The following is a 114327-nucleotide window of genomic DNA, read 5'->3' on the forward strand; positions in this document are numbered from 1 at the left end:
GGCGACGCCGGCGACGACATGGACATGGGCGTCGATCAGGCCCGGCATCAGGGTCTTGCCCTTCAGATCCACGACCTTGGCCTTGGCGGAGGTGACGGCCTTGCCGACCTCGCGGATCGTGCCGCCCTCGACGAGGACGCTGACGGGCGCGCCGGCCTCAGGCGAGGTGCCATCGACGATGCGGGCATTGGTGAAGAGCGTGCTGGCCATGAGGTGTCTCGACGAGGAGGGGATGGATGGGGTGGGGACTCAGCGAATGAGCAAAGCGGTGCCGTAGAGGCCGATCGCGAAGACGATGTGGCCGATGATGTTGAACAGGCGCACGGTGTTGGCATTGGGACGTTTCGAGGCGGCGATCCCCGCGCCCATGCCCGGCTGCAGGATGAACCAGCCGCAGCCGACCGTCGCCAGCCCGACGATCAGGGCCGGCAGGAAGGTCGGGTTGGCGGCCCAGCCGATGCCCCAGATCGCCAGCACGATGCCGGCGAACAGGATGCCGACGGCGTAATGCGCGATCCAGCCGATGGCGAGCTCATTGGGCACGGGCTCGGAACGGCCGATGTCCTCATGCGCGAAGCGCCCGCGCGGCAGATGCGCAAACCAGCGCCCGACCAGCGCCCAGTTCGGCGCCGGCAGGCCAAAGGCGCGCTTCAAGAGCTGCGCCCAGAGATCGAGCAGCACCGTGGCGCCGACGCCGATCAGCACGGCCCGTACCATGAAATCCATCATCTCATCCCCCCGGGGCCGCGTTGGCGACGGCCCCCTGATGCGCCGGGTCAGGGCGTCTTTTTGCAGAACGTCATGGAGCGGAGAACGGGTTGGCCGGTCAACCGTCGATGGCGGCGAAAGAACGGCGACCGACGCAGATGCGCCATGCGTTTCGCGCCGTCGTGGACAGAAACGCGGGGAACCTCGCAGCGCCATCAGGGTTGCCCTCGACGCGGGTTGGATATCGGGGGATGAGCGACATGGGCACGACAGCGGCGGGATCGCCACGCAACAGGGAGCCGCGCGCGCAGGGGCCGCATGGCTCACCTGAGCTGCCCTCGGTCAGCGTCACCAGCTACAATCTCGAAGTGCGCGACGACGACGGCTTCATCGGCGACAAGGCCAGCCGCTCCGCCTTCGTCGCCCATCTCGACGCGCTGCGGGAGCATTTTCGCGAACAGCGCGCCGATCCGCTGAAGGGCGAGACAGCGGCCGTCAGCAAGTCGGAGCTCGATGCGCTTCTGCGGGACGGCGATCCGCATGAGGCGGCCCTGGTACTCAGTGCGATCGAGAGCTTCGCGCAATCGCTCGCCTTCGTGGTCCGGCGTTTCGTGCGGCAGAAGACCTGGGCGAAGGTCGAGCGCATCGTGGTGGGCGGCGGCTTTCGCGACAGCCGGGTCGGCGAACTCGCGATCGGCCGCGCCGGCATCATCCTGAGCACGGACGGCCATCCGATCGACCTCGTCCCGATCAGCCATCACCCCGACGAGGCGGGGCTGGTCGGCAGCGCCCATCTCGCGCCGAAATGGATGTTCGAGGCTTATGACAGCCTCGTCGCCGTCGATATCGGCGGTTCGAATATTCGGGCCGGCATCGTCGAGCTGCGCCAGGACAAGGCGCCCGATCTGAGCAAGGCGCGGGTTTCATCGTCGGAACTGTGGCGTCATGCCGATGACGAGCCCAGCCGTGACGAGGCGATCGAGCGGCTGGGCGAGATGCTCAAGGGCCAGATCAAGCAGGCGAAGAAGGACGGCCTGCGCGTCGCGCCGTTCATCGGCGTCGGCTGCCCCGGGCTGATCGAGCCGCACGGCGCCATCGAGCGCGGCGCCCAGAATCTGCCCGGCAACTGGGAGAGCAGCAGGTTCAACCTCGTCGACAGCATTCGCGCGCTCGTCCCCGAGATCGGCGAGCACGAGACCCAGGTGACGATGCACAACGACGCCGTGATCCAGGGTCTCAGCGAGATGCCGGCCATGCAGAACGTCGAGAACTGGGCCGTCCTCACGATCGGCACGGGGCTGGGCAATGCGAGCTTTCTCAACCGCACCAAGCCAAAGGCCCCCAGCGCGGGCAAGGATAAAGGCAAAGGCAAAGACGACGAGAAAAAGGGCTCCGGACGGTCGAAATCCGGGAGCTAGACCGGATCGCGGCGGCGGGGCGAGACGCCTTTCGGGCGGCGCTGCCATGATGACGTCCCGTTTGCGGGGGAAGGAAGCGCCGGCGCGCCGCGCGATCTCGTTGCAGCCTTGCGCACAGGCTCCTCCGTCCCCCGCCTCAGACAGGTCGTCCCTTGCCCTCCGATCACATGCGTCGCGCTTGCCTTGGGAACGGAGCTGTGGCGACGGTCAGTCCAAGACCGAATCATCCTTCCAAGCGAGGCCGGACCGGCATGGCTGCGCGCACCGGGCTAGCGCCCTCCCCGAGGCTCCGCCCCTGGCGCGGCGTCTTCGTCGTCCTGGCGATGCTGTTTGCGGCCTTCGTCGCGACGGGGCCCGGCCTGGCGCAGCAGCCGGGGGTCGACGCCGTCACGCCGCGCGCCAGGCTCGACGCGATCCGCCTGGAGCTGACGCAGATCGAGGCGATGCTGGCGGCCCCGACCGCGACGGAGGCCGAACTGCAGCGGCAGCGCGTGCGCCTCCAGCCCTCGCTCGACCAGCTGCGCCAGCTGATCGAGGAACAGACGCCGCGCGTCGAACAGGCCAAGCTGCGCCTCGACCAGCTCGGGCCCAAACCCGATGCCGCGGCGCCTCCCGAGAGCGCCGAGGTGGTGCGCGAGCGCGAGGCCAGGCTCAAGGCCTTCACCGACGCCGACGAGACGGGCAAGATCGCGCGGGCCGCCTTCCTCCAAGCCGAGCAGCTGCAGACGGCGATCGGCGACCGGCGCCGCGAGCTGTTCGCCAGGGCCCTGTTCGCGGCCGGGCCGACCGTGTTCAACCCCGACATGTGGGGCAGCGCGATCTCCACCGTCCCGGAGGATCTGCGCGCTTCGGGTTACATCTTCGGCGGCTGGCTCTCGGGCGTGGTCGATGCCATGGCGGGCGTCCGCGGCGGGCTTGTCGCGCTCGGGTTCATCGGCGCGGCGCTGCTCTACTATGTGCGCAGCCGCTATCTGCCGCGCTTCAAGGCGCGCTTCGGCAACACGCAGGACACTGACAGCCTTCACTGCCTGTACATCGCGCTCGCCCATGTGGTCGCCGGGGCCGCGCCGCCCGCGCTGGCGAGCTGGCTGATCTATGCCGCGCTCAACACCGCCGGGCTGCTGCCGCTGCGGATCCAGCCGGTCGTCGCCGCGATCGTCGCCGGACTGGCCGTCGTGGCTTTCGTCCAGGCTCTGCTCGATGCGCTGTTCGCCCCGAGCCAGCCCCAGCGCCGGCTCGTCAGCGTGATGGATTCGACAGCCTCCATCATCGTCTGGATGGGCACGTCGCTGGCGTTCGTTCTCTCCGTCAGCAAGGTGCTGGAAGCCTGGCTGACGGCGATCGCCGCGGGGCTGGCAGTCTCGATCCTGTTACGCAGCGTCCTGATCGTCCTCTTCGCTTTGACGCTGGTGATCGGCCTTTACCGGCTGCGCGATGGGCAGGAGGTCGAGGAGGAGGCCTGCCTGGGGCCGTATGTGGCCGTCGAGGGGGCAAGCCTCGGGCCCATCCGCATCCTGGGCTGGCTGATCGGTCTGGTGATCACGCTGGCGGTCCTCAGCGGCTACGTCGTCTTCGCCTCCTTCCTGACCGAGCAGGTGCTCTGGATCGGGATGGTCGCCTGCAGCTTCGTCCTGGTCTACCAGCTCGTTGATCTCGGCATCCCCCACGCCATGACCGGGAAGGGCCGGCTCGCGCTGACGCTGAAGGCCGGACTCGGTTTCCGCGCCGGCACGCTCGACAAGATCGCGGTGATCGGCACCGGCGTGATCAAGCTGATGCTGATCGTGGTCGCCTTCCAGCTCGTGCTGGCGCCCTGGGGGCTGGAGTCCTCGGATTTCTTCAGCTCGCTGCGGGCGGCCTTCTTCGGCTTCCAGGTCGGCGGCGTCACGATCTCGCTGTCCTCGATCATCTTCGCCGGCCTGCTTTTCGCCGCCGGCCTGACCGCCACCCGCTCGATGCAGAGCTGGCTGGAAGCCAAGTTCCTGCCCACCACGCAGCTCGACACCGGTCTGCGCAACTCCATCACCACGGCGGCGGGCTATGTCGGCTACCTCGCGGCGGTCGCCCTCGCCGTGTCGGCGCTCGGCCTGAGTCTCGAACGGCTGACGCTGGTCGCGAGTGCGCTGTCCGTCGGCATCGGCTTTGGCCTGCAATCGGTGGTGTCGAACTTCGTCTCGGGCCTGATCCTGCTGTGGGAGCGGCCGATCCGGGTGGGCGACCAGGTCGTCGTCGGCGACGCCGAGGGCATCGTCAAGAAGATCAATGTCCGCTCCACCGAGATCGCGACCTTCGACCGCTCCTCGGTGATCGTGCCGAACTCGAACCTGATCTCCGGCGTGGTGCGCAACCGCGTCCGTAACGACCGCACGGGGCGCATCCTGATCGCGCTGTCCGTGCCGCGCACGCTCGATGCCGGCGAGGTCCGCGGCATGCTGCACGAGGTCGCGACCGCGCATGGCGACGTCATGCAGAAGCCGCCGCCGGCGATCATGTTCAAGAAGATCGGCACGGGGACGATGGACTTCGAGCTGATCTGCGTCGTGGCCGAGGTCGACATCGTCGCGCGCGTCACCAGCGACCTGAATTTCGCCATCCACAAGCGGCTGACGGACATGGAACCGGCCGCCGGGACTCCGGAATTGCTGGTCAAGGGGCTCGAAGGCGTCGAGCAGTCACTCGGCGACATTGCCGCGGCCGTCTCCCGCGACGGACAGGCCGGCGCGGCCCGCAGCCGAAGACCCGCTCCGGTACGGTCGGTGCGCCGGGCCTCGCCTGCGCCCACCAACGACGACACCACCGAGCCGGCGGACACGCCGGCGCCGGCTCCCGCACCGCCGGAACCGGTCAAGGACGACAGCAAGGAATGACGCGATGGTTTGCCTCGAGAGCGGCGCGGCGAAAGCCCGCGCCATGACCTGCCCCGTGCTCGTCGCGGGCGCGCTTGCGCTGCTGGGCGTCGCAGGCTGCACCGAACCGGCCCGCACCGGCCAGCCGGCCTTCTACCGCGATCTCGGCTCGGCCTCGGCCCGCGTCGATGCGGGCGAGGCCCGCGCCATGATCTCGGCCTACCGGCTGAATGCAGGCCTCAACACGCTCACGCTCGACCCGGCTCTGGTGGCCGCCGCGCAGCAGGAAGCCAGCGCGATGGCGGCGGCCGACAAGCCGGCGCAGGCCGAGGCGGTCAAGGCCAGGCTGGTGCGCGACGGGCAGGCGGGTGCGGAGGCCAATCTCTCGGCGGGGTACCGGCGGCTGGCGGAAGCCTTCTCCGGTTGGCGCGATTCACCCCAGCACGACCGCGTCATGAAGACGCCGGGCGCGACGCGCATGGGCATCGCGACCGCCTATGCGCCGGGCTCGAAATATCAGGTCTACTGGGCGCTGATCCTGGCTCCGTAAGGTCTGGCGCCGCGAGTTCTGACGCCGCGAGCGTCGGCGCGCGTCAGGGCTTGAGCCCCGCCGGCAGCGGCGGGACGTCGGCTTTCAGCACGATGCCGACCCGGCGGTTATAGGGCAGATAGGGGTTGTCCTTGACCATCGGCTCGGTGTCGCCCTTGCCGGATACGGAGGCGAAGCGGTCGCTCGGCACGCCCGAATTGGCCAGGATCTCGCGCACTGCGCTGGCGCGGGCCACCGACAGGTCCCAAGGATCGCCTTCCGGCACGGCGCCGGGGCGTGGCAGGGCGGTATGGCCGGTGATCGCGATCTTGTTGGTCATGCGACGCAGGGTCGGCGCCACGGCCGCGAGCAGACGGCGCATGCGCTCGTTGGGTTGGCTGCGGCCTTCCACGAACATGGCGCGGCCCTCCTGATCGACAAGCTGGATGTCGAGGCCCTCATCCGAGACCTCGACCAGGATGTTGCGCGACAATTCGGCGATCTCGGGCATCTCGCGCAGCGCTTGTCGCAGCGAGGCCGCGGCCAGGGCATAGGCGCGGTCCTGCGTCGGCTGGCTCAGCCCGTCGTCATGGGGCGCTTTCCGGATCGGGCCGGGCGCGTCGGTGGCGTCGTCGAGCGGGCGCAGGCGGGAACTCTTGACATGCTGCCCGGTCGGAATGCCGTCGGCCTCGACGATCCCGGCGAGCCGGATGTCTTTTTGATTGCCGAAGGCGTCGCGCATCGAACCGGCGACGATCTGCATCTTCGCCTTGTCCTGGCTCGAATAGGCCGCCACCATGACGAAGAACGCCATCAGCAGGGCCATCAGATCGGCAAAGGTCACGAACCAGCCGTGACCACCATGCCCGCCACGCTTTCTCTTCTCCATGAGTTCAGAGTCCGACCATTGCAGAAGCCCCGTTCAACTGGTGGGGGTCATGTCTGACCGGTGATGGTCCGGCAGATAGGCCAGCAGCATTTCGCGCACCAGCGTCGGCGACTTGGCGTCCCGCATCTGCAGGACCCCGTCGATGATCAGCGTCCGCGAGATCTCCTCTTCCTCGAGCTTGATGTGCAGCTTGTCGGCAAGGGGCAGGGCGACCATGTTGGCGATGACCGCGCCGTAGAGGGTCGCCAGCAAGGCGGTCGCCATCGCGGGACCGAGCCTCGAGGGGTCCGACATGTTGGCAAACATCGTGACCATGCCGAGGATGGTGCCGATCATGCCCCAGGCCGGGGCGCAGTCGCCGATCGCGCGATAGACCTTGGAGCCCTCGTCCAGCCGCTGCAGGAAGTTGTCGCGGTCCCGCTCCATCGTGTTGCGGATGAACTCCTTGTCGTAGCCATCGGCGATGTAGCGCAGGCCCTGCTGCAGGAAGGGGTCGGAGACTTTGGCGTTTTCGAGCGCGACCGGCCCCAGCCTGCGCGCGACATCGGCGACCCGGGTGATCTCGTCGATCAGTTCGCGCGGGTGGATCGAGCGCATCGTGAAGGCGAAGCGCAGGCCCATGGGCAGCCCATGGCCGATCACAGTGAAGGGGAAGCGGACCATGGTCGCCGCCGCCGCGCCTCCGAAGATGATGATGACGGCGTGCTTGTCGTAGAAGGCGCCGAAATTGCCGCCGTCGATGAGGATGATCGCGCAGATCGTGGCGATGCCGCCGATGATGCCGAGGCCGGTTGCAAAATCCATGCGTCAATCCCGGTCCCCAACGCGGGGGGACACTCTGAAGAAGGATGGGCCGACCGCAGGCGGGGGAGACACCGCAACCCGCAGTTCGGGGGGCGAAGACGCTCCGTTTCCTTCAGATCCGACCCAAATCCCGATGAGGAAACGTCCCTGCCCTGTCAGCGAGCAGGCGCTCACCGACACAGGACAAAGCGCGATCCACTTCAACGAGGGGATGCTGTACGCAGAACAAATATACGCGAGTTTTGACGCAATATTGAGGCCGCAACCTGCAAGATATCAGATCGCTATACTAACTAACGCTACGTCAAACAAAACCGAGGGCGGCTGGCGCCGAATAAAAAATCATCTTGGGTGACTATTCGGAAACCAGGTTGAGATCGACCTGCCCGCCGGAAAGCGAATCAAGCAGGGCGAATGCTTGATGCAACTGTGGTTGAAGACCGTCAAGTTGCAAGCATTTCGACGGCCAGGCGATCGCCCGCACCCGCCTCGGGCCGCGAGGGCGGATCGAGCCCTCGCCCGCTTGCGGTGGGGAGGGTTGGGTGGGTGGGGCAGTGCCGCTCGGCGTTTCGACCCAGGATGGCTCGGGCCCTGAACAGGCAAGGCAGCGCCTGTTCAGGGCTTCAGGGCGTCGGGCAAGGGCGGAGCGTCGGCCTTGAGGGTCAGGGAGATCCGCCGGTTCACCGCGAGATAGGGGTTGTCCTTGATCATCGGTTCGTTGCTGCCCTTGCCGGTCACCGACTCGAAGCGCTCGTCGGGGATTCCGGCATTGGCCAGCATGTCGCGCACGGCCATGGCCCGCCCGACCGACAGGGGCCACTGGTCGCGCTCGCCGGGATGGCCTGGGCGGGCCGAGGCGGTGTGGCCGGAGATGATGATCTTGTTGGGCATGCGCCGGAGCGTCGGTGCGACCGCCTGCATGAGCAGGCGCACGCGCTCGTTGGGCTGGACCGCATTCTCAGCGAACATCGAGCGGCCTTCCAGATCGACGAGCTGGATGTTCAGGCTGTCATCCGTGACGTTGATGATGATGTTGGTCGCCAGTTCGGCGATCTCGGGCATGGCGCGCAGGGCCTGGCGCAGCGAGGCGGCGGCGCTGGTGAAAACGCGGGCGGTCTCGGGAGAGGCCGGGGTCGGGTCGCTCTGGCTCATGTCCTGCGGTGTTGTCAGATCTGACGGCGAATCCGAGATCACGGGATCGACATGCTTGATCGTCGTTCGTTTTGGCTGCCCGTCGAGTTCGATGATGCCGGAATATCGGATTTCCTTCTGGGTGCCGAAAGCCTCGCGCATCGAGCCGGCGATGACCTGCATCTTCACCTTGTCCTGCGTCGAATAGGCCGCCAGCATGACGAAGAAGGCGAGAATCGCGGCCAGCAGATCCGCGAATGTCGTCATCCAGGCCGGTGCCCCGGCAACGGCAGGGGGCTTCCTGCGCGCCATGGCTCAGGCCTCCGCGAAGGCGGCGCGGTGATGGTCGGGCAGGTAGGCCACCAGCATCTCCTTGACCAGCGTCGAGCTCTTGTTGTCGCGGATCTGCAAGACGCCATCGATGATGATGTTACGGATCACCTCCTCGGCCTCGAGCTTGACCGCGAGCTTGTCGGCCAGCGGCAAGGCGAACAGGTTGGAAATCACCGCGCCGTAGAGCGTCGTCAGCAGGGCGACCGCCATGGCGCCGCCGAGCTTGGACGGGTCGGACATGTTGGCGAACATCATGATCATGCCGAGGATGGTGCCGATCATGCCCCAGGCCGGCGCCGCGTCGCCGATGGCGCGATAGACCTTGGCGCCGGCATCGAGGCGCATCAGGAAACTGTCGCGGTCCCGTTCCATCGTGTTGACGATGAAATCCTTGTCGTAGCCGTCGGCGAGATAACGCACGCCCTGCGCCAGGAACGGCTCCGAGACGGTCACGTTCTCGAGCGCGGTCACGCCCTGCTTGCGGGCGGTGTCGGCGAGCTGCGTGATCTCGTCGATGATGCTGCGCGGGGTCGAGGTCTTGTTGGTGAAGGCGTAGCGCGCGCCCATCGGGAGGCCGGCGAGCATCACGGCAAGAGGATAGCGGATCATCGTGCCGGCGATGGTGCCGCCGAGGACCATGACGATCGACAGCGAATCGAGGAACATCCCCGCGCCGCCGCCCGACAGCGCGACGATGGCGACAATCGTGCCGACGCCCAGCACGATTCCCAGGCTTGTCGCGATGTCCATAACTTTACGCCCTCAACGCAACTGGCGCACAGCGCTTCCGGCTGCCCCCTCGAAATTTCTATGCCCGGCCCTTTGAAGGAAGGGTTAAGGATAAGGCTGACGCTTCGTCCTGCCGGGCGGGGCGGCGGTGTTCCAGGATCTCTCGATGTCATTGTTTGCGATTTATGCACGCGTTCTCGGCGAACTCGGCCCGGAGAAGCGGCTCGGTATCGTGCTGGCGCTCGCCAACGTGCTTCTGGCGGCGGCGTCCTTCGCAGAACCGATGCTGTTTGGCGCGCTGATCGACAAGTTGTCGAATGTGCAAGGGGCCGGGCAGAAGCTCAGCTGGGCCGATATCAGCCCGCTGATCCTGGCCTGGGTCGGCTTCGGCCTGTTCACCATCGCCGCCTCGGTCTTCGTCTCGCTGCATTCCGACCGGTTGGCGCATCGGCGCCGGCTGGCGGTGATGGCGAACTACTTCGAGCACGCGCTGACCCTGCCGCTGGCCTATCACACGCAGACCCATTCCGGCCGGGTGCTCAAGGTCATGCTCGACGGCACCAGCGGGATGTGGGCCCTGTGGCTGTCGTTTTTCCGCGAGCACTGCGCCAGCCTGGTCGCGCTGTTCATCCTGCTCCCGTTCACGCTCTGGAAGAACTGGCAGCTGGGCCTGCTGCTGATCTCGCTCGTGGTCCTCTTCGGCACGCTGACGGCCTATGTGCTGCGCAAGACCGACAAGCTGCAGAGCAGCGTCGAGGCCTACCACTCCAATCTCGCCGAACGCGCCTCGGATGCGCTCGGCAACGTGCCGGTGATCCAGAGCTTCACGCGCATCGAGGCCGAGGTCCGCGGCCTGCGCTCGACCATCGCCAGCCTGCTCGAGGCGCAGCTGCCGGTCCTGTCCTGGTGGGCGATCGCGACGGTCGCGACGCGCGCCTCGGCAACGCTGACGGTGCTGGCGATCTTCGTCGTCGGCGCCTGGCTCCTGATGCAGGGGCTGACCACGGTGGGCGAGATCGTCACCTTCATGGGCTTCGCCACCATGCTGGTCGGCCGGCTCGAGCAGATCGTCGCCTTCGTCAACTTCATCTTCATGCAGGCGCCGAAGATGCGGGAGTTCTTCGAGGTGCTGGACACGCTGCCGGCGGTGCGCGACCTGCCGAGCGCGCCCGATGCGGGGCGCCTCTCGGGCGCGGTCGCCTTCGAGGACGTCTCCTTCTCCTATGACGGCAAGCGCACCGCGGTGCGCGACGTCTCCTTTTCGGTGTCGCCGGGCGAGACCATCGCCATCGTCGGCTCCACCGGCTCCGGCAAATCGACGACGCTGGGGCTTCTGCACCGCGCCTTCGATCCGCAATCGGGCAAGATCACGGTCGATGGGCAGGACATCCGCGAGATCTCGCTTCTGTCGCTGCGCCGCAATATCGGCGTCGTCTTCCAGGAGCCGATGCTGTTTGCGCGCTCGATCCGCGAGAACCTCAGCGTCGGCAAGCCCGATGCCACGGAAGCGGAGATGATGGAGGCGCTCGACCGCGCGCAGGCGACCGAGGTGATGGCGCGCCAGACCGACGGGCTCGATACCCTGGTCGGCGAACGCGGCCGCACGCTCTCGGGCGGTGAACGCCAGCGTCTTTCGATCGCGCGTGCGCTTTTGAAGAACCCGCCGATCCTGATCCTCGACGAGGCGACGTCGGCGCTCGACGCCGCGACCGAGGTCAAGCTGCAGAAGGCGCTGGAGGAGGTAATGAAGGGCCGCACCACCTTCGTCATCGCCCACCGACTGGCGACGATCCGCAATGCCGATCGCATTCTCGTCTTCGAGCAGGGGCAGGTGATCGAGATGGGGTCCTTCGACGAACTCGTCGCCAAGGGCGGCCGCTTCGAGGCTCTGGCGCGCGCGCAGTATCTCGTCACCGACAAGGCCGCGGCTCTGGCGGAAGAGGCGGCCAGCCCCCTGGCGCGCACCATCGCCGTCGACTGAGGTTTTGCACCGGGCGCACCGAACTTGTCGGCTGCCGGCGCGTTGATCCGCCAGAGACTGCTTCGCGCGGCCGGTTTCTTGACGCCTTCTTTCCCCTTTTTCCACCTGTGAGCGCCATTGTGAACGCTGCGATCCTTCGTCTCGCCTGCGCCTGGGGAACCGTGGCCGCCTTCCTGTCGGTGGGAGACGTTCTGCTCGGCCAGCTCGGCGCGCCGCTGGCGTCGCTTGCGCTCTTCGTCTGGCTGCTTGGCATCATCATCTGGTCGGCCTTCGGGGTGGTTCACGAGGCCGACATCCTGGCGGTCAGGCTGGGCGAGCCCTTCGGCACGCTGATCCTGACGCTGTCGATCGTGATCATCGAGGTCGCGCTGATCTCGGCGGTCATGCTGGGCGCCAAGGGCGCGCCGACATTGGGCCGCGACACGATGTTCGCCGTGCTGATGATCGTGCTCAACGGCGTCGTCGGCATAGGGCTCATCATCGGCGGCCGGCAGCATTTTGCCCAGAGCTACAACCTGAAGGGCGCATCATCCTATCTCGCCGTCATCATCCCGCTGACCGTGATCCCGCTGGTGCTGCCGAATTTCACGACATCGACCGCCAACGGCACGCTGACGACGCTGCAATCGATCTCGTTCTCGCTGTTCACACTGGCGCTCTACGGGGCCTTCCTCGTGCTCCAGACCGGGCGGCACCGCAGCTTCTTCCAGGAGCCGACCGGCGACCATGCGCCCCCGGCCCGCACCGCGTCGCGCGAACAGCTGGCCGACGGCGGCCTGCCCGCGCATCTCGACCCCGGCGGCAGCAATGCCGGGCGCGTCGCACTGCTGCTCGCCAACATCCTGCCCATCGTGATCCTAGCCAAGAGCCTCGCGAGCGTTCTCGATTTCGGCATCATCCAGCTCGGCGCGCCGGTCGCGCTCGGTGGCATCCTGATCGCGCTCGTGGTTTTTACCCCGGAATGCATCGCCGCCTTGCGCGCGATCAGCGCCAACCAGCTCCAGCGCGCGATCAATCTCTGCCTGGGCGCGGCCGCCTCGACACTGGGCCTGACCGTGCCCGCCGTGCTGGCGATCGGCCTGTTCACGGGACAGGAGGTCGTGCTCGGCCTGTCCAACGCCAACATGGTCATCCTGGCGATGACGCTGCTGCTGTCGACACTGACCTTCACCGGGACGCGCACGACGATGCTGGAGGGCGCCGTGCATCTCTCGGTGTTCTTCGTGTTCGTGGTGCTCGTGTTCAGCCCATAGCCGCAAGGCCGTCCGCGGCCGCTACTGCACGACGAGGTCGGCCTGCAGCGCCCCCGCGGTCTTGATCGCCTGCAGGATCGCGATGATTCCGGCAGGCTTCAGGCCGATCTGGTTGAGGCCGCGCACCAGCGTGTGCAGGTTGGCGCCGTTGATGATCGCGAGCCGGCCATTGCCCTGCTGCGTCTCGATCTGCGTGCGCGGCACCACCACGGTCTGCCCCCCGCTCAGCGGCTCGGGCTGCGAGACCATCGGCGTCTCGGTGACGCGCACCGTCAGATTGCCATGCGTCACGGCGACCGTGGAGATCTTGACGTCGCGGCCGATCACCACCGTGCCGGTGCGCTCGTCGACCACGACGCGGGCCGGCGAATCCGGCTCCAGCGTCAGCCGCTCGATCTCGGCGATGAAGCGAGCCGTCGACATGTTGGCCGGCCGCGTCAGGCTGATCGTGCGATGATCGAGCGCAAACGCCACGGTCGATTTGTAGCGCTCGCGGGTGAAGCTGTTGATCGCGTTCGCGACACGCTCGGCCGTGACGAAATCGGGGTTGCGCAGTTCCAGCGAGAGCACATGCAGGTTAGAGAGCTGGTCGGCGATCTGCCGCTCGACCAGCGCGCCGCCCGGTATCCGCGCCGCGGTCGAGACGCCCTGCGTCACCCGTTCCGCCTCGCCTTGAACATTGAAGCCCGAGACGTTGAGCCGCCCCTGCGCCAGCGCATAGGTCTGCCCGTCTGCCGCCAGAAGCGAGGTCACGACCAGCGTGCCGCCGAGCAGCGAGGTCGCGTCGCCCATCGAGGCGACCGAGACGTCGATACGGCTGCCCCGCCCGGCGAAGGGCGGCAGATCGGCCGTCACGATCACCGCCGCGACATTGCGCGTGCGCAGCGCCGAATTGCGGACATTGACACCCAGCCGGTCGAGCATCGACTGCAGCGCTTGGCCCGTGAAGGGCGAATTGCGGATGCTGTCCCCCGTGCCCTGCAGGCCGATGACGAGGCCGTAGCCGACGAGCTGGTTGTCGCGCACGCCCTGCAGGCCGGCGATATCCTTGATCCGCACCGAGGCCTGGGCCGGCGCGACACATTGAAACGCCAGCGCCAGCGCGCACAGCAAAGCGAGCAGTCGCGAGGTCGGCGCCATCACTCGCTCCCGACGCGGATGGTGCCGTCGGCCTGGACGACGCCGATGACGACGAGCCCGGTATCGGGATTGCGCGCCTTGACCATCTCGTTGACCGAGGCCGAGGCCATCGGCTCGACGATGCCGGTGATCACGAGATCGCTCTCGCGGAAGACCACCTGCGTCGGCACGCCGCGCCTGACCACCTTTGGGTCGTCGACCGCATTCAGCGGGATCGGCTGGCCCGGCAGCAACGTCCGCCGCGTCACCTTGCCGACCACCGCGAGTCGGTTGTCGATCGACACCCGCGCCGCGACCCGGAAGGCCCGGTCGACGAGATGCGCGTCGGTGATGACATCGCCCGGATAGAGCGTCACCGCCGGAACCGGCAGCATGACGCCCTCCGGCGCAGCCCGGGCCGGGCCGATGGCGACGAGCCCGAGGCAGGCGGCGAGCACGAGGGAGCGGACCGGCAAAAGGGCCATGATGGGGATGTCCTCAGCGGATGCCGTTGGAGACGGTGCCGGCCATCTGGTCGGCGGCCGTGATGACCTTGGCGTTCATTTCATAGGCGCGCTGCGCCGCGATCAGAGCGGTGATCTCCTTCACCGGATCGACGTTCGACGCCTCGAGATAGCCCTGGCGCAGCTTGCCGAAGCCGATCGCCGTGGGGTTGCCGTCCGTCGCCTGCCCCGAGGCCACCGTCTCGCGATAGAGATTGCCGCCGAGCGGCTCGAGGCCGGCATCGTTGGCGAAGTTGGCGAGCGTGATCTGGCCGAGCTGGCGCGGCTGGACCTCGCCGGGGATCTTGGCGAGCACGAGGCCGGATTCATTGACGGTCACGTCGACCGCATCGGCCGGGACCCGGATCACCGGATCGAGCAGATAGCCATCGGCGGTGACGATGTCGCCATCGGCATTGGTGTTGAACGTGCCGGCGCGGGCATAGAGCGTCTCGCCCTCGGGCGCCGTGACCTTGAACCAGCCGCGCCCGTCGATCGCGAGGTCGAGCCGGTTGCCGGTCTGCGTCATCGCGCCCTGGATGTGCAGGTTGCGGATCGCTGCCGCCCGCACGCCCAGGCCGAGCGATGCACCTTCGGGAATCGAGCCGTCGCCGCCGCGATTGGGCACGCCGCGCGAACGCTCGGTCTGGTAGAGCAGATCGGTGAACTCCGGCCGCGCCCGCTTGAACGAGGTGGTGTTGATGTTGGAGATGTTGTTGGCGATGACTTCGACATTGAGCTGCTGGGCGCTCATGCCGGTGGCCGCGATGGCGAGAACTTTCATGGCGATGCGTCCTCAAACCTGCATCTGGACGAATTGCTGATAGGCAGCGACGACCTTGTCGCGCATCGCCATGGCGAGCTGCAGCGACTGCTCGGCCGACATCACCGCCTGGACCACGTCCTGAACCGCGGCCTTGCCCTGGACGCCGGCAACCGCCTGGGCCTCGCCCTGCGCCAGATTGTCGACGAAGTTCTGGGCGACGCCGGCAAACACGGAGCCGAAATCGGCTCCGGGCTGGGCGGACGCCGCCTCGACGCCCGCGCCTGGCCGGGCCCCGGTGGCACCGAGCCCCTGCAGCCCCTGGGTGAGATGACTCGCGGCGGGCGCGAGAGCGGAGATCGCGTTGAGCATCAGCCGTTCCTCAAAAGATCGATGGTCATGGATTGCATCGAGCGCGCCTGCTTGATCATCTGCAGGTTGGCCTCGTAGGAGCGGTTGGCCTCGCGCATGTCGGCCATTTCGAGCAGCAGCGAGACATTGGGCATCTTGACGTAGCCCTTGTCGTCGGCGGCCGGATGGCTCGGCTCGAACTCGACGCGGAAGGGCGCCTTGTCGACGCCGACGCCCTTGATCTTCACCAGGGAGACGCCCGCAGCCCGGTTCATCGCGCTCTCGAAGGTCACCGTCTTGCGGCGATAGGGATCGGCGCCGCGCGTGGTGCCGGTCGACTGGGCGTTGGCCAGGTTCTCGGAGACGACGCGCACCCGCGTCGACTGGGCCTGCAGCCCGGCACCGGCGATTTTCATCGAAGCATTCAGAGGATCGATCATGATTTTTACTCACCCAAGGCAAGATTTCGACACGTGATTGCTTGCGCGAGGCTGATCAGCCCCGGATCGCGGTCATCATCATGCGGTGGAAACTTTTCACGATGTTCGTCGTGAACGCGTAATGGCGGCTGATCTCGCCGGCCTTGAGCATCTCCTGCTCCAGGCTGACCGAATTGCCGGAATGGACGGTCGACCAGCTGTCGGATTTGCGCGGCCGCGCCGTCAGTGCTTCGGCCGGCGTCGAGGTCATGTGGTTGGGCGCGGTGGCGGCGACCGAAAGCGTGGTTTTGCGGACGATCGCCTCGAAAGGCTCGACATCGACGGCCGTGTAGCGCGGCGTGTTGGCATTCGCGATGTTCTGCGAAACCGCGTTCTGTCGAACGGCGAGCCAATGCGATTGCTTGGCTGCGAGATCGAAGAGATGTACTGGCTCCACTTGAAGCCTCCATAGTAGTTGCTAGGCAACACTAGGAGGATTGACTTGCGTGAAGCTGTCGTCGGCAATTGCAGCGATGGTGCTGCGGGCGAGACCGGTCTCGGGCGCAGGGCGCCCCCGGCCGGGCGGCCGGGGTGGAAGCATCAGGAGATGGTGTAGCCGAGATAGCGCTTCGAATCGATCGGATCGTAGCCGAGCTTGGTCCGCAGCTTCTTGCGCAGCTTGCTGACATGGCTTTCGACGACAGCCTCGTCGACCTCGTCGTCGAACAGCCCGTAGACCGCGTTGAACACCTGGGTCTTGGTGACCCAGCGGCCGCGGTGGCGCATCAGGAACTCCAGAATGCGGCGCTCGCGACGCGGCAGCGCCATCAGCTCGCCGGCCACCTCGGGGTCGCTGCCGTCGAAATGGACCTTGATCTCCCCGACCGTTACCTCGTCGTCGCTCGAGCGGCGCTTCTCGGAACGGCGTTGCATCGCATTGACCCGCGCCAGGATCTCGCGGACATGCACCGGCTTGCGGACCACGTCGTCGACGCCGGCGGCGAAGAGCTCCAGTGTCTTTTCGAGCGAGGACGCCTCGTTCATCGCGATCACCGGCGCCTGCGAGCGGCGGCGGATCATCGTCGGGAAGGTCGAGCGCTCGGCGCAGTCGCCGATCAGGAACGCCTCGACCGTGCTGAGATGATCAGCGGGGGTGTCCTCGACCCATTCCTGAAAGCGCGACGGAGTAAAACCGATCGCCGGAACGCCCTCGCCGGTAAACAGGTTCTGGTACCCTTCGGTCACCAAAACCCGATCGTCGATCACGATGTACATGGATACCCCCCGGCATTGGAAGCGTTCCACCTCGCATGAGTTGGAAGCACTTTGACGCTATGGAAGGTTTCATGAAGGGTCAATGCATGATTGATGCAATGCGACATCAGGAGAAACACTGCGGAAACTTGGTTTAAAGACCGGTATACGGATTTATTTGAATCAATTAACTTCTTGTTAACGCTGAAACAGGAGCCTTATACATGACCCAGCGTCATGCGATCGTCGCTCCCTCCGGGGGCCGCCACGGCGGCGCCTCCAGCCGTGCAGCGTATCGCCTATAGTATAATGAGTGCGTCGCAGGCCCAACGCGCGATCGTGTCGATGAATATTTACGTCAATCTTTATGCATCCAGCATCGACAGCTCCACGCAAGCAAAACTCGATCAGATGAGGATCGAAAGCTTCGCTTGGAGATGAGCAGATGAGCATTTTTGGCATTATGCGGACCGGCGTCTCGGGCATGGCTGCCCAGGGCAGCAAGCTGGGCGCGGTCAGCGACAACATCGCCAATGTGAATACGGTCGGGTACAAGCGCGCCTCGACCGAGTTTTCATCGCTGATCTCGGAAGGCAACCACAGCGAATACAACTCGGGCGGCGTCGAGACCACGACCCGCTATGCGATCTCCGATGAGGGCCTGATCATGGGCTCGACCTCGAAGACGGACCTCGCCATCAAGGGCAACGGCTTCTTCGTCGTCACCGATGCGGGCGGAACGCCCTACATGACCCGCGCCGGCGCGTTCGTGAAGAACGGCAGCCAGGAGCTGGTCAATTCGGCCGGTTTCTACCTGATGGGCTACCCGATCGAGAACGGCGACCCCACCGTCATCGCCAACAGCCTCGACGGGCTGGAGCGCATCAACCTCGCCAATGTCGCCTATGAGGCCAACCCCACCGTCAGCGGCACGCTGAAAGGGGTGCTCGATTCCAATGCGACAGTGATCGCGCCGGGCAACCTGCCCTCCGACAACGTCGCCGGCAGCACCTATTCGAGCAAGGCCTCGATCGTCTCCTACGACAACCTCGGCAACAAGAAGTTCCTCGACGTCTACATGGCCAAGACCGGCACCGGGCCCGACACCTGGCAGGCCGTCGTCTTCGACCAGGCGACAGCGACCGCCGGCGGCTTTCCCTACACCGCGGCGCCGCTCGCCAACGTCGCGCTGGCCTTCGGCCCGACGGGCCAGCTCACCACGGCGCCGGCGAATTTCACCGTCGCCATTCCCGGCGGCGCCACCGCGACGATCGACTTCAGCCAGGTCTCGCAGGTCGCGACCGGCGAGACCGCGCTCGAACTCGCCGTCGACGGCAACGCACCGAGCGCGGTCGAGAGCGTGGACATCGCCAATGACGGCACCGTCTACGCCGTCTTCGAGAACGGCGCCCGCCGCGCCACCTATCGCATCCCGCTCGCCACGGTGCCCAGCGTCGATCAGCTGACGCCGCAATCGGGCAATGTCTATTCCGTCAACAACATGTCGGGTGACGTGATCGTCGGCTTTCCCGAAAGCGGCAGCTTCGGCTCGATCCGCTCCGGCGCGCTCGAGCAGTCCAATGTCGACCTCGCCACCGAACTGACCGCGATGATCGAGTCGCAGCGCAGCTACACGGCGAATTCGAAAGTCTTCCAGACCGGCTCGGAAATCCTCGACGTCCTGGTCAACCTGAAGCGCTGAGCGCGACCGAAAGCGAGACGAGGACGATTCCATGAGCTTGTCATCGGCCCTAAACGTGGCGCAGTCCTCCCTGACCGCGACCTCGACGCAGACCTCCGTGCTGTCGCGCAACGTCGCCGGCGCCGACGATCCCCACTACAACCGCAAGGCCGGCACGCTGGTCACGACCTATGGCGGGGCGGTCAGGATCGCCTCGATCAGCCGCGCCGTGGATTCGGTGCTGTTTGCCGCCAAGCTCGGCGCGACCGCCACGACATCGGCACAGCAGGCCGTCGTCGATGCGCTCGATCAGCTCGAGGCGACGGTGGACGACCCCGAGCTCGACCAGTCGCTGGCGGCCAAGCTCGGCGACCTGACCAATGCCCTGCAGCAATACGGCGTGACGCCGGACGATCCGCTTCTGGCGCAGAACGTCCTGACCAAGGCGACCGAACTGGTCCGCAGCCTCAACGAGGCAAGCGGGACCGTCCGCACGGTGCGCCAGCAGGCGGACGCCGACATGGCGCTCGGCGTCGCGCGCGTGAACAGCCTCCTCGTCGAGTTCGAGGCGGCCAACAAGGCGATCGTCAAGGGCAGCCAGTCGGGCGCCGACGTCACCGACCAGCTCGACACGCGCGACCGCATCCTCTCCCAGCTTTCGGAGGAAATGGGTATCAGCGTCGCCACGCGCCCCAACAACGACATGGTGATCTACACCGATGGCGGGGTGACGCTGTTCGAGACCGTGCCGCGCAGCGTCTCGATGGCGCAAAGCTTCGCGCTGGGTGCCGGGACCGCAGGCAACGCCGTCTATGTCGATGGCGTGCCGGTCACCGGGCCCAACGCGATCATGCCGATCAAGTCGGGCCAGATCTACGGCTCCTCCATCGTCCGCGACGAGATCACCGTCACCTATCAAAGCCAGCTCGACGAGATCGCGCGCGGCCTCGTCGAGGTCTTCGCCGAGAGCGACCAGACCGGCGTGGGCCCCGACCAGGCAGGCCTGTTCACCTATGGCCCGCCGCCGGGCCCCGCCGCCATTCCCGCCACCGGCGTCATGGTGGCCGGCCTTGCCGGCGCGATCCGCGTCAACGCCAATGCCGACCCGTCACAGGGCGGCGATCTCGACCGGCTGCGGGACGGCGGCATCTCCGACCCGCTCGACCCGGACTACACCTATAACGGCACCGGCGCGGCCGGCTTCCCCGACCGCATCCAGGGGCTGCTGACGGCGCTCGGCACCGGCCGCACCTTCGATCCCGTCACGGGAGCCGACCCGACCGATACCCTCGTCGGCTTCGCCGGGTCGTCCGTCGGCTGGCTGGAGGCGCAGCGCCAGACCTCGACGCAGACGCTCGGCTACGAAACCGCGCTGCTGCAGCGCACGACGGCGGCGCTGTCGAACGTCACCGGCGTCGACATCAACGAGGAGATGACGCTGATGATGGAGCTGGAGCGCTCCTTCAACGCCTCGTCCACGCTGATCTCGACCATCGACAGAATGCTCGAAGCGCTGCTTCAGGCCGTGAGGTGAGACCATGAAGACAAGCTTCATTTCCAACTATTCGCTCTCGGGCACCTTGCGCAACGCCGTCGCGAAAGCCCGCGACAGCCTGGCCGACGCCACCAAGGAATCGACCACGATGCGCCATGCCGATATCGGGCTGACGCTCGGCGGCAGCACCGGCAAGACGGTCGGCCTGCGCGACCAGTACAACCGGCTCAACGGCATCGTCGACACCAACGGGCTCGTCGCATCCCGGCTCGAAGTCTCGCAGAAGGCGCTCGACGGCATGCGCGAGACGGCCGAGCAGTTCCTGGCCACGCTGATCAGCGTGCGCGACGGCGACAAGGGGGCCGACGTGCTGAAATCAGAGGCCAAGAACAACCTCCAGGCGCTGACCGCCTCGCTCAACGCCTCCTCCAGCGGCCAGTTCCTGTTCGCCGGCATCAACACCCAGCAGCGCCCGGTGACCGACTATTTCGCCACCCCGGCCCCGGGCAACAAGGCCGCGATCGACGCAGCCTTCGCCGGCTATTTCGGCTTCGCCCAGAATGCGCCGGCCGCCGCCAACATCACCCAGGCCGACATGACGACCTTCCTCCAGACGGTCCTGCCGACGGAGTTCGCCGACCCCGCCTGGGGCGCCAACTGGTCCTCCGCGCTCGACCAGAACATGACCAGCCGGATCTCGCTGAGCGAAGTCGTCGAAGTCTCGACCAACGCCAACACCCAGTCGATGCGCGACCTCGCCGCGGCCTATACGATGGCCTTCGATCTCGGCATCGAGAACCTCAACACCAATGCCTTCCGCGCGGTGGTGGATGCCAGCATCGAGAGCGTCAACAAGGCCATCCTCGGCATCACCGCGACGCAGGCCCAGCTCGGCGCGATCGAGGAGCGGGTCAAGGTCTCGAGCGAGCGACTGACAATCCAGCGCGACATCGTCACCAAGCAGATCCAGGCCTTCGAGAACGTCGATCCCTACGAGGCCAATGTCCGTGTCACCGACCTGACGACGCAGCTCGACACCGCCTACGCGCTCACCGTCAGGATCCAGCAGCTGAACATCCTAAAGTTCATGAGCTGACCCCGCCCCCGGCCGGTGCGGCCGGGGGGCCCTCGCCGCACGCTCTCGATCCGCCGCCCGGCCACCGGCCGGGGCGATCGGAGGAGCATGACCGCCTTGCCTGAACCAGCCCGGAGACGCCTCATGTATCAAAGCTCCTATGCGGCCGCCGTCGAGGATGATTTCGCCCTCGCACGCGCCAATGAATGGCGCGCGCTCGACCGGGCCGTCATCCTGCTCGAGCAGGCCCGCCCGACCGGCTCCGCCTCGCCGCAGACGATCGAGGCCGTGACCTTCCTGCGCCGGCTCTGGACCTTCCTGATCGAGGATCTGGCCAGCGCCGAGAACGCCCTGCCAGAGGCGCTGCGCGCCTCCCTGATCTCGATCGGGATGTTCGCCCTGCGCCAGGGCGAGGCGCTGCGCCTCGGCCAGTCGGAGGATTTCGAGTCGGTCATCGACGTCAACAAGATGATCCGCGACAGCCTGGCCTGAAACCAAGGACGAGCATGACGATGAACCTCTCCCTGCGCGCCAACGAGAAGATCTACATCAACGGGGCGATCCTCAAATTCGATCGCAAGGTCAGCCTCGAGCTGATGAACGACGCGACCTTCCTGCTCGAAACCCATGTCATCCAGCCCGACGAGACGACGACGCCGCTGCGGCAGCTCTACTTCGTCGTCCAGACCATGCTGATCGACCCCAGGAATGCCGGCGCCGCCCGGCTGCTGTTCGATCGCATGCTGTTGACCACGGCCTGCATCTTCGAGGACGCCGCGGTTCTGGCCGGACTTCAGAGCATCGACCGGCTGATCGCCGAGGACCGCTCTTTCGAGGCGCTCAAGCAGTTGCGGGCGCTCTACCCGATGGAAGCCGCCATCCTCGCAAGCTCCGGGCAGGCTCCGCAGCCTAGGCTCGACCCGTCGATCCCGGGCAGGGCGTTCGTCGACACGCGGCTCGAAACCCAATTCGCTTGAGAGCATCGCACCCAGCCGCGAAGCCCTGCCGAAGAGCGGCAGGAACCCAACCTTGCAGAGGCGATCATGGACGTATCCAGCATCCAGAGCACCACGACGAGCACGGCCTCGGGTTCGACGAGCGCCAAGAACGCGATGGGCGACTACAACACCTTCCTCCAGCTCCTGATCGCCCAGGCCAAGAACCAGGACCCGACCAACCCGACCGACCCGGCGCAATATGTCCAGCAATTCGCCGCGCTCTCGCAGGTCGAGCAGTCGGTCACGGCCAATGCCAAGCTCGACCAGATCATCGCCGGCCTCGCCGCGCTGAAGCCGGCCGCGACGCAGGCTTGAGGGCACGACGATGAACGAGGCCGACGCCCTGGACATGATGCGCGACGCCGTCTGGGCGATCATCGTCGGCGCCGGACCCGCGGTGGTCGCGGCCATGGTCATCGGCATCGCGATCGCCCTGATGCAGGCCCTGACCCAGGTGCAGGAGGCGACGCTGACCTTCGTGCCCAAGATCGTGGTGATCCTGGTCGTGATGGCGACGACCGGCGCCTTCACCGGCGCCCAGGTCTTCGCCTTCACCGAGCGCGTCTACGGCCGAATCGAGCGCGGTTTCTAGAGCCCGCCTGACCCAACGATACCCATCTCCGACGACAGGACACCGGCTCAGCATGGCGACGCCAAACCTCATCACCGGCAAGCCGGCGGCAAAGGCGGCGGGCCAAACCGAGCCGCCGGCGAGCCTCCGCGACATCGCCTTCGCCATCGGCATCGTCGGCATCCTGTCGATCCTGTTCCTGCCGATTCCGGCGTTCCTGATCGATCTCGGCATCGCCTTCTCGATCGCCTTGTCAGTGCTGATCCTGATGGTCGCGCTCTGGATCAAAAAGCCGCTCGAATTCTCGTCCTTTCCGACCATCCTGCTCGTCGCGACGATGCTGCGGCTGGCCCTCAACATCGCCACGACCCGGGTCATCCTCTCGCATGGCAATGAGGGCTCGCATGCGGCGGGCTACATCATCGACGGCTTCGCCCGCTTCGTCATCGCCGGCGACTTCGTCATCGGGCTGATCGTCTTCATCATCCTGGTGACGGTGAACTTCATCGTCATCACCAAGGGCGCGACCCGCATCGCCGAGGTCGGCGCGCGCTTCACGCTCGACGCGATTCCCGGCAAGCAGATGGCGATCGATGCCGATCTCTCGGCCGGGCTGATTGATGCGCCCGAGGCGCAGCGCCGCCGCCACGAGCTGGAGGAGGAAAGCTCCTTCTTCGGCGCCATGGACGGCGCCTCGAAATTCGTCCGCGGCGACGCCATCGCCGGCCTGATCATCACCGCGGTCAACATCCTCGGCGGCATCATCATCGGCGTCACCCGCCACGGCCTGTCGCTGTCGCAATCGGCCGACGTCTTCGTCAAGCTCGCGGTCGGCGATGGTCTCGTCACCCAGATCCCGGCGCTGATCGTCTCGCTCGCGGCGGGCCTGCTCGTCTCCAAGGGCGGCACGCGCGGCACCGCCGAACAGGCCATTGTCGGCCAGCTCGGGCATTATCCGCGCGCGCTCTTCGTCGCCGCCTTGCTGATGGTGATCCTGGCGCTGGTGCCGGGCCTGCCGCTCCTGCCCTTCGCGCTGCTCGGCGGGCTGATGGCCTTCGTCGGCTACACCATCCCCAAGCGCATCGCCGAGCGCGCCGCCGCCGCGGAGGAAATCCGCGCCATGGAGGCGGAAGAGACCGCCCGCGAAAGCCAGGACACGATCAAGGAGTCGCTCCGGACCGCCGAGATTGAACTCAGCCTCGGCAAGCAGATCGCCGCCGAGATGCTGACCTCGCACAGCGAGCTTGCCCATCGCGTCGGCAAGATGCGCAAGAAATTCGCGCAGCAATACGGTTTCGTCGTGCCGGAGATCAAACTCTCCGACAGCCTGCGGCTGCCACCCAAGACCTATGAGTTCCGCATCCACGGCACCGTCGCCGCCACCGGCGAGATGCGCCCCGGGAGCATGCTGGTCGTCGTCGGCGATGGCCGCCTGCCCGATCTGCCGGGCGAGGAGGTCCGCGAGCCGGCCTTCGGCGTCAAGGCGATGTGGGTGTCCGAGAGCTACGCCAACGAGGTCAAGCGCGAGGGCATGCAGCCGGTCGACCGGCTCTCGGTGCTGCTGACCCATCTCAGCGAGACGATCCGCAAGAATCTCGGCCAGCTTTTGTCCTACAAGGACATGCGCGCGCTGCTCGACCGGCTCGGACCCGAATACAAGAAGCTGCTCGACGAGATCTGCCCGGCGCATATGTCGCTGTCGAGCCTGCAGGCGGTGCTGCGCCTGCTGCTGGCCGAGCGCGTCTCGATCCGCAACCTGCATCTGATCCTCGAGGTCATCGCCGAGATCGCGCCGCATGTCCGCCGCGCCGAGCAGATCGCCGAGCATGTCCGCATGCGCATGGCCCAGCAGATCTGCGGCGACCTGACCGAGGGCGGCGTGCTCAACATGCTGCGGCTGGGCAACCGCTGGGACCTCGCCTTCCATGAGAGCCTGCGCCGCGACGCCAAGGGCGAGGTCGTCGAGTTCGACATCGACCCGCGTCTGATCGAGGAGTTCGCCACGGAGGCGACGACGGCGATCCGCGCCCGCATGGACCAGGGCCAGAGCTTCGTGCTCGTCACCAGCCCCGATGCACGCCCATACGTCCGCATGATCGTCGAGCGCATCTTCCCGGCGCTGCCGGTCCTCTCCCATGTCGAGATCGCACGCGGGCTGGAGGTCAACCTGCTGGGCACGATCTCGTGACGCCGTTCACGCCCGACACGCTGCTGCACGCCTTCCTGATCTTCTGCCGCATCGGCGCCTGCCTGATGCTGATGCCCGGCCTGTCGAGCCCGCGCGTGCCCGTCCGGTTTCGGCTCTTCATCGCGGTCGGGGTCACGCTGGCGCTGTCGCCCTTCGTGCTGCCGGCCTTCGCAGGTTTCTCGGAACCCGGCCCTGCCACGCTGCTGCGGATCATCCTCGCCGAGACGATGACGGGCGCGTTGATCGGGCTGATGGCGCGCTTCTTCTTCCTGGCCTTGCAGACCATCGCCACCGCGATGGCGACGGCGGCGGGGCTCGGCCAGTTGCCGGGACTGCCGATCGACGAGGCGGAGGCCTCGGCCCCCTTCGTCACGCTGATCACCATGACCGCAGCGACACTGATGTTCGTCACCAACCAGCATGCCGAGGTCATCCGCGCGCTCGCCGGCTCCTATACGCGCATTGCGCCAGGCACCGGCTTCGAGGCCCAGGCCGGGCTGATCCAGATTGCCGACCGGGCCTCGGAAACCTTCTATCTGGCGCTGCGCATCGGCAGCCCCTTCATGATCTACGCGGTGGTGGTCAACCTGGCGATCGGGCTGATGAACAAGCTGACGCCGCAGATCCCGGTCTATTTCATCTCGCTGCCCTTCGTCATCGCGGGCGGCCTCTTCCTTTTGTATTTCTCCGGCCCCGAGGCGCTGAAGCTGTTCATCGCCGGCTTCTCGGCCTGGCTCATCCGCGGCTGACGCGCCATGCAAGCCAGGCGGCTGAAGGCGATCGAGCGGATGCTGTCGATCCAGTCGCGCATCCGCAAGCTCGCCGAATGGCGCCAGAAGGCGATCGAACTGCAGGCCGCGGCCGCCCGCGACGAAAGCCGCGCGCTGGTCGCCTCGCTGAACGGCGACGGCCCCACCGCCGGGCTCTTCGCCGACATGACGGCCAAGCGCCTGCACCGCGTCGGCGTCTCGATCTGGGCGTTCGAAGCCGCCGCCGCCGCCCAGGCGAAACAGGTTCTGGCCGAGACGGGGCGCGAAAAACGCACGGCCCGGCTCGCCGACCATGTCCGCAAGATCAAGCTGCGCACCGACCAGGACGGCGCGCTGGTCGAGATCATGGATGCGCGCGAGGGCCAACGGGCGGCGAAGCTCTGAGAGCCCTCAGCGGCCAACCGCACAGCCTCGCCCGCAAGCCTGAAACAAGCCTGATCCGGCAGGATCATCCCAGATCGTGCAACGACCCTGGAAGGTGACAATGGCGATTTCTCCCCCGTCGGATATCGTTCTCGACGTCGCGCGCGCCGCCGATCCCGCCCGCCTGCAGGTGGCCTTCGACAGGCTTCAGCGGCTGGGATCGGGCGTCGCCGGCACACAGTTCGCCGCCGCCGTCGACGAGGCTGCCCCCACCGGGTCCATCCCCGGCCTGGCCGGCGCGCGCGACAAATTCGCCAGTCTTGCGCCGGCAAAGCTGGACACGGCCGCCGGCGCCGTGCCGTCGAAGAGCGCGAAGACGCTTCAGCAGTTCGAGGCGCAGGTGATCTCCACCTTCATCGAGCAGATGATGCCCGAGGCCACAGCCAATACTTTCGGCAGCGGCACGGCGGGCGGCGTCTGGCGCTCGATGCTGTCCGAGCAGATCGCCAACCAGATCGCCAAGGCAGGCGGGCTCGGCATCCGTGAAAAGGTCGAGGCCGCCATCGCCGCCCGCACCAACTCCGGCGCGCCGGCCGCGCCCGACAGCGCAGTCGCCGCCGCCCGCAAGCTGCTCGACAGCAAGATCGCCGGCGCCAATGCGCGCGACCTCGCCATTCCGCTCAGCGTCGAACAGCGCTTCCTCGACCTGACCAAGCCTGCCGCCGCCGGCGGCGTGGTCCGCTCCAACTTCAGACAGGCTTGAACGATCATGAGCGAGCATCACGACACCCAAGGCACGGCCTTGGCGCAGCCCTCGACCTTGCCGGCGCTCCTCGCAGCCCTTGAAGGCGAACCTGTGCGCGAGCCGCAGGCGCCGAGCGGCGCCTCGCGGGCGATGTGGGCCGTCCTCGACCGCCTCGAACAGGCGCTCGACCATGAAACGGCGGAGCTGATGGCGCTCCGCAGCGCCGATTTCAACCGCCTGAACGAGATCAAGAGCCGGCTGCTGCTCGATGCCAGCCGCGCCATGCGGGCGATGCGCGACGAGGTCGATGACGGCCGCCTGATCGCGCGCCTGTCCTCGCTGCGGCTGAAGCTGGAGCATAACCGCATGGCGATCGGCATGCATCTCGAGGCCGTCCGGGAGATCGCCTCGGCGATGACCAGCACGCTGATCGACGCCGAATCCGACGGCACATACCATGCGACCTCCCGCATCGCGGCTGCGGCGGGCGCCAAGGCCCGGGCCTCGTGACGACGGCCCGGCTCCTCGTGCTCGGCGCCTGGGTCTGCGGTGTCACGCTGCTCTCGGGCCATCTCGCCCTGACCTGGCGCGCCGAAGTGCCGCCGGCCTCGGAAGCCCCGTTCTTCGAGGGCCTCGAGTATGAGGAGACCGCGCTGATCCATGTCCCGATCATCGCCCATGGCGACGTGCAGGGCTATGTCGCCGCCCAGTTCGTCTTCACAGCCGATGCCCGCACGCTCCGCCAGATGACGGTGAAGCCGCACGCCTACGTCCGCGACGAAGCGCTGCGCGCGATCTATTCCAACACCCAGGTCGATTTCGCGCGGCTGGAACGCGTCGACATCGACGCCCTGCTCAAGACGGTGAAGACCGGCGTCAACGCCCGCCTCGGCGGCGAGCTGGTCAAGGACGTGCTGGTCAAGGAATTCAACTACGTCCGCAAGGACCAGCTGCGGGGCTGAGACCCACGGCGCTCACCGTCATTGCGAGCGCAGCGAAGCAATCCAGAAGGGCTCGCTCCACGTCCCCTGGATTGCTTCGCTGCGCTCGCAATGACGGTGACGACCAAAGCGACGGTGTGCGCCTGCCCCTCATCCCTGCAGCGTGGTCGCCAGATCCTTGAAGGCGTCGGCGCTGAGCGCGGCGCTCATCTCCTGGTGCAGGGCCTCGTAGATCTTCGGCACCAGCACGATCGCCTTGTCGAGCTCGGCGTCGGCGCCGGCCTGGTAGCCGCCCATCAGGCGCAGATCGCGGGTGTCCTCGAAGCGGGCGATCAGCGCCTTCATCCGCGAGGCCAGCCCGCGCTGCTCGGGCGTCCAGACATGATGGGCCAGGCGCGAGACCGAGCCCAGCACGTTCACCGCCGGATAGCGGCCCTGATCGGCGATCGCCCGGTCGAGCACGAGATGCCCGTCGAGCGTGCCGCGGATCGAATCCGCGACCGGGTCGTTGTGGTCGTCGCCGTCGATCAGCACGGAGAAGATGCCGGTGATCGTGCCGGTGCCCTCGACGCCGGGGCCGGCGCGCTCGAGCAGCTTCGGCAAGGTGCTGAAGACGCTCGGCGTGTAGCCGCGCGCGACCGCGGGCTCGCCGGCCGCCAGCGCGACGTCGCGCGCCGCATGGGCGAGGCGTGTGACCGAGTCGATGATCAGCAGCACATCCTCGCCCTGGTCGCGGAAATACTCGGCCACCGCCATCGCGGTGTTGGGCGCCAGACGCCGCATCATCGCGCTCTCGTCGCTGGTCGAGACGACCGCGACGGCCTGCGCGCGCATGGCGCCCAGCGTGTCGTCGAGGAATTCGCGCACCTCGCGGCCGCGCTCGCCGACAAGCCCGATGACGATCGTCGTGAAGCCCGGCGCCCGCGCCAGCATCGAGAGCAGGCTCGACTTGCCGACGCCGGAGCCGGCGAAGACGCCGATGCGCTGTCCGGCGCAAAGCGGCGTGAACAGATCGACGACCTTGACGCCGGTGCGGATCGGCCGCGTCACCCGCGCCCGCTTCATCGCCTCCGGCGGCGGGCCCTCGGCCGGCATCGCGACCTCCCCCGGCAGCAGCGGCCCGCCCTCGTCGATCGGCTCGCCGAAGGCATTGATCACGCGCCCCTTCCAGCTCTGGGCCGGGCGCAGGCTCAACGGCCCCGCGACGCTGGCACGCGCGCCGAGGCCGACGCCGACCGTGGTCGCGAACGGCTTCACCAGCACGCCCTCGCGATCGATCCGGATCGCCTCGCCCAGCTCCTCCCGGCCATTGGTCGAGAGCGCGATGCGCTCGCCCAGCCGCACGAAGCGCGACAGGCCGCGCACCCGCAGCGCCGCCGGCGTGACCTCGCTGACGCTGCCGCTGACCTGGACCAGCTCCTGGGGCTGGGGGCCGCCCGCGAGCGCATGTTCGAGACGTCTCAGCGCGTTCATCGCGATCCTTCGGATCTATCGCAAGCTTTGGGGGCCGAGGCCGGGAAGAGGCGGGCGCTCAGCCCTCGCCGAGCGAGCGGATCGCGCCATCGACGGCCTTCTCGCCCTTGTCGATCGCGTTGGCCGCACTCTCGAAGGCCCGCGTCACGGCGATCAGCTTGGTCATCTCGCGGATCGGATTGACGTTCGAGCCCTCGACATAGCCCTGGCGCACGCCATTGATGACGAAGTCGAGGATCGGCACCGCCGGCCGGTCGGGAACCACCCCAGAATTGTCGCGGCGCTCCAGCTGGGCGTTGGGGTCGATTGCAAACAGGCCGATCGCGCCGACCTGCTGGTTGCCCTGCCAGATCATGCCGTCCTTGGCGATGGTCGGCGGGCCGCCCTCGGGGTCGAGCTGCATCGGCGCGCCCCCGGCATCGAGCACGGCGTGGTCCGACAGCGTCCGCAGCTCGCCTTGCGGCGACATCTTCATCCGTCCGTCGCGGGTGTAGACGGTGCCGGCCGGGGTGTTGATCGCCAGCCAGCCATCGCCTTCGACGGCGACGTCGAGCGGGTTGCCGGTCTTGTCGAGCCCGCCCTGGATCCGGCTGATATAGGTCTCGCCGGGCGAGGCGAAGGCAACCGCATCCTGCCCCTTCTTCGACAGGAAGGTGCTGAACTTGACCTCCTCCGCCCGGAAACCCGCCGTGTTCATATTGGCGACGTTGCGCGCCAGCGTCTCCATGCGCTTCTCGAGCACGAGCTGGGAGGACAGGCCGACATAGATCGACGATTGCATGGTCAAATGCCCCCGAGGCGCAGGTTCTGGATGCTGAACAGCACGTCGGTGCTGACCCCGGCCGCGACCGGCGGCCCGACGAGGATCGTCAGCGCGCTGCTGGCGGCAGCCTGGCTCGCGCCGATATCGGCGAGCGAGGTGAAGCGCAGCAGGAAATCCTTGACGCCCTCGGCATCTTTCAGCGTGGCGAAGTCGAGCTTCTTGGCGATCATCTCCGCCTGCTTGTCGATCGGGATCATCGAGGTCGAGGACGGGATGCCAAGCGCGGTCTGCACCACCTTCAGCAGCGCCGGGTCGGCCAGCACCTCATAGGCGTTCTTGATGCCGGACGCCTTGCGCTCGAAATACAAAGCCAGCCGCACATTCTCGTTCTGGCTGCCCTGCTGCTCCTCGAAGACCTGGCGGACATAGCGCTCCGCGATCGGCTTCTGGGTCTTGTCGAAACTCGTCGTCGCCGAGCCGTAGCGGGCGAAATTGAACGTCGTCGCCAGCTCCTTGTAGCGCGGGTCGGACAGCTTGTTGGCGAAGGTGTTGGACCCGTCGACGCCTTCGCTCAACACCTTGCGGATCAGGCCCTTGGCATAGGTCATCTCCTCGAGACCGAAGGCCTTCATGGCAAACCGGTAGATCCGGTCATTGGCCATGAAGTCGTCGATCGATTTGATCTCGCCGATATGCTCGAGATAATGCGCCGTCTCGTTGGCGGTCTGCGGCACAGCGGCCGCGCGCTCCAGGGATTTGGGCAGGTTTCGCGCCACCGCCTGGAAAGCCATCGTCGTCGTGGTCATCGCACCCTCTCGGCGCCAGAAGCGTCATGTCCGCTCGTCTTGAGCCATGCTCCCGCGCAAGGCTTGCGCGGGCCTGACCCAGTGCAGCGCCAGTCTTTTCAGCCTCGCGCAAGCCAGATCGACTAGCGCTTCACTTGCAGATTGCGAGAAGGAGCCGGGCGTTGAGCGTATTGGTGGGATTGTTGATTGCCGTCGGCTCGCTGATCGGCGGCTTCGCTGCGATGGGCGGCCATGTCGCCGTGCTCTGGCAGCCCTGGGAATTGGTCATCATCCTGGGGACCGCGGTCGGAACGTTCATCATCGCCAATCCGATGAAGACGGTGACCGACACCGGCACCGCCGTCGTCGAGGCGATGCGCAACCAGACGCCGAGCCAGGCGCATTACTTCGCCGTTCTCGGCGTGCTCTATGCGCTGATGCGCGAACTCCGCAACAAGGGGCGCGCCGAGATCGAGCAGCATATCGAGACGCCCTATGAATCGACGCTGTTTGCAGCTCATCCCAGCGTCCTCGCCGATCCCCTGCTGACCACCTTCATCTGCGATTATTTCCGGCTGATCATCGTCGGCAAGGCGCAGGCCCATGAGGTCGAGGCGCTGCTCGACGAGGAGATATCGAGCCATCTCCAGGACCGGCTGAAACCCTATTACGCGCTCGGCACCGTCTCGGAGGCCCTGCCCGCGCTCGGCATAGTCGCCGCCGTGCTCGGCGTGATCAAGGCGATGGGCGCGATCGACCAGTCGCCCGCGCTGCTCGGCGGCTTCATCGGCGCCGCGCTGGTGGGCACTTTCGCCGGCATCTTCTTCTCCTATGCGGTGATCGGGCCGATCTCGCTGAAGATCAAGACGACCCGGGAGAAGCAGGCGCGCGTCTACATCGTGGTGAAGCAGACCCTGCTCGCCTTCATCAACGGCGCCGCCCCGCAGGTCGCGCTGGAATATGGCCGCAAGGTCATCGCCTCGGCGGAGCGCCCCTCGATCGACGAGGTCGAGGACAAGACCATCAGCGGCGCGGGCCAGCGCACGCCCGCCAATGACCGCGCCCAGAAGGAAGCCGCCTGATGAGCACCGCGACCCAAGCGATCCGCGAGGACAAGCTGCTCGAATCGACGGGCATCTCGATCGATCGCCTGCCGATGCTGCGCATGGTCTTCGACCGGCTCGCCACCGGCTGCGCCGACGCCGTGCGCCAGATGTCGACCTCGCCGACCTATTTCTCCGTCGCCAATGTCCAGAGCCAGCGCATCGGCGACGCGCTCAACGCTCATGCCCACAACACCATCGCCGGCATCTTCCACTCGCCGGAATGGGATTCCCGCATCCTGATCGGCTTCGACCGCGACTTCATCTTCACGCTGATCGAGGTGCTCTTCGGCGCTGATGGCAGCGAGCGGCCCTACAAATACGAGCCCGACTTCCCCGATGACGAGCGGCCCTACACGCCCATCGAGATCCAGGTCGCGCAATCGCTCTTCGAGCTCGCCGCGCAGAACCTGCAGGCCGCCTTCAGCCCGGTCTGCGACGTGCGCTTCCTCTTCGAGCAGGTCGAGACGCGGATGTACTTCGCCGCCATCGGCAGCCGCAGCAACCTCGCGGTCAAGTCGCAGTTGCTGGTCCAGGGCCTCGACAACTGCGGCCAGATGTTCGTCATCATCCCGCAGACGGCGCTGAACCCGATCCGCCAGAGCCTCACCCGGGTCGTCTCCGGCCACACCACGGTCAAGGACCAGCGCTGGACGCGGCAGATCCAGACAGAGGTCCACAAGACCGAGGTCAAGCTGCAGGCGATCCTCGAGGAGCGTCCGATGACGCTGGGCGAGATCAGCGCCCTCCAGATCGGCCAGGTCATCGAGCTGCAGGCCTCGCCACGCTCGCCGATCCGCCTCCAATGCAACGACGAAACCGTCTTCTGGTGCCAGCTCGGCCAGCGCGACGGGTCCTATGTCCTGCGCGTCCAGGACAGCGCCAACCAGGAACAGGAGTTTTTCGATGATCTTCTATCTCGGTGAAGCCGTCCTCTTCGCGGCCCTGCTGTTGACCAGCCTGCAGGTCCTGCGGATGCGCCGCGAACTGAAGCGCATGCGCGCCTATCATGCCGAATTCCAGCAGGTCTTCGGCAAGACCGAGGCCGCGCTCGAAGCGATCCAGTCCACGGTCCGCGACCTCCAGGCCAATGGCCGCCAGGTCATCGAGGAGCTGGGCCTGCGCATCGATGCCGGCCGTCGCCTGGTCGGCGACATCGACACCCTCGGCACAGCCACCGGCGCCGCGCGCACCGGGGCGGGCCGCCGCGCCAACGCCGCCTGAAGCCGGGCACGCAATCTCTCCGGGAGACCGTCATGAAGAAGCCGACCAAACCGATGAAGCTGAGCGATCTCGCGCTTGCCCAGGACGGGGCCGACGTGGATCTGCTGGAAACCGCAGCCTCCGACACCGAAAGCCCCGAGGGCAGCGACACGCCGGTCGCATCGGACGACCCGCTCAATCTCGAAGCCGTGCTGCGCATTCCCGTCACCATTCAGGTCGTGCTCGGCAGCGCCACGATGCAGGTCGCCAATCTGATGAAGCTGCGCCGCGGCGCGGTCGTGCCGCTCGACCACCGCGTCGGCGAACCGGTCGACGTCGTCGTCAACGGCCGCATCGTGGCGCGCGGCGAGGTCGTCATCGTCGAGGACGACAACAGCCGATTCGGCGTCTCGCTGACCGAGATCGTCGGCGTCCAGGCCAAGTTCGAAGAGTGAGGCAAGGGCACACGATGACGGCGAGCGCGAAAGACAACCGGGCCGGCGCCACGGCGGCCGCCTCGACCGGCCGGGCGTCGCCGCTCGGCGGCGCCGGCAAGGCGGCCGTGCTCGTCCTGGCGATGGGCAAGCCGCTGGCCGGGCGGATGCTGAAGCATCTCGACACCGCCGAGGTCCGCGCGCTGATGCGGCGCGCCTCCGAACTCGGCCCCGTCGCCGCAGACGACATCGCAGATCTCGTCGATGAGTTCAGCGACCAGTTCTCCCGTGGCATGAACCTCGTCGGCTCGCCGAGCGAGGTGCAGAAGCTGCTCACCGGCGTGCTGCCGCCCGAGGAGATCACCGAGATCATCGGCGAAACCGCCGAGGCCGCCAACCGCTCGATCTGGGACCGCATCTCGCAGATGCCCGAAAGCGCGCTGGCGGGGTACCTCGCCAAGGAGCATCCGCAGACCGCCGCCTATGTGCTGTCCAAGCTCAAGCCGTCCTGCGCCTCGCGCGTCATGACGCAATGGCCCGCCGACAAGCGCCACGAGCTGATGCGCCGCATGCTCAACCTCAAGCCGGTGGCCGAGCAGCCCGCAGGGATCGTCGAGAAGGCGCTCTATGAGGGCTTCACCCTCAACCTCTCGCGCAACAAGGGCGCCGACACCCATGCCCGCATGGCCGACATCCTCAACAAGATGGACAGCCACGACATGGAGGAGGCGCTCGGCAGCCTGCAGCGCATCCGGCCGGAATCGGCCGAGATGCTGAAGGGCCTGCTCTTCACCTTCGACGACATCGTCAAGCTCTCGGCCCGCGCCCGCATGGCGATCTTCGACCAGGTCCCGACAGACCGGCTCGTGCTCGCCCTCAAGGGCACGGAGGCCGGGTTCCGGGATCAGATCCTGTCCTCGCTCGCCGCCCGGGCACGGCGCATCGTGCAGCAGGACCTCGAGAACGGCGAGCCGGCGCTGCAGCGCGAGGTGGTCGACGCCCGTCGCGCCATCACCGACGTGGCGCTCGAAATGGCCAGCCGCGGCGAGATCGAACTCAATCCCGAGCGTGAAGAGGGCGCCTATTTCCAATGATCGGCCAGGGGCGATCATTACCGAAGGGGGGATAGAGAACGGTGTCCGAACAGGACCAGGAGAGCAAGACCGAGGAGGCCTCCGAGAAGAAGGTCCGCGACGCCGTCGAACGCGGCAACACCCCCTCCTCCAAGGAGGCGCCGATCTTCGCCAGCATCGCGGCGACGCTGATCGCCGGCGTCTTTCTGGTGAAGGCCGGCGCCGGCGGCCTGACGCGCTTCCTCTCGGATTTCCTGAGCGATCCGGCCGGCTTCGACGTCTCGACCAGCGGGAACACGACGTCGCTCCTGCTCCACGCGATCATGCAGTCCGGCCTGTTTCTCTGGCCCATCTTCGCGCTCTTCCTGGTCTTCGGGCTGAGCGCTGCCTTCCTCCAGCATCCTCCCCAGCTCGCCCTCGAGCGGATCAAGCCGCAATGGTCGCGGCTCTCGCCGTCCAATGGCTTCACGCGGATTTTCGGCAGCCAGGGCCTCGTTGAATTCGGCAAGTCATTGGCCAAGTTCGCCGCCATCACGGTGACCGTCTGGCTCATCCTCAAATCGGACAAGAACACGGTGGTGACGGCCATGCTGAGGGACCCCAGCGCGATACCGGAGCTGATCCTGACGATCGCGATCCGCCTGCTCTCGGCGGCCTGCGTCGCGACGATCGTGATCGTCGCCATCGACCTGGTCTGGACGCAGAAATTCTGGCGCCGCTCGCTGCGCATGACCAAGCAGGAGGTCAAGGACGAGCACAAGCAGGCCGAGGGTGACCCGATCCTGAAGTCCCGCCGGCTCTCGCTCGCCCGCGACCGCGCCCGCAACCGCATGATGGCGGCCGTGCCCCGTGCCACCGTCATCATCGCCAACCCGACCCATTACGCCGTGGCGTTGCGCTATGTGCAGGAGGAGGGCGGCGCGCCGCTGGTGCTGGCCAAGGGCACCGACCTGATCGCGCTCAAGATCCGCGAGATCGCGGAAGCCAACGACATCCCCGTGGTCGAGGACCGCGCGCTCGCCCGCTCGCTCCACGCCGCCGTCCAGCTCGACCAGATGATCCCGCCGGAATTTTACAAGGTCGTCGCCGAGCTGCTCTGCCTCGTCTATGCGAAGAAGGTCGCGTGAGGCCGAGGCCGCATGTGGTCGCGGTCAGTATTCGGCGTAGATCTCGATGATGTTGTCCTCCGGATCGCGGAAGAACAATGTTCTGTGCCGCCAGTTCGGCAGATCGGTCGGCCCGCGCAGGATCGGCACGCCCCTGGCGACCAGCTCCGCATGGCACGCGTCGACCTGGGGCGGCGCCACGCGGAAGGCGAGCTGGACGGCCGCCGACCCCGGCAGGGCGGCGCCGTCATCGCAGACGCTCCAGACGCCGCGCGGCCGCAGGGCGAGCAGCGCCGCACCGACCCGGAAATTGACCCAGTTCTCCAGATCGACCTCGATCGGAAACTGCATCACATCGCGGTAGAAGGCGCGCGTTTCCGCCAGCCTTCGACACAGGAGGACGGTGTAGTCGAGGTTGGTGATACCGCCGAGAGCCATCGAGCCCGTCTCCCATAAGACCCGATGGACCTTGTCGCACCGCGCAGGTCGCTTTGCCAGCGCCAGCCTCGCGCAAGCTTCCCCCGCTACACAGGCCCCATGGCAGGTTGACCCGATGGGTGCGTCCCCGGCGTCAAAGGCATGAAGCCGCCCTGCCATCCCGGTTGAAATCCGGAATGTTCCCGCCAATCCCTTCCAGATTGAGGAACATCATCATGACCAGCCTGCTCACCAACACCTCCGCCATGACTGCGCTGCAGACGCTGACGCAGACCAACAAGAACCTCGCCCAGTCGCAGAACCGCATCGCCACCGGCCAGCGCGTCTCGACCGCCTCCGACAACGCCGCGTATTGGTCGATCGCCACCACGATGCGCTCGGACAACAAGGCGCTCGGCGCGGTGCAGGACGCTCTCGGCCTTGGCGCCGCGACCATCGACACGATGTACACCGGCCTGAACGGCACGGTCGAAGTCGTCTCGGAGATCAAGGCCAAGCTCGTCGCCGCCCGTACGCCCGGCGTCGACCGCGACAAGATCCAGAGCGAAATCGGCGAACTCCAGAAGCAGCTCCAGAACACGGCCGACTCCGCGGTGTTCAACGGCGAGAACTGGATCTCGGTCGACTCGACGGCGGCGAGCTACAATGCCACCAAGTCGGTCGTCTCGTCCTTCTCCCGCGCCGGTGGCCAGGTCCAGGTCGACACCGTCACGGTCGATCTGAACGCGATCAAGCTCTACGACGCCAACCTCGACACCGCCTATGCGGCGCAGGCCTTCCCGACCATCTCGACGGCGGCCCGCGATCCCCTGCTCGACGTCGGCGGCAACATCACCGTCACCGTCGGCGCGGCTCCGGCCCTCAACATCGCGGTTGCCGCCGGCACCTCGCTGAAGGACATCGCCAAGGAGATCAACAAGCTCGGCATCGAGGGTCTGTCGGTCGGCATCAACACCGCCGGTGACGCCCTGTCCTTCAAGAGCCGCAACGACGAGGACGTCGCCATCGACGCCAGCGTCGCCGGCCTTGGCGCTGCCGTCACGCTGACGGCGCTGGCGACCCCTGTCGACAGCAACAAGGGCATCCTGGACAAGACCTACGATGCCTATACCGGTTCGGCCTGGGAGACCTTCTCCGTCGCCGACATCGACATCTCCAAGCTGACCGACAACGCCACGGACCTCGCCAAGCTCGAGACCTACATCTCGGCGGTCGACGACGCCCTGGGCACGATCACCGATGCCGCCACCAATCTCGGCGCCATCAAGAACCGCATCGGCCTGCAGCAGGACTTCGTGAAGGCCCTGAAGGACTCGCTCGATCGCGGTATCGGCCAGCTCGTCGATGCGGACATGAACGCCGAATCGACCCGCCTCCAGGCGCTGCAGACGCAGCAGCAGCTCGGCATCCAGGCGCTGTCGATCGCCAACTCCGGCAGCCAGAGCATCCTGTCGCTCTTCCGCGGCTGACGCGAACGGCACATCCACACGCCAGACAGGGCCGCGCTCTCCCCCGGGAGCGCGGCCTTTTTCCGTTTCGGCGGGATCTATCGGTGGATCACCGCCCCCCCCCGCAATGCTCGCGCAAGGCTGGGCAAGCACACTCCCGTCATAACGTCCGCCGCTCAAAGGAACGACGATGCCGGGTCGCCATTACGCTGAAGAAATCTGGCTCAACCTCCAGCAACTCGGCCCCCGGCGTCTGGCGGCTCTGGCCGCGATCGGGCTGTTCGTCTTCGCCGCCATCGGCATCAGCGCCTATTATCTCAGCCGCCCCGAGATGTCGGTGCTTTATAGCGGCCTCCAGCGCGAGGACGTCAACCGCATCGGCGCCGCCTTGCAGGAATCCGGCGTCGTCTTCGACGTCAATTCCGAGGGCACGCAGGTACTCGTCAAGCCGTCGCAGGCCGCACAGGCCCGCATGCTGCTCGCTGAGAAGGGCCTCCCGCGCAGCACCAGCGGCGGCTACGAGCTCTTCGACAAGCTCGGCTCGCTCGGCCTGACCTCCTTCATGCAGGAGATCACCCGCGTCCGCGCCATGGAGGGCGAGCTCGCCCGCACGATCCAGCTGATGCGCGGCGTCAAGGCGGCGAGCGTCCATCTCGTCCTCGCCGACAAGGGCTCCTTCCGCCGCGACCAGCAGCCGGCCTCCGCCAGCGTCGTGGTCCGCACCGAAACCTCGGGCGCCGGCAATGTCGCGCAGGCGATCCGCCATCTCGTCGCCTCCGCGGTGCCGGGCCTCTCGACCGAGAAGGTCACGGTGCTCAACACCGACGGCACTCTGCTCGCCACCGGCGGCGAGGCCGGACAATTAGGCTCGGCCAAGCTCGCCGGGCTGCAGCAGAGCGTCAACCGCGAGATCCAGGACAATGTCCGCAAGGCGCTGACGCCCTATCTCGGGCTCGAGAACTTCGAGATCAGCGTCGCCACCGACCTGAACACCGACCGCAAGGAAACCAGCGAGACCGTCTTCAACCCGGATTCCAAGGTTGAGCGCTCGGTCCGCGTCGTCCGCGAGAACGACACCTCCCAGAACGCCGCGACGCAGGAGCCGACCACCGTCGAGCAGAACGTGCCCGAGCGCGCCGTCCGGGCCGACGGCGGCCAGCGCTCCAGCGAAGAGAAGCAGCGCCGCGAGGAGCTGACCAACTACGAGATCTCCTCGAAGAAGACGCAGACCGTCAGCGACGGCTACGCCATCGCCAAGATGTCGATCGCGGTGCTGATCAACCGGCCGCGCCTGATCGAATCGCTGGGCGCCGCGCCGACGCCGGACGTCATCGAGGCCCGCCTCGAGGATGTCCGCCAGGTCGTCGCCTCCGCCGCGGGCGTCAACGGCCAGCGCGGCGACAACATCAAGGTTCTCGCCGTCGACTTCCTGCAGGGCAGCCGCACGCTGGAGCCGACCGCGCCGATCGGCGTCGGCGAGACGCTGCTGCGCCAGTCCGGCACGCTGATCAACGCCGTCACGATCCTGGGCCTCGCCGCGCTGATCATCTGGTTTGGCCTGCGGCCCTCGATCAACGCAATCCTCAAGCGCCCCACCCCGCCCGCGCTGACGACGCTCGCCGAGGACGCCGCCGTATCGGGCGTCGATCCCCAGCTCCAGATCGCCGGCGGCGAGATCGGGCTGAACCTGATCGGCGATCTGACCAGCGCCTCGCAGCGCTCGCCGCTGCGCAAACTGGAGCAGCTCATCGACTTCAACGAGGTCCAGGCGGCCGCGATCCTGAAGCAGTGGATCCATGAAGGAGAGCGCGCGTGAAGCATCGCCCCGCCGCCGATTTCATCCCGAGCTTCGATGTCGAGGACATCGCCATCGAAGTCCTTGCCGAGACGGTGACCGGGGCGGCCGATCCCGAGGACATCGAGCTGCCCTCGTTTCTTCCCAAGACGCCACGCGAGCCGCCGCCCGATCTCGACGCCATCTTCGAGCGCGGCCGGCGCGCAGGCCTCGCCGAGGGCCGCGCCGAAGCCGAGATGCAGGCCCAATCCCTGAAGGACGAGGCGGAAGCGGCGCTCCAACAGGCGCGCCAGGCCTGGGCGGACGCGGTGGCGGAGCCGCTCGCGACCCGGATCCCCGACGCCCTGGCCGCGCTGGGCGAGAACCTCGCCGACGTGACCGGGCGACTGCTGCGGCCTTTCCTGGAAAGCGAGATGGCCGATGCGGCCAGCCGGGCGCTGATCGACCAGCTCCGGCCGCTGCTGTCGGGTGACGACGGCGTGCTGATCCGCGTCAGCGGACCCGCCAGGCTGGTCGAGACGCTGCGCCAGGTGTTCCCGGCCGGCTGCGCCGTGGAGTTCACCGAAACCGACGCCACCGATGTCAGCATCGTCGTCGGCGAAACCACCATCGAGACGCGCATCGAGGCCTGGGTCGCCAGGCTCCAGGGCCGGGGCCCCGACCGCCGCCGCCGGCCGGCGGCCTGACCTGACGGTCTTGCAAGAATCGGAAACGAGCGATCATGGACAACGACCGTCAGGACATCATCATCGTCCGCCGAGGCGCGGGCCGGCAGACCGACCAGATCAAGACCGGCGTCTGGAAGATCGCGCATGCCGACTTCATGACGGCGATGATGGCGCTGTTTCTCGTGCTCTGGCTGGTCAATTCGACCAATCGCGAGACGCGCCAGACGGTCGCCCAGTATTTCAACCCGATCAAGCTCTCGGACACGACCTCCGACCGCAAGGGCGTGCGCAACCCGCAGGATGCCGAGCCCGGCGAGGTGGACAGCACGAGCCGCCATGATGGCGACCAGGTCGGCGCCGCCAAGACCGGCTCCGACCGACGCCCGAGCGCCTCGCTCAAGGACCCGGGCCAGGGCAAGGCGGCTTTCGAAGACCCCTATGCGATCCTGGCCGAAATTGCCGCCGCCAAGCCCGAGCCCGGCTCCGACCGTGCCTCGACGCTGACGCTCGGCGTCACCGGCAAGCCCGGGATGAATGGCGGCGAGGCGTTGCGCGACCCCTTCGATCCGAACTTCTGGCGCCAGACGCCGCAGACCGACAAGCCAAGCAGGCAGGAGGCCTTCGCCGGCGATGCCGCGCCGGCGCCAGCGCCGGGCAGCGCCCCGCAGGCGCAGCCGGCCTCGCAGGCGACGGCGATGGCCGACGCTGCCGCTTCGCAGTCCGGCGCAGCCGCAAGCCGCGACGGCCGCGCCATCCCGCCGCCCGCAAACCCTCCCGCCGCGTCCTTGCCGATGTCGCCGCGCCCGGCGGCCACCGAAACAGTGCCGGCCGCGCAACCCGGCACGGCGAAATCGCGTGCCGACGAGGCCGTCGCCTCCGCCATCGCGAGCGCCATCACCGGCAGCCGCAACGCCGCGCCCCGCAGCGACCAGCCGCAGGTCGATGTGCGCCAGACCGATGAGGGCGTCCTGATCAGCCTGACCGACAACGCCAATTTCGGCATGTTCGGCATCGGTTCGGCCGAGCCGCATCCGCAGACCGTCGAGGCCATGCAGCGAATCGCCACGGTTCTGGGCCAGCGCGACGGCGCGATCGTGATCCGCGGCCACACCGATGCGCGCCCCTTCCGCGACGGGCGCAGCGACAACTGGCGGCTCTCCACCGCCCGCGCCCATACCGCGCAGGATCTGCTGATCCAGGGCGGCATCAACCAGGCCCGGATCGAGCATATCGAGGGTCATGCCAGCCGCAGGCCGCGCGCCAGCGACCCCAACGCCGCCGAGAACCGCCGCATCGAGATCCTGATCCGGGAGAAGAAGGCATGATGCGCCTGGCCGGTCTTTGCCGCGCAGCGGCTGTCTGTTTGGCCACAGCCCTTGCCCTCGCCGTTGCAACCCCCTCGGCGAAGGCGCAGGTGCAGTCCAGCCAGAGCGCCGCCCCCGCGCCGCCCTATCAGTTCGTGCGCACGCTGCAGTCGCTCCAGAACGAGGCGGCGGCGGGCAACCGCGCCGCCCATGCCGCCCAGGGCAAACTGCTGCGCGATCTCGAACAGGCGATGACGGCCCAGCCGGCCGAGGTCTGGGACGATCCGCGCAACACCCGCGCCGCGGTCCAGTATGTGCTGAGCGGCGGCCAGCCCGGCGTGCTGGCGGACCTCGTCAAGCGCGGCGAGCCGGCCGGCCTGCCGAAAGGCCTCGCCGAGGGCGCGCTGGCCTATGTCATGGGCGACAGCGGCCAGGCCCGATCACTGCTGGGCTCGCTCGATCCCGCGAGCCTGCATGAATCGCTGGCCGGGCACCTCGCTCTCGTGCAGGCGACGCTGATCCTGCGCAACGACCAGAAGCGGGCCCTGCAGCTGCTGGACCAGGCACGGCTGCTGGCGCCCGGTTCGCTGGTCGAGGAGGGCGCGCTGCGCCGGGCGGTCTTCATCGCCGCCGAGATCAACGATCTCGACCGGCTGGAGAAGGCCACCGCCCAGTACATGCGCCGCTTCGACCGCTCGGTCTATGCCGAGCATTTCCGCCAGAGCTTCGCGACCGGGCTGGTGCGCTTCGACATCGGCCGCGACCCCGAGAAGTTCCCCAGGCTGGTCGCGACGCTGCGCGCCTTCGACCGCGAGCAGCAGCGCGCCGTCCTGCTGATCATCGCCCGCGACGCCCTGGTCCGCGGCCGTTTCGAACAGGCGCGCCGCGCCGCCGAGGAGGTCGCGCGGATCCCCGGCGCCGATCAGGCCACCATCGCGCGGGCCTCGCTTTACAGGGCCGCCTCGCGCATCGGCATCGACCCGGGCGATGGCGCGCTTGAAACGCTCAGGAAGATCGATGCCAACCGGCTGCCGCCCGACGAGAAGGACATCCTCCAGACGGCCTTGCGCGTCGCCAGCCACATCGTCGATGCGCCGGCCGGCCCGACGCAGACGCCAGCGCAGATGGGGGCGGCCGCCGCCGAGCCCGCCGATCTCGACCCGCGCGTGAAACGCATCGTCGCGACCGCCGAGCGCAGCCTGGCCCAGGCCAGGGCGCTGCTCGACGGCCAGCCCTCGAACGCCGCCAAGCCGGGAGAGTCCAGGCCATGAGCCTTCTCGAAACGCCCTTCGCCGCCCCCGGGCGCAATACTGGAACCGCGGGCCCGGAGGCTGCGAAGAACCCCAAAGCCAAGCTGGGGCCCGGCGGACGCGACGAGCGCGGCCAGGCCTTCCGCTCCCTGCTCCAGAATGTCGACAAGGCCGCCAAGACCGCCCCGCAGCCGAAGACGGCCGAGGTCGCGCCGGGCGAGACCGGCGCCAATGGCGAGGGCCCGGTCGCGGATCTGCTGCTGGAAGCGCTGGTCCCCGCCGCCCTGCCCGAGCCCGCTGCCGCGACCTCCGGCACCGCCGACGCCGCACGCCTGCTGCTCGGCGCGCTCCAGACCCCCGCCCGCGAAGCCCAACCGGACAGCCGAAAGGAGCCCGGCTCGCGGCGCGACGCCTTCGCCGCACTCAACAGCGCGCTTGCAAGGGCGGGAACGGGAGTAACTGCTGACAACGCGGCCGGCGCCGAGCCGGGCATCGCGATGCCCAGCGACACGACCGCGCCGACCGACCTGCTGGGCCTCGCCGATCTCGGGAAACTGTCCGAACCGAAACCCGATGCGCCGGGCCGACCGGACAAGGCGGCCGGGGAGCTTGCGCCCGACAAGCCGCTGTCGATCACCGTGGTCCGGCAGGAAACCCATCTGCCGCCGGTGCTGCGGCTGTCGCCGCTCCAGCAGGTGGCCGAGCCGATCCGCCAGGCCTCCGCCGAACTCAGCCCGGCACGCACGCAGGAGGTGCCCGACCTCGCCGCGGACCGGCCGGCCGGCATCGCCGCGCCGACCAAGATCCTGCACATCCAGCTCAGCCCGGTCGAGCTCGGCAGCATCGTCGTCAAGCTGCGGATCTCGCAGGGCGGCATGGAGGTCCGGCTCGAAGCCAGCCGCGCCGAGACCGCCCAGATGCTCGCCAACGACCGCGAGGCCCTGCGCGAGATCGTCAAGGCGAGCGGCTATGCCCTCGACCAGGTCTCGGTCGAGACCGTCCATGTCGACCAGACCACCCCCGACCCCCGCCCCGGCGGGCAGGAGGCGGCCAACCGGGACGGCGCCAGCGAGGCGCGCGCGGGTGCCCGTGACGGCCGCGGCTTCGATCAATCCCGCCAGGGCGAGCGCCAGGAGCCGCAGAGCCGCAGCCGGGAACCCGATCCAACCCTCACACCGGAGGACACCCATGAGCCACGCGAGATCCGCCGCCCTGGCCGCGATCCTGATCGCTATCTGTAGCTTCTCGACGCCGGCCGCCGCGCAGACCGTCTGCGAGGAGCACATGATCCGCGTCTCGAAGGCCTACGACATCCCCGTCGGCGTGCTCTATTCGGTCGGCCTGACTGAAAGCGGGCGGCGCAATTCGCTGCAGCCCTATGCGCTCAACATCCATGGCCGCGCCTTCTTCGGCGCGAGCAAGCAGGAGGCACTGGCCGAGTTCCACACCTCGCGCGCCAAGGGCAAGAAGCTGATCGACATCGGCTGCATGCAGATCAACCATCACTACCACCGCGACCAGTTCCCCAGCCTCGACGCCATGTTCGACCCGGCGCTGAATGTCGAATACTCCGCCAAGTTCCTGAAGCGGCTGAAGGCCCGCCACACGACCTGGACCATGGCGGTGGCGCGCTATCACGCGGGGCCGCACAACAACCCGGCCCAGCATCGCTATGTCTGCACCGTGATCCGCAACATGGTCGCCACCGGCTTCGGCCAGTGGACCGACAATGCGCGCTCCTTCTGCGGCGCGAAATACGCCCGCTCCTGAGGCAACGCCCTCAGCGCAGGAAACGCCGGAAGCGCCGCAGCGACACGGCAAAGAGCGCCGCGCCGATGCCGATGAGGGCGAGCAATTGCGGCCAGACCACATCGAGTCCCGCCCCGCGGAACAGCACCGCCTGGGCGAGGATGACGAAATGGGTGTTGGGCGCCGCCAGCATGATCGTCTGCACGATCTCGGGCATGCTCTCGCGCGGCGTCATGCCACCCGAGAGCATCTGCAGCGGCAGCAGCACCATCATCAAGAGCAGGCCGAACTGCGGCATCGAGCCGGCGATGCTGGCGAGGAAGATGCCGAGCGAAGTCGTGGCGAAGAGCAGCAGCGCGGCTCCGAGCAGGAAGAGCGGGATGCTGCCCTCGATCGGCACGCCGAGCAGGCCCTGGACGACGATGATCAGCGACAGCGCCGAGGCGACGAGCACAACCAGCCCCATCGACCAGACCTTGCTCGTCATGATCTCGAACGGAGTCACCGGCATCGCCAGCAGGTGTTCGATCGTGCCGTGCTCGCGCTCGCGGATCAGCGCCGCCCCGGTCAGCACGATCGAGAGCATGGTGATGCTCAAGACGACGTTCATCACCGCGCCGAACCAGCCCTTGTTGAGCTCGGGGTTGAAGCGCAGGCGCTGGACGAGCTCGACCGGCGACGCCGCCGCCCCGCGCGCCCGCTGGCTGAACTCCATGATCTCCGCGCCGACGATGTTCTGGATGTAGACATTGCCGCTGAAGGCCTGGGTCATCCGCGTCGCGTCGATGTTGAGCTGGATCGCGGGCTTTCGCCCCGCGAGCAGGTCGCGCTGGAAATTGGGGGGAATGTCGAGCGCGAAGGTGTCGAGCCCGGCATCCATGCGCCGGTCCATCTCGGTGGCGGTGATCACCCGCGGCGGCGTGAAATAGGGCGGGTAGAACGCCGTGACGATGCGCGAGGAGAGCGGCGAGCGATCCTCATCGACGATCGCGATGGCAGCGCGGTTGAGCGTCTCCGGCACCGCCTTGGTCTGGCTGTAGATCGCGAGAGTGAAGCTGTAGACGATCAGGACCAGCAGGGTCGTGTCGCGCAGAAGCCCGCGGATTTCCTTGATCCCGAGATGGAGGATGTTTGCCGGCCGCATCGCTCACCGCGCCTGTTTCTTGAGGAGGAGCGTGGCGATGCCGAGCAGCACCGGCACGGCGATCAGCAGCGGCACGAAGCTCCCCCCGAGATCGCCGAAACCCAGGCCCTTCGAGAAGGTGCCACGCGAGATCGTCATGAAATGCGCGGTCGGATAGATCCGCCCGACCAGCGCGCCCACCCCCTGCAGCGAGGAGACCGGGTCGGTCATGCCGGAGAACTGCGTCGCCGGCAGCAGGGTCAGGATCGTCGTGCCGAAGATCGCCGCGATCTGGCTGGTCATGAAGCTCGAGATCAGGAGCCCCATCGCAGTGGCCGCGACCACATAGACGAAGGCCGCAGTGGCGAAGGCCAGCAGATCGCCCGTGAACGGCACCCGGAAGACAAAGACGGCAAAGAGGGTCAGCAGCAGCGCATTGACGAGTGCGAGCGCGACATAGGGCAGCTGCTTGCCGAGCAGGAACTCGAACCGCGTCACCGGCGTGACATAGAGGTTGATGATCGAGCCCAGCTCCTTTTCCCTGACGACGCTGAGCGCCGCCAGCATCGCCGGGATCATCAGCAGGAGCAGCGGGATCACCGCCGGCACCATGGCGACGAGGCTCTCGATATTGGGGTTGTAGCGATAGCGCGTCTCGATGCGGAACGCGGCGCTGGCCGCATCCTCGCCCAGCAGCAGGCGCATCTTCTGCGTCAGCCAGGCGCTGTGCAGGCCCTGGACATAGCCCTGCACGGTCTCGGCCCGCTGGGGCATTGCCCCGTCGATCCAGGCTGCGACCTGGACCGGCCGGCCCCGCGCGAGATCACGGCCGAAGCCGGGAGGGATCTCGATGGCGAGCGCCAGTTCGCCGCGCCGCATCCGCCGGTCGAGATCGGCATAATCGACGATGGGGGCCTTCTCGACGAAGTAGCGCGATCCGGCCATGCCCAGCGCATAATCGCTGCTGGCGAGCGACTGGTCGTGATCGAGGACGGCGAAGGACAGCTTCTCGACGTCGAAATTGATGCCGTAGCCAATCACGAACATCAGCAGCAGGCTGCCGACCAGCGCCAGCGTGGCGCGGATCGGGTCGCGCCGCAGCTCCAGCGCCTCGCGCCGCGTGTAGCTGAGCATCCGGCGCGGATCGAACAGCCGCCGCTGCGCATGCGCGGCGGCCACCGGCACGGCGTCGGGCTGCGGAGCCGCCGGCGGGGGTTGCGCTGGCGCCCCGGCCTCGCCGATCGCCTCCTCCAGATAACCGATGAAGGCGTCCTCCAGCGTGGCGCTGCCGCGCTGTGCGACGATCGCCGCGGGCGTGTCGCTGACCAGCACCCGGCCAGCATGCATCAGGGAGATGCGGTCGCAGCGCTGCGCCTCGTTCATGAAATGGGTCGAGATGAAGATGGTGACGCCGTCCTGCCGCGAGAGATCGACCAGGATCTGCCAGAGCCCGTCGCGGGCGATCGGGTCGACGCCCGAGGTCGGCTCGTCGAGGATCAGGATCTCCGGCGCATGGATCAGCGCCACCGCCAGCGACAGGCGCTGGCGCAGGCCGAGCGGCAGCGCGTCCGGCAGCGCATCCATCACGGAGGCGAGGTCGAACCGCCGCGCCATCTCGGCGACACGGGCGGGAATGCTCTCCGGCGGCAGCTGGAACAGGCGGGCGTGCAGGTCGAGGTTCTGCGCAACCGTGAGTTCGGAATAGAGCGAGAAGGCCTGCGACATGTAGCCGACGCGCTGGCGCACGCGCATGTCGCGCGGATCGACCTCTGCACCGAACAGCCGGGCCCGGCCCTCGCTGGCGGCCAGAAGCCCGGTCAGCATCTTCATCGTCGTCGACTTGCCGCAGCCATTCGAGCCGAGGAAGCCGAAGATCTCGCCGCGCTGGATCCGGAAGCTGACCCGGTCGACCGCGACGAAATCGTCGAAGCGCATCGTCAGCCCCTCGGCTTCGATGGCGATCTCGGCATGGGTCTCCGCGTCGCGCGGCGCAATGACGACGGCATGGTGGAGCTTGCGCTTCTCCTCCGGCAGCAGCGCGATGAAGGCCTCGTCGAGCGTGGCAGCGCCGGTCTGCGCCAGGAGGTCCGCCGACGCACCCGTGGCGAGGACGCGTCCTGCATCCATCGCCACCAGCCAGTCGAACCGCGCCGCCTCTTCCATATAGGCGGTGGCGACGACGACACTCATGCCGGGTCGCCCGGCGCGGATCGTGTCGATCAGCTCCCAGAACTGGCGCCGCGACAAAGGATCGACGCCCGTGGTCGGCTCGTCGAGGATCAGCAGGTCGGGATCGTGGATCAGCGCGCAGCACAGGCCGAGCTTCTGCTTCATGCCGCCCGAGAGCTTGCCCGCTGGCCGATCGGCAAAGGGGCGCAGCCCCGTGCGCTGCAGCAGGTCGGCGATGCGGGCCTCGCGCTCGGCCCGGCCCTGCCCGAACAGCCGCGCGAAGAAGTCGACATTCTCGAACACCGACAGCGTTGGATAGAGGTTCTTGCCGAGGCCCTGCGGCATATAGGCGATGCGCGGGCAGGCCGCGCGCCGATGCGCCGCATCCGCCATGTCGCCGCCGAGCACCGTCACCGAGCCCGCCTGGATCACGCGTGCGCCGGCCACGAGGGACAGGAGGCTGGACTTGCCGACGCCGTCCGGGCCGATCAGCCCCACCATGCATCCGGACGGAAGATCGAGGCTGACCGCCTCGAGCGCCCTCGTCTTGCCGTAGCTCAGGCCGACGCCGACGAGGCTGACGACCGGCGCCCCGGCCACAGCCGGAAGGGCGCTCATTGCACGAGGCCGGTCTGCAGGCGCTGCGGCCAGGCCGCCTGCGGATCGAGCTGGACATAGGCGATGCCCGGCAGCCCGGTCTTCACCTGCTGAATGTGTTTGCGCAGCAGCGCGGGCGGAATCTGCGCCTTGATGCGGAACATCAGCTTCTCGCGCTCCTGCGTCGTCTCCACCGTCTTCGGCGTGAACTGGGCGACATCGGCGACGAAGGAGATCGAGGCCGGGATGACGAGCCTCGGCGCCGCGTCGAGCACGATGCGCGCCTGCGCGCCCATGGCGACGCGCCCCGCCTGCCCGGTCGGCAGGAAGAAGGTCATGAACACGTCCTCGAGATCGACGAGGTTGAGCACGCGCCCGCCGGCCGCGACGACCTCGCCAGGTTGGGCGACGCGGTATTGCACGCGGCCGTCGCGCGGCGCCTTGAGCGCGCTGTCGTCGATATCGGCGTCGAAGCGCCTCACCGTCGCCTTCGCCGCCGCCACCGCGGCCTGCGCCCCGACGACCTGAGACACGGCCGAGCTGATCGCGGCCTCGCTGGCGGCGAGCTGGGCCTTGGCGGCGCCGACGGCGGCCGTCGTCCCCTGCGCCCGCGCCCGGTCGTCATCGAGCACCTGGTCGGAGACGTTGCCGCGCTCGGAGAGCTGTTCCGAGCGGGCGAGCTTCCGGCGGGCGGCGTCGAGCTCGGCCTCGCGCTGGGCGACGACCGCCGTCGCAGCGGTTTTCTCAGCCTGGCGCTGGACAACGAGGCTGCGGGCGGTGTCGACCGCGATTACCGCCCGCTCCTGCTGCGCCTGCGCCTCGGCGCGCTGGGCCTCGAGGGTTTCGGTGTCCATCCGCGCGACGATCTGGCCGGCCGTGACGAAATCGCCCTCATTGGCCAGCATCTCCCTGATCCGGCCGGAGACGCGCGCCGCCACGTCGATCTCCACCGCCTCGATGCGGCCATTACCGCTGGCGAGGCCCTCCGGCAGGTCGCTGGCGGTGAGCCGCTGCCAGGCGAAGTAGCCGCCGCCGGCCAAAAGGATCACAGCCGCCGGCAGCAGCCAGCCACGTTGCGGAGTTTTCATCGGGGAGGCCTTTTGCGCAGGGGTTGACGGGCTGACCGTTCGCGCATCGATGCGCCCCAGCAACGGCCAAGGATCTGGTTGCGCGCAGCACGGCTCCGCCCGTCACGTCCTGCACGGATTCAGCATTCACCCAACCGACCCGGCGGGCATTGATCGAGGTCAAGACGGCGTGGGGCACAGGACGGCCTGGGGAACCAGTCCCCGAGAGCGACGATCGGCCCCTGCTGACTTCGCCCTCGCAAGGACTATGATCTCCAGTCACTAGAGGTTGGAGATCCCATCATGCCGGCGCCGCGCCTCGAAACCGTCATGCCGATCGGAGCGCTGGCCGAGCGCACGGGCGTGAAAGTGGAGACGATCCGCTATTACGAGCAGGTCGGGCTTTTGCCGCCGCCGGAACGCTCGGAAGGCAATCAGCGCCGCTATGGCCTGCGCCATGTCGAGCGCCTCGCCTTCATCAAGCATGCCCGCGACCTCGGCTTCGCCGTCGATGCGATCCGCACCCTGCTCAATCTCTCCGACAATCCGGCGCTGGCCTGCGACGAGGCCCATGCCATCTCGGTCTCCCATCTCGCTGATGTCCGGCACAAGATCGCCCGGCTGCGCTCGCTCGAAAAGGAGCTCGAACGCATCGCCGCGGCCTGCTCGGGCGGCGTGGCCGCTTGCGATTGCGCGATCATCGAGGCCTTGGCCGATCACAGCCAATGCCGCCACGCTGCGCACTGACAGCACGGCGCGCCGCCACTTGAACAACCGATGGCAGGCCGATGGCGGCTGTGGAGAAACGGGCCGGCCGCATCGTCGGCCAGCGCGTTTCGATTGCGGCGCAGGGCGGGCAGGCGCTACCGTTGGACAAAGGGCTTCGGGAGAGACCATGTCCAGCGACTTCGCCACTCCACCCGGTCTGCGCCATCGCCAGATCGCGGTGCGCGACACGACGCTGCATGTCGCCGAGGTCGGCTCCGGGGCACCGGTTCTGTTGCTGCATGGCTGGCCCGAATTCTGGGCGACATGGCTGCCCCTGATGAACCGGCTCCACCCCCAGTTTCACCTGATCGCACCGGACCTCCGCGGCTTCGGCGACAGCGCCAAATCATCGGCCCCGCGCAGCGACGTCGGCGCCAACAGCCATGCCGACGACATGGCCTCGCTGGTGGCCGCGCTGGGCTTCGACACGGTCGGCGTCGTCGGCCACGATGTCGGCGCCTATGTCGCGCAGGCGCTGGCGCGGCGCCATCCTCAGCTGGTCGATCGCCTGCTGTTCTTCAACTGCCCGACCCAGAGCATCGCGGGTCGCTGGGTCCATGACGGCCATGTCAACGAGGTCTGGTACCAGTCCTTCCAGCAACTGGCCCTGGCCGAGGCGCTGGTCGGCCTCAGCCGCCAAAGCTGCGCCTTGTATTTCTCGCATTTCCTGTCGCATTGGTGCCACCGCAAGGAGGCTTTCGATCCGGCGCTCGAGCTGTGGATCGACAACTTCATGAAGCCCGGCAATCTGCGCGGCGGCTTCGACTGGTACCGCAGCCAGAACGCGTCGCGCCTGGCCGCCATCGACGGACACCCGACGCCCTCCGTGCGCATCCACCATCCGACGCGGGTGCATTGGGGCCGCCACGACCCCGTCCTGAGATCGGAATGGGCGGCCTTCGTGCCGGAGCATTTCGACGCGGCGGAGGTCACCTTCTGCGAGAGTGCCGGCCATTTCGTGCATGTCGAGGCACCCGACGAAGCAGCCGAGGTTTTCGCGGGGTTTTTCGGCTGAGGCCCGCCATCATGGCCGGCGGCGATGCGACGCCTCTCGTTTCCCGGCCGAACGTGCATAGATAGTCTCCTGCACAGGACGGGGCGGAGGGCCGCCAGCGTCGGAGCGCAAAGGACAGGCGATGCCGGTGTTCCGATTCCGCCAAGCACGGCGCCCAGCGGCGCCGTCTCGGCCTAGCATGAAGAACGAAACCCGATTCTGCCGGAGTCAGCGATTCGGGCCCGCTTCGTTCAGGGCTCGTTCCGCGTCCTAGTTGATTCTCGCGTCGCGCGCCGTCTGCAGACGCCCTAAGGGCGTCGCCGCCGCGACGCCACACCTCACGATCGGCTGCGACTTGATCCCTCCGCGCTCCCTGCCCCCTTCGGTCCGCGCCCTCGGCGTCACCGCCGTCCTCGGCCCGACCAACACCGGCAAGACCCATCTCGCGATCGAGCGGATGGTCGCCCATCCGACGGGCATGATCGGCCTGCCCCTGCGCCTGCTGGCGCGCGAGGTCTATCAGCGCGTCGTCGACAAGGTCGGCGCTGAAGCCGTCGCGCTCGTCACCGGCGAGGAGAAGATCAAGCCGGCTCGGCCGCGCTTCTGGGTCTGCACGGTCGAGGCGATGCCGCGCGATCTCGCCGTCGATTTCGTCGCGATCGACGAGATCCAGCTCGCCGCCGATCTCGACCGCGGCCACGTCTTCACCGACCGTCTGCTCAACCGCCGCGGGCGGGCCGAGACCATGCTGATCGGCGCCGGCACGATGAAGCCGGTGATCGAGCAGCTCATCCCCGGCGTCCATGTCGTGACGCGCCCGCGCCTCTCGCAACTCATGTTCGCCGGCGACCGGAAAATCACGCGCCTCGCGCCGCGCTCGGCCATCGTCGCCTTCTCGGTCGAGGAGGTCTACGCCATCGCCGAGCTGATCCGGCGGCAGAAGGGCGGCGCGGCGGTGGTGCTCGGCGCGCTCTCGCCGCGCACCCGCAACGCCCAGGTCGAGATCTACCAGTCCGGCGACGTCGATTATCTCGTCGCCACCGATGCGATCGGCATGGGCCTCAATCTCGATGTCGACCACATCGCCTTCGCCGCCGACAAGAAATATGACGGCCACCATTTCCGAAAGCTGAACCCGGCCGAGTTCGGCCAGATCGCCGGGCGTGCCGGGCGCCACCTCCGCGACGGTACCTTCGGCACCAGCGGGAGATGTCCGCCCTTCGAGGCCGATCTCGTCGAGGCGATCGAGAACCACCGCTTCGAGCCGGTGCGCCAATTACAGTGGCGCAACACGGATCTCGATTTCCGCTCGGTCGCGCAGCTTCTCGACAGCCTGAACCTGCAGCCCAGCGAGCCGGGCCTGACGCGGGCCCTGATCGCCGAAGACATGACGACGCTCGAGAATTTGGCCCGAGATCCCGACGTCAAGGCGCTGGCGCAGGGACGCCCGGCGGTCGAGCGGCTCTGGGAGGTCTGCGGCCTGCCCGACTACCGCAAGATCGCGCCGCAGCAGCATGCCGACCTCGCGACCACGCTTTATCTGCGGCTGATGCGCCATGGCCGGCTCGATATCGACTGGTACCGGGCCCAGCTTTCGGCGCTCGATCGCACCGATGGCGAGATCGATACGCTGTCCGCGCGCATCGCCCAGGTCCGCACCTGGACCTTCGTCGCCAACCGTCCGGACTGGTTACCTGATCCGGAGCATTGGCAGGGGGTTGCGCGTCTTGTAGAGGACAAACTCTCGGATGCTCTGCACGAGCGTCTTGCGAGCCGATTTGTCGACCGGCGCACTAGCGTGCTGATGCGCCGTTTGCGGGAGAATGCGATGTTGGAGGCTGAGGTCACCACGACGGGCGACGTGCTCGTCGAGGGCCAGCACGTCGGAATGCTGCAGGGTTTTCGCTTCACGGCGGACCCGAAGGCCGGCGGGCCGGAGGCGAAAGCCTTGAACATGGCGGCGATGAAGGCGTTGGCCAGCGAGATCGAGGCCCGCGCCGCGCGGGTCGTTCTCGCCGGAGACGATGCCTTCGTGCTGTCGCATGACGGCCTGCTGCGCTGGATCGGCGAGCCGGTCGCGCGCCTGGTCGCCGGAGAGAAGGCGATCGAGCCGCGCCTGCGGCTGCTCGTCGAGGAGCATCTTGCAGGCCAGGCTCGCGAGCAGGTCGAGGCCAGGCTTCAACTCTGGCTCAAAACCCATGTCACCCGGCTGCTCGGGCCCTTGCAGATGCTGGAGGACGCCACGACGGCGACCGGCATCGCCCGCGGCATCGCCTACCAGACCGCAGAATCGCTCGGCGTGCTCGAGCGCACCAAGGTCGGCGAGGAGATGAAGGCGCTCGACCAGGAGGGCCGTGCCGCCCTGCGCAACCTCGGCATCCGCTTCGGCGCCTTCCATCTCTACGTCCCCGCCTTGCTCAAGCCGGCGCCGCGCGCGCTGGCCGCCCAGCTCTGGGCGCTCAAGCATGGTGGCCCCGAATTGTCGGGGCTTGACGACATCGCCCATCTCGCAGCCTCGGGCCGGACCTCCTTCCCGGTCGACAAGGCCGTACCGAAGGGGCTCTATCGCGCCGCCGGTTACCGCGTCTGCGGCGAGCGCGCCGTGCGCGTCGACATCCTGGAGCGCCTCGCCGATCTGATCCGGCCCGCCATCGCCTATCGCCCCGGCTTGACGCAGGGGACGCCGCCGACCGGAAGCGCCGACCAGGACGGCTTCGTCGTCACCGGCGCGATGACCTCGCTCGTCGGCTGCGCCGGCGAGGACTTCGCCTCGATCCTGCGCTCGCTCGGCTATGTCTCGGTGAAGCGTCCCGGCCCGGCGATCACCGTGCCGCTGGCGGCTGCGCCGGCCAGGCCCGCCGCGTCGCCGGCCGTCCAGACAGAACCCGCAGCGCCGGCGGAGGATCAGCCCGCCTCGGTCGCGGCGGAGGGCGGCCCGCCGGACGCCCCGAGCGAACCCGCGCCCGACGCAGCGCCTGCAGAGACGGTTGCGGCGCAAGACGCGCCAGAGCCCACCGAGATCGCGCCCATCGAGGCCGAGTTCGCCGAGCCGACGACGGACACCGATGCGCCCGCGGCCGAAACGCCCGACGCCCCGATCCTGACGCAGGATGAGTTGGAAGCGCCACGCGAGCCGGTTCCAGCCGACATGATGTCGGCGCTTCCGACAGCGCCGGCCGAACCGGCCGCCGAGGTGCAAGACGACGCTCCCCAGGCCGAAAGCGACGCGGTTCCCGCCGCTCCGGCAGAACCCGAACTGATCGAGGTCTGGCGCCCGCACCGCCACCAGGGTGGCCGGCGTCCCGAACCGGCACGCGGCCCGCGCGAAGGCGCGGGCGCTCCCGGCGAACGCCAGCCCGGCGGGCGTCGTGGCGACCGACCCAACCGCGGGCCTCGCCCGGGCGCGCCGCGCCGTGACGGCGAGACACCCGCGGCGCCCTTGGCAGCTTCGGGAGAGGCCGGTGCGGTCGCTGCAACCGCGCCGCGGCCCGAGCGCGAGGCGCGGCGCGACGAGCGGCCTCGGTCCGGCCCGCGCGGGCCACGCCCCGAGGGCCAGGGACACAAGCCCGGTCAGGGCCGCCCCGAGCAGAATCGCGGGCCACGGCCCGATTTCAAGCGGGACGGGCGCCCCGGTGGCGACAGTGGACCGCGTCGCGACGACCGTGGTGGCGAGCGGTTCCAGCAGCCGCCCCGGCCGCGCCCCGCCGATCGCGAGCCCGATCCGGATTCGCCTTTCGCCAAGCTCGCCGCTTTGAAGGCGCAGCTGGAAGGCCGCAAGAGCTGAGCCCACGGATCGGCGATGCGCGAGGATCGTCAGCGACTGGACAAGTGGCTCTGGTTCGCGCGCTTCGCTCGGACGCGTCAGGCCGCCGTGCGTCTCGTGGATGACGGCCATGTCCGGGTCGACGGGCGCCGGACAGCCAACCCGGCGCATGCTCTCAAACTGGGAGACGTGCTGACCCTGGCGTTGCCGCATGCGACCGTGGTGGCGCGCCTCCTGTCGCTCGGCGAGCGGCGCGGGCCGTACGACCAGGCGCGGCTGCTCTATGAGCGCCTGGACGGGCCGGAGCGCGGCGATCCGCCACTTGCCGCCGATGATGACGACGGATAAAACCGATTATCGTTTGTACACAAATGAAATTGGGCGCTTCTCGGACGTGCGGGTCTTGCCGCCGCGGGTGGGAAAAGCGGATGTCGCACCGAGCAACCGGGCCATAAGGCCTTGAACGACGCGATTTTCGGCGCTTTATGGGCCGTACTGGCAGACGGGAAGGACCTGCGACATGACCTATGTGGTCACCGAGAACTGCATCAAGTGCAAGTACATGGATTGCGTCGAGGTTTGTCCGGTCGACTGCTTCTATGAAGGCGAGAACATGCTCGTCATCCATCCCGACGAGTGCATCGATTGCGGCGTCTGCGAGCCCGAATGCCCCGCCGAGGCCATCAAGCCCGACACGGAGCCGGGCCTGGAAAGCTGGCTGCAGCTCAACTCCAAATACGCTTCGAGCTGGCCCAACATCACGCAGAAGAAGGACGCTCCGGCCGACGCGAAAGCCTTTGATGGCGTCGCCGGCAAGCTCGAGGCGCATTTCTCGGCCAACCCCGGCGAGGGCGACTGACACAAGCGACCGCCGCGACAGCTGCGGGCCGAGTCGCGTTAACCATTCTCGCGCCGCAGGCCGCAGGCTTGCGCCGGGCTTGTGTTTACCTTTGATTCGGCGTGTTTTTTATGCTACATGATAGGCCCAGTCGCATTCGTTCCGCATGCCCCTGCGAGGTTTCCACAAACGGGGCGCCCCCTAGACAACGATGATGAGAACCGCCGGCACGGTTGGCCGGGGCAATCGACGTCTGCGTGCGCGGGGGCATCAAAGATACGACCGGCTGAGGGAGCGTGAGGCATCGGGTCTGAAGCCCGGCAGCCCCAGGCAGAGTGTCTCCGGTCATCCGACCCGAGATTGAGAATTGCGAGCCCGCGTCAAGCGGTCCGGTCAGGAGTCGTAACGGCATGTCCACGGTGAAGAAAGCTGTTGTGCGCCAGGGTTTCAAGACGGGCGAATTCGTCGTCTACCCGTCTCATGGCGTCGGTCAGATCACGGCGATCGAGGAGCAGGAAGTCGCGGGCTTCAAACTCGAGCTGTTCGTGGTCAGCTTTGCCAAGGACAAGATGACGCTGCGCGTCCCCACCGCCAAGGCCGCCAGCGTCGGCCTGCGCAAGCTCGCCGACGCCGAGAGCGTCACCAAGGCCCTGACCACGCTGACCGGCCGCGCCCGCGTCAAGCGCACCATGTGGTCGCGCCGCGCCCAGGAATACGAGGCGAAGATCAATTCCGGCGATCTCGTCGCCATCGCCGAGGTCGTGCGCGATCTCTACCGCTCCGAGGCCCAGCCCGAGCAGTCCTATTCCGAGCGCCAGCTCTATGAGGCCGCCGTCGACCGCATGACCCGCGAGATCGCGGTCGTCGACGACATCACCGAGACCGAGGCCCTCAAGAAGATCGAGGGCCAGCTCGCCAAGTCGCCGCGCCGTCCGGCCAAGGGCGAAGTGGTGGAAGCCGCGGAGGGCGATGTCGAAGGCGACAACGACGACATCCAGGAAGAAGCCGCCTGATCCAGGCGTCTCTCGGCAGACGAAACGAAAAACCCGGCGGGCGACCGCCGGGTTTTTATGCGCCCTGGCGCGTGACTCCTCGTCATAAAGCGCGGGTCATCCCGGACGCAGCCCTCGGGTCCGATCTTCGATCGGCCCAAGGATAAACTCCGCGGAGATCGGGAATCCATTCCGGAGCGCTGATTGGCGAGGTTCCGGAACGGGTCCCGGGTCAAGCCCGGGACGACGTGGTGTTTCCGCACACAGCCCGAATGCTCCGGAGGCAATCGCCCCTCACGCCGCCCCCGTCTCCGCCGCAAGGAAGGCGACCGCCTTGTCCCAGGCCTGTTTGGCCGCGGCCGCATTGTAGCGCTCGGTGCTGGTGTCGTTGTGGAAGGCGTGGTCGACCTCCGGATAGACGATGACCTCGTGCCGGATACCCGCAGCCTTCAGCGCCGCCTCGTAGTCCGGCAGTTGCTGGACGAGGCGCGTATCGCGCGCGGCATGCTGGATCAGGAGCCGCGCCTTGATCTGCGGCACCCTGGCGAGATCGGGCGAGCGACCATAGAACACGACGCCGGCTGCCAGCTCGGGGAGCGCCACGGCGAGGTCGTTGACGACGCCGCCGCCCCAGCAGAAGCCGATCGCGCCGGTCTTGCCGGTCGCATCCGGCCGTGCGGCCAGGAGTTTCAGCGCCGCCCGCCCTTGTCGCAGAACATCCTCAGCGGGCAACCGCGCAAACAGCGCGCGCGCCTCGTCGGGGTCTCTCGGCGTCCCGCCAAGCGGCGTCAGGAAGTCGAGCCCGAGCGCGGTGAAGCCTGCCAGCGCCATGCGCCGGGTGACATCCTCGATATGCGGATTGAGCCCGCGGTTTTCATGGATGACCAGCACGCCGCCGCGCCGAGCCGCGGTCCGGGGGGCGGCCAGATAACCCTTGAGCGCCACACCGTCGATGCGGACATCGAGCCGCTCGGTCGCGATCCGGGCATCCTCGGGGGCGATCTGCTGGGCCTGGGCATAGTTCGGCTCCAGCAGCGACAGCGCCGCCTCGGCCGCCGCCGCCGATCCCGCCAGCACCATCAGCCGGTTGAAGAAGACGCGGCGGTCGAGCGGCTTGTGGGTGTATTCGTCATAGAGTTCGACGATCCGGCGATCGAGTGCCATCCAAACCTCCTGCAGCGGCGGGCCAGTCGGGATCGTAGCGCCTGACGGCGCGGCAGGGCGCTTTCGCCATCCCTCATCGCGGCTTCGTGAAGCCGCCTCGCAGCGGGCTTATTCGGCCACGATCTTGTAGCGCTGTCCGGGCGTGAGCGCGCCCCCGCGCTCGAGGCCGTTGAGGACCGTGAACAGCTCCTGCGCCCGCTCCTGCTCGGACATCCGCGCGGCCATCGTCGCCGCAGTGTCGCCGGCAGCGGCGGACACGACCCGGACCGTCATCGGCCTGACCGTCTGCGCCTCCTCGGCGCTCAGCACCCGAAAGCTCGCCAGAAGCGCCCGCATCGGCCGCTCGGGATCGCCGCTGCCCTTGGCCGCCAGGATGAAGCGGTAGACCCGGTTGCCGGCCTGCACCGCCGCCAGCCGGAAGGTCCAGTCCGTGCCCTTGCCCAGCGCGATCACGCCGGGCTGGCCGGCGACATCGAGCGGCTCGATCGCCGTCGTTTCGACCCCATCGATCCAGCCGGCCGCGACATAGGATTGCAGCGTCTGGTCAGGCTTCAGCGTGACGGAATCGAAGCGCAGCGCCTGCGCGCCGCCGGCGCCGATGCCGATCACCATGTCGCGCGCCGCCTCGAGCCCGAACCCCTCCGGCGCGGTAAAGCCGATGCGCAGCGCGCTGTTCAGATAGCGCCGCCCGCGCACGACGCCGTCGCGCGGGTCGTCGCCATAGGCGATGCCGTCGATCGCCGAAAGCCAGCGCCCGGCATCGCGCTCGCCGATGCCGGGCGCACCGATCTGGCGCGCGGCGGCGGTGACGGCAGCGATACGCTCGGGCGTCTGCGGATGGCTCGACAGCATGTCGAGCCGCTTGTCGTCGGCACTCTGGTTCTGGCCGCTGCTGCGGAAGGCGGTGTTGCGCCCGAGCGCGGCGAGGAAGCGCCCGGCACCATAGGGATCGTAGCCTGCGCGCGCGATGTTGCTGACGCTGATCTGGTCGGCGGTCAGCTCCTGCTGCCGCGAGAACCGCGCCAGCGAGAGCTTCGAGCCGGCCTGCACCGCCGCCCCCTGCGCCGGGTCCTTGAGCACCTGCGAGACGACCTGGCTGACCAGCGCCGATTCCAGCTCGCGCTCGGCCCGCTCGACGGCGTGCTGGGCCGTGACATGCGCGATCTCATGGGCGAGCACGGAGGCGATCTCGGCGGTGTCGTTGGCCAGCGCCAGAAGCCCGCGCGTGACATAAAGCCGGCCATTGGGCAGCGCAAACGCGTTCACCGCCGGTGAATTCAGAATGGTGATCTCATAGGCGCCGATCTGGCCCTCGCCCGCCTTGGCCAGCCGCTGCACCACCTCGTCGAGCACGGCGCGCGCCCGCGGCGCCCGATACTCGCCGCCAAAGGCCGCGAGCAGGCGCTGGTGCTCGCTCTCGGAGGCGCGCTGGAGCGTGCTGACGCGCGGCGCGATCTCGCCGTCGGACGCAGCCTGCGGCGGCAGCAGCACGCTCTGGTCGCCGGCGCATCCGAGCAGCAGCAGCGCCGGCAGCGCGAGCGCGGCCAGCCTGGCCCGGAGCCAACATTCATGTCGCCAGAACGCCAGCATTCCGTCAGTCGATCAGTTCCAGGGCGGCCACCGCGGTCACATCCAGCAACAGGCCGTCGCGTCCCGACAGGATGCCTTGCGCGCGCAACCGTTTACCGCCGAGCCCGCTCGCGGTCCAGCCGGCATCCTGCAACTGTCGCCACACAGCCTTCGACAGCACGATCGATGCGGCCTCCCCACGCCGGCGAGAGAAGTTCAGATAGGTGCGTTGCGCCCGCTCGCCCACCGAAGCGACGCGGCCCGTCACGAAGACGAGGCGGCCTTCCTGCGCCTTCAGCGCGGCAAGATCATGGCTGTCGATGGCCTCGCCGGCCGCGCCCGCGGCACCAGCCGGGAGCGGCGCGGCAGCCGGCGTCGGCCGCCGTCGCGGCGCGGCGCTGGCCGCGACCATGCCTCCATCGCAACGGGCCGGCCGCGCCTCCGGCAGGGGCACGCCAGCCCCTTCCCGCAACAATGCGTCGGCGAGGTTGCGCGGGCTGCCACTGTCAGCCGTCTCGTAAAGCCGGACGGGAAGGCGACCCCAGCGATCGGCCTCGCCCAGCACGACGAGCGCCAGATCGCGCCCGCGCCACCCGCCGATCGCACGGGCGAAGCGAGCCGCTTCCGCCTCATCCTGGCGCGGTGCGAGCCCGACCAGCCGCACCGGGCGCCCATCCGCGAGAACCGGATCGCCCGCATCGTTCAGCCCCGCCAGGCGAACCACCGGGCTGTCGGGCGCCAGCTGCGAGCAGACATCGTCCGCCCGTACTGCGCCGCACAGCAGCGGCCCGAGGAGGAAAGCAGCAAGAAGAGGCTTCACCGGCATGGCGATTATGCTACACGGTTTGGCGCGCGTCCCGGTAGCTCAGCAGGATAGAGCAACGGTTTCCTAAACCGTAGGTCAGGGGTTCGAATCCCTTCCGGGACGCCAGCTCTCCGCTCAAAGGTCCGGCAGGGCGCGGATGAAACAGTCGGGCCTCTGGCAGTAATCTCCGGCGCAGACACCGGCTCCGTCAGCGCGGCAACTTGACGAGATTGAGATAGGTCGGGTCGAACTGCGAGAAGGCCGCCAGCCCTTCGAAATCGAGGATGGTGACGACGCTGCCCTTCCACGAGACGAAACCGGTCGCTCGCAGATCCTGCAATGTCCGGTTGACATGCACCAGCGAGAACCCCAGCGCATCCGCCAGTTCGCTCTGGGCGACGGGGAAGGTGAAGCGCCCACCCTCGGCGAGCCGGGCGGCATCGAGGCGCAGGTAAAGCTCGCAGATCAGATGGCCGAGATGGGCGCTCGCCGACCGGCGCCCGCTGGACGTGATCCAGGCCCGCTGGATCGCCCCGTCGATGACCGTCGACAGCCAGAACATCCGCCCGAGATGCGACGAGCACGCCATGACTCGCAGCAATTCGCGATGCGGCACATAGGCAGCCTCGCAATCTGTCAGGGCGACGACGCTGTGATCCATGATCTTCAGCAGCAGCGCATGCAGGTCGACGAAATCGCCCGGCACGTGCAGCGCTGTGATCTGCCGCTTGCCGTCGGCCAGAACGACCTCGCGGGCGGTAAAGCCTGACAGCACGAGGCAGCTCTCTACGGGCTGCGAGTGCTGGGAAACAAGCTCCTCGCCCTTGCGCAGGACCCGCCTGCGCCTCGCCAACCCCTCGATGAGGGCGACCTCCTCGGCGCTGATGGCGTCGCGCAGCGAGAGCGAGGTGACGAGAGGCTGCAGTGTCGCAGTCGTACTGGTATGAACCATGCAGCAATCAACGCCGTGCGCCTGGCATCGTTCCCGCTCGACAACCGGCGGGGCACGGGGTCAGTGAGGCAGGACGGCCTGCTGTGGCCGGGCGACCAGCGGGCTATCTGGCGCACCGCCCCGCAGGCGGTTCTCCAGCCGCTGCAGCACGACGAAGAGCGAGGGGACCACCACGACCGTCAGCAGCGTCGAGCCGATCATGCCGGTGAGCGTGGCGAAGCCGATCGATTTCTGGGCGTTGGCGCCGGCGCCGCTCGCCAGCACCAGCGGCACCAGCCCGAGGATGAAGGCGAGCGAGGTCATGATGATCGGCCGCAGCCGCAGCCGGGCGGCCTCGATCGCCGCCTCCGCCAGCGGCATCGCCTGCTTGCGATGCAGGTCGCGGGCAAAGCCGACGATCAGGATCGCGTTTTTGGCCGAGAGCGCGATCAACAGGACGAGCCCGATCTGGGTGTAGAGATTGCTGGAGAGGCCGAGCGCCAGCATCGCGCCGGCCGTGCCCAGCAGCGCCAGCGGCACCGATAGGATGATCCCGAGCGGCGCGATCCAGCTCTCATACTGGCCGGCGAGCACCAGATAGACCAGGAGCAGGCTCAGGCCGTAGACGAGGTAGACTTGCCCGCCGAGCTCCTTCTCCTGATAGGACAGGGCCGACCATTCGAAGCCCGTCCCCGCCGGCAGGATCTTGCGGGCGATCCCCTCCAGTACGGAAAGCCCCTCCCCCGAGCTGACGTTGCGATTGGGCGCGCCGATCAGCGTCGCCGCCGGGTAGAGATTGTGGAAGCTGATCAGGGACGGGCCGATACCGGGCTTGATGTCGGCGATGGCGCCGAGCGGCACCATTTCGCCGGTCCTGGACCGCAGCTTCAGCGTCCGCAGGCCCTCGGGCTCCATGCGCGCATCGGCCTGCGCCTGGACATAGACCTGGAACACCCGTCCCGCCTTGGCGAACTGGCCGACATAGGCCGAGCCGACATAGGCGCCCAGCGCATCGGTGGCTGCGCCGAACGAGACGCCCAGCGCCTCGGCCTTGGTGCGGTCGATCGTGAGTTCGACCTGCGGCGCCTGGGCGCTGAAGGTGTTGCGCGCCGCCTGGAACAGGTTCTGCGCCCGGGCCTGCTCGGCGATCGCGTCGGCCAGGCGCTGCAGCTTGGCGTAATCGAAGCTGCCGTCGCGCAGTTCGACCTTCATGGTGAAGCCAGAGGCATTGCCGATGCCCTGGATCGGCGGCGGCGGCAGCACCAGCGCCGCACCGTCCTCGAGATCGGCCATCGCCCGGTTGAGCGCGCCGTAGAGGCCGAGCAGATCCTCGCCCTTCTTGCGCGCCTTCCAGTCGGTCAGCATCACATAGGCGACGCCGGCGTTGGCGAGGCTGGCATTGTCGTTGAGCGCCGACAGGCCGGCAATGGCGATGACCTTGTCGACGCCCGGCACGGCCTGCGCCCGCTTGGTGACGTCGTCGAGCGCGGCCGTCGTGCGCGAAAGCGAGGCACCGTCGGGCAGTTGCACCGAGACCAGCATGTAGCCCTGGTCCTCGACCGGCAGGAAGGAGGTCGGGATCCGGCTCAGCGCATAGACGGAGGCCCCAACGAGCAGCAGTGTCACCGTGAAGACCGCCGCGCTGCGGGCGACCAGCCGGCGCACCAGCCCGACATAGGCGCGCTCGCAGGCGCCATAGCCGCGCTCGAACAGCCGGAAGATCCACGCCCGCTGCGCGACCGGCTTGGGCCGCCGCAGCCAGAGCGCGCATTGCGCCGGCTTGAGCGTGACCGCGTTGACGGCGCTGATCAGGGCGGTTGCGGCGATGACGAGGGCAAATTGCTGGTAGATCTCGCCGCTCAGCCCCGGCAGGAAAGCGGCGGGCAGGAACACCGCCATCAGCACGAGCGTGATGCCCATGATCGGGCCGATCAGCTCCTGCATCGCCAGCACGGTGGCGTCATGCGGGCTCAGGCCGCGCTCCATATGGTGGGTCGCGCCCTCGACGACGACGATCGCATCGTCGACGACGATGCCGATGGCCAGCACGACCGCCAGCAGCGTCGAGATATTCACAGTGAAGCCCAGCGCCGCCATCGCCGCGAAGGCGCCGATGATCGTCACCGGCACGGTGGTCGCCGGAACCAGCGTGGCGCGCCAGTCCTGCAGGAAGATCAGGATCACCAGCAGCACGAGCACCGCCGCCTCGATCAGCGTCTTGTAGACGGCGCCGAGCGCAGCCTCGACGAAGCGGGTGGTGTCGAAGGGCACGCTCCAGCCCATGCCCGGCGGGAAGCGCGTGGAAAGCGCGGTCATCCTCGCGCCGACCTCGCGGGCAACCTCCAGCGCATTGGCCTCGGGCAGCTGGAAGATCGCAAGCCCCGCCGCCGGCTGGCCGTTGAGCCGAAAATCCTGGCCATAGGCTTGCGCGCCGAGCTCGACCCGGGCGACGTCGCGCAGGCGCGTGATGCGGTTACCGTCGGCCTTGACGATAATGGCCTCGAACGCCTCGACCTCGTCGAGCCGGCCGGGCGCCAGCAGCGTGGTCTGGAAGGCCTGGTCGCCTGCGGTGGGCGCCATGCCGAGCTGGCCCGACGCGACCGAGCGGTTTTGCTGGTTGACTGCGTTGACGATGTCGGCCGGGAGCAGGCCGCGCATCTGCATCTTCTGCGGATCGAGCCAGATCCGCATCGCGTACTGCCCGGCCCCGAAGACGTTGACGGCGCCGACACCTGGCAGCCGCGCGATCTCGTCGAGCAGGTTCAGCGTCGCGAAGTTCGACAGAAACAGGCTGTCATGCCCCGCCCGGTCGGAGGTCAGCGCGACGATCTGCAGGATCGCGGTCGAGCGCTTGTTGGTCTGCACCCCTTGCGTCTGCACCACCGAGGGCAATTGCGGCAGGGCGGCGGCAACCCGGTTCTGCACCAGGATCTGCGCCTTGTCGGCGTCGGTGCCGATCCGGAAGGTCACGGTCAGCGTGTAGAGGCCGTCGCTGGTGCTGGTCGAGGACATGTAGATCATGTCCTCGACGCCGTTGACCTTCTGCTCCAGCGGCAGCGCGACCTCGCGCGCGATCACCGCCGCGCTCGCACCGGGGTAGCGCGCCGTGACCTGCACGGTCGGCGGCACAACATTGGGATATTGCGAGACCGGCAGGCGCAGCAGCGCCACCAGCCCGAGGATCACCGTCAGCACGGCGATAACATTGGCCAGAACCGGCCGCTCGATGAAGAAGCGAGCCATCAGCGGGCCGCCTTCGCGACCGCGGCGACCGGCCTGACCCGGCTGCCGGGAATGGCGTTCTGCATCAGCCCGACGACGACGCGATCGCTCGCGCTGAGGCCGCTGCGGATGACGCGCAAGCCGCCCTCGCTGGTCTCACCGGTCTCGACCGCCCGCTGCTCGACGATGTCGTCGGCGCCGACCACCAGCAGATAGCGGCCGGTCTGGCTGGCACCCAGCGCCGCCTCGGGTACGAGCAGCGAGGGCACATCCTTCTGCAGCGGCAGCCTGACCCGCACGAACAGCCCCGGCAGCAGCACGCCTTGCGGGTTGGGCACAGCCGCCCGCACCGACAGCGTGCCGCTGGCCATGTCGAGTTCCGGCGCGACATAATCGAGCTGACCGGCATGCGGATAGCCGGAATCGGTCTCGAGGCCGATCTCCACGGGGATGCTGCCGAGCCCGGCCAGGGTCAGGCCGCGCTGGCGCATCGCCTCGCGGATGCGCAGCACGGTCTGCTCGTCGAGCGAGAACCGCACCTTGATCGGGTCGCTCTGGACGATCGAGGCCAGCAGCGTCGGCCCGCCGACGCCGACCAGCGCGCCCTGATCGATAAGATGGGCGGAGACGACGCCATCGAAGGGCGCCTTCACCTCGGTATAGGCGAGGTTGAGCCGCGCCTGCGCGGCTTGCGCGGCGGCCTGCTCGCGGGCGGCGGCGGTCGAATCGCGCTTGCCGAGTGCGCTGTCGAGCGCCGCTTCCGAAGCCGCCTGCCGGCTGGCGAGCTGCTTCTGGCGCACGAGATCGGCCTCGGCCTGGACCAAGAGCGCCTTTTGCTGCGCCTCGGCGGCTTCCGCCAGCTCCAGGCTGAGGCGGTAATTGTCGGGCTCGATGACGAAGAGCACGTCGCCCTGCTTCACCGATGCGCCGTCGCGATAGCGGATATCCGTGAGCGTGCCCTGGACGCGGGCGACGAGATCGACCCGCTTGGCTGCGGCCGTCTGTCCGGTCAGTTCGAGATAGCGGGTTACCGGGCGGGCGAGCGGGGGCGCGACCCGGACTTCCGCGGGCGGAAGCGCCGGCGGCGCGGACTTCTCGTTGCAGCCGAGCAGCGCCAATCCGAGAACCATCGGCATGATGCGCAGGCCGATGCGTGGAGCCCCTTGTACCATCACGGCGCTCCTCCTGCCGCCCCGCCCGGAACGAGCGCGCTGCCCAGGAGCGTGACCGAGCGCCCCAAAGTCTCGATGCCCTCGCTTAGGCTCTGCCCGCCTTGGCGCGAGGGCGCACCGCTGGTGATCGCCCGGCCGATGGCGGCGATCGTCGAGCCGTCCCCGAACGCCTTGTTGTGGTTGCGCCCCACGCCGCCTGCGACCGCCGACAGATCATGGGCTACGATCCCAAGTCCGCGGAATTGGTCGAGATCGGTGTTCTCGCCGGCGCGGATCTTGCCCCCGAACAGCCGGCGCGACAGGCCCAGCGCGTAATCGTCCTTGGAGGCGTAGAGCACGATGCGCGAGGTCAGCGGTCGCAGCCGCGCGATCTGGGTGCGGAACACGTCCATGTCGACATCGGGCGCGGCCAGCACGATCGTCCCCAGCCGCGCCAACGTTTTGTCGTCCCTGGCGATGGCGAGCTGGCGCAGCGTCTCCATCGTCAGCCAGTTGCCCATCGAATGGGCGAAGATGTCGATGCCCGCGATGTTCGGGTCGCGGGCGAGCCGCGCCAGCAGATCGGCCAGCGCATCGCGGCTGAAATTGGCCGAGTCCTTGTCGTAGCCATAATCGGCGAGCCCGCCCCGCGAGGGCCAGCTGAACAGGATCGGTAGGCCCTGATAGCCGGTGTCGTCGACGATCTGGCCAAGACGCATCACCGCCTCGTCAAACTGCGTGTTGTAGCCGTGGGTGAACACCAGCGCCCGGCGCCTGGCGGTGCCGGCCGCCCTCGTCGCGGCTACAAACCCCGCCGCGTCGAGATCGCGCGCCGAGACCAGCGCGATGTGTCTGGCGGGGTCGGGCCGCTCGGCATCGGTGGGCACCGAGCCGGGTTCGCGGCCCGGCGGCAACGACAGGGTCAGGCTGGCATAGCGGACGGTGTCGCCGCGCTCGCCCGAGAAGAGATAGCCCGGCGGCTCCGCAGTCGGCCCGCGGGTGGTCACCGCCAGCAGCGTGCGGGTCGGCGTGCCCAAGCCGGGCTCCGCCACCGGCACCAGCAGGCCGCGACTGGGGCCGGCGCAGCCACCGGCGGTCAGGGCGAAGAGCCCTGCTGCCAGCAGCGCCCTGCAGCCGGTTGGACAACGCATCGGAACGACCTCTCTCGGAACTTCCAGCGGGGCGGCGAAGCTGGCCGTCGCTCAACCGCCGCGCGCCTCGACGACCTTGCGGCAGTCGCCTGAGAGCTTCGCCTTGTTGTCCTTCAGGCAGGCGTTCATCGGCTGCGGCTGGCCGATGAAGGAGGCGCAGAGCTTCTGCGCGTCCGAGCGGCAGGCCAGCTGTTCGGCGCGCGTCGGTCCCGACTGGGCTCCGGCAAAGGAGGTGCCCGCGAGCAGCAGCGCGCCGGCAAGCAAGAACGAGGACTTCATGGGTCGGGCCTTTCGGTTGAATGGCGCCCTGCGATGACAGGGCCGGCAAGCCTGGAGACCATGGCCGCAGCCGCGCCCCGGGCCCATGCCATGTTCATGGGATCGATCATGGGATCGGCTCCGGACTCATCTCCGGTACCTTGTCCGGGATCGTTGCGGAGACGCCGCCGGCGGTCGCGGCGGCTGCGGTGGCGGGAGGTGGCACGGCGCTGGACAGATCATCGGTCGCGATGGCGACGTTGCGCAGCATCCCCGCCACATCGCCGTCGTCGATCGCCTCCTCGATCAGCCGGCGGATGAGCGGTTGGGCCCGATCCGCGCTGGCCGCGCCGATGCTGAATGCAAAGACCAGCGAGCCGGCGGCCTCCTCCGGCTCGTTCAGCTTCACCGCGATGTCGCCGACGATCGCCTGCCGGAGAAGCGGCTCGCTGCGCAACGCGGCGGCGGCGCGGCGGGTGAACAGCACGATGTCGTCCCGGTCGGGCGTCGCGTCGAGGGCGACCGACACGCTCATCCGCATCAGCTTGCGGCTGTAATTGGTCACCGCGCCGAGTTCTCCGAGCGGAATCGTGTGGAGCCGGCCATCCTCCTCGCGCAGCCGGACGCTGCGCAGGTTGATCTGCTCCACCAGCCCGCGCCGCGCCCCGACCTCGACCGACTCGCCGATCCGGAAGACGTCGTCGACGATGTGGAACACGCCGGAGACGACGTCCTTCACCAGCGCCTGCGAGCCGAAGCTGATGGCGAGACCGACGATGCCCGCGCCCGCCATCAGAGGCGTGATGTCGACGCCGAGCGCCGACAGCCCAACCAGCGAGAACACCACGACGATCAGCGTGATGGTGGTGGCGCGGATGATCGGCAGCACCGTCGAGAGCCGGGCGAGCCGCGCATCCCGCTCCTGCAGGGTCAAGGCGGTTTCGCCCGGCGTCAGCGCGGCCTCGGTCCAGACATGGACCAGGGCCGCGCAGGCGGCACCCAGCACGAAGACGAGGGAAGCGAAGGTCAGCCGGTAGCCGAAGGCCTGACCACTGGCCGCCGGCAGCCAGCCGAAAGCGTCCACCAGCCAGAATTCGACGCCGATGCGCAAGATCAGCACCGCCGCCAGGCTGTCGATCAGGACCCGGAGCACGAACAGCCGCCGCATCTCGGCCGGCTGGCGCGAGTCGCGGATGCTGACCGCCACCGCCCGGTCGAGCGCGACCGCGACCAGCAGCACCACGATCGTGCCGACGGCACCGTGATAGAGCGCGAATGTCTCGCCGATCCAGCCCCAGACCCAGAATCCGAAGGCCAGGACGCACAGCCCCATCGCCAGAAAGCGCGGGCCGGTGCGCATGCCATGACGCCCCAGCGACGCGAAAACCTGGATCGCCGCCAGCGTCAGCCCGAGCGCGACGAGGCAGGATATCAGCTTGGCCGAAGCCGGCGACAGACCGCTGCGCAATGCCGCGGCAAGCAGGACCGCGTGCAGATGCGCGATCGCAAACAGCAGGGCAAAACGCCAGACCGCCTTGCGTGCGCCGACATCGTCCACCCCCGCCAGCCGGAACCGTCTGAGCTGCGGCTGGAACAGGGTGACCACCAGGGTCAGGGCCATCAGCCAGCGGATCAGCGCGATCACCGCCTCACGCGGCAGAATGTCCAGTCCGGGCGCAATACCGAGCCCGCGCACCAGCAGGACACGCCCGACCAGCGCCGCCGTCAGCAGCGCCAGCACCTCGAGCCCGGCGAGCCCCGCCATGCCGGCCAAGGCGCTGCGCGCCTGACCGGCCAGGCGCCGCCTGCCCGCCAGGAGTGCGCGGGTCGCGACATAGGCCACCGCCACCGCCGCGCAGAGCGCGAGCGTCCGCGGCAGGGTGTCCCCCGCCTCGGGAACGCTGCGACCGATCACGGCCGAGAGCTCATGGGGAAGCTGCGGCGCAACGCTCAGCGCCGTGACGATCTCCTGATCCAGGCGTTCCACCACCTGCCGAAGCGCATCGAGCGGAGCGATGCCGCTGCGGGCGCCCTCCACCGCCGGCCCGGTCAGAGCCGGTATCGCCTGTGCCTCCGCCATGGCGCTCCTCCGGCGACCGTCGCGCCGATCGCCCGATCGCTTTCGCCGCAGCCCATCACGCCCGAGGACGGCTGGGCCCGCCACCCCATCTTCATGGGATACCGGGCCGCCTCTCGAGGGATCAGAGTGGAGCGACGTCACAGAGCCGAGGCCGACCGGCCGGGACACCGACGGGGAACACAAGGAATCAGCACAATGGGTCGAATTCGAGCACTCGCACGCGCCGGCCTGGGTCTGGCCGCGCTGTCCGCCCTGGCCGCCATCACGCTCGGCTCCACGCCGGCGCAGGCCGTGGTCTATTGCAAGACGGTGGGCATTCCCAAGGGCTGTGTGGTGCGCCCGGCGCCGGTCGTTGTCGGTGCGCCCGTGGTCGGCGCCCCGGTTGCACGGGCGGCGGTGGCGACGCCCTATCGCGGGGTCGGCGCCGGGGCCCGCGGCGTCGGCGTGCGGCCGGGCACGCCGGCCAATCGCGGCGGCCCGGTCAACCGCGTCGGTCGCCGCTGAGCCGGTCGATCAGCCGCCGATCCCGTCGAGATCGGCGAAGCGCGCCGGCAGGTCGAGCGTGATGCGCGTTCCGTCCGGTCCCGAGCGGATCTCCAGCGTCGCGCCGCAGCGTTCGGCGCGACGCTTCATGTTGGCGAACCCGCGCCCCGTGCCCGGCGCCGGGGCCGCACCGGGCGGCCGCTCGAAGCCCCGGCCGTCATCGGCGATGACGATCCGGCCGAGGGAGAGGCCCTGCCCGGCCGGCACCGTCTCGATGCTGACCGCGATCGTCCGGGCATGCGCGTGCTTGACGGCATTGGTGACCGCCTCGTCGAGCAGGCGGATGATCTGGATGACATGGCCGGGCCGCAGCTCGGGATAGACCGGCAGCCCCTGCGGCGTCAGCACCCGCCAGTCGAGCTTCAGGCCATGCGCCCGCAGCTGCGCCGCGATCCGCTCCCGCCAGGCGCCGAGCGCCAGCATCAGATCGCCACCGATATCGTCCATCGCGTCGATGACGAGCCGCAGATCCCTCAAGGCCGCGCGCGCCGCCTCGCCGATCGGCGCGCCGCCACTGCGCTGGCGTTCGCTGAGCGCGACGATGCTGACGAGCTGGCCGCCGAGCCCGTCATGCAGATCGCGCATCAACCGGCTGCGCTCGCTCGACAGGGCGATGGCCCGCGCGCGTTCCTCGTCGCGCGCGAGGCTGGCCCGCAGTTTGTCCTCCGCCTCGCGCACCAGCGTCACCATCGAGCCCGCGAAACTGTCGACCTGGTTCAGCGCCCGGGCGAAGCGCCAGGTCAGGCCGATGCCGACCGCGATCACCATCACGGAATAGGACAGGCGCGAGAAGAAAATCCGTCGGTCCTTGGCGATGTCGAGGACGGACAGAATGTCGTGCACGCAGAAAAACAGCACCACCGTTACGGCGCTTCCCAGGACAAGACTGATGACATCCCGCCGCCGCACGAACACGATCGCGATCAGGACGGCGATCAGGACGAGGCAGAAGGCAACCGTCGGCGGCCCGAGCAGGAGGTAGGTCGTGCGGACCTGAGACAGGTCGCCAAACAGTCCTGTCACGGTGATGATGAGGCCCGGCACGAACAGGGCTGCCGCATAGCGTGGGAGCCGCAGCCCCAAGAAGACGACGAAGAACAGGACGCAGAAGGCGCTCTCCAGGGGCGCCGATGCGATCAGCACGGCATTGAGCCCGGCATAGACCGACTGGCCACTCGGGGCCGATACGAAGGTCTGTGCCACGCCGATCGCCATCGAGGCGGCGAGCGCCCCGTATTCGGGCTCATGGCGGCGCATCAGCCACATCAGCCCCAGGATCACCGCCAGAACCACCTGCCAGGCGGCGAGAACCACCGGCAGGGTGACGAACATCAGGATCCGCCGGTCGTAGGCCGGCCGCAGCGCGTCATCGGGGCCGACATAGATCCGGTCGAGGAAACCCGTCAGCGGGCCCCAGACGAACAGCTTGACCGTCAGTTCGTTGGTGCCCTCGCGCAACAGCGTCGCGGGGATCACCGCGATCTCGGGCGTGCTGCGGTCGGGGCGGTTGGCGGAAGGCGTGCGGCGGCTGTCGAGAATCTCGACCCCGTTGACGGCGACCGCGACGCCATTGGTGAAGCGCGGCAGCAGCACCGACCAGGCCTGTCCGGAAGAGGCCGGCGGCCCCTCGAATGTCAGCCTGTAGCGTGGCGGGTCGTCCATCGTGAAGCGGGCGCCGAGATGATGCGGCAGTGTCACGACCGCCTCGTCGCCGGATGCGAGACGCGCCTGCGTCAGCCGGTAGGCCGGCGAAGGCTCTGGCGCCGGCAGCCCCGCGAGCACGAGGCAGCCGAGCAAGACCAGGCCCTGCAAGGCGAGATACAGCGCCAGCCGCCGGACCAGTCGCCCCGTGGGCGCCCCCGAAGCCGTCGCAGTGTCGGTCACAGCCGGATCAGACCCTGCTGCAGCGCCTCGAACACCGCCTCGCCGCGCGTGTTGACCTCGAGCTTTCGGTAGATGTTCTTGATGTGGCCGGGCACCGTCTGGCGCGACAGGCCGAGATGGCCGGCGATGTCGGCATAGCTGAAGCCCTTGGCGATGCCCCAGAGAATGTCGATCTCGCGCGGCGTCAGCCGCGCGGTGTTGAGCGCCGGCTGCACTGCAGGCACAGACTGATCCTGCGTCCGCCGGACGATGAAGCGTGCGATCGAGGCTGAGATCGGCGAATGCCCGGCGACGAGATCGCGCACCGTCGCGGCGATGTCGTCGGGAAACGCGTCCTTGAGCAGATAGCCGGTGGCGCCCTGCCGGATCGCCGCGATCACGCTGTCTTCGTCTCCCAGGATCGAAATCACCATGATCTCGGTGTCGGGATAGCGCTGCCGCGTCTCCCGGATCAGCTCGAGCCCATGCCCGTCCGGCAGTTGCAGATCGGTCAGCAACACCTGCGGGCGATCCCGGCCCAGGCTCAGCCTGGCCTCGGCCAGTGTCGCGGCCGCCGTCACGACGAATTCACCGGAAGTCCCGAGCGCGTCCTGGAGCCGCCAGCGGGTCGGCGCATCGTCCTCGACGAGCAGAACCTCGATCATGCGCCGGGTCGCTCCTGTCTGGTCGGGCCCGCTCGAAAGCGCACCATCGCCCTCGCGCAGGGCGATGGCCGCCTGGATGGCAGTCTAGCCAGATGCGCCCTGGCGCGACAGCCCATGTTCATGGTGCCCGACCGCCCGCGACGATCAGGGAAGTGCAGGCCTGGCTCTACCGGTAATCACCCGCCTCGATGTGCCGGATGTCGATCCGGGCGACCGAGACCGACGTCGCCGGCCGCTGCTCGATATGGAGTTCGCCGCCGCCGACCCGGAAGCGGATCGTCGCCGTGCCGTCGCCGCGCCAGTCTGCCGTCTCGCCGTCATCCTCGTAGAGTTCGCCGGTCGCGCCCTCCACCAGCCCGCAGACCAGCACCTCGCGGTCCGGGCCGATCCCCGTCGCATCGCCGAGCGGGATCAGGGCGCCCGCCCGCAGGAAGACCGGCAGCCGGCCGAGCGGCGCCGCGATGGTGGCGACCGCGCCACCATCGAAATGCCGGCCCTCATGCCAATCATACCAGCCGCCGGGATGGGCCGGCAGATAGACGCTGCGCTGCGTCGCGCCCTCCTCGAGCACCGGCGCAACCAGCACGTCCGGCCCGAGCATGAAGGCGTCGTCGGTCGCCACCGCCGTCGCATCCTGCGGGAAATCGTAGAGCAGCGGCCGCACGGCCGGGATGCCGTCGCGGCTGGCGCGCCACATCTGGGTGTAGAGATAGGGCATCAGCCGGTAGCGCAGCGAGAGCGCGGCCCGCACCTGCGGCACCATCTCCGGATACATCCAGGGCAGGTTGACGACGCCGTCGTCGTTCCAGGAGTTCATCACCATGCGCGGCCACAGCGCGCAGAACTCGTTGAAGCGCACGAACAGTTCCGGCCCCGGGGTGGGTCCATGGAAGCCGCCGACATCGTGGCCGATGCTGAACATCCCCGACAGGCTCATATTGAGCCCTTGCGTCAGGTTGTAGCGCAGCGTTTTCCAGGCGGTTTCGTTGTCGCCCGACCAGGTCTGGGCGTAGCGCGAGATGCCGGCGCAGCCGCCGCGCGTGATCGCATATGGCCGCTTGCCGGGCTCGCGCGCAGCTTGCGTTTCATGCGACAGCTTGGTCATCAGCAGCGCCTGGGCGGGGCGTGCCAACGCCTGCCGGAAGGGCCGGCCATCGCCGTCGCAGAGCGCGTCCTCGTCCCAGATCTCGTATTCGTTGTTGTCGTTCCAGACGGTGGTGAAGCCGTAGTCGAGCAGCGCGGTCTCGATGCCGTTGCGCCACCAGGCGCGGCCCTTGGGGTTGGTGTAGTCGAGATGGAAGCCTAAGCCGTCCCAGAACTGCGCGACCGCCGGCTTGCCACTGTCGCCGTCGCGAACGAGGAAATCGCCATCGAGCGCCTCCTGCAGGCGCGGATGGTCGTCGAGCAGGCAGGGCTTGAGATTGGCGACGGTAAAGATGCCGGCCTCGTTCAGCCGGGTCATCGTCGCCTTCGGGTCCGGGAACTTGTCGCGGTTCCAGTTGAAGGCATAGCGGCGATGGCCGATCTGCGTGTAGCCCGAGCCGAAATGGAACGAATCGCAGGGAATGCGATGCGTCGCGAGCTTGCCGATGAAGTCGCTGATGCGGGCATCGGCGTCGGGCGCATCGGCGATCGCCATGGAGGTGACGCCGAAGCCGTAGGACCAGAGCGGCGCGAAAGCCTGACCGCCCGTCAGCCAGGCGAAACGCTTGACCACGTCGGGCACGGTCGGGCCGGCCATCACATAGCAGTCGAGATCGCCGTCATCGCCTTTCCAGGAGCGGAACAGGCCATGGTAATTGTCGAGCGTGCAGCCGAAATCGACGCTGCCGGTCGAGAGGTTGTCGTAGAACACACCATGCGCGCCGGCCGGCCCATCGACGATGAAGAAGGGCAGCATCTTGTAGAGCGGGTCGGACAGCTCGGCGTCGAAGCCACAGGGGTCGACGGCGTCGATGGCAAAACGTCGTCCCGTCCGGTCGAGCGGGCCGGCCTTATCGCCCAGCCCGTAATGCCGCTCGGTGTAGTCGCGCGCCATATAGTGGGCGAGCGCCCCGGTGCGCGGCGACATCAGATAGGCCTGGGTCGTGCGGTCCTGCAGGAACGGCTTGTCCTCCCCCGCGCGAAACCAGGCGATGCCGAAGGGCGACAGCGTGACCTGGGCCATGAGGCCGCCTGCCGACAGCACGACCTTGCCCCCGTCTTCGACGACACCCGCCTTCGGGCAGGCGAAGCCTTCGAGGCTGTCGCGCGGGCGCCCCTCATAGGGCGGCTCCAGCCCGCCGGGCGCGATCGACCAGCCGCGGTCGAGCCGGTAGCCGTCACGCGGTCTGAGGGTGACCCGGCCGATATCGCCCTCGAGGATGCGCACGGTGATCGTCGCGCCCAGCCCGACATCGAACAGGGCAGCTTCGCCGTCGCGGCCGAGATAACGGCCTTGGGTGAGGGCTTTCATGGGGTCGTCTCCGGGATCGGACTATCGTTTTGGCTGTCGGGGCATGGTGTTTCGCTCGGAAACACCCCGTCATCCTGGGCGAGCGAAGCTCGTCCCGGGATCCATCATCGGGATCGACATCGCCCTATGATGGATCCCGGAGCTGCGCGGCTGCGCCGCTTGTCCAGGATGACGCGGTGTTTCCGAAGAGGGCGATCAAGGCCGGATCGCCTGGCCGGTTTCGTCGAACAGGTGAAGCTGCGCCGAGGGCAGCGCGAGGAAGACGGTTTCGCCGCGCTGATGCGCGCTCTGGCCGTCGAGCTTGAGCGTGATCTGCGGCAGGCCGGGCGAGGCGCCGTAGAGATAGCTTTCGCCGCCCAGCCGCTCGACGAGGTCGATCGCCAGCGGCAGCCCTGCGCCCTCGGCGAGCGCCAGATGCTCGGGCCGCACGCCGAGCGTCACGGACGAGCCGGGCGCGAGCGCGCCGGTTTCGCAGGCGATCTCATGGCCGCCCTCGCCGACGGTCACGATTCCGGGCCGCGCCACCCGCCCCGGCAGCAAATTCATCCGCGGCGAGCCGATGAAGCCGGCCACGAACAGGTTGTCGGGCCGGTTGTAGAGGTCGAGCGGCGTGCCGATCTGCTCAATCCGCCCGCCCTGAAGGACGACGATGCGGTCGGCCAGCGTCATCGCCTCGACCTGGTCGTGCGTGACGTAGATCATCGTGCCGCCGAGCTCGGCATGCAGGCCGGCCAGTTCCTTGCGGGTCGCGACGCGGAGTTCAGCGTCGAGATTGGAGAGCGGCTCGTCGAACAGGAAGATCTTGGGGTCGCGCACGATCGCCCGCCCGATCGCGACGCGCTGGCGCTGCCCGCCCGAGAGCGCACGCGGCTTGCGCTCGAGATAATCGGTCAGGCGCAGCATCGCCGCGGCGCGCCGCACGCGCTGGTCGATCTCATCGCGCGGCAGCCCCATATTCTCGAGCGCGAAGGCCATGTTCTTGAAGACGCTCATATGCGGGTAGAGCGCATAGGACTGGAACACCATGGCGAGCCCGCGCTCGGAGGCCGGCAGGCCGGTGACGTCGATGCCGTCGATCGCGACTGCGCCCTCCGTGACCTCCTCCAGCCCCGCAATGACCCGCAGCAAGGTCGACTTGCCGCAGCCCGAGGGGCCGACGAAGACGACGAATTCGCCGTCGGTGACGGTGAGGTCGATGCCATGAAGGACATGCGTGCCGCCGAAGGATTTGCGCACGCCGGAAAGGGTCAGGCCGGCCATGACTACTTCATTCCCGTATTGGCGATGCCGGTGGTGATGAACCGCTGCAGGAACACGAAGACCAGCGCCACCGGCAGCAGCGTCACGACCGTCATCGCGAGCAGGTAGTGCCACTGCGTCTGCAACTCGCCCTGAAAGGCGTTGAGGCCGATCTGCAACGTGTAGGATTCGGTCTTGGTCAGCACGGCGAGCGGCCAGAGGAACTCGTTCCAGCGCCACATCACCGAGAAGATCGCCAGCACGGCGAGTGCCGGCATGGCCAGCGGCATGACGATGCGCCAGTAGATCTGCCACTCCGAGGCCTTGTCCATGCGCGCGGCCTCGATCAGGTCGCGCGGGAGCGTCAACATGTACTGCCGCAGCAGGAAGACGCCGGTCGGCGTCGCCGCGCCCGGGAGGATCACCGCCCAGAGCGAGTTCACCAGCCCGAGTTCGGTGATGACCAGATAGACCGGGACGAGGATGATCGTGATCGGGATCATCAGCGTGCCGATCACCATCAGCATCACCGTGTTCTTGCCGCGGAACTCGTAGATCGACAGCGCATAGGCCGCCATCGAGTTAATGATCAGCGTGATGATCGTCGCCACCACCGTGACGAAGACGGAGTTCCACAGGAAGCGCGTGAAGGCGAAGCGCTCCAGCGGCTCGGTGTAGTTCTCGGTCGCGAGCTTGAAACCGCGCACGGGCGTGCGCTTGTCGATCGGAACGCGGATCACCTCCGCCGGATTGGCGGGGTCGACCATTTGCGCCTGAATGCCGATGCGCCGCACTTGCGCCAGAACGCGCGTCGATCCGTCCGGCATCGTCACTTCGAACAGCGGCAGCGGCTGGGCATGGCCGGGAACCACGACCTCCTGCTGCGACATCGGCAGCAGCGAGGGCGGAAATTCCAGCAGCCCGGCCTGTGTCTTGAAGGACGAAAGCGCCAGCCAGAGCACGGGCCCGAACATCAGGACGACGCCCAAAGCGAGATAGGCGTAGGCCGCGACATCGGTCCAGTGCCAGCGGCCGGGCTTGCGGCGCGCGGTGGCGAGCTTGATCACGAGGCTCATGCCGCCCCCTTGCGGTTGCTGGCCGCCAGCTGTGCCAGCGTCAGCGCAAACAGCACGATGCCGAGCACGACGGAGGCTGCCGCCGCGAGCCCGAAGTTCTGGACCTGATTGGAGAACGCCGTTTCGTAGATGTAGTGGACGACCATCAGCGTCGCGGTGCCCGGCCCGCCGCCTGTCAGCACGAAGACCTCGTCGAAGGTCTGCACGCCCTTGATCAGCGCCAGCACGATCACGACGATCATGTTGGGCCAGAGCAGCGGCAGGGTAATGCGCCAGAACACGCGCCAGCGCGGCGTCGCATCCATCTCGGCCGCCTCGTAGAGATCGGCCGGAATCGCCTGCAGGCCGGCCAGCAGGATGAGCGTGTAGAAGCCCATATGGGCCCAGACCGAAACGAAGACGATCCAGAACATCGCCCAGCTCGGGTCGACCAGGAACAGGATGCGCTCGCCCCCCAGCGAGGTGATCCCCGCGTTCAAAAGGCCGTCGCGCTGCAGGATCCATTTCCAGGTCAGCGCCACCACGACGGGCGAGAGCAGCACGGGGAAGAAATAGACGGCGCGAAAGAAGCCGCGCGCCTTGATGCGCATGTTTAGCACCACCGCCGTCACCAGCGAGAACAGCACCATCGCCGTCACCTGGAAGACGGTGAAGCGGGCGGTGTTGGCGACGCCGCGCCAGAAATGGTCCTCGCGGCAGGAGTTCGGGTCGAGGAAGGAGCCGCAGTCGAACAGATAGGCGTATTGCTCGCCGCCGACGAAAGGCCGCTGCGAGGGAAACAGCTCGGTGCCGCCCGTCACCGAGAAGACCACGTTGATGATCAGCGGCAGGAAGACGAACAGGCCGAAGAAGACGATGTTCGGCAGAAGGAAGACATAAGCCATCCGCCGCTCGCCGATGAGGCGCTGCAGTGCGCTCATCGGCCAGTCGACGAGCCGCATCAGCAGGGACAGCGGCGCGGCGAGGAGGCGTGCGGCGCCGCGAGGCGCCGCTGTGTCGGCGGAGGCCATGCGGACTTACTTCTTGTTGCGCTCGGCGATCTGCTGCTCGATGTCCGAGGCGATGCGCTTATAGGCTTCGTCGAGGCTGGTCTCGCCCGAGATCGCCTGGCCGACCCGGCTGATCGCCGCATTGAAGATGATGCGGTTGTTGACATAGCCCTGCAGCGCGTAGGCGACCGGCGAGAGGTTGGCGACCTGGTCGGAGAAGACCTTCAGCGCCGCCTTGGCCTGGGGGCTCGCGTCCTTGTAGTCGACGCCCTTGGCGGCGATGCCGAGATGGCCCGGCACGAACAGCGAGCGGGCATAGAACTCGCTCAGGACGGGCTCGCTGGCGAGATACTCCATCACCTTGGCGACGGCCTCGGGGCTCTTCGTCGCCTTGATCGCGACGAGGCCGGCGCCGCCGGGCATGCCCGTGCAGGCGGCCGCGCCGCAGGGCGAGGCCGCCGCCACCCAGTCGAAGGCGTTGCCGACGGTCTTGTCGAACTGCGCGATCTGCCAGGAGCCCGAGACATACATCACGACCTGGGCGTTCTTGAACTCGTCATTGGCGCCGCGATAGGCCGCGCCGGAGACCGAGCCCCAGAGCTCCCTCGCCATGACACCGTCCTTGTGCCAGTCGAAGACGCGCTGCGCCGCGCGCTTGAAGCCGTCATCGATCACCGCCGGCTCGCCCTTGGCGTCGAACACCTTGGCGCCTTCGGAAACGGCCAGCCCGAAGAAGCGGTGGCCGGAGCGGTCCATCGCTATCGGGAACGGCGCCTGCACCTTGGTCGCGACCGCCTTGGCGGCCTTGGCCCAATCGTCCCAGCTCGCCTTTGCGCCGGGCATGGCGATGCCGGCCTGCTCGAACAGCGTCTTGTTGACGAGCGGCCCGGTGACGGTGAGCTGCGTCATGAAGCCGGTGATGGCCTTGTCGTCGCCGGCCGGCCGCATCCACGGCAGGAACGGCCCGAAATTCTTCTCCCAGTAGCCGGCGTCCTTGAGATAGGGCCGCAGATCCAGCGCATAGCGGGCGATGCCGCCGAGATCGACCACGCGGGCGATATCGGGGCCCTGGCCCGAGGCGAGCTGGACGGGCAGGTTTTCGGTGATCGCCTTGTAGGGCACCTGGTCGAGGACGACCTTGATGTCCTTGTTCTGCGCTTCGAAGCGCTTCAGCAGGTCGGAAACGACCTCGCCCTCGACGCCGTCGGAATACCAGGCGATCCGGACGGTCGTCTGCGCCTGCACGACGCCGCCCGCGGTGAGGCCGGCGACCAGCGCCAGCGTGGACATCCAGTGTTTCCTCATCATGTGCGTCTCATCCCTGTTCATGGCCGGCACTGCGAAAGCCGCCTTGGGGCTCAGTAAGGCAAACGTTTGCCTTGCTTGTCAACGCGACTTTGACGCCTGATGGCTGGAGAATCGATCGCGAGCCTGCCAAGACAGCGTGACGGAAGGGGAGCCGACGCATGACCGCCACGCCCGCGCGCGCCGAGCCTGCCGCCGCTTCGCTCGCCACCGTGGCGCGCGAGGCCGGCGTCTCGGTCGCGACCGTCTCGCGCATCGTCAACGGCAAGCGCGGCCGCGCTTCGGCGCAGACGATCCTGCGCGTCGAGGATGCGATCGCGCGGCTGGGCTATCGCCCCAACCCCGTCGGGCGCGCCCTGAAGCGGCGCGCCAGCCGCGTCATCGCGATGCTGGCTCCCAACCTCGACAATCCCGCGATGGCGGCGATCGCGGTCTCGACCGAAGCCGCCCTCCGACGCGCCGGCTATGTCACGATCCTCTGCGACACCCATGACCGGCCGGACCTGCAGGATGAATATCTGGAGGCGATGCGCAGCCAGTTCGTCGCCGGTTACGTCATGGTCAGCGCGGTGAAGAGCCGGGGCCTGCAGAAGGCGGCCCAGCGCGGCGATCCGATGGTCTTCGTCGCCCGCCGCAGCCCCTTCGGCGGCGGCGCCTTCGTCGGGATCGACGATCGCGGCGCCGGCGCCGATGCCGCCGATTACCTGCTGGCGCGGGGGATCGACCGCCCGGCCGTGCTGATGGCCGCGCAGAACGCCTCAAGCACGGCGGAGCGCGCGGCAGGCTTCATCACCCGCCTGCAGGAGCGCGGCATTCCGCTGACCGCCATTCGCCAGGCCAGCGCCGAGGGGCTGAACCATATCGAGATCGGCTATGCCGCCGCGACCACGCTCGTCGCAGGCCAAGGCTGGCCCGCCGGGATCTTCTGCGTCAGTGATCTCATCGCCTATGGCGCCTACCGGCTGGCGCGGGAAGGCGATATCGCGGTGCCGCATCGCTGTGCGCTCGTCGGCGTCGACGGCAATGCGCTGAACGCCTGGCTGGCGCCCTGGCTGACCTCGATCAGAATTCCCTACGAGCAGTACGGCGGACACATCGTCTCGCAACTGCGCCTGCTCTGGGGCGGCGAGACGGGCGCGCATATTCATGTCGGCCATGGCCGCCTGAGTGGCGGGACTGACGGCGACGAGAGCAGAGGCGGCGACATCGACCGCGACGCGGCCGCTGCCCGGGTCGACTGAGTCCGGGCCGGTCCATCCGACAAGCCTCCTCGACGAGCCGACGCCGGGCATGTCAGGGCAGAGGCCCGATCTGACGGCGATCGGGCCCGCGCGAGCCCCACCACGTCGCTCCACCGCGACCCGGGAGAGAATGTATCCAAAGATCCATCTTCCTGGCATCCAGGCGCGCTTCGGCACATGGTTTGCATACAATCATGCCGTCATTATCCGCCGATTGCAGAGAGGAGATACGCATGCAGACCCCGCTGCGGGAGATCGTGGCCGTCCAGGCACGGACCTGGTCAGGCATTGAACAGCCCAATGAGGCGGCCGGCATCATGGCCGACGCGCTGAGCGTCAGCATCGCAGGCTTCACGGCGCTGCGCGGGCAGCTCGCCTTCGAGGACGAGCCGTCGAGCTTCGAGGCCGCGCTCCAGGCGACGAAGGAGCCGCAGCCATGAACGCCTCGGCGAAAAGCTCGCTCCTGCATCTCTCGCTGACCGACGCCGCCGACGCGCTGAAGGATGGCTCCGTCACCGCCGTCGAGCTCACCACCGTCGCGCTCGAGGCCTTCACCCGCGTCGACAAGGCGATCAATTCGGCGATCTGGCTGGAGGGCGCCGCTGCGCTCGAAGCCGCCGAGGCGCTCGACAAGAAGCGGAAATCCGGCGCGACACTGGGTCCGCTCCACGGCCTGCCGCTGGCCCACAAGGACATGTACTACAAGGCCGGCAAGCTCTCGACCTGCGGCTCGGCCATCCGCAAGGATTTCCGCCCGACCTATACCGCGACCGTGATGGAGCGGCTGGAGGAGGCCGGCTCGGTCACGCTCGGCGGCCTGAACATGGCCGAGTTCGCCCAGAACCCGACGGGTCATAATCAGCATTACGGCCATTGCCGCAATCCCTGGCACACCGACTACTGCACCGGCGGCTCGTCCTCCGGCTCGGGCGCGGCGGTCGCGGCGCGGCTGGTCTATGGCGCGCTCGGCTCCGACACCGGCGGCTCGATCCGGCTTCCCGCCGCGATCTGCGGCGTCACCGGCATCAAGGCGACGCAGACCCGCGTCTCGCGCCATGGCGTCATGCCGCTCTCCTTCTCGGCCGACAATGTCGGGCCGCTGACTCAGACCGCCCGCGACGCCGCCCGCTTCCTCGGCGTGATCGCAGGCCACGATCCCAAGGACCCGACCTCGGCCTCCGAGCCGGTCCCCGACTATGAGGCCGCGCTGACCGGCGACATCCGGGGCATGCGCATCGGCGTCCCCACCAACTACTTCTTCGACGGCATCGATGCAGAGGTTCAGGCCGCCTTCGACGCCATGGTCGCTGTTCTGGAGGCACGCGGCGCCGTCATCGTGCCGGTCACGATCCCGCATATGGACGCGGTTTCGACCTATGGCGGCATCGTCTCGCGCGTCGAGGGCGGCACGATCCATGCGCAATGGATGCGCCAGCGCCCGCAGGATTATGCCGTGCATCTGAGCGGCCGGCTCTATCCCTCGCAGGGCATTCCCGGCACCTATTACCTTGAGGCGCTGGCGAGGCGTGGGGCGATCCTGAAGGCGGTGGCGGCCGCGGTCTTCGGGGTCTGCGACGCCTTCATCACGCCGACGCTGCGGATGAAGGTGCCGACGCTGCTGGCGACCGACATCGACGCCGGCACGCCGGGCGCGATCGAAACCTTCCAGGACGTCTCGATCAACACGCGGCCGATCAACTATCTCGGCCTGCCCTCGGTCAGCGTGCCCTGCGGGCTCGATTCCAACGGCCTGCCGATCGGCTTCCAGATCCAGGGCCGCCCCTTCGCCGAGGCGCGCGTGCTCAAGATCGCCGACGCCTATCAGCGCGACACCGACTGGCACCGCCGCCTGCCGCCGAACGTGTCCTGATGGCTTGGCGCCGGCGGTCGCCAGCAGGCGGCCGCCGGTTCAAGCCCTGGCACCGCCTGTGATGACCGTGGCCACGCTGCATGCCGACGAGGTCGAGATCGACGCCGCTCTCGTCGGCCGGCTCGTCACCTGCCGGTTTCCGCTCTGGCGCGACCTGCCCCTGAGGCGCATCGCATCGAGCGGCACCGACAACGCCATGTTTCGGCTGGGCCGGCACCTCTGTCTGCGCCTGCCGCGCTATCCGGCCGCGGCGGCGTTCCTCGCCAAGGAGCAGCACTGGCTGCCGCGCCTGGCGCCTCTCCTGCCGCTCGCCATTCCGGTCCCTCTCGCCACGGCCCCGCCGGGCGAGGGGTATCCGTTTGCCTGGTCGGTCTGCCGCTGGATTCCCGGCGAGGACGCCCATCGCGGCCCCATCAGCGACCGCAACGGGGCGGCGCTGACGCTCGCGCGCTTCATCCAGGCGCTCCAGGCGATCGACCCGTCGGAGGGGCCGCTCAGCGGCAGCGTCGCCGTCGAGCGCGGCGTGCCGCTGCTCGAACGCGACGAGCGGGTCAGGCAGGCGATCACCGCCCTTGCCGGCGACATCGACGTCGCCGCGGTCACACGAGCCTGGGACGCAGCGCTGGCCGCGCCGCCCTGGCATGGCCCGCCCGTCTGGCTGCATGGCGACCTCCACCCCGGCAACCTGCTGCTGCGGAACGGCGCGCTCGTCGCGGTGATCGACTTCGGCGGCCTCGGCGTCGGCGATCCGGCCTGCGACCTGCTGCCCGCCTGGACGCTCTTCTCGGCCGCGGAACGCAGGGTTTTTCGGGCGCAGCTTGCCTGCGACGAAGCCGGCTGGGCGCGTGGAAAGGGCTGGGCCTTGTCGATCGCCCTGATCGCATGGCCCTATTATCGCGACACCAACCCCGCCATCGTGGACATGGCCGGCCGTACGATCGAGCGCGTCCTGGCCGATGCAGGGTCTCGCTGATCAGAGCCAGCCCGGGAGCCGCCCTCAGCGGATCGAGGGACGCCGCTGGCCGCCATCGACCTGGATGTCGGCCGCATTGATGCCCGCGGCGCGCGGCGAGACGACGAAGGCGATCGCGTCGGCGATCTCCTGGACGGTGCTCAGCCGCTTCGCCGGAAAATCCTCCGCCTCGAACTTGGCGAAATCCTCGGGCCGTTCGGTCCTGGTCTTTTCCCAGCCCCCGCCGGGGAAGATCGTCGAGCCCGGTGAGACCGCGTTCACGCGGATGCCGTGGGGCCCCAGCTCCCAGGCCAGCGAGCGCGCGGCATGGATCAGCCCGGCCTTGGCGGCGGCATATTGCGCGCCGCGCGCGGCCGGAGCGCGCCCCGAGATCGAGGCGATGAAGACGGCGTTGCCGATGTCGCTGCGGGTGAGCGCGGGCGTCGCTTCGCGCAGCGCCGCGATCGCATGGCCGACATTGAAGCGGAAGGTCTCGTCCCAGTCGGCGTCGCTCGACGTTGCCAGCTCGCGCTCGCCGAAGCTGCCGCCGGCATTGGCAATCAGGATGTCGAGCCCGCCATAGGCCGCGACCGTCTCCGTTACGGCCCGCGCCGACTCCGCGGGGCTGCGGAAATCCGCCTGGATGGTGAGCACTTCGCCGCCGACGCCCCGAATCTCGGCCGCGGTTGCGGCCAGCGTCTCCGCCCCGCGCGCCGCGATGGCGAGGCGGGCGCCCTCGCCGGCGAGCAGCAATGCGGTGGCCTTGCCGATGCCGCGGCTGCCGCCGGTGATCAGCGCGATCCGTCCCTTCAGACACAGATCCATCTCAGGCTGCCTTCGGCGAGAGAAGCTTTTTGGCGAGCATGCAGTGGATGCCCTTGGAGCCGTTCACCGTCTGCGTCACCCGCAGATCGGCGGCGATCGAGCACAGCGTATAGGCGTCCTCCCGCGAGAGGCCGGCCACCTCGCCGATCAGCATGATCATGTCGCGCAGCGCCATCTCGGCGCAGCGGTCGAGATCGGGGTCCATGCCCATGGTCAGGTAATGCGTCGGCGTCTCCGCCCGCGGATAGGTGAAGGTGAGGTCCTCGCGCAGGATGAAGGTGAAGCGGCCCTGCAGCGCGGTTTCGATCGCCGTGACGCAGACCTCGCCGTCGCCCTGCGCCGCATGGCCGTCGCCGCAGGAGAACAGCCCGCCCTCGACGAAGACCGGCAGGAAGATCGTCGCGCCCGCGACCATCTCCTTGTTGTCGAGATTGCCGCCGAAGGCACGTGGCACGATCGAGGTCACGCGGCCCCAGGCCGGCGGCGGTGCCGTGCCCATCACCCCGAAGAAGGGCGCGAGCTCGAGCTCCAGCCCCCAGGGCAGCTTGCCGATCTTGGCGTTGAGGTCGAGCGGGATGTGCAGCAGCCGCGTCGCATGGAAATCGCTCTGCAGCGTGCCGGCGAGCGGGCGGATGACGTTGTAGCCCCAGTCCTGCCGGAGCTGGATGTCTTCGATCCGCACCTCCAGCACATGGCCGGGCTTCGCGCCCTCCACCGCGATCGGCCCGGTCAGGATATGGCCGGGCAGGGTCTTCTCGGCATGGGCGTGGACGTCGGCGATCTCGGGCGGGGTGGTGAAGCCGCTGCCCGGCTTGGGGTGGACCTCCGGAGCACCGGTCACCGTGTCGACAGTGACCGTATCGCCGCTGGCGATCACGAGCTTCGGCTTCAGAGCCGCGTCAAAAAAGCCCCAATGGCAGGTCGCACCGCTGGCTTTCAGGTGATGATGGGTCATGCGTCGTCGTCCGGTTCGAGAATGGGAGCGTCAGGCAGGCGGGTTGTCCGGCGGGGGCGCGACGGCCAGGCGGCGCGCGCCGGCATTGTGGCGCATCGTATAGACCGTGCCGCCGGCGACCAGCGCGGCGCCGACGATGGTGACGAGGTTCGGAAGCTCGGCGAAGACGAGGTAACCGCTCACGGTTGCCAGCAGCAGGCGGACGAAGTCGAGCGGCGCCAACGCCGAGGCCTCGCCCATTTGGTAGGCGCGGGTGACGAGCCATTGCCCGGCGGTGCCGACGACGCCGATCCCGATCATCAGCGCCCATTCGACCGGCGTCGGCGGCGTCCAGAGGTAGACGGCGGGCAAGCCGAGCGCGATCAGCACCACGGCCCCCTGCCAGAACAGGATCGTCTCGGTGCGCTCGGACTGTCCGAGCACGCGCACCGAGATGGTGATGCCGGCGCCGAACAGCGCGCCGAGGATGGCGAGCAGCGCATAGCCGCTCATCGCCTCACCGCCCGGCCGCAGCATCACGAAGACCCCGGCGAAACCGACCGCCAGCGCGATCCAGCGCCGCCGGTCGACGACCTCGCGCAGGATGAGGATGGCGAGCAGCGTCACGAACAGCACCTGTGCGAAGCCCAGCGCCGTCGCCTCCGCCATCGGCAGATGGATCAGCGCCGTGAAGCCGCAGAGCATGGCGCCGAGCGAGAACATCCCCCGCAGGAACTGCAGCCCCGGCCGGCGCGTGTGCATGATCCGCGGCAAGGCGCGGCCGACCACCAGAGCCAGGATCAGCGTCATCACCAGCTGCCGGACGATCAGGATCTGCGGCAGCGGGATGCGTCCGCCGGCCAGCTTGATCAGCGTCATCATCACCGCGAAGGCGGTGAAGGCGGCGATCATCAACAGCGAGCCGCGCAGATTGGGCGTGGCCGCCAGCCACCAGCCGCGGGCGCGCTCCAGAGGACGTCGTCGCGCCGTCGGCAGGGCGTTCGCCGCAGCCGGCAGGGCGCTGGCGGCGAGGATCGAAGCGGCGGCCGCGAGGCTGTCCGCCGAGGCCTCGACGGTAACAAGCTCCGGAGCGGGATCCGGCTGCGCCTCGTCGGGGAGGAAGGCAACGGCGCGCGCCCCGGAATCATCCTCGCTCATGGAACCACCAGGGCGCGGCCGTCGGCGCGCCGGCGCCTCATGCCGCCTGCCTGAGCGCGGCTGTCGCCGGCCGCAGCCCCGTCAGGGCCAGCGCCTTCTCGATCTGCGCCCCGATGCGCAGAACCGTCGCCTCGTCGAAGGGCCGCCCGACGATCTGCACCGAAAGCGGCAGGCCCGAGGCGGAGAATCCGGCCGGCATCGACATCGCCGGGTTGCCGGTGACGTTGAACGGCATGGTCTGGATCGGCCAGTTCGGCGGGAAGGCGTCCGACATGCTGTCGAAGCGCGCGGCCGGCGCCAGCGCCGAGGCGCAGAGGATCGCGTCATACTGCTTGAGCAGTTGGTGGTTGACCGCGACCGCCAGCTCCCGGCGCAGGCGATAGGCCTGGGTCAGATCGGCGGCGCTTGTGGTGGCGCCCAGGATCATCCGCGTGAAGGTCAACCTGCCGAAATCAAGCGGCCGCTCGCGGTAGTCCTTTTCGTGGATGGCGAAGGCCTCCGAGAACATGATCACCCGCCCGACCGCGTTGAACAGCTCGTAATCGGGGATCGTCACCTCCTCGACGATCGCGCCGGCCTTCGCCAGCAGAGCCGCGGCGTTGTCGATCGCCGCCAGGACCTCGGGCGAGATGCCCTCGGCCTGCGCGAAGAAATGGCGTGGCAGCGCGATCTTCAGCCCGCTGACATCGCCGTCGAGCCCGCTGCGGAAATCGGGGGCGGGCACATCGGCGCTGGCGGGGTCGAGCGGATCATGGCCCGCGATGACCTCCATGGTGATCGCGCTGTCCTCGACCGTCCAGCTCAGCGGGCCGCAATGGTCGAGCGTGTAGGAGAGCGGGAAGACGCCGCGCCGCGACACCAGCCCATAGGTCGGCTTCAGCCCCACCGTCCCGCAATAGGCGGCCGGCCCGCGGATCGAGCCGCCGGTGTCGGAGCCCATCGCCATGCGGCACAGCCCCGCCGCCACCGCCGCGCCCGATCCTGAGGACGAGCCGCCGGGAATGTGCTCGGGGTTCCAGGGGTTGCGCGCCGGCGGAAACGGCAGATCGAAGCTCGGGCCGCCCAGCGCGAATTCATGCGTCGAGAGCTTGCCGAGCAGCACGCCGCCCCCGGCCTTGAGCTTCGCCGCCACGACCGAGTCGGCCGCGGGCACATTGTCGACCAGCAGCTTGGAGTGGCAGGTCGTGCGGATGCCGGCCGTGTCGTAGATGTCCTTCAGCGCATAGGGCACGCCCTGCATCGGGCCGGCGTCGCTGCCCGCCTTGAAGGCGGCGTCGGCGGCTGCGGCATCGGCGAGGGCACGCTCGGCGGTGACGGTGATGAAGCTGTTCAGCGCCCCGTCCAGCGCGGCGATCCGCGCCAGCGCGTCCTGTGCGAGCGCTGTCGCGGTCACCTGGCCCGCACGCAGGGCGGCGCCGGCCTCGGCAATGGAGAGTTCGTGCAGCGGTTTGGCGGTCAAGGTCGCGGACATGTCAGGCCCCCTTCATCAGCGTGACGAGGGAGAAGGTGTTGGAGGGCTCGGCGGCCGCCGTGCGCGGCTGGCGCAGCAGCGCGCACATGCGCTTGAGGTCGCCATAGCCGGCCAGGACGGCGTCCATCCGGTCCGCCGGGACCGCCACTTCGGCGCGCCGCAGCAGCACCTCCAGTTCGCGCTTTAGATCAGCCGCGCTCGTCTCGCTCATCGCCCTGTCCTCTGGTCCACTTTTGTCGGCCCGGGCGATGCAACCGCCATGCCATGCCCGCTTTATTGTATCCAATGCTGTGCGGCGCCTCGGGCGCCGAGTGGCTGCGATTCTCCTGTCGGCCTGCCGGAAACGGCGATGGTGAAGGGCGCATGCGCCCAATAAAACGGCGGGTCTGTCTCGGCTTATTCGGCGCGAAAGCCGCTCGTCTCGACGCTTCCGCCTCTCGCTGGAGTGAGGCGTCCATTTTGACGGCAATGCTGCATTGAATACAATCAATCGATCTTGGCATGGGCTTTGCTGCGGCGCTGGGGCTATCGCCGGCGCGGCCCGAGGCGGGGCCTGAGCCGGCGCGACCCTCATCCCGTCGATCAGGAGCGTCCCATGCACACCATCGCGATCCCGGACTACGTTCTCCAGCGCGTCGTCGAGCGGCGCGGCAAGGTCAGGCTGTTCGAGACGCTCGACCCGGCCCGCACCGCACTCATCGTGGTCGATCTCCAGAACGGCTTCATGGCGCCGGGCCAGCCGGCCGAAATCCCCTTTGCCCGCGAGATCGTGCCCAACGTCAACCGGATTGGGCAGGCGCTCAGGGCCGCCGGCGGCCTCGTCGTCTACATCCAGAACACGATCACGGAGGAGACGCAGGCCGACTGGTGCGTCTGGTTCGACAACTTCACCAAGGGTGACTTCAAGCAGCGCATGATCGCCGCCTTCGCGCGCGGCAGCTTCGGCCATGCGATCTATCCGGAGCTGGAGGTCCTGCCCGGGGATTGGGCGGTCGAGAAGCAGCGCTTCGGCGCCTTCGTCGAGGGCTCGTCGACGCTTCATACACAATTGCAGGAGCGGGGCGTCGACACGCTGATCATCGTCGGCACCGCCACGAATGTCTGCTGCGAGTCGACCGCGCGCGACGCGATGATGCTGAACTACAAGGTCGTCTTCGTCTCGGATGGCAATGCCTGCCGCACCGACGAGGAGCACAACGCGACGCTCGGCAACATCCTGGCCCTGTTCGGCGACGTCCAGTCGACAGATGAGGTGATCGCCACGATCGGCGCCGGCGCAGGCCTGCTACAGGCGGCCGAGTGAAGTCCGGCACGCCCTGCCAGACCGACCGCGCCCGCCCGGGCGCGGTCGGTTGTCAGGCAGCGCGACCGTTGCGGGCGCGTGGAGTCGGCGAAACATTGTGCAGCGCAGCACAACGCAGGCCCGATCCACGCCCGCAATGCCCGGGCGCGGGCCGCCTTGGCGAAATTGTGTGCAATAATACCCAAGCCCTCTCCCGCCGATGCTGACTCGCGGGTGATCAGATCCGCCGATATCGCACGAAACCGCCCCATTCTGGCGAAAACCAGATCCCGCGGGCGATCGGAACACGGACGGGTCCAGCATGCCGAATCAGGCCGCCGGCAAAATTGGACACAATCAAGCCGGCTTGGCACGGCCCTTGCTAAAATCATTCGGGACGCCGCTCACGACCTCATCGCATCCCGGAGGGAGCCTGCATGCCGCACAACTCGACAACATTCCGTTCGCTCGCCGCTCGCCTTGCCGCCGGCACTGCCCTGGCGTTTGGGGCCGCAGCCCTATCCTCCATCGCTCCCGCCCAGGCCCAGACGACGCTGCGCGTCGCGATGACGGCGGGCGACATCCCGGACGTCACCGGCCAGCCGGACCAGGGCTTCGAGGGCTACCGTTTCGTCGGCTACACGCTCTACGACTCGCTCATTCTCTGGGACCTCTCGCGCTCGGATGTCGAGGCCTCGCTGACGCCGGGTCTCGCCACGAAATGGGAGATCGACCCCAAGGACAGCAAGCGCTGGATCTTCACCCTCCGCAAGGACGTGAAGTTCCATGACGGGTCGGATTTCAACGCCGACGTCGTGCTCTGGAACGTCTCGCGCATCACCGATGAGAAGGTCCCGCATTTCAACGCCAAGCAGTTCGCGGCGATGCGCACCCGCACCGTCAACATCGACCGCGCCGAGAAGATCGACGACCACACCATCGCGATCATCACCAAGGAACCGGATTCGCTCTTCTACATCCAGATGAGCTTCTGGATGATGATCTCCAAGGCGCAGTTCGAGAAGGCGGGCTCCTACGAGAAATACGCCCAGATGCCCTCGGGCACCGGGCCCTACCGCTTCGCCGGGATGGTGCCGCGCGAGCGGCTGGAGCTGACCCGCAACGAGACCTACTGGAACCCCAAGCGCATCCCCAAGCATGACCGGCTGGTGCTGCAGCCGATGCCGGAGGCAACCACGCGGGCCGCGGCGCTGCTCTCGGGGCAGGTCGATTTCATCGAGGCGCCCTCGCCCGACACGATCGCGCGGCTGAAATCCTCAGGCATGCAGGTCATCACCCTGCCCTATCCGCATAACTGGCACTACCAGTTCAACTTCGTCGACGGCCCCTTCAAGGACGTTCGCGTGCGCCAGGCGGCGAACTACGCGATGGACCGCGGCGAAATGGTCGAGATGCTGAACGGCCTGGCCCAGGAGGGCTATGGCACCGTGCCGCCCAGCTCGCCCTATTTCGGCAAGCCGGTCCTCTACAAGCTGGATCCGAAGAAGGCGACGGCGCTGCTCAAGGAGGCGAAATGCTTCCCCTGCGAGGTCACGCTGGCGATCTCGACCTCCGGCTCGGGCCAGATGCAGCCGCTGCCGATGAACGAGCTGGTCAAGTCGCAGCTCGAGGCGGTCGGCTTCAAGGTCAAGCTCGAGGTGATGGACTGGAACGCCCTGCTCGACGTCACCTTCAAGGGCCGCGAGAAGTTCCCCGCCTACCACGCCGTCAATGTCAGCCGCGCCACGCAGGATCCCTTCTCCGGCATCTTCCGCTTCGCCATGCGCAAGCAATGGGCCCCGGCCGGCGGCAACTGGGGCCACTACGAGAACCCCGAGATCGAGAAGCTGATCACGGAGATCTACAACACCTTCGACCAGACGAAGCGCGACGCGATGATCACCCGCGTCCACGAGATCATGAACGCGGACGCCGCCATGCTCTTCGTCACCCATGACCTGAACCCGCGGGCGCTCTCGCCCAAGGTCAAGGGCTTCGTCCAGGCCCAGAGCTGGTTCCAGGACCTGACGCCGATCACCGTCGGCACCACGAACTGACGCGGCCTTGCCTTCGGGATGCGGCCCGTCGGGGCCGCATCCCCCTCCGAGCCCAAAGCGATCCAGGACCCGAGCCGACCGAAGGAGACCTCCATGTGGCACTACATCGCCCGTCGCATCGTCTACGCGATCCCGATTGCCATCGGCGTCACGGTCTTCTGCTTCGCGCTGGTCTTCCTGGCCCCGGGCAACCCCGTCCAGATGCTGCTCCCGGCCGATGCCAGCCAGGAGGTCGTCGACCTCATCATGAAGACCTACGGCTTCGACCGGCCGCTGCCGGTCCAGTACTGGACCTGGCTGACGCGCGCCGTCGTCGGTGACCTCGGGGTCTCGATCCAGTCCAACCGGCCGGTGATCGACGAGGTGCTGCGCGCGCTCGGCAACACCATCTTCCTCTCCTTCGGCGCGGTGATGCTGGCCTTCTCCATCGCCTTCGTGCTCGGCACGCTGGCGGCCTATTACCGGGGCAGCGCGACCGATCGCGGCGTCACCGCCCTGTCGATCGTCGGCGTCTCGATCCCCAATTACTGGCTCGGCATCGTCCTGGTCATCATCTTCGCCGTCGAGCTGAACTGGCTGCCGGCGACCGGCATGGGGCCGCGCGGCTCGGAGACCTTCAATCTCTTCGAATGGTCCCATTTCAAGCATGTGATCCTGCCGATCGTGACGCTCTGCATGGTGCCGGTCGGCATGATCACCCGCACCACGCGCTCCGCCGTCTCGGAGGTGCTCGGCAACGAATTCGTCAATACGCTGCGGGCCAAGGGGCTCGGCGAGCTCGCGGTGATCCGGCACGCGCTGAAGAACGCCATGCCGCAGATCCTGGCCGTGATGGGTCTGCAGTTCGGCTACCTGATGGGCGGCTCGATCCTGGTCGAGACGATCTTCAACTGGCCGGGCACGGGCTTCCTGCTGAACAAGGCGATCCTGACGCGCGACATCCCCGTCCTGCAGGGCACGATCCTGATCCTCGCCCTCGTCTTCGTCTTCACCAACCTCGTCGTCGACCTGTTCCAGACCGCGGTCGACCCGCGCATCAAGCGCTCCTGAGGAGGCGGCCATGACCGATTTTACCACGGCGACCCGCCTGCTCGCAGCGGAAGAAGAGGCCCCGGCCACCAAGGTTCGCGGCTACTGGCAGAATGTCGGCTACCGCCTGCGCTACGACTACGTGACGCTCGCCTTCGCACTGGTCATCGTCCTGATCATCGCGATGGCGGTGTTCGCGCCCTGGATTGCGCCCAAGGATCCCTACAAGACCTCGATGGCCTTCCGGCTGCGCCCGGTCGGCTTCCGCGACTTCCATCTCGGCACCGACGAGCTCGGCCGCGACATCCTCTCGCGCCTGATCCATGGCGGGCGCATGTCGCTGCTAATGGGCGTGGTGCCGGTGGTCTTCGCCACCTTGATCGGCGGCTTCCTCGGCGTGCTCGCCGGCTTCATCGGCGGCAAGCTGAACATGGCGATCATGCGGACCATGGACGTCTTCTACGCCTTCCCCTCGATCCTGCTGGCGGTCGCGATCTCCGGCGCCATGGGCGGCGGCATGATGAACGGTATGGTCGCGCTGACGCTGGTCTTCATCCCGCCGCTCTGCCGCATTGCCGAGACGGCGACCACCCAGGTCCGCGGGCTCGATTTCGTCGAGGCGGCGCGCGCCTCGGGCGGCTCGACCCGGTCGATCATCGCCACCCACATCCTCGGCAACGTGCTCGGGCCGATCTTCATCTACGCCTCAGGCCTGGTCTCGGTCTCGATCCTGATCGCCTCGGGCCTCTCCTTCCTCGGCCTCGGCGTCGAGCCGCCGCATCCCGACTGGGGGCTGATGCTCTCGACCCTGCGCCAGTCGATCTACGTCAACCCGATCGTCTGCGCGCTGCCGGGCGTGATGATCTTCGTCACCTCACTCGCCTTCAACATGGTCAGCGACGGGCTGCGCCAGGCGATGGACGTCAGACTGTGAAAGGGCCCGCCATGTCCACGACACCCGCTCCGACAGCCCGCCCGCCGCAGCTCGCGACCGTGCCCGAGGGAGACCTCCGCGATCGCGGCGGCCCCTCGCAGCCGATGCTGATCGTCTCCGATCTGAAGAAGCATTTCGCGATCAAGGGAGGAATGCTCAACCGCACGCAGGGGCATGTGAGGGCCGTCGACGGCGTCTCCTTCACCGTGCTCAAGGGCGAGACGCTCGGCGTCGTCGGCGAGTCCGGCTGCGGCAAGTCCACCCTGGCGCGGCTGTTGATGCACCTCATTCCCTATGACCAGGGCGAGGTTCTGTTCGACGGCGAGTCGATCGGCGGCGTCCGCGGCCTGACCATGAAGGAGTTCCGGCGCGCCATGCAGATGGTGTTCCAGGACAGCTACTCCTCGCTCAACCCGCGCCTCCCGGTCGAGGAATCGATCGCCTACGGCCCACGCGTCCATGGCATTCCCCCCGCCAAGGCCAAGGAGATCGCCCGCGAACTCCTGACCAAGGTCGGGCTCAAGCCCGATCTCTTCGCCCAGCGCTATCCGCACGAGCTCTCCGGCGGCCAGAAGCAGCGCGTCAACATCGCCCGGGCGCTCGCGCTCGAGCCGCGGCTGCTCATCCTCGACGAGGCTGTCTCGGCGCTCGACAAATCGGTCGAGGCGCAGGTGCTGAACCTGCTGCGCCAGCTCAAGCGCCACTTCAACCTGACCTATGTCTTCATCAGCCACGATCTCGACGTGGTGCAGTACATCTCCGACCGCGTGCTGGTGATGTATCTCGGCGAGATCGTCGAGATCGGGCCGGTGGATGCGATCTACGAGCATCCCAAGCACCCCTACACCCGCGCGCTGCTGGCCTCGCGGCTCTCCTTCGATCCCGCCGAGCGCGTCCATGAGGCGCCGCTGACCGGCGATCCGCCCAACCCGATCAACCCGCCCTCCGGCTGCCGCTTCCGCACCCGCTGCCCGATGGCGGAAAGCGTCTGCGCGGAAACCTCGCCCCGGCTCGAGGGCGCCGTCGCGGCCGACCTCCATGTCGCCGCCTGCCACGTCCAGAACCCGGGCTCTGGCCACAGCCTCGCCGGCAAGGCGCCGGTGCTGGTGCCCAGGCCGAAGGTCGGCGCCGCCGCCCTGGCCGCCACCGCGTGAGGAGAAACCGATGACGACAGCCCTAGCGCCATCCGCCGTTCCCGGCCCCGTTGCCCTCGCCGCGGTCCGCCCGCTGGTCGAGGTCGAGGATCTCTCGGTCAAATTCGTCAGCCGCGAGGCGACGGTCTCGGCCGTGAACGGCGTCTCCTTCTCGATCCAGCCGGGCGAGGTGCTCTGCATCATCGGCGAATCCGGCTCCGGCAAATCCGTGACGATGCGCGCCTTGATGCGGCTCCTGCCCAAGGGCCGGGCCAGGATCGGCGGCAAGATGCGCGTCGGCGATCACGACATCATGGCGCTCAGCGACAAGGAGCTGACCCAGATACGCGGCTCCACCATCTCGATGATCTTCCAGGAGCCGATGACGGCGCTCGACCCCGTCTACACGATCGGCCACCAGATCGCCGAGACCGTGGTCAAGCACGAGGGCTGCTCCTATGCCGACGGGCTTAAGCGCGGGCTGGAACTGCTCGAATTCGTCAAGGTGCCCTCGCCGGAGCGGCGCCTGAAGGCCTATCCGCACGAGCTCTCCGGCGGACTGCGCCAGCGCGCGATGATCGCGATGGCACTGTCCTGCCGGCCGCAGCTCCTGCTGGCCGACGAGCCGACGACGGCGCTCGACGCGACCGTGCAGATCCAGGTGCTGGTGCTGCTGCGCAAGCTCCAGCGCGACATGGGCATGAGCGTGATCTTCGTCACCCATGATCTCGGCGTCGCCGCCCAGATCGCCGACCGTGTCGCGGTGATGTATGCCGGCCGCGTCGTCGAATCCGGCCCGGTGCGCGACGTGCTGATGAACCCGCAGCATCCCTATACCCGCGGCATGCTCGCCTCCTCCGTCCATGGCAGCGCGCGCGGCGTCGACATCGAGGCGATCCCTGGCTCGCCGCCGGACATGCGCCGCCTGCCGCCGGGCTGCGCCTTCGCGCCGCGCTGCAAATTCGCCGACGAGGCCTGCCGCGCGGCGAGCCCGCCGGAAACCTCGCCCGCGCCCGACCGGACCGTCTGCTGCTTCAAGGTCGGCGCGCCCGCCCTGTCCTCCTGACCCCTCGCACGAGAGAGCCCGCCATGCACAAGGTCGAGATTCCCGCCTATGTCACGGAGCATGTCGTCGCCCGTCGCGGCGTCGAGCATGTCTATGCCGATCTCGATCCCGCCCGCACGGCGCTGATCGTGGTCGATCTCCAGAATGGCTTCATGATGCCGGGCGTCGCCCATGCGCTCTGCAACACGGCCCGCGAGATCGTGCCCAACGTCAACCGGATCGCCGACGCCGTGCGCCGGACCGGCGGCAAGGTGTTCTGGATCAAGAACACCCATGACGAGGCCTGCCTGACCTCCTGGTCGCATTTCCACGAGGATCTGACGCGGCCGGAGCGGCGCGGAGCCCGCGTCGAATCCATGTCGGAAGGCAAGCTCGGCCACGAGCTTTGGGCCGATCTCGAGGTCAGTCCGGAGGACGAGATCGTTCAGAAGACGCGTTTCAGCGCCTTCATCCAGGGCTCGTCCGATCTCGAGGTGCGGCTGCGCGCACAGGGCTACGACACGCTGATCATCACCGGCACGGTGACCAATGTCTGCTGCGAATCGACCGCCCGTGACGCCATGATGCTGAACTTCAGGACGATCATGGTCACCGACGGTAATGCCGCCAATTCCGATGCCGAGCACAACGCCTCGCTGATCGCCTTCTACCTCACCTTCGGCGACATCATGGACACGCAGATGCTGATCGGCTGTCTTGAGACAAACGCCCGCTTCCGCGAGGCGGCCGAGTAACCCGGCGCGCGCGCCCGACACCCAGAGAGAGATATGCCTGTTTTGCCCAAGGTCGCGGTCATTGGGACCGGCGGCACGATCTGTTCCATCGGCACCGGCCCCTTCGACATCCTCGACTACGGCGCCAATGAGAAGATGCTCCATGCCGACGCGCTGGTCGCGATGTTTCCCGACGTCGCCCAGCTTGCCGAGATCATCGCCGTTCCGTTCAAGGCGGTGCCGAGCCCCAATATCTTCTTCGAGGACTGGAAGGCGCTCGTCCTGACCTGCGACCGGCTGGTCGCCGAGCATCCCGACCTCGCCGGCATCGTCATCCTCCACGGCACCGCCTCGCTGGAGGAGACGGCCTATTTCCTCAGCCTGACGGTGAAGGTGTCGGTGCCTGTCGTCGTCGTCGGCTCGCAGCGCCCGGCGAGCGCGCTGTCGACCGATGCGGGGATGAACCTCGCCAATGCGATCCGCACCGCGGCTTGCCAGCAGGCGCGCGGGCTCGGCGTTCTCGTCCTGCTGAACGACGAGATCCACGCCGCCCGCGACGTCACGAAGACCTCGACCTTCCGGCTGCAGACCTTCCGCTCGCCTGATTTCGGCGTGCTCGGCCATGCCGATGGCGATGCCGTCGTGTTCTACCGCAAGCCGCTGCGGAAGGCGGCGCCAGACACGGAGTTCGACATCCGCAGCCTCGACGCCCTGCCGCGCGTCGATATCGTGCTGGCCTATACCGGCTCGGACGGCACGGCGGCCCGTGCCTTCGTCGCGGCCGGCGCCAAGGGCATCATCTCGGCCGGCTTCGCGCCGGGCTTCGCCGGCCCGGCCGATTTCGAGGTGCTCAAGGAGGCCGTGGCGGCTGGCATCGTCGTGATGCAATCGACCCGCGCCGGCTCGGGCCGCACCTTCAAAGGCAAGCGCCTGCGCGACGCCGGCTTCCTGATCACCGACAATCTCACGCCGCAGAAGGCGCGGCTGCTTCTCGCGCTGGCGCTGACGATCAGCGCCGAGCCGGCCGAGATCGAACGCATCTTCCTGACCTATTGACGATGACCGTGATCCTGAAGGCGCCGGCGGGGGAGGAGCGCGACGCGCGACGCGGCGTCGTGATGATGCTCGTCGGGTTGGCGCTGTTCTCGATCCTGAACGGTGTCGTCAAGGCGCTGGCCGAGACCTTCGCGGTCAACCAGATCGTCTTCTTCCGCAACGGCTTCGCGCTCGTTACCCTGCTGCTGATGGCGCGCGGGCTCGGGGGCTTTGCCGCGCTGAAGGTCCACAACCGTCCCGGCATGGCGCTGCAGGCGGTTCAGTTCACCGCCGTGCTGCTCTTCATCTTCGTGGCCTATCGCCACATGCCCCTCGCCGACGCGACCGCGATCTCCTTCCTGCAGCCGGTGCTCGTCCTGCTGCTCTCGGCGCCGCTGCTCGGCGAGAAGGTGACGCGGCTGGGCTGGATCGCCCTCCTGCTGGGCTTGGGCGGCGTCCTGTTGATGATCAAGCCGACGGGTGGCGGCAGCCTGTTCGGCCTGACCATGTCAGTCATCGGCACGGTCTTCAGCGCGCTCTCGCTGATCCAGCAGCGCAGCCTCTCGCGCAACGAGACCTCGCTTGCGATCGCCTTCTGGACCCTGGCCGGGTCGGCGCTGCTCGTCCTGCCGAGCCTGCCCTTCAACTGGGTCCAGCCGACGCCGGCGCAATGGGCGCTGCTAATCGGCAACGGCCTGGCCTCGGGCGCCTGCCAGTACCTTACCACCCGCGCCCTGTTCCACACGCCGGTGGCGACGATCGCGCCGCTCTCCTACACCAAGATGCTCTGGGCCCTGATCGTGGGTTTCGTCTGGTTTGGCGACGTGCCGACCCTGCTGGTCCTCGGCGGCTCGGCGATCGTGATCGCTGCGAGCGCGCTGGTCTATCTGGCCCCCAAGCCCGTGCCCGCCCCGGTCAGGCTCGAAGAAGCGCCATGAAGCTCCTGACATCCCCCGTCGCAGCCTGGATGCGGGACGTCCGGGCCGGCTTTGCCGCCATGCGACCCTCCCGCTTCCCCTATCCCCGCTTCGCCCTGGCGCTGGCGCTCGGTGTGGCGGGCGGCCTGCTGTTCCAGCGGCTGTCGCTGCCCTTGCCCTGGATGATGGGCCCGATGGTGTTCTGCACGCTCGCGGCGCTGCTGCGCCTGCCGGTGGCCGCGCCGCCGGTGATCCGCCCGCCCATGACGATGGTGATCGGCGTCATGCTGGGTGCGGCCTTCAGCCCCGATCTCATGGCGCGCATCCCGCAATGGTGGCCGGCGACGCTCGGGCTCGTCGCCTTCATCGCGCTGTGCGGCGGCTCGGTTGTCTGGTATTTCCGGGCCATCGGCGGCTATGACCGCACCACCGCCTATTTCGCCGGCATGCCGGGCGGGCTGGTCGAGATGATCAGCATTGGCGAGGAGCGCGGCGGCGACGGCCAGGTCATCGCGCTAGTCCATTCGGTCCGGATCCTGCTCATCGTCATGACCCTGCCCTTCGCCATCCAATGGCTCGAGGGCGTCTCGCTGAACCGGATGGCCGGCGCGGTCTCGATCCTCTCGACCCCCGCCACCGCCGAACTCTGGCTCCTCGGCTGCGGCCTTGCCGGCTGTCTCATCGGCCATATGCTGAACCTGCCCGCGAGATATCTGCTCGGGCCGATGCTGGTCAGCGCCGCCGTCCATCTCGCGGGCTGGAGCGACTTCAAGCCGCCCTTCGAGATCGTCAACGCCGCCCAGTTGATCCTCGGCGTCGTCATCGGCTGCCGCTTCGCGGGAACGGCGCCGCGCACCGTCGGGCACATTATCCTGCTTTCCCTGGGATCGACCGCGATCCTGCTGTTCTGGACCGCCGCCTGTGCCGCCCTGGTGTCCTGGCTGACCGGGTTTCGCGCCATGACGCTGATCCTGGCCTATTCGCCCGGGGGCTTGGCGGAAATGAGCCTGATCGCGCTCGCCGTCCATGCCGAGGTCGCCTTCGTCGCCGCCCACCACATCATCCGCATCTTCGTGGTGATGGTGGCCGCCGCACCCGTCTACGCCGTGATCGCCCGTCTGGGGCGCCGCGAGGCTGGGCAGGCTGAGCGGCGCGCCGGCATGCCGGCCGAGTAGACGCCTCGGCCACGATCGATTGCATACAGTTGGTTCAAGCGCCCCCGATCATGCACACTTTGTCGTCAAGGCCCGCGCTTGCTCGTTGACTTGCGGCAGAACTGCCACTAATCGCCTGCGGACTGTACACGATCGATATGATTCTGCTGCACGCATGGTCATGTCGAACCCCGGAGAAGCCCACCGCTTCATCGGCCTACTAGCAACAGGATGGCACATCATGGCGACCCGCGGCGTCTCGGTCACGAACAAGCTCAGGGAAGCCTTGCTCGGGGGCGAATACGCCGGTGGCACGCGCCTGAACGAGGTCGACCTGGCAGACAGCCTGGCGGTGTCGCGGACCCCGATCCGCGCCGCGCTCTCGACCCTCGCGGCCGAAGGCTTGCTCGAATACCGCCCCAACAGCGGCTATGCGGTCAAATCCTTCGCCGCCAAGGATATCGAGGGGATCTATGTCGTGCGCGCCAATCTCGAGGGGCTGGGTGCGCGCCTCGTCGCGCAGCAGGGCCTTTCCGACCTCCATCGCGGCCTGCTCCATAAGGTGCTGACGGAGAGCGAGGAACTGCAGAATGTCGAGGATTGGAACGACGAGGTCTCAGATGTCTGGCGCGATCTCAACGACCGCTTCCACAACACGCTGATCGAGGCCTCCGGCAACTCCCATCTGGCGATGATGCTGCGCAAGTCGCGTGCGATCCCGCTGCTGAACCAGCTCAAATTCCGCTGGTTCGATCTCGGGACCCTGGCGCGCGCCCATGACGATCATTGCCAGATCTTCGCCGCCATCACCGGCGGACAGGTCGTCCGCGCCGAGAGCATCGCCTCCGAACACGTCTATCGCTCGGGCCAGCGCATCATCGAGCATTGGCGCAAGATGGATACACGCAAGCCCGTCGCGGCCGCCAAGGCCCGCGCAGCCTGATTGCAGGCGAACGGCACGGCCCGGAGGCCGTGCCGTAGAGCGGACCTTCCTCAGGCGGCCTTCGCCAGTCCCAGCATATCCGGGCGGCGATCGCGCCAGGCCGTGGCCTGCTCGAAGGCATGGGCCGCCCGCAGCAGCATCGCCTCCGCGAAAGGCCGTGCCGCCAGCTGGATCGAGATCGGCAGGCCATTGGGGCCGAAGCCCGCGGGCACGCAGATCGCCGGCATCCCGGTCAGGTTGAAGGCCATGGTGAAGTTCGGCTTGTCGAGATTGTCCCAGCGCGGCACCTGGTCGATCGGCGGAGCCTCGTCGGGGTTGCCGGCGGTGAGCAGCACATCGACGCCAGCCATCGCCGCCGCCATTTCCGCGATCAGCTCGCGCCGGCGCCGCAGTGCCTGGACATAGTCCATGCCGGTGCAGAGCGCGGCGAAGACGAGGCGGTCGCGATAGCGCTGCCCGAACTTCTCCGGATTTTTCAGCATCATCCGCTCATAGGCCGCGCCGCGCTCGACCGTCGAGATGAAAAAGCCGGCCGCATTGTACTCGTGCATGGCCGAGAGCTTGATCTCGACGATCTCCGCGCCGAGGCTGTCATAGGCGGCGATCGCGGCGTCGATGCCGGCCTTGACCGCAGGCGCCACCGGCCGGTCGGTCTCGTGCCAGCGGCTGAGCACACCCACTTTCAGCCCCTTGGCCCCCTTGCCGAGGCCGGCGGTGTAGTCGGGCACCGCCCTGTTCGCGCTGGCGGGATCGGCGGGATCATGGCCGGCGAGCGCCTGCAGCATCAGCGCGCAATCCTCCGTCGTCCAGGCCATCGGGCCGATATGGTCGAGCGAATAGGCCGCCGGCGCGACGCCGGCGCGGCTGACCAGCCCATAGGTCGGCTTGAGGCCGACGATGCCGCAGAGCGCCGCAGGGCCGCGGATCGAGCCACCCGTATCGGTGCCGAGGCCGCCGAGCACGAGGCCGGCCGCGACCGCAGCGCCTGTACCGCTCGAGGAGCCCGCCGTGAAACGCTGCGTGTTCCAGGGATTGCGCGAGGGCGGCCAGGGCAGGTCGAAGGAGGGGCCACCATCGGCGAATTCATGCGTGGTCAGCTTGCCCATCAGCACGGTGCCGGCAGCATCGAGCGCTGCGGCGCAGGTCGCGTCGGTGTCGGGGATATTGCCGATGTTGTGGGCGGACTGGCAGGTCGTCAGGATCCCCTTGGTGTCGATGATGTCCTTGAGGCCGATCGGGATGCCGTGCAGCGGCGATGTCGGCCCCGAGGCCTTGATTTGCGCTTCGGCCTTCTTCGCGTCGGCCCGGGCGCGATCCTCGGTCAGGGTGACGAACGCGTGCAGCTCCGGCTCGAAGGCCTTGACGCGGGAAAGGCACATCTCGGTCAGCTCGACCGGGGACAGCTTGCCGGCCTTGATCAGGGCGGCGGCCTCGCTGATGGTCAGGATGTCCGTGCTCATCGGGCGCTCTCCTCGGTCGGGAAGCTGAAGATATGGGCCGGCTCGGCCATGTAGCTGCGCTCGCCCCGGATCCGGGCCGACATCTCGACGATGTAGCCATAGGCCTCGGCATATTCGGCGACCTGCTCGGGCGTCAGGGTGAAGCCGGCCCGCGCCAGGAAGGCGCTCATCTCGGCTTCGGATGCGATCGGTGTCGGCATGGCTGGCGGTTCTCCTGTGGCGCGGGTCGAATGCCCGCAGGCCTGCGGGCGGCGAGGGGCCGGGCTCCGGCTAAAGCGGAACCTGGCGACGCTTGCGGTGCTCGTCCTGGAAGATGAAGACGGTCGCGCCCATCACGATCGCGGCGCCGACCAGCGCCCAGCGATCGGGAATCTCCTGGTAGGCGAGCCAGGCAAACAGCGCGATGAAGGGCAGGCGGGCGAAGTCGAAGGGCATGACCGTCGAGGCCGGCGCATTGCGCAGTGCCAGGAACAGCGTCAGCCGGCCGACGAACATCGCCACCGCCATCACCACCAGGAACAGCATGATGTCGAAGGACGGCGTCCGCCAGTAGAGCACGGCGGGGATCAGCCCGGTGACCACGGGGATCAGGGTGGTGACGGCGACGATGCGGCTGGTGCTCTCGATCTGCGTCAGCCGCTTCGAGATCAGGTAGCTCGACGCCATCGAAAGGGTCGAGATCATCAGCGCGATGGTCCCGGCGTCGAGCGCGACGAAGCCCGGCCGTGAGATCACCATCACGCCGACGAAGCCGACCATCACCGCCGCCCAGCGGCTGCGCGAGACGGTTTCGCCGAGCAGCACGCCGGCTAGCGCCGTCACGATGATCGGGGCGGCGAAGGTCATTGCGGTGGCCTTGGCCAGCGGCACATGGGCAAGCGCATAGAACCAGGTCAGGTTCGAGACGCAGCCGACCGCGGTCATGATCGCATAGAGCCTGCGCTTCTCGCGCCGGTCCGGCAGTGGCGTGCCGCCCCTCAGCTGCGGCCAGACGAACACGAGCATGATCAGATTGGTCAGGAAGCTGATCTGGAACGGATGCAGCTCGGTCGCGATCTGCCGGACCAGCGAATTGCCGCCCGCCAGGAAGGCCGTACTCAGGATCATCCAAAGGATGCCGGCCTGGACGGTGTTGCGGGCCTCGACCATGGCTCAGCAGGTTCCTCTGCGGCTTGCGTGAGGGAGACGGGCGGCCCCGACGGGCCGCCCGACCAAGAGTCAGGCGGCGAGCAGGGCGGGCCGCGTCACACGCCACTGAGTCGCCTGCTCATAGGCGTGGCCGAGCTGGAACACAGTCGTCTCGGCGAAGGGGTGCCCGGCGAGCTGGATCGCGACCGGCAGGCCCGTTCCCGCCTCATAGCCGGCGCAGAGCGCCAGCGCCGGGAGGCCCGTAACGTTGAAGGGCATGGTGATCGAGGGCTTCTGGTACATCAGCCATTTCGGCACCTTGTCGATCGCCTGCGCCGGGAAAGGCGAGCCGGCCGTCAGCAGCACGTCGACGCCGATCATCGCCTCGGCGACGGCGGCGCAGAGCTCCTGCCGGCGCCGCAGCGCCTGGACATAGTCGGCGCCTGTCAAAAGCCCGCCCATGCTGATCCGGTCGCGCGCGATCTCGCCATAGAGTTCCGGCGTCGCCCGCAGATCCGCCTGGTGGATCGCGAAGGCTTCCGACGACATGATGATCAGCCCCACCGCGGCGAAATCCATCAGCGGCGGCAGCCTCACCTCCTTGATCACGCAGCCGAGCGACTTGTAGACCGCGATCGCCTGCTCGATCGCCGCCAGCACGGGCGGCGCCGCCTGATGGTCGGTCTCGTGGAAATGACGGATCACGCCGATGGTCTTGCCCTTCACCGTCTCGTCGAGCTTTTCGGTGAAGTCCGGCACCGCCACATCGGCGCAGGCCGGATCGAGCGGGTCATGGCCCGCCATCGCCTGCAGCATCAGCGCCGCATCCTCGACCGTCCAGCACATCGGCCCGGCATGGTCGAGCGATTGCGACAGCGGGAGGATGCCCCTTCGCGAGAGCAGCCCATAGGTCGGCTTGATGCCCGCCAACCCGCACAGCGAGGACGGACTGCGGATCGAGCCGCCGGTGTCCGAGCCGGTCGCGCCCAGCACCATGCCGGCAGCGACCGCCGCGCCCGAGCCGGATGAGGAGCCCCCCGTGGTCCGGGCCGGATCCCAGGGGTTGCGCGCGGGCGGCGTGAACAGGTCGAAGGAGGGCCCGCCGATTGCGAATTCGAAGGTGCCGAGCTTGCCGGTGATGACCGCGCCGCTCGCGCGCAGCTTCGTAACCGTGAAGGCGTCCTCGGTCGGCACGCGGCGCTTCAGCAGGTTGGAATGCCCCGTCGTGGCCACGCCAGCCGTATCGTAGATGTCCTTCAGCCCGACCGGAATACCGTGCATCGGGCCGCGCGGCCCGCTTGTCCCGATCTCGACTTCGGCCGCCTCGGCCGCTTCCAGCGCCAGCTCCGGCGTGAAGGCGACATAGGTGCTCAAGCTGGCGTCGAGCGCCTCGGTTCGAGCGATGCAGGCCTTGGTCAGCTCGACCGGCGAGAGCTTGCGCTTTGCGATCAGCGTCGAGGCCTCGCGGATGGTGAGCAGCGTGGGATCGCTGACCATCTCAGCGACCCGCCGGCGCGAAGATATGCGCGGGCTCGGCATCATAGCCGCGCGGCTGGCGTACGCGCTCGCGCATCGCCTGCAGCATCATGTAGGCGCTGCGCATTTCCTCCATGTTCGCAGGGCTGACGCTGATGCCGGCCCGGTCGAGCAGCACCTGGAAGGCTTCGGTCGAGATGGTCTCGCTCATGATCGTCTCCGGGAGAGGGGAATGCGGGGCCGTCACTCGGCGGCGAGCGCCTGCTGCGCCCATTGCGCCGGGCGCAGATCGCGGAAGGCCGTGGCCTTCTCGAAGGCGCTGCCGACGCGCAGCACGAGATCGTCCTGGAAGGGCCGCCCGACGATCTGCATATTCAGGGGCAGCCCCGCCGCCGAGAAACCCGAACAAACCGACAGCGCCGGCGAGCCGGTCAGGTTGAAGACGCGGGTGAAGGAGGGCCGGGAGCGCGACATCATGTTGCCGAGGTCGCCGAGCTTGGGCGCCACGCCCGGCATGGTCGGACAGATCAGCACGTCGACGCTCTCGAACACGGTCGCGATCTCGGCGATCAGCCGGCCGCGCTCGCGCAGCGCGTTGACATAGTCGCAGGCGCGGATGAAGGCGCCCATCATGATGCGCTGGCGGGCAAGCTCGCCATAAAGCTCAGGCGTCGCCTTCAGCGTCTCCTCATGGAAGGCGAAGGCCTCCGAGCGCGAGATCAGGGCGGCGACGTCGCCATATGCCGAGAGCGGTGACAGCGTGACGTCCATCACCTCGCAGCCCAACTCCCGGAAGGTCACCAGCGCCGCCTCGATGCCGGCCTTGATCTCGGGGTCGATCTCGGCGTCGCTCTCGAAGAAATGCCGGACCACGCCGATGCGCAGCCCCTTTACATCTTTCTGCACGGAACCGGCGAAGTCGGGTTTGGCGACGTCGGCGCTGCCGGGGTCGAGCGGGTCGTGCTGCGCCAGCACCTCCATCATCAGCGCGCAATCCTCGCTGGTCCAGCACATCGGCCCGCCATGGTCGAGGCTGAAGGAGAGCGGCAGGATGCCCCGGCGGCTGACCAGACCATAGGTCGGCTTCAGGCCGGAAATCCCGCACCAGGCCGCCGGCCCGCGGATCGAGCCGCCGGTGTCGGTGCCCATCGAGCCCATGGCGAGCCCGGCCGCGATCGCGGCGCCCGAGCCGGAGGAGGAGCCCGCCGGATCATGGGCGAGGTTCCACGGGTTCTTCGCCGGCGGCCAGGGCAGGTCGAAGGAGGTGCCGCCGATCGCAAACTCCCAGGTCGAGAGCTTGCCGAGGAGGATGGTGCCCGCCTCCGCCAGGAGCCGCGTCGTCGTCGCATCCGCCTCGGGCACATGGTCCTTGTAGAGGGCGGAATGGCCGGTCGTGGGGATGCCCTTGGTGTTGTAGATGTCCTTCAGCCCGATCGGCACGCCATGCAGCGGGCCCTTGTAAGCACCCTTCATGATCTCGCCCTCGGCCTTGCGCGCGGCCGCCATCGCCTGCTCGGGCAGCACGCGGATATAGGCGTTGAGCTGCCCGTCAAAGGCCTCGATCCGGGAGAGATAGGACGCGGTCAGTTCGACCGGGGAGAGTTTCTTCGCCTTCAGCAGCGGAGCGGCCTCGGCGATGGTCAAATTGTGCAGCGCGGTCATGGCGGCCCTCACTTGGTCCAGAGCCGGAGCGCGTGGATGGGCTCCTGCAGGTAGCTGCGCTTGACCCGGATGTTCCGGGCGGCGGTTTCCAGATCGGCGACGGAGCCCTTCAGGGACTCCAGCGTCTCCGGGCCGACCCTCAGGCCGTATTCGGCGAGCTTGGCCTCGATCGGGATCGGCGTGGCGGGCGTGTCGGTCATGGCGGCCTCCGGGGCGAGGATGAAAAGGCGAGCGGCGGCTATTCGGCGGCGAGGCTCATCGGCGCCGCGGCCTCCAGGGCAGGCCGGCGCGCGCGCCAGGCGGTCGCGGCCTCATAGGCCTGGGCGGCGCGGTAGATCGTCGCCTCGCCAAAGGCATGGCCGGCGATCTGGACCGAGAGCGGCAGGCCGGAGGCCGAGAAGCCGCAGCACATCGTCAGCGAGGGCATGCCGGTGACGTTGAAGGGGATGGTCAGCGGCGGCTTGCTGAACAGGCCGAATTTCGGGATTTCGGTGATCACCGGGGCGGGCGTCGCGGTGGCCGCGGAGACGACGATGTCGAAGCGCGCCATCGTCTTGGCGACAGCCGCGACCAGTTCCGTCCGCATCCGCAACGCCTGGACATAGTCGCTGGCGTCGATCAGCCCGGCCAGCAGCAGCCGGTCGCGCAGGATCTCGCCATAGAGCTCGGGCCTCGCCTGGATGTTGGGCTCATGGATGGCGAAGGCTTCCGAGAGCAGGATCATCATCCCGCAGGCGGCGAAATCGGCCAGCGGCGGCAGCGTCACCTCCTCGACCGTAGCGCCGAGATCCGCCAGCGTCGTGGCCACCCCGGCGACCGCGCCTTGCACCTCGTCCGTGGCCTCCGCCTGCGCCCCGAGCGAGGGCAGATAGCCGACGCGCAGACCCTTCACGCCGGCGCCCAGCAGCGCCTCGGGCATGGGGTCGGGCCGGTCGGCGCTCGCGGGGTCGAGCCGGTCATGCCCGGCGAGAACCTTCATGAGGAGGGCGTTGTCCTGGACCGTCCAGGTCATCGGGCCGATGTGGTCGAGGCTCTGCGACAGCGGCAGCACGCCGCGCCGCGAGACCAGCCCATAGGTCGGCTTCATCCCGACGAGGCCGCAGAACGCCGCCGGCAGGCGGATCGAGCCGCCCGTATCGGTGCCGAGCGCCGCCGGCACATAGCCGGCCGCCACCGCGGCGCCCGAGCCTGAGGAGGAGCCGCCGGTGAAATGCGCGAGGTTCCAGGGGTTGCGCGCCGGCGGGAAGGGCAGGTCGAAGGAGGGGCCGCCCATGGCGAATTCATGGGTTGCCAGCTTGCCGAGGATGACAGCGCCCGCCGCCTTCAGCTTCTGGGTGACGAAGGCGTCGTCGGTCGCCCAATTGTCGATGAGCTGGTGCGAATGGGCGGTGGTGCGCACGCCCTTGAGGTCGATGATGTCCTTCAGCCCGACCGGCACGCCATGCAGCGGCCCACGGCTGATCCCGGCCATCACCTCGTCCTCGGCCTTCTTGGCCTGGGCGAGGGCAAGATCGGCGGTCACTTCGATGAAGGCATGGGTCATCCCGTCGAGCGCGGCGACGCGGGCGATCAGCGCCTTCGTCAGCTCGACCGGGGAGACGGTCTTGGCAGCGATCCCTTTGGCAAGGTCTGCGACGGTCATGAAATGCAGCGGAGCGGACATGGCACGGGCCTCCTGACGGACGGTGGCGGGCGGCGGGATCGAGCAAAGGGTGGCGGCGGGGGCGGGCCGGGGAGGAAACCGCCCCCGCGCCGGTGACGCTCAGTCGAGGCTGATCGTCACGAAGTCCTGCATCCAGCTCTGGGCCGGCACGAAACCCTTCACCTTCGGCGACATCGCCCGCGGATTCAGGTCGTGGACGATGAAGAGCCGCCCGGCCTGCTCGCTGACGATCTCGTGCAGCCGGGTGAACATGGCGAGCGACTTCTCCGGCTCGAAGGTGTTCATCGCCTGCACCGCCAGCTCGTCGAACTCCTTGTTGTCGAACCAGCCCCAGTTCAGCCCGCCGGGCGCGCGCCTCGCGGTCGAGAAATGGCTGATCATGCCGGAGACGGGGTCGACCGAGCCGAGCGAGATATTGATCGCGTCATAGGTCGGCGCGCGCTCCCAGCCCTTGAAGAACAGGTCGAGCAGGGCGTTCCAGTCGAGCACCTCGAACTTGACCCGGAAGCCGACCGCTTCGAGCTGCGCCTTGACCAGCTCGTTCATCGGCAGCGGCTGCATCTGGCCCGAGCCGGAGGTCGAGATGCCGACCGTGATGGCGCAGGGGTAGCAGCCGGCCTCCTTGAGCAGGGCCGTCGCCTTCTTCGGGTCGTAGGGGTAGGTCTTCGGCTTGCCGTAGATCGCCTGGTAGGGGGTGAACAGGGCCTCGCTTGCCTCGGCGATGCCGCCGAGCATCTCGACCATCTCCTTGCGGTCCATCGCATGGTTGGCCGCCTGGCGGACCTTGATGTCCTTGAAGGCGCCGCGCTGGAAATTGAACTGGTAATGCCAGTTGTGCGGATAGGTCAGCGTCGTCACACGCATGCCCGCCGCCTTCAGTCGCGGTAGCGTATCGGGCGACGGCGCCTCGATGAAATCGACCTGGCCCGAGAGCAGAGCCGCCGCCCGCGTCGTCGCCTCCGGCATCGGGATCAGCACCATGCGGTCATGCTTGGGCGTGCGGGCCGGGTTCCAGTAATCGGGGTTGCGCACGAGCTCGAGCCGCTCGCGGGGCACGACCGAGCCGAACTTGTAGGGGCCCGACCCCTGCGGCGACTGCGCATAGACCTTGTAGTCGTAGCCCGCCTTCTCCAGCGCGCATTTCGAGATCACGAACCAGACGGCCATGTTGTAGGGGAAGACCGATTCCGGGACCTTGGTGTCGACGGCGATGGTGTAGTCGTCGATCTTGACGGCGCCGGCGACGTTGACCGTGCGCGAGCGGTTGCGCGCGAAATGGACGGGATTGAACTGCGGCACCTTGTCGTCGGTGATGCGCGCGATGTTCCAGAGCGCGGCCTCGGCATTCCAGGGGCAGCCATCGTGGAACTTCACGTCGCGCCGCAGCTCGAAGATCCAGCGCTTGGTGTTGGTGGGATCGGGATACCATTTCGAGGCCAGCCCCGCCGTCGGCACCGCCTCGCGGTCCGAGCGCGTCAGGTCCCAGTTCAGGAAGCTGTCATAGAGCGAGAAGCCGACGAAACGCTGGCCTTCCGCGCCCTGATCGGGATGGCCGGTCCAGTCGGGAATGTCGCCGGCGGTCATCGCGACGCGAAGGACCTTTTCCTGGGCGAGTGCCGGGGCGGATGGCGCCAGCGTCAGCGTGGCGCCGATGGCGAGCGCGGCGAGAGCCGCCGACACGCGGCAGGTCAGGCGGGAACGGGGTGTTGGGATGGAAGCCGGGAACCGCATGCGAAACCTCCGGACGGGATGGGCGAGCCGCGATGCGGCTTGATCCGGGCTGTGCAATGCGCGTGCCAAGGCCAATAAATTGTATCCAATAATAGAGGGGGCCGCGGGAGATGTGGGCCAAAAACGCGATCTGACAGAGGTTGGCGCTGGGGGTCGCGATAGATTGCATCCAGAAATCCTGCCGGCAGGCGGCGCGGGATGGGGTGAGGTCGCCCGTTCGCGTCATGGCAGCCCTGCACAGTCGTTCTGGGCAGCGTTACACTGGTCGCGACCGGGTGGCGGCGCACCGCCTCGCCGCAGACGCGATCGGGGTCGGGCGTGGCTCAAGATGGATACAATTTCGGTCGTGTGAATGGAATTTGGGCAGGCCGGAGGGCCGTGCGGGGCGTCGCCGCCCTGGCGAAGCAGGGTGGCCGTCGACAGCCGCGGCTTTCGTCCCGCTCAGAAGCTCCAGCGGATTTGGGCGGAGCCGCCATAGCGGCGCGTCCTGACCGACACTTCGGCGTCGCCGCGCAGACCGAGGCTGACACGATCCGAGATCGCGGCGTCGAGCCCCGCGGCAAGCAGCGCGCTGTCGGCGTCGGGTCGCGCGCCGCGCGTGACGAAGGCGGAGCCCGGCAGGGCGGAGAGGCTCGCCGTGATCTGCGCGTCGCGCCGGTGGTAATGCGCCCAGGCCGCGCGGAGATGGCCCCGCACCGGCACGCCTCCGACGACGGCTTGCGCCTCCACTTCCAGACCCAGTTCAGAGCGGCTGGCGATGTCGCTGCGCCCGGCGACCGCCAGCGCCGCGGCCTGGCTGCCGAAAGCGGGGCGCTCGACGAAGGTGGGGGTCCGCACCGCCACCGCCTGCAGCGCTGCCAGTGGCGAGACGGTGAAGCCGGAACCCACGAGGACAGGCAAACGCGCCTGCAGCCGGCCGCTCCACGCCGTGCTGGCATAGGACGAGACCAGCCCGCCGCCGAGCACCGGGATGCTGCGCGAGACGTCGGTGTCGATCCGGGCAAAGGCGGCCGCCGCCGAGAGATCGAGCGCGCCGAGCTGCGTCATGCCGTAGAGGCCCGCCTGCACGACGTCGCTCTCGACCCGGCCGAGCCCGCCCGCCAGAGAAGCCCGCGCCTTGCCGCCCGCCACGGCAAGGCCGGCGAGGCTGTTGGCGCCAAGCCTGATGTCGAGGCCGGCCGCCATGTGGGCCTCGTCGAGATCGCGGCGCGCCGTGCCGAGCCGGGCCGAGCCCTCGCTGCGGCCGGCGCCGCCGGAGGCCGATCCCCAGAGCGCATAGGACGGCGGGGCGAGCCGGCCCGGAGCGAGCGGCGCATCGCTCACCGCAACCGATCCGGAGCTGAAGCTGGCGAACCCCGGTCCCGGGGTACCGGGAGAGAGGCGCCCGGCCAGGCCGCTGTCGAGCATGGTGGCCAGGAACTGGCCGGACAGGCGGTGGCCGATCGCGGGCGTGGCGGCATGGACCTCGCCTGAGAGCTGGTTCACCGCCGCCGGGATCGCCGCCGCCGGCAGGTTGTAGAGCGGAAACAGCGCCGAGGGGTCGGCGCCATCGGCCACCACACGGTCGATCGCCGTGGCGACGGCGAGCGCATTGGGCGATCCCGTCGCGCCGGCTGGCGGTGTCAGCGAGCCCGCTGGTGGCGCTGTGCCCGGATCTCCCGAGCCCGGGGTCGAGGGATCGGGCGCGCCCGCACCGGGCGACGTCGGGTCGGTGACGATCGGCACGAGCGGGCGCGGCGTCAGCGTCAGTTGCACGTCCTGGGTTGTATAGCTCACCGTCGAGGTGACGCCGTCGCCGAAGCTGCCTGTGGCATCCACCGTGCTGAAGGTGCCGCTGCGCCCGCCCGCGGCCGAGAGCAGCGTGTAGGGGCTGTTGAAGCTGTAGCTGCCGCCGAGCGGCACGAGCTGCAGCCGGCCCGCCAGAGCGGCGGTTCCCGTCACCACGATCCGGTCGGCGAGCGGGCCCTGCAGCTCGGCGCGATAGGTCGAGGCCGCATCGAGCGTCAGGTCGCCGTCGATCGTCAGCGTCCCCGGCGAATTGCCAGGCGACAGCGTGCCGCCGGCCACGGTGACCGAGGGAACCGTGCCCGAGCCGCCGAGCGTGGCGCCCGCATTGAGCGCGACGCCGGAGGAGTTGGCGATCGAGCCGTTCACCACGAGCGTGCCGCCATTGACCGTGGTCGCGCCGGCATAGCCGTTCACGCCCGAAAGCGTGAGCGCGCCGGTGCCGGTCTTGGTCAGGCTGCCATTCCCGTCCGGCCCGAGATCGCCGGCGAACTGGCTGTCGCCATTGCTGCCGCCGACGGTCAGCCGGCGCCCGGTGCCGAACGTCACCCGGGTATCCGCAGACCCGGCGAGCGCGCCGATGCTCTGGTCTCCCGTGACGAGAAGGCGCGAATTGGCCCCGCTGAGGGTCACGACCGCCAACGGCGACAGCGCGTTGGGGTTGACCGCCTCGAAGCCCGCTCCGCCCGAGATGGTGATCGCGCGCGAGTTGGGCAGCGTTCCCCCGGGGCCGATCCGCAGCAGACCGCCCGAGACATTGGTTGGGCCGGAATAGGAGCTGGCCCCGGTCAGGTCCTGGCTGTTCGCGCCGGTCTTCGTCAGCCCGCCGGTCCCGGTGATGGTGCCGGCGAAGCTTGCATTCCCGCTGCCCCCGAGCGTCAGCATGGCGAAGCCGAGCGAGACGCTCCCGCCCGCCGTTCCGGCCAGGCTGGCGACGCTCTGGCTGAAATTGGACAGCGACCAGGCGCCGCCGTTGACGGTGACCGCGGTCGCGGCGGGCAGTGCATTGGCGGTGCCCATCCTCAGGGTGCCGCCATTGACGATCGTCGCCCCGGTATAAGTGCTGACGCCGGCCAGCGTCAGCGTGCCCGTACCCTCCTTGGTGAGCCCGCCGCCGCTGCCGGAGATCTCGCCGTCGAAGGTCGAACTGGCGTTCTGCGAGCCGGCGGTGAGGCGTGATCCCAGCCCCAGCGCGATCACCCCGCCGCCGCTCAGCCCGTTCACGGCCAGGGCGGAGTTGAGCCTGTAGGTCCCGTCGACCTGAAGGTTCGTCGCCGTCTCGACGACGGCGGGATTATTCGTGGTGAGCGTCCCGCCGGGCCGGACCTCGAGCGTGCCGATGCTGGCGCCGACGCCGGTCCAGACGGTGTCGCCCGAGAAGATCAGGCGCGACGGGCCGGTGATGCCGGTCGAGAAGGTGCCGCCGCGGATGGACAGCGACGCGGAGGCGCTGCCGATTTCGCCGCTGCCTTCGAGGCGCCTGATCACCGCATCGAAAGCCCCGAACTGGAGCGTCGCGCCGGCATTGATCGTGAACAGGTCGATCGAGTTCCCGAAATCATCGATCCCGAACGTGTTGGGGCCGCCGGCGACGACATTGCCGCCCTCGATGATCACCTGCCCGCGCAGGCCGCCCACCCCGTTCCAGCTGGTCACGGTGATATTCCCGGTATCGCTGGTCGAGCCGAAATAGAGGATCGCATCACGCCCGAGGTCCCCGAAGGACACCGACAGCGTTCGCCCCGCGACGGCCGAGAGGCGCGCCACGGAACCGTCCTCGGTCATGACCCGGCTCCCCAGCACGACGTCGTCCAGCGCGCGGATATGGCCGGCGGTGCCGATGAAGGTCAGCGTGCTGAAGGGATAGGGGTTGTCGGTGGAAACCTCGCCGAGGCCGCCGACATTGCCGTTGCTCTGGGCCTGGGCGGGGGCCAGACCGGAGCATGACACGGCCAACGCCGAGAAGAGAATGAAATAAATCCGGTCAAATTTGATGTATTCTGCAGAACAGAGTCTCTTCTTGCCAGTTTCAGGCCCCTTGGTCAGTATCGAGTTGAGGCTGGTACTAGCAAAGAGGCGCATTGCAGATGATCTGTCGTTTGAGTCGGTCGGCTGAGACAGCGCATTACTCCGGTCTCGGCACCGGGCGGCAAAGTCCAAACTTTGCAGGTATGTCGCGATGAGTGATGTCTGCGAGCCGACAAGCCGGCCCGGCCCGCTGCATCCGGCCATCCAGGCCCATCTCCAGGCACCGGTCTGGACCGATGCGGCGGCGCTGATCGGCGGACCCGCCTTTCGGGAGGTGGTGCGGGACTACTGCCTCGCGATGATGCAGCCGCCGGAGATGGCCTGGCCCGCAGACAAGTTCTTCGGCCAGAAGCTGCGCTATCTCGTCTCCTTCGCCCTGATCGGCCAGGACGCGCTCTGGCGCCGCAACGGGGGCGCACTGCCGACACTGTCCGCGCTGCAGCGCGCGGCCCCCGCCAGCGCCCGGCAGATCGCCGCCCTCGTCGCGGCGCTGAAGCTCGGCGGCTATGTCGTCGCCAGTCGTGCCGCATGCGATCGGCGCGCGGTGCGGCTGAAGCCGGCGATGGCGCTCCTGCGCGAGATCGGCCGTTCGCCGCTGGCCTTCCTCGCGGCGTCGGAACGGCTGGCGCCGGCGCCCCGGCCGCTCGCCACCCGGCTGAGCGAGGACGAGGTCGCGCTGGCCGACTGGCTCGGCCGGTCCTACGACCTCTTCGTGGAGCAGGATCTCTACTTCTCGCCCTTTGCGAACATCGTGCGGTTCACGGAGCAGGATTGCGGCTATCCGGTCCTGTCAGCCGTGCTCGGCGCGCATTACACGGCGAGCACCGGGGCCGGAGACCCGATCCTGCTCTCCTATGGCGGGCTGGCGGAGCGCTTTCGCGTTTCGCGCCAGCATATCGGCAACCTCTTTCGCGAGGCCGAGCGCCGCGGCTGCTTCCGGGTCGATCCCGGCGGCCGCGCCGTCGCGGTCGCGCCGGATTTCCTGTGGGAGTTCGAGACCTGGGCCGCCGGGCAGATCGCCCATCATCGCCGCACCGCAGAGCAGATCCTGGCCTGACAGGACCGCTGCGGCGCCGCCCGCGCCTGGCAGGCGCGGCTGTGGCTGTCTCAGGCGCGCGGCACCGCGCGCTCGCCGAGGAGGGCGAAGTTGGCCAAGCTGATCAGATGCGCATAGATCGGCGCGAGATAGCCCTTGTGCTTCAGGTCGAGCAGGGTTTCGTCCGGCTGCGCGTTGAGGCGTTCCTCGCTGATCGCGGAAAAGCCTGAAAAGCTCGAGCTTGAGCCATCCGGCGAGCGGATTTCGACGGTGATCGTCTGGAACAGGTCGAGCGCCTTGAGCGCGGCCGTGAAAGCCGCCGTGGCCTTGGCCGCTTCGGCATATTCGGCCACGAAAGCGACGACGCGCTGCAGCGCCTCGGTCGGCTCTCCCTCCTCCGTGAACAGCCGCTCGCCCT

General features: G+C 68.2%; 106 protein-coding genes and 1 tRNA gene (2 of these 107 only partly in view). 55 read left to right on the forward strand and 52 right to left on the reverse strand.

What is annotated here, in order from left to right; translation table 11 throughout:
• Together Q8S38_RS10565 and Q8S38_RS10570 are read right to left on the reverse strand one after the other, a co-directional pair.
• Positions 1-210, reverse strand: the beginning of a protein-coding gene (locus Q8S38_RS10565) for a metal-dependent hydrolase family protein (protein WP_305680374.1). 1026 nt of this gene lie to the left of the window's left edge; 210 of the gene's 1236 nt are visible here — the first part of the coding sequence; the start codon lies at positions 208-210; the stop codon falls past the left edge of the window.
• A 39-nt stretch (positions 211-249) separates the two neighbouring features.
• Positions 250-729 carry a DUF2938 domain-containing protein gene (locus Q8S38_RS10570; protein WP_305680375.1) on the reverse strand — a complete coding sequence of 160 codons (480 nt, stop codon included), beginning with the start codon at positions 727-729 and terminating at the stop codon, positions 250-252.
• Between the two features lie 239 nt (positions 730-968).
• Between Q8S38_RS10570 and Q8S38_RS10575 the strand changes: the two genes are divergently transcribed.
• The 3 genes from Q8S38_RS10575 (at position 969) to Q8S38_RS10585 (ending at position 5522) form a co-directional block, all read left to right on the forward strand.
• Positions 969-2126, forward strand: a complete 1158-nt coding sequence (locus tag Q8S38_RS10575; RefSeq protein ID WP_305680512.1) for an ROK family protein — start codon at positions 969-971, stop codon at positions 2124-2126.
• Between the two features lie 251 nt (positions 2127-2377).
• Positions 2378-4993, forward strand: a complete 2616-nt coding sequence (locus Q8S38_RS10580; protein ID WP_305680376.1) for a DUF3772 domain-containing protein — start codon at positions 2378-2380, stop codon at positions 4991-4993.
• 4 nt (positions 4994-4997) lie between these two features.
• A complete protein-coding gene (locus Q8S38_RS10585) occupies positions 4998-5522 on the forward strand; it encodes a CAP domain-containing protein (RefSeq protein WP_305680377.1) in 525 nt (174 codons plus the stop codon).
• 43 nt (positions 5523-5565) lie between these two features.
• Here the strand turns inward: Q8S38_RS10585 and Q8S38_RS10590 are convergent, their stop codons facing one another.
• From Q8S38_RS10590 to Q8S38_RS10605, 4 genes are all read right to left on the reverse strand, one after another.
• The gene (locus Q8S38_RS10590) at positions 5566-6390 is read right to left on the reverse strand and encodes an OmpA/MotB family protein (protein WP_305680378.1); all 825 of its coding nucleotides are present in this window, start codon (positions 6388-6390) and stop codon (positions 5566-5568) included.
• A 33-nt stretch (positions 6391-6423) separates the two neighbouring features.
• Positions 6424-7194 (reverse strand): motility protein A, encoded by a 771-nt coding sequence (locus Q8S38_RS10595; protein ID WP_305680379.1) that lies wholly within the window; start codon positions 7192-7194, stop codon positions 6424-6426.
• 615 nt (positions 7195-7809) lie between these two features.
• Positions 7810-8637 carry an OmpA/MotB family protein gene (locus tag Q8S38_RS10600; RefSeq protein WP_305680380.1) on the reverse strand — a complete coding sequence of 276 codons (828 nt, stop codon included), beginning with the start codon at positions 8635-8637 and terminating at the stop codon, positions 7810-7812.
• Between the two features lie 3 nt (positions 8638-8640).
• A complete protein-coding gene (locus Q8S38_RS10605; protein ID WP_305680381.1) occupies positions 8641-9408 on the reverse strand; it encodes a motility protein A in 768 nt (255 codons plus the stop codon).
• Positions 9409-9553: 145 nt separating this feature from the next.
• Here Q8S38_RS10605 and Q8S38_RS10610 point away from each other — a divergent pair, with 145 nt between their 5' ends.
• Together Q8S38_RS10610 and Q8S38_RS10615 are read left to right on the forward strand one after the other, a co-directional pair.
• Positions 9554-11368 (forward strand): glucan ABC transporter ATP-binding protein/ permease, encoded by a 1815-nt coding sequence (locus Q8S38_RS10610; protein WP_305680382.1) that lies wholly within the window; start codon positions 9554-9556, stop codon positions 11366-11368.
• A 119-nt stretch (positions 11369-11487) separates the two neighbouring features.
• Positions 11488-12621: a calcium:cation antiporter gene (locus Q8S38_RS10615; protein ID WP_305680383.1), complete on the forward strand. Its 1134-nt coding sequence runs from the start codon at positions 11488-11490 to the stop codon at positions 12619-12621.
• Positions 12622-12642: 21 nt separating this feature from the next.
• Here Q8S38_RS10615 and flgI read toward each other — a convergent pair whose 3' ends face one another.
• The 7 genes from flgI to Q8S38_RS10650 form a co-directional block, all read right to left on the reverse strand.
• A complete protein-coding gene (flgI, locus tag Q8S38_RS10620; RefSeq protein ID WP_305680384.1) occupies positions 12643-13761 on the reverse strand; it encodes a flagellar basal body P-ring protein FlgI in 1119 nt (372 codons plus the stop codon).
• The gene (flgA, locus tag Q8S38_RS10625) at positions 13761-14225 is read right to left on the reverse strand and encodes a flagellar basal body P-ring formation chaperone FlgA (RefSeq protein WP_305680385.1); all 465 of its coding nucleotides are present in this window, start codon (positions 14223-14225) and stop codon (positions 13761-13763) included. Before flgA ends, flgI begins: the two co-directional genes overlap by 1 nt.
• Before the next feature lie 13 nt (positions 14226-14238).
• A complete protein-coding gene (gene flgG, locus Q8S38_RS10630; protein ID WP_305680386.1) occupies positions 14239-15027 on the reverse strand; it encodes a flagellar basal-body rod protein FlgG in 789 nt (262 codons plus the stop codon).
• A 12-nt stretch (positions 15028-15039) separates the two neighbouring features.
• A complete protein-coding gene (locus Q8S38_RS10635) occupies positions 15040-15378 on the reverse strand; it encodes a flagellar hook-basal body complex protein FliE (RefSeq protein WP_305680387.1) in 339 nt (112 codons plus the stop codon).
• Positions 15378-15797 (reverse strand): flagellar basal body rod protein FlgC, encoded by a 420-nt coding sequence (gene flgC / locus Q8S38_RS10640; protein ID WP_305680388.1) that lies wholly within the window; start codon positions 15795-15797, stop codon positions 15378-15380. Before flgC ends, Q8S38_RS10635 begins: the two co-directional genes overlap by 1 nt.
• Before the next feature lie 55 nt (positions 15798-15852).
• Entirely contained in the window at positions 15853-16233 is a 381-nt protein-coding gene (gene flgB, locus Q8S38_RS10645; RefSeq protein ID WP_305680389.1) for a flagellar basal body rod protein FlgB, read from the reverse strand.
• A 143-nt stretch (positions 16234-16376) separates the two neighbouring features.
• Positions 16377-17051: a response regulator transcription factor gene (locus tag Q8S38_RS10650; protein ID WP_305680390.1), complete on the reverse strand. Its 675-nt coding sequence runs from the start codon at positions 17049-17051 to the stop codon at positions 16377-16379.
• Positions 17052-17475: 424 nt separating this feature from the next.
• Here Q8S38_RS10650 and Q8S38_RS10655 point away from each other — a divergent pair, with 424 nt between their 5' ends.
• From Q8S38_RS10655 to Q8S38_RS10715, 13 genes are all read left to right on the forward strand, one after another.
• The gene (locus tag Q8S38_RS10655) at positions 17476-18732 is read left to right on the forward strand and encodes a flagellar hook protein FlgE (RefSeq protein WP_305680391.1); all 1257 of its coding nucleotides are present in this window, start codon (positions 17476-17478) and stop codon (positions 18730-18732) included.
• 31 nt (positions 18733-18763) lie between these two features.
• Positions 18764-20245: a flagellar hook-associated protein FlgK gene (flgK, locus tag Q8S38_RS10660; protein ID WP_305680392.1), complete on the forward strand. Its 1482-nt coding sequence runs from the start codon at positions 18764-18766 to the stop codon at positions 20243-20245.
• Between the two features lie 4 nt (positions 20246-20249).
• Positions 20250-21302, forward strand: a complete 1053-nt coding sequence (locus Q8S38_RS10665; protein ID WP_305680393.1) for a flagellar hook-associated family protein — start codon at positions 20250-20252, stop codon at positions 21300-21302.
• Positions 21303-21425: 123 nt separating this feature from the next.
• Positions 21426-21773, forward strand: coding sequence for a flagellar biosynthesis regulator FlaF (gene flaF / locus Q8S38_RS10670; RefSeq protein WP_305680394.1), 348 nt, complete (start codon positions 21426-21428; stop codon positions 21771-21773).
• Positions 21774-21793: 20 nt separating this feature from the next.
• Positions 21794-22258, forward strand: coding sequence for a flagellar biosynthesis repressor FlbT (flbT, locus tag Q8S38_RS10675; RefSeq protein WP_305680395.1), 465 nt, complete (start codon positions 21794-21796; stop codon positions 22256-22258).
• Between the two features lie 66 nt (positions 22259-22324).
• A complete protein-coding gene (locus tag Q8S38_RS10680) occupies positions 22325-22594 on the forward strand; it encodes a flagellar hook capping FlgD N-terminal domain-containing protein (RefSeq protein ID WP_305680396.1) in 270 nt (89 codons plus the stop codon).
• Positions 22595-22604: 10 nt separating this feature from the next.
• Entirely contained in the window at positions 22605-22871 is a 267-nt protein-coding gene (locus Q8S38_RS10685) for a flagellar biosynthetic protein FliQ (RefSeq protein WP_305680397.1), read from the forward strand.
• Positions 22872-22923: 52 nt separating this feature from the next.
• The gene (gene flhA / locus Q8S38_RS10690; RefSeq protein ID WP_305680398.1) at positions 22924-25038 is read left to right on the forward strand and encodes a flagellar biosynthesis protein FlhA; all 2115 of its coding nucleotides are present in this window, start codon (positions 22924-22926) and stop codon (positions 25036-25038) included.
• Entirely contained in the window at positions 25035-25787 is a 753-nt protein-coding gene (gene fliR / locus Q8S38_RS10695) for a flagellar biosynthesis protein FliR (protein WP_305680399.1), read from the forward strand. Before flhA ends, fliR begins: the two co-directional genes overlap by 4 nt.
• 6 nt (positions 25788-25793) lie before the next feature.
• The gene (locus Q8S38_RS10700; protein WP_305680400.1) at positions 25794-26192 is read left to right on the forward strand and encodes a hypothetical protein; all 399 of its coding nucleotides are present in this window, start codon (positions 25794-25796) and stop codon (positions 26190-26192) included.
• A gap of 100 nt (positions 26193-26292) precedes the next feature.
• Positions 26293-26934 carry a rod-binding protein gene (locus Q8S38_RS10705; protein WP_305680401.1) on the forward strand — a complete coding sequence of 214 codons (642 nt, stop codon included), beginning with the start codon at positions 26293-26295 and terminating at the stop codon, positions 26932-26934.
• A gap of 6 nt (positions 26935-26940) precedes the next feature.
• On the forward strand, positions 26941-27426 hold the full coding sequence (locus tag Q8S38_RS10710) for a hypothetical protein (protein WP_305680402.1): 486 nt from the start codon (positions 26941-26943) through the stop codon (positions 27424-27426).
• Entirely contained in the window at positions 27423-27878 is a 456-nt protein-coding gene (locus Q8S38_RS10715) for a hypothetical protein (RefSeq protein WP_305680403.1), read from the forward strand. The genes Q8S38_RS10710 and Q8S38_RS10715 overlap by 4 nt, the downstream gene beginning before the upstream one ends.
• A 129-nt stretch (positions 27879-28007) precedes the next feature.
• Here Q8S38_RS10715 and fliI read toward each other — a convergent pair whose 3' ends face one another.
• From fliI to Q8S38_RS10730, 3 genes are read right to left on the reverse strand one after another with little or no spacing between them, the layout of a single operon-like run.
• Positions 28008-29330, reverse strand: coding sequence for a flagellar protein export ATPase FliI (fliI, locus tag Q8S38_RS10720; protein WP_305680404.1), 1323 nt, complete (start codon positions 29328-29330; stop codon positions 28008-28010).
• Positions 29331-29388: 58 nt separating this feature from the next.
• Positions 29389-30111: a flagellar basal-body rod protein FlgF gene (gene flgF / locus Q8S38_RS10725; protein WP_305680405.1), complete on the reverse strand. Its 723-nt coding sequence runs from the start codon at positions 30109-30111 to the stop codon at positions 29389-29391.
• A 2-nt stretch (positions 30112-30113) separates the two neighbouring features.
• Positions 30114-30899 (reverse strand): DUF1217 domain-containing protein, encoded by a 786-nt coding sequence (locus Q8S38_RS10730; protein WP_305680406.1) that lies wholly within the window; start codon positions 30897-30899, stop codon positions 30114-30116.
• Between the two features lie 161 nt (positions 30900-31060).
• Between Q8S38_RS10730 and motA the strand changes: the two genes are divergently transcribed.
• The 6 genes from motA to flhB are packed head-to-tail and all read left to right on the forward strand — an operon-like array spanning position 31061 to position 35818.
• A complete protein-coding gene (gene motA, locus Q8S38_RS10735) occupies positions 31061-31960 on the forward strand; it encodes a flagellar motor stator protein MotA (protein ID WP_305680407.1) in 900 nt (299 codons plus the stop codon).
• Entirely contained in the window at positions 31960-32907 is a 948-nt protein-coding gene (locus tag Q8S38_RS10740) for a flagellar motor switch protein FliM (RefSeq protein WP_305680408.1), read from the forward strand. Before motA ends, Q8S38_RS10740 begins: the two co-directional genes overlap by 1 nt.
• On the forward strand, positions 32888-33205 hold the full coding sequence (locus tag Q8S38_RS10745; RefSeq protein ID WP_305680409.1) for a hypothetical protein: 318 nt from the start codon (positions 32888-32890) through the stop codon (positions 33203-33205). Before Q8S38_RS10740 ends, Q8S38_RS10745 begins: the two co-directional genes overlap by 20 nt.
• Positions 33206-33237: 32 nt before the next feature.
• Positions 33238-33639, forward strand: coding sequence for a flagellar motor switch protein FliN (gene fliN / locus Q8S38_RS10750; protein ID WP_305680410.1), 402 nt, complete (start codon positions 33238-33240; stop codon positions 33637-33639).
• A gap of 14 nt (positions 33640-33653) precedes the next feature.
• Positions 33654-34712, forward strand: a complete 1059-nt coding sequence (locus Q8S38_RS10755; protein ID WP_305680411.1) for a flagellar motor switch protein FliG — start codon at positions 33654-33656, stop codon at positions 34710-34712.
• A gap of 41 nt (positions 34713-34753) precedes the next feature.
• Complete coding sequence (gene flhB / locus Q8S38_RS10760) at positions 34754-35818, forward strand: flagellar biosynthesis protein FlhB (RefSeq protein ID WP_305680412.1); 1065 nt, start codon at positions 34754-34756, stop codon at positions 35816-35818.
• A gap of 24 nt (positions 35819-35842) precedes the next feature.
• Here the strand turns inward: flhB and Q8S38_RS10765 are convergent, their stop codons facing one another.
• Positions 35843-36235 carry a VOC family protein gene (locus Q8S38_RS10765; protein WP_305680413.1) on the reverse strand — a complete coding sequence of 131 codons (393 nt, stop codon included), beginning with the start codon at positions 36233-36235 and terminating at the stop codon, positions 35843-35845.
• A gap of 215 nt (positions 36236-36450) precedes the next feature.
• Here Q8S38_RS10765 and Q8S38_RS10770 point away from each other — a divergent pair, with 215 nt between their 5' ends.
• From Q8S38_RS10770 to Q8S38_RS10800, 7 genes are all read left to right on the forward strand, one after another.
• Positions 36451-37704 carry a flagellin N-terminal helical domain-containing protein gene (locus tag Q8S38_RS10770; protein ID WP_305680414.1) on the forward strand — a complete coding sequence of 418 codons (1254 nt, stop codon included), beginning with the start codon at positions 36451-36453 and terminating at the stop codon, positions 37702-37704.
• A gap of 169 nt (positions 37705-37873) precedes the next feature.
• On the forward strand, positions 37874-39499 hold the full coding sequence (gene fliF / locus Q8S38_RS10775) for a flagellar basal-body MS-ring/collar protein FliF (RefSeq protein WP_305680415.1): 1626 nt from the start codon (positions 37874-37876) through the stop codon (positions 39497-39499).
• On the forward strand, positions 39496-40164 hold the full coding sequence (locus Q8S38_RS10780; protein WP_305680416.1) for a FliH/SctL family protein: 669 nt from the start codon (positions 39496-39498) through the stop codon (positions 40162-40164). Before fliF ends, Q8S38_RS10780 begins: the two co-directional genes overlap by 4 nt.
• Before the next feature lie 35 nt (positions 40165-40199).
• Positions 40200-41471: a MotB family protein gene (locus tag Q8S38_RS10785; protein ID WP_305680417.1), complete on the forward strand. Its 1272-nt coding sequence runs from the start codon at positions 40200-40202 to the stop codon at positions 41469-41471.
• 38 nt (positions 41472-41509) lie between these two features.
• Positions 41510-42721 (forward strand): chemotaxis protein, encoded by a 1212-nt coding sequence (locus tag Q8S38_RS10790; RefSeq protein WP_305680418.1) that lies wholly within the window; start codon positions 41510-41512, stop codon positions 42719-42721.
• A complete protein-coding gene (locus Q8S38_RS10795; RefSeq protein WP_305680419.1) occupies positions 42718-43941 on the forward strand; it encodes a flagellar hook-length control protein FliK in 1224 nt (407 codons plus the stop codon). The genes Q8S38_RS10790 and Q8S38_RS10795 overlap by 4 nt, the downstream gene beginning before the upstream one ends.
• Complete coding sequence (locus tag Q8S38_RS10800; protein ID WP_305680420.1) at positions 43889-44470, forward strand: transglycosylase SLT domain-containing protein; 582 nt, start codon at positions 43889-43891, stop codon at positions 44468-44470. Before Q8S38_RS10795 ends, Q8S38_RS10800 begins: the two co-directional genes overlap by 53 nt.
• 10 nt (positions 44471-44480) lie before the next feature.
• On the opposite strand, the gene Q8S38_RS10805 is transcribed toward Q8S38_RS10800, so the two are convergent.
• Genes Q8S38_RS10805 through Q8S38_RS10815 form a run of 3 tightly spaced genes read right to left on the reverse strand, consistent with a single transcriptional unit; the run spans position 44481 to position 49426 of the window.
• Entirely contained in the window at positions 44481-45593 is a 1113-nt protein-coding gene (locus Q8S38_RS10805) for an ABC transporter permease (RefSeq protein ID WP_305680421.1), read from the reverse strand.
• Positions 45594-45596: 3 nt separating this feature from the next.
• Entirely contained in the window at positions 45597-48359 is a 2763-nt protein-coding gene (gene rbbA / locus Q8S38_RS10810; RefSeq protein ID WP_305680422.1) for a ribosome-associated ATPase/putative transporter RbbA, read from the reverse strand.
• Positions 48356-49426, reverse strand: coding sequence for an HlyD family secretion protein (locus Q8S38_RS10815; RefSeq protein WP_305680423.1), 1071 nt, complete (start codon positions 49424-49426; stop codon positions 48356-48358). The genes rbbA and Q8S38_RS10815 overlap by 4 nt, the downstream gene beginning before the upstream one ends.
• Positions 49427-49708: 282 nt before the next feature.
• Between Q8S38_RS10815 and Q8S38_RS10820 the strand changes: the two genes are divergently transcribed.
• The 6 genes from Q8S38_RS10820 (at position 49709) to Q8S38_RS10845 (ending at position 56781) form a co-directional block, all read left to right on the forward strand.
• The gene (locus tag Q8S38_RS10820; RefSeq protein ID WP_305680424.1) at positions 49709-50152 is read left to right on the forward strand and encodes a MerR family transcriptional regulator; all 444 of its coding nucleotides are present in this window, start codon (positions 49709-49711) and stop codon (positions 50150-50152) included.
• A gap of 148 nt (positions 50153-50300) precedes the next feature.
• The gene (locus Q8S38_RS10825) at positions 50301-51188 is read left to right on the forward strand and encodes an alpha/beta fold hydrolase (RefSeq protein WP_305680425.1); all 888 of its coding nucleotides are present in this window, start codon (positions 50301-50303) and stop codon (positions 51186-51188) included.
• Positions 51189-51525: 337 nt separating this feature from the next.
• Positions 51526-54951: a helicase-related protein gene (locus Q8S38_RS10830; protein WP_305680513.1), complete on the forward strand. Its 3426-nt coding sequence runs from the start codon at positions 51526-51528 to the stop codon at positions 54949-54951.
• 15 nt (positions 54952-54966) lie between these two features.
• On the forward strand, positions 54967-55278 hold the full coding sequence (locus Q8S38_RS10835; protein ID WP_305680426.1) for an RNA-binding S4 domain-containing protein: 312 nt from the start codon (positions 54967-54969) through the stop codon (positions 55276-55278).
• 172 nt (positions 55279-55450) lie between these two features.
• The gene (gene fdxA, locus Q8S38_RS10840) at positions 55451-55789 is read left to right on the forward strand and encodes a ferredoxin FdxA (protein ID WP_069053067.1); all 339 of its coding nucleotides are present in this window, start codon (positions 55451-55453) and stop codon (positions 55787-55789) included.
• 389 nt (positions 55790-56178) lie between these two features.
• On the forward strand, positions 56179-56781 hold the full coding sequence (locus Q8S38_RS10845; RefSeq protein WP_305680427.1) for a CarD family transcriptional regulator: 603 nt from the start codon (positions 56179-56181) through the stop codon (positions 56779-56781).
• 273 nt (positions 56782-57054) lie between these two features.
• Here the strand turns inward: Q8S38_RS10845 and Q8S38_RS10850 are convergent, their stop codons facing one another.
• From Q8S38_RS10850 to Q8S38_RS10860, 3 genes are all read right to left on the reverse strand, one after another.
• On the reverse strand, positions 57055-57924 hold the full coding sequence (locus Q8S38_RS10850; protein WP_305680428.1) for a dienelactone hydrolase family protein: 870 nt from the start codon (positions 57922-57924) through the stop codon (positions 57055-57057).
• Between the two features lie 108 nt (positions 57925-58032).
• Positions 58033-59514, reverse strand: a complete 1482-nt coding sequence (locus Q8S38_RS10855) for a M48 family metalloprotease (RefSeq protein ID WP_305680429.1) — start codon at positions 59512-59514, stop codon at positions 58033-58035.
• A gap of 4 nt (positions 59515-59518) precedes the next feature.
• Positions 59519-60319, reverse strand: coding sequence for a hypothetical protein (locus Q8S38_RS10860; RefSeq protein ID WP_305680430.1), 801 nt, complete (start codon positions 60317-60319; stop codon positions 59519-59521).
• Between the two features lie 28 nt (positions 60320-60347).
• On the opposite strand from Q8S38_RS10860, the gene Q8S38_RS10865 reads away from it, so the two are divergent.
• Positions 60348-60424 (forward strand) — tRNA-Arg (locus Q8S38_RS10865).
• A gap of 82 nt (positions 60425-60506) precedes the next feature.
• On the opposite strand, the gene Q8S38_RS10870 is transcribed toward Q8S38_RS10865, so the two are convergent.
• The 6 genes from Q8S38_RS10870 to Q8S38_RS10895 form a co-directional block, all read right to left on the reverse strand.
• A complete protein-coding gene (locus Q8S38_RS10870) occupies positions 60507-61250 on the reverse strand; it encodes a Crp/Fnr family transcriptional regulator (protein ID WP_305680431.1) in 744 nt (247 codons plus the stop codon).
• Positions 61251-61310: 60 nt separating this feature from the next.
• Entirely contained in the window at positions 61311-64475 is a 3165-nt protein-coding gene (locus tag Q8S38_RS10875; RefSeq protein WP_305680514.1) for an efflux RND transporter permease subunit, read from the reverse strand.
• Positions 64472-65623, reverse strand: coding sequence for an efflux RND transporter periplasmic adaptor subunit (locus tag Q8S38_RS10880; RefSeq protein ID WP_305680515.1), 1152 nt, complete (start codon positions 65621-65623; stop codon positions 64472-64474). Before Q8S38_RS10880 ends, Q8S38_RS10875 begins: the two co-directional genes overlap by 4 nt.
• On the reverse strand, positions 65623-66753 hold the full coding sequence (locus tag Q8S38_RS10885; protein WP_305680432.1) for an alpha/beta hydrolase: 1131 nt from the start codon (positions 66751-66753) through the stop codon (positions 65623-65625). The genes Q8S38_RS10880 and Q8S38_RS10885 overlap by 1 nt, the downstream gene beginning before the upstream one ends.
• 51 nt (positions 66754-66804) lie before the next feature.
• On the reverse strand, positions 66805-67032 hold the full coding sequence (locus Q8S38_RS10890; RefSeq protein WP_305680433.1) for a hypothetical protein: 228 nt from the start codon (positions 67030-67032) through the stop codon (positions 66805-66807).
• Between the two features lie 106 nt (positions 67033-67138).
• Entirely contained in the window at positions 67139-69091 is a 1953-nt protein-coding gene (locus tag Q8S38_RS10895) for a mechanosensitive ion channel family protein (protein ID WP_305680434.1), read from the reverse strand.
• Positions 69092-69286: 195 nt separating this feature from the next.
• On the opposite strand from Q8S38_RS10895, the gene Q8S38_RS10900 reads away from it, so the two are divergent.
• Positions 69287-69595: a hypothetical protein gene (locus Q8S38_RS10900; protein WP_305680435.1), complete on the forward strand. Its 309-nt coding sequence runs from the start codon at positions 69287-69289 to the stop codon at positions 69593-69595.
• Between the two features lie 9 nt (positions 69596-69604).
• Here Q8S38_RS10900 and Q8S38_RS10905 read toward each other — a convergent pair whose 3' ends face one another.
• The 7 genes from Q8S38_RS10905 to Q8S38_RS10935 form a co-directional block, all read right to left on the reverse strand.
• Positions 69605-71518, reverse strand: a complete 1914-nt coding sequence (locus tag Q8S38_RS10905; RefSeq protein WP_305680436.1) for a sensor histidine kinase — start codon at positions 71516-71518, stop codon at positions 69605-69607.
• Positions 71515-72162, reverse strand: coding sequence for a response regulator (locus tag Q8S38_RS10910; RefSeq protein ID WP_305680437.1), 648 nt, complete (start codon positions 72160-72162; stop codon positions 71515-71517). The genes Q8S38_RS10905 and Q8S38_RS10910 overlap by 4 nt, the downstream gene beginning before the upstream one ends.
• 166 nt (positions 72163-72328) lie before the next feature.
• The gene (locus Q8S38_RS10915; RefSeq protein WP_305680438.1) at positions 72329-74617 is read right to left on the reverse strand and encodes a glycoside hydrolase family 31 protein; all 2289 of its coding nucleotides are present in this window, start codon (positions 74615-74617) and stop codon (positions 72329-72331) included.
• A gap of 195 nt (positions 74618-74812) precedes the next feature.
• Positions 74813-75877 (reverse strand): ABC transporter ATP-binding protein, encoded by a 1065-nt coding sequence (locus tag Q8S38_RS10920; RefSeq protein ID WP_305680439.1) that lies wholly within the window; start codon positions 75875-75877, stop codon positions 74813-74815.
• A 2-nt stretch (positions 75878-75879) separates the two neighbouring features.
• Positions 75880-76932, reverse strand: coding sequence for a carbohydrate ABC transporter permease (locus tag Q8S38_RS10925; RefSeq protein WP_305680440.1), 1053 nt, complete (start codon positions 76930-76932; stop codon positions 75880-75882).
• Complete coding sequence (locus Q8S38_RS10930) at positions 76929-77942, reverse strand: carbohydrate ABC transporter permease (protein ID WP_305680441.1); 1014 nt, start codon at positions 77940-77942, stop codon at positions 76929-76931. Before Q8S38_RS10930 ends, Q8S38_RS10925 begins: the two co-directional genes overlap by 4 nt.
• A gap of 6 nt (positions 77943-77948) precedes the next feature.
• Positions 77949-79229, reverse strand: coding sequence for an ABC transporter substrate-binding protein (locus Q8S38_RS10935; protein ID WP_305680442.1), 1281 nt, complete (start codon positions 79227-79229; stop codon positions 77949-77951).
• Between the two features lie 158 nt (positions 79230-79387).
• Here Q8S38_RS10935 and Q8S38_RS10940 point away from each other — a divergent pair, with 158 nt between their 5' ends.
• The 4 genes from Q8S38_RS10940 to Q8S38_RS10955 all read left to right on the forward strand — a co-directional run bounded on the left by Q8S38_RS10940 (position 79388) and on the right by Q8S38_RS10955 (position 83310).
• Positions 79388-80467, forward strand: coding sequence for a LacI family DNA-binding transcriptional regulator (locus Q8S38_RS10940; RefSeq protein ID WP_305680443.1), 1080 nt, complete (start codon positions 79388-79390; stop codon positions 80465-80467).
• 233 nt (positions 80468-80700) lie between these two features.
• The gene (locus tag Q8S38_RS10945) at positions 80701-80907 is read left to right on the forward strand and encodes a hypothetical protein (protein ID WP_305680444.1); all 207 of its coding nucleotides are present in this window, start codon (positions 80701-80703) and stop codon (positions 80905-80907) included.
• Entirely contained in the window at positions 80904-82337 is a 1434-nt protein-coding gene (locus tag Q8S38_RS10950; protein ID WP_305680445.1) for an amidase, read from the forward strand. Before Q8S38_RS10945 ends, Q8S38_RS10950 begins: the two co-directional genes overlap by 4 nt.
• A gap of 61 nt (positions 82338-82398) precedes the next feature.
• Positions 82399-83310, forward strand: a complete 912-nt coding sequence (locus Q8S38_RS10955) for an aminoglycoside phosphotransferase family protein (protein WP_305680446.1) — start codon at positions 82399-82401, stop codon at positions 83308-83310.
• A 24-nt stretch (positions 83311-83334) separates the two neighbouring features.
• Here the strand turns inward: Q8S38_RS10955 and Q8S38_RS10960 are convergent, their stop codons facing one another.
• Genes Q8S38_RS10960 through Q8S38_RS10980 form a run of 5 tightly spaced genes read right to left on the reverse strand, consistent with a single transcriptional unit; the run spans position 83335 to position 87888 of the window.
• Positions 83335-84114, reverse strand: coding sequence for an SDR family NAD(P)-dependent oxidoreductase (locus Q8S38_RS10960; RefSeq protein ID WP_305680447.1), 780 nt, complete (start codon positions 84112-84114; stop codon positions 83335-83337).
• Between the two features lies 1 nt (position 84115).
• The gene (locus tag Q8S38_RS10965; protein ID WP_305680448.1) at positions 84116-85069 is read right to left on the reverse strand and encodes an acetamidase/formamidase family protein; all 954 of its coding nucleotides are present in this window, start codon (positions 85067-85069) and stop codon (positions 84116-84118) included.
• A 30-nt stretch (positions 85070-85099) separates the two neighbouring features.
• On the reverse strand, positions 85100-86206 hold the full coding sequence (locus tag Q8S38_RS10970) for a DMT family transporter (RefSeq protein ID WP_305680449.1): 1107 nt from the start codon (positions 86204-86206) through the stop codon (positions 85100-85102).
• A gap of 37 nt (positions 86207-86243) precedes the next feature.
• On the reverse strand, positions 86244-87677 hold the full coding sequence (locus tag Q8S38_RS10975) for an amidase (protein WP_305680450.1): 1434 nt from the start codon (positions 87675-87677) through the stop codon (positions 86244-86246).
• Position 87678: 1 nt separating this feature from the next.
• Complete coding sequence (locus tag Q8S38_RS10980) at positions 87679-87888, reverse strand: hypothetical protein (RefSeq protein WP_069053586.1); 210 nt, start codon at positions 87886-87888, stop codon at positions 87679-87681.
• Between the two features lie 384 nt (positions 87889-88272).
• Here Q8S38_RS10980 and Q8S38_RS10985 point away from each other — a divergent pair, with 384 nt between their 5' ends.
• The 11 genes from Q8S38_RS10985 to Q8S38_RS11035 all read left to right on the forward strand — a co-directional run bounded on the left by Q8S38_RS10985 (position 88273) and on the right by Q8S38_RS11035 (position 99940).
• A complete protein-coding gene (locus Q8S38_RS10985; RefSeq protein ID WP_305680451.1) occupies positions 88273-88980 on the forward strand; it encodes an isochorismatase family protein in 708 nt (235 codons plus the stop codon).
• A gap of 416 nt (positions 88981-89396) precedes the next feature.
• On the forward strand, positions 89397-91016 hold the full coding sequence (locus tag Q8S38_RS10990) for an ABC transporter substrate-binding protein (protein WP_305680452.1): 1620 nt from the start codon (positions 89397-89399) through the stop codon (positions 91014-91016).
• A 93-nt stretch (positions 91017-91109) separates the two neighbouring features.
• Positions 91110-92066, forward strand: coding sequence for an ABC transporter permease (locus tag Q8S38_RS10995; protein WP_305680453.1), 957 nt, complete (start codon positions 91110-91112; stop codon positions 92064-92066).
• Between the two features lie 10 nt (positions 92067-92076).
• Positions 92077-92979 (forward strand): ABC transporter permease, encoded by a 903-nt coding sequence (locus tag Q8S38_RS11000; RefSeq protein ID WP_305680454.1) that lies wholly within the window; start codon positions 92077-92079, stop codon positions 92977-92979.
• 104 nt (positions 92980-93083) lie between these two features.
• Positions 93084-94133 (forward strand): ABC transporter ATP-binding protein, encoded by a 1050-nt coding sequence (locus Q8S38_RS11005; RefSeq protein ID WP_305680516.1) that lies wholly within the window; start codon positions 93084-93086, stop codon positions 94131-94133.
• 10 nt (positions 94134-94143) lie between these two features.
• Entirely contained in the window at positions 94144-95178 is a 1035-nt protein-coding gene (locus tag Q8S38_RS11010; RefSeq protein WP_305680455.1) for an ABC transporter ATP-binding protein, read from the forward strand.
• Positions 95179-95201: 23 nt separating this feature from the next.
• Positions 95202-95912, forward strand: coding sequence for an isochorismatase family protein (locus tag Q8S38_RS11015; protein WP_305680456.1), 711 nt, complete (start codon positions 95202-95204; stop codon positions 95910-95912).
• Positions 95913-95945: 33 nt separating this feature from the next.
• A complete protein-coding gene (locus tag Q8S38_RS11020; protein ID WP_305680457.1) occupies positions 95946-96947 on the forward strand; it encodes an asparaginase in 1002 nt (333 codons plus the stop codon).
• Between the two features lie 2 nt (positions 96948-96949).
• Positions 96950-97864 carry a DMT family transporter gene (locus Q8S38_RS11025; RefSeq protein WP_305680458.1) on the forward strand — a complete coding sequence of 305 codons (915 nt, stop codon included), beginning with the start codon at positions 96950-96952 and terminating at the stop codon, positions 97862-97864.
• Complete coding sequence (locus Q8S38_RS11030; protein WP_305680459.1) at positions 97861-99018, forward strand: AbrB family transcriptional regulator; 1158 nt, start codon at positions 97861-97863, stop codon at positions 99016-99018. Before Q8S38_RS11025 ends, Q8S38_RS11030 begins: the two co-directional genes overlap by 4 nt.
• 220 nt (positions 99019-99238) lie before the next feature.
• Positions 99239-99940, forward strand: coding sequence for a GntR family transcriptional regulator (locus Q8S38_RS11035; RefSeq protein WP_305680460.1), 702 nt, complete (start codon positions 99239-99241; stop codon positions 99938-99940).
• Positions 99941-99990: 50 nt separating this feature from the next.
• Here the strand turns inward: Q8S38_RS11035 and Q8S38_RS11040 are convergent, their stop codons facing one another.
• From Q8S38_RS11040 to Q8S38_RS11085, 10 genes are all read right to left on the reverse strand, one after another.
• A complete protein-coding gene (locus tag Q8S38_RS11040) occupies positions 99991-101400 on the reverse strand; it encodes an amidase (RefSeq protein WP_305680461.1) in 1410 nt (469 codons plus the stop codon).
• Positions 101397-101600, reverse strand: coding sequence for a hypothetical protein (locus Q8S38_RS11045; protein WP_291821539.1), 204 nt, complete (start codon positions 101598-101600; stop codon positions 101397-101399). Before Q8S38_RS11045 ends, Q8S38_RS11040 begins: the two co-directional genes overlap by 4 nt.
• Positions 101601-101670: 70 nt before the next feature.
• Entirely contained in the window at positions 101671-102549 is an 879-nt protein-coding gene (locus tag Q8S38_RS11050) for a DMT family transporter (protein WP_305680462.1), read from the reverse strand.
• 69 nt (positions 102550-102618) lie between these two features.
• On the reverse strand, positions 102619-104025 hold the full coding sequence (locus tag Q8S38_RS11055) for an amidase (RefSeq protein ID WP_305680463.1): 1407 nt from the start codon (positions 104023-104025) through the stop codon (positions 102619-102621).
• Position 104026: 1 nt separating this feature from the next.
• Positions 104027-104215, reverse strand: coding sequence for a hypothetical protein (locus Q8S38_RS11060; RefSeq protein WP_305680464.1), 189 nt, complete (start codon positions 104213-104215; stop codon positions 104027-104029).
• Between the two features lie 32 nt (positions 104216-104247).
• Complete coding sequence (locus tag Q8S38_RS11065; RefSeq protein WP_305680465.1) at positions 104248-105666, reverse strand: amidase; 1419 nt, start codon at positions 105664-105666, stop codon at positions 104248-104250.
• Positions 105667-105674: 8 nt separating this feature from the next.
• Positions 105675-105866, reverse strand: a complete 192-nt coding sequence (locus Q8S38_RS11070; RefSeq protein WP_305680466.1) for a hypothetical protein — start codon at positions 105864-105866, stop codon at positions 105675-105677.
• Between the two features lie 38 nt (positions 105867-105904).
• The gene (locus tag Q8S38_RS11075) at positions 105905-107329 is read right to left on the reverse strand and encodes an amidase (protein WP_305680467.1); all 1425 of its coding nucleotides are present in this window, start codon (positions 107327-107329) and stop codon (positions 105905-105907) included.
• Between the two features lie 99 nt (positions 107330-107428).
• Positions 107429-109009 (reverse strand): ABC transporter substrate-binding protein, encoded by a 1581-nt coding sequence (locus Q8S38_RS11080; protein WP_305680468.1) that lies wholly within the window; start codon positions 109007-109009, stop codon positions 107429-107431.
• Positions 109010-109501: 492 nt separating this feature from the next.
• Positions 109502-112795: an autotransporter domain-containing protein gene (locus Q8S38_RS11085; RefSeq protein WP_305680469.1), complete on the reverse strand. Its 3294-nt coding sequence runs from the start codon at positions 112793-112795 to the stop codon at positions 109502-109504.
• 229 nt (positions 112796-113024) lie between these two features.
• On the opposite strand from Q8S38_RS11085, the gene Q8S38_RS11090 reads away from it, so the two are divergent.
• Positions 113025-113930: a MarR family transcriptional regulator gene (locus tag Q8S38_RS11090; protein WP_305680470.1), complete on the forward strand. Its 906-nt coding sequence runs from the start codon at positions 113025-113027 to the stop codon at positions 113928-113930.
• 50 nt (positions 113931-113980) lie between these two features.
• On the opposite strand, the gene Q8S38_RS11095 is transcribed toward Q8S38_RS11090, so the two are convergent.
• Positions 113981-114327: the end of a SapC family protein gene (locus Q8S38_RS11095; protein ID WP_305680471.1), read on the reverse strand. The gene runs 376 nt beyond the window's last position; only the last 347 of its 723 coding nucleotides appear in the window; its start codon lies beyond the right edge, outside the window; the stop codon is at positions 113981-113983.

The organism is Allobosea sp. (genome assembly GCF_030695125.1).
Lineage (GTDB): Bacteria > Pseudomonadota > Alphaproteobacteria > Rhizobiales > Beijerinckiaceae > Allobosea.

Coding starts and splice junctions, on each gene's coding strand:
- Q8S38_RS10585 (WP_305680377.1), top strand. CDS start 4,998: ATGGTTTGCCTCGAGAGCGGCGCGGCGAAAGCCCGCGCCATGACCTGC.
- Q8S38_RS11040 (WP_305680461.1), bottom strand. CDS start 101,400: ATGAGCACGGACATCCTGACCATCAGCGAGGCCGCCGCCCTGATCAAG.
- fliN (WP_305680410.1), top strand. CDS start 33,238: ATGAAGAAGCCGACCAAACCGATGAAGCTGAGCGATCTCGCGCTTGCC.
- Q8S38_RS10610 (WP_305680382.1), top strand. CDS start 9,554: ATGTCATTGTTTGCGATTTATGCACGCGTTCTCGGCGAACTCGGCCCG.
- Q8S38_RS11025 (WP_305680458.1), top strand. CDS start 96,950: ATGACCGTGATCCTGAAGGCGCCGGCGGGGGAGGAGCGCGACGCGCGA.
- Q8S38_RS11045 (WP_291821539.1), bottom strand. CDS start 101,600: ATGCCGACACCGATCGCATCCGAAGCCGAGATGAGCGCCTTCCTGGCG.
- Q8S38_RS11060 (WP_305680464.1), bottom strand. CDS start 104,215: ATGAGCGAGACCATCTCGACCGAAGCCTTCCAGGTGCTGCTCGACCGG.
- Q8S38_RS11070 (WP_305680466.1), bottom strand. CDS start 105,866: ATGACCGACACGCCCGCCACGCCGATCCCGATCGAGGCCAAGCTCGCC.
- Q8S38_RS10940 (WP_305680443.1), top strand. CDS start 79,388: ATGACCGCCACGCCCGCGCGCGCCGAGCCTGCCGCCGCTTCGCTCGCC.
- Q8S38_RS10570 (WP_305680375.1), bottom strand. CDS start 729: ATGATGGATTTCATGGTACGGGCCGTGCTGATCGGCGTCGGCGCCACG.
- Q8S38_RS10755 (WP_305680411.1), top strand. CDS start 33,654: ATGACGGCGAGCGCGAAAGACAACCGGGCCGGCGCCACGGCGGCCGCC.
- Q8S38_RS10795 (WP_305680419.1), top strand. CDS start 42,718: ATGAGCCTTCTCGAAACGCCCTTCGCCGCCCCCGGGCGCAATACTGGA.
- Q8S38_RS10805 (WP_305680421.1), bottom strand. CDS start 45,593: ATGCGGCCGGCAAACATCCTCCATCTCGGGATCAAGGAAATCCGCGGG.
- flgF (WP_305680405.1), bottom strand. CDS start 30,111: ATGCAATCGTCGATCTATGTCGGCCTGTCCTCCCAGCTCGTGCTCGAG.
- Q8S38_RS10880 (WP_305680515.1), bottom strand. CDS start 65,623: ATGGTACAAGGGGCTCCACGCATCGGCCTGCGCATCATGCCGATGGTT.
- Q8S38_RS10885 (WP_305680432.1), bottom strand. CDS start 66,753: ATGCGTTGTCCAACCGGCTGCAGGGCGCTGCTGGCAGCAGGGCTCTTC.
- flhA (WP_305680398.1), top strand. CDS start 22,924: ATGGCGACGCCAAACCTCATCACCGGCAAGCCGGCGGCAAAGGCGGCG.
- Q8S38_RS11075 (WP_305680467.1), bottom strand. CDS start 107,329: ATGTCCGCTCCGCTGCATTTCATGACCGTCGCAGACCTTGCCAAAGGG.
- flgK (WP_305680392.1), top strand. CDS start 18,764: ATGAGCTTGTCATCGGCCCTAAACGTGGCGCAGTCCTCCCTGACCGCG.
- Q8S38_RS11010 (WP_305680455.1), top strand. CDS start 94,144: ATGACGACAGCCCTAGCGCCATCCGCCGTTCCCGGCCCCGTTGCCCTC.
- Q8S38_RS11035 (WP_305680460.1), top strand. CDS start 99,239: ATGGCGACCCGCGGCGTCTCGGTCACGAACAAGCTCAGGGAAGCCTTG.
- Q8S38_RS10910 (WP_305680437.1), bottom strand. CDS start 72,162: ATGATCGAGGTTCTGCTCGTCGAGGACGATGCGCCGACCCGCTGGCGG.
- Q8S38_RS11015 (WP_305680456.1), top strand. CDS start 95,202: ATGCACAAGGTCGAGATTCCCGCCTATGTCACGGAGCATGTCGTCGCC.
- Q8S38_RS10935 (WP_305680442.1), bottom strand. CDS start 79,229: ATGATGAGGAAACACTGGATGTCCACGCTGGCGCTGGTCGCCGGCCTC.
- Q8S38_RS10870 (WP_305680431.1), bottom strand. CDS start 61,250: ATGGTTCATACCAGTACGACTGCGACACTGCAGCCTCTCGTCACCTCG.
- flgG (WP_305680386.1), bottom strand. CDS start 15,027: ATGAAAGTTCTCGCCATCGCGGCCACCGGCATGAGCGCCCAGCAGCTC.
- Q8S38_RS10665 (WP_305680393.1), top strand. CDS start 20,250: ATGAAGACAAGCTTCATTTCCAACTATTCGCTCTCGGGCACCTTGCGC.
- flaF (WP_305680394.1), top strand. CDS start 21,426: ATGTATCAAAGCTCCTATGCGGCCGCCGTCGAGGATGATTTCGCCCTC.
- Q8S38_RS10825 (WP_305680425.1), top strand. CDS start 50,301: ATGTCCAGCGACTTCGCCACTCCACCCGGTCTGCGCCATCGCCAGATC.
- Q8S38_RS10635 (WP_305680387.1), bottom strand. CDS start 15,378: ATGCTCAACGCGATCTCCGCTCTCGCGCCCGCCGCGAGTCATCTCACC.
- flgC (WP_305680388.1), bottom strand. CDS start 15,797: ATGATCGATCCTCTGAATGCTTCGATGAAAATCGCCGGTGCCGGGCTG.
- Q8S38_RS10580 (WP_305680376.1), top strand. CDS start 2,378: ATGGCTGCGCGCACCGGGCTAGCGCCCTCCCCGAGGCTCCGCCCCTGG.
- Q8S38_RS10850 (WP_305680428.1), bottom strand. CDS start 57,924: ATGGCACTCGATCGCCGGATCGTCGAACTCTATGACGAATACACCCAC.
- Q8S38_RS10685 (WP_305680397.1), top strand. CDS start 22,605: ATGAACGAGGCCGACGCCCTGGACATGATGCGCGACGCCGTCTGGGCG.
- Q8S38_RS10820 (WP_305680424.1), top strand. CDS start 49,709: ATGCCGGCGCCGCGCCTCGAAACCGTCATGCCGATCGGAGCGCTGGCC.
- Q8S38_RS11055 (WP_305680463.1), bottom strand. CDS start 104,025: ATGGTCAGCGATCCCACGCTGCTCACCATCCGCGAGGCCTCGACGCTG.
- Q8S38_RS11020 (WP_305680457.1), top strand. CDS start 95,946: ATGCCTGTTTTGCCCAAGGTCGCGGTCATTGGGACCGGCGGCACGATC.
- Q8S38_RS10925 (WP_305680440.1), bottom strand. CDS start 76,932: ATGAGCCTCGTGATCAAGCTCGCCACCGCGCGCCGCAAGCCCGGCCGC.
- Q8S38_RS10605 (WP_305680381.1), bottom strand. CDS start 9,408: ATGGACATCGCGACAAGCCTGGGAATCGTGCTGGGCGTCGGCACGATT.
- Q8S38_RS10900 (WP_305680435.1), top strand. CDS start 69,287: ATGGGTCGAATTCGAGCACTCGCACGCGCCGGCCTGGGTCTGGCCGCG.
- flbT (WP_305680395.1), top strand. CDS start 21,794: ATGAACCTCTCCCTGCGCGCCAACGAGAAGATCTACATCAACGGGGCG.
- Q8S38_RS10995 (WP_305680453.1), top strand. CDS start 91,110: ATGTGGCACTACATCGCCCGTCGCATCGTCTACGCGATCCCGATTGCC.
- Q8S38_RS10770 (WP_305680414.1), top strand. CDS start 36,451: ATGACCAGCCTGCTCACCAACACCTCCGCCATGACTGCGCTGCAGACG.
- Q8S38_RS11090 (WP_305680470.1), top strand. CDS start 113,025: ATGAGTGATGTCTGCGAGCCGACAAGCCGGCCCGGCCCGCTGCATCCG.
- Q8S38_RS10930 (WP_305680441.1), bottom strand. CDS start 77,942: ATGGCCTCCGCCGACACAGCGGCGCCTCGCGGCGCCGCACGCCTCCTC.
- Q8S38_RS10745 (WP_305680409.1), top strand. CDS start 32,888: ATGATCTTCTATCTCGGTGAAGCCGTCCTCTTCGCGGCCCTGCTGTTG.
- Q8S38_RS10590 (WP_305680378.1), bottom strand. CDS start 6,390: ATGGAGAAGAGAAAGCGTGGCGGGCATGGTGGTCACGGCTGGTTCGTG.
- fdxA (WP_069053067.1), top strand. CDS start 55,451: ATGACCTATGTGGTCACCGAGAACTGCATCAAGTGCAAGTACATGGAT.
- Q8S38_RS10785 (WP_305680417.1), top strand. CDS start 40,200: ATGGACAACGACCGTCAGGACATCATCATCGTCCGCCGAGGCGCGGGC.
- Q8S38_RS10740 (WP_305680408.1), top strand. CDS start 31,960: ATGAGCACCGCGACCCAAGCGATCCGCGAGGACAAGCTGCTCGAATCG.
- Q8S38_RS10845 (WP_305680427.1), top strand. CDS start 56,179: ATGTCCACGGTGAAGAAAGCTGTTGTGCGCCAGGGTTTCAAGACGGGC.
- Q8S38_RS11065 (WP_305680465.1), bottom strand. CDS start 105,666: ATGACCGCGCTGCACAATTTGACCATCGCCGAGGCCGCTCCGCTGCTG.
- Q8S38_RS10890 (WP_305680433.1), bottom strand. CDS start 67,032: ATGAAGTCCTCGTTCTTGCTTGCCGGCGCGCTGCTGCTCGCGGGCACC.
- Q8S38_RS10700 (WP_305680400.1), top strand. CDS start 25,794: ATGCAAGCCAGGCGGCTGAAGGCGATCGAGCGGATGCTGTCGATCCAG.
- Q8S38_RS10990 (WP_305680452.1), top strand. CDS start 89,397: ATGCCGCACAACTCGACAACATTCCGTTCGCTCGCCGCTCGCCTTGCC.
- Q8S38_RS10950 (WP_305680445.1), top strand. CDS start 80,904: ATGAACGCCTCGGCGAAAAGCTCGCTCCTGCATCTCTCGCTGACCGAC.
- Q8S38_RS10710 (WP_305680402.1), top strand. CDS start 26,941: ATGAGCGAGCATCACGACACCCAAGGCACGGCCTTGGCGCAGCCCTCG.
- flgA (WP_305680385.1), bottom strand. CDS start 14,225: ATGGCCCTTTTGCCGGTCCGCTCCCTCGTGCTCGCCGCCTGCCTCGGG.
- Q8S38_RS10855 (WP_305680429.1), bottom strand. CDS start 59,514: ATGCTGGCGTTCTGGCGACATGAATGTTGGCTCCGGGCCAGGCTGGCC.
- Q8S38_RS10895 (WP_305680434.1), bottom strand. CDS start 69,091: ATGGCGGAGGCACAGGCGATACCGGCTCTGACCGGGCCGGCGGTGGAG.
- Q8S38_RS10955 (WP_305680446.1), top strand. CDS start 82,399: ATGACCGTGGCCACGCTGCATGCCGACGAGGTCGAGATCGACGCCGCT.
- Q8S38_RS10860 (WP_305680430.1), bottom strand. CDS start 60,319: ATGCCGGTGAAGCCTCTTCTTGCTGCTTTCCTCCTCGGGCCGCTGCTG.
- Q8S38_RS10970 (WP_305680449.1), bottom strand. CDS start 86,206: ATGAGCGAGGATGATTCCGGGGCGCGCGCCGTTGCCTTCCTCCCCGAC.
- rbbA (WP_305680422.1), bottom strand. CDS start 48,359: ATGAGCGCCCTTCCGGCTGTGGCCGGGGCGCCGGTCGTCAGCCTCGTC.
- Q8S38_RS10595 (WP_305680379.1), bottom strand. CDS start 7,194: ATGGATTTTGCAACCGGCCTCGGCATCATCGGCGGCATCGCCACGATC.
- Q8S38_RS10705 (WP_305680401.1), top strand. CDS start 26,293: ATGGCGATTTCTCCCCCGTCGGATATCGTTCTCGACGTCGCGCGCGCC.
- Q8S38_RS10800 (WP_305680420.1), top strand. CDS start 43,889: ATGAGCCACGCGAGATCCGCCGCCCTGGCCGCGATCCTGATCGCTATC.
- Q8S38_RS10835 (WP_305680426.1), top strand. CDS start 54,967: ATGCGCGAGGATCGTCAGCGACTGGACAAGTGGCTCTGGTTCGCGCGC.
- Q8S38_RS10945 (WP_305680444.1), top strand. CDS start 80,701: ATGCAGACCCCGCTGCGGGAGATCGTGGCCGTCCAGGCACGGACCTGG.
- Q8S38_RS10985 (WP_305680451.1), top strand. CDS start 88,273: ATGCACACCATCGCGATCCCGGACTACGTTCTCCAGCGCGTCGTCGAG.
- Q8S38_RS11050 (WP_305680462.1), bottom strand. CDS start 102,549: ATGGTCGAGGCCCGCAACACCGTCCAGGCCGGCATCCTTTGGATGATC.
- Q8S38_RS10575 (WP_305680512.1), top strand. CDS start 969: ATGGGCACGACAGCGGCGGGATCGCCACGCAACAGGGAGCCGCGCGCG.
- Q8S38_RS10920 (WP_305680439.1), bottom strand. CDS start 75,877: ATGGCCGGCCTGACCCTTTCCGGCGTGCGCAAATCCTTCGGCGGCACG.
- Q8S38_RS11030 (WP_305680459.1), top strand. CDS start 97,861: ATGAAGCTCCTGACATCCCCCGTCGCAGCCTGGATGCGGGACGTCCGG.
- fliI (WP_305680404.1), bottom strand. CDS start 29,330: ATGAACGCGCTGAGACGTCTCGAACATGCGCTCGCGGGCGGCCCCCAG.
- Q8S38_RS10730 (WP_305680406.1), bottom strand. CDS start 30,899: ATGACCACGACGACGATGGCTTTCCAGGCGGTGGCGCGAAACCTGCCC.
- Q8S38_RS11000 (WP_305680454.1), top strand. CDS start 92,077: ATGACCGATTTTACCACGGCGACCCGCCTGCTCGCAGCGGAAGAAGAG.
- flgI (WP_305680384.1), bottom strand. CDS start 13,761: ATGGCGCCGACCTCGCGACTGCTCGCTTTGCTGTGCGCGCTGGCGCTG.
- Q8S38_RS10980 (WP_069053586.1), bottom strand. CDS start 87,888: ATGAGCGAGACGAGCGCGGCTGATCTAAAGCGCGAACTGGAGGTGCTG.
- Q8S38_RS10600 (WP_305680380.1), bottom strand. CDS start 8,637: ATGGCGCGCAGGAAGCCCCCTGCCGTTGCCGGGGCACCGGCCTGGATG.
- Q8S38_RS10965 (WP_305680448.1), bottom strand. CDS start 85,069: ATGACCCATCATCACCTGAAAGCCAGCGGTGCGACCTGCCATTGGGGC.
- Q8S38_RS10680 (WP_305680396.1), top strand. CDS start 22,325: ATGGACGTATCCAGCATCCAGAGCACCACGACGAGCACGGCCTCGGGT.
- Q8S38_RS10655 (WP_305680391.1), top strand. CDS start 17,476: ATGAGCATTTTTGGCATTATGCGGACCGGCGTCTCGGGCATGGCTGCC.
- Q8S38_RS10975 (WP_305680450.1), bottom strand. CDS start 87,677: ATGTCCGCGACCTTGACCGCCAAACCGCTGCACGAACTCTCCATTGCC.
- Q8S38_RS10765 (WP_305680413.1), bottom strand. CDS start 36,235: ATGGCTCTCGGCGGTATCACCAACCTCGACTACACCGTCCTCCTGTGT.
- Q8S38_RS10815 (WP_305680423.1), bottom strand. CDS start 49,426: ATGAAAACTCCGCAACGTGGCTGGCTGCTGCCGGCGGCTGTGATCCTT.
- Q8S38_RS11005 (WP_305680516.1), top strand. CDS start 93,084: ATGCTGATCGTCTCCGATCTGAAGAAGCATTTCGCGATCAAGGGAGGA.
- Q8S38_RS10650 (WP_305680390.1), bottom strand. CDS start 17,051: ATGTACATCGTGATCGACGATCGGGTTTTGGTGACCGAAGGGTACCAG.
- Q8S38_RS10915 (WP_305680438.1), bottom strand. CDS start 74,617: ATGAAAGCCCTCACCCAAGGCCGTTATCTCGGCCGCGACGGCGAAGCT.
- Q8S38_RS10960 (WP_305680447.1), bottom strand. CDS start 84,114: ATGGATCTGTGTCTGAAGGGACGGATCGCGCTGATCACCGGCGGCAGC.
- fliF (WP_305680415.1), top strand. CDS start 37,874: ATGCCGGGTCGCCATTACGCTGAAGAAATCTGGCTCAACCTCCAGCAA.